The organism is Kitasatospora sp. NPDC034035 (assembly GCF_055575755.1).
In genome coordinates, this window is sequence record NZ_JBVISA010000003.1 from 300,716 (window position 1) to 414,496 (window position 113,781).

At 72.9% G+C, this 113,781-nt stretch carries 97 protein-coding genes; 53 read left to right on the top strand and 44 right to left on the bottom strand.

The features are described from left to right. Window positions 1–19: 19 nt before the first annotated feature. A complete protein-coding gene (locus ACZ52J_RS06305) occupies window positions 20–424 on the top strand; it encodes a cobalamin B12-binding domain-containing protein (protein ID WP_189916109.1) in 405 nt (134 codons plus the stop codon). 152 nt (window positions 425–576) lie between these two features. On the opposite strand, the gene ACZ52J_RS06310 is transcribed toward ACZ52J_RS06305, so the two are convergent. Together ACZ52J_RS06310 and ACZ52J_RS06315 are read right to left on the bottom strand one after the other, a co-directional pair. Continuing rightward, window positions 577–2,187, bottom strand: coding sequence for a DUF5691 domain-containing protein (locus ACZ52J_RS06310; RefSeq protein WP_465616240.1), 1,611 nt, complete (start codon window positions 2,185–2,187; stop codon window positions 577–579). Window positions 2,188–2,198: 11 nt separating this feature from the next. Next, on the bottom strand, window positions 2,199–3,497 hold the full coding sequence (locus tag ACZ52J_RS06315; protein ID WP_465616242.1) for an SWIM zinc finger family protein: 1,299 nt from the start codon (window positions 3,495–3,497) through the stop codon (window positions 2,199–2,201). A gap of 189 nt (window positions 3,498–3,686) precedes the next feature. Here ACZ52J_RS06315 and ACZ52J_RS06320 point away from each other — a divergent pair, with 189 nt between their 5' ends. The 5 genes from ACZ52J_RS06320 (at window position 3,687) to sucD (ending at window position 10,875) form a co-directional block, all read left to right on the top strand. Further along, window positions 3,687–4,769, top strand: a complete 1,083-nt coding sequence (locus tag ACZ52J_RS06320; protein ID WP_465616244.1) for an ATP-binding protein — start codon at window positions 3,687–3,689, stop codon at window positions 4,767–4,769. Continuing rightward, on the top strand, window positions 4,766–7,219 hold the full coding sequence (locus ACZ52J_RS06325; protein ID WP_465616246.1) for a DUF5682 family protein: 2,454 nt from the start codon (window positions 4,766–4,768) through the stop codon (window positions 7,217–7,219). Before ACZ52J_RS06320 ends, ACZ52J_RS06325 begins: the two co-directional genes overlap by 4 nt. A gap of 101 nt (window positions 7,220–7,320) precedes the next feature. Continuing rightward, window positions 7,321–8,490 carry a VWA domain-containing protein gene (locus tag ACZ52J_RS06330; protein WP_360495157.1) on the top strand — a complete coding sequence of 390 codons (1,170 nt, stop codon included), beginning with the start codon at window positions 7,321–7,323 and terminating at the stop codon, window positions 8,488–8,490. A 303-nt stretch (window positions 8,491–8,793) separates the two neighbouring features. After that, window positions 8,794–9,966 (top strand): ADP-forming succinate--CoA ligase subunit beta, encoded by a 1,173-nt coding sequence (gene sucC, locus ACZ52J_RS06335; RefSeq protein WP_360495160.1) that lies wholly within the window; start codon window positions 8,794–8,796, stop codon window positions 9,964–9,966. Window positions 9,967–9,984: 18 nt separating this feature from the next. After that, a complete protein-coding gene (gene sucD, locus ACZ52J_RS06340; protein ID WP_360495163.1) occupies window positions 9,985–10,875 on the top strand; it encodes a succinate--CoA ligase subunit alpha in 891 nt (296 codons plus the stop codon). Window positions 10,876–11,004: 129 nt separating this feature from the next. Here the strand turns inward: sucD and ACZ52J_RS06345 are convergent, their stop codons facing one another. After that, window positions 11,005–13,086: a LuxR C-terminal-related transcriptional regulator gene (locus ACZ52J_RS06345; protein WP_465616249.1), complete on the bottom strand. Its 2,082-nt coding sequence runs from the start codon at window positions 13,084–13,086 to the stop codon at window positions 11,005–11,007. 132 nt (window positions 13,087–13,218) lie between these two features. On the opposite strand from ACZ52J_RS06345, the gene ACZ52J_RS06350 reads away from it, so the two are divergent. Then, window positions 13,219–14,733 (top strand): cell division protein PerM, encoded by a 1,515-nt coding sequence (locus tag ACZ52J_RS06350; protein ID WP_465616251.1) that lies wholly within the window; start codon window positions 13,219–13,221, stop codon window positions 14,731–14,733. A gap of 47 nt (window positions 14,734–14,780) precedes the next feature. Here ACZ52J_RS06350 and ACZ52J_RS06355 read toward each other — a convergent pair whose 3' ends face one another. Beyond that, window positions 14,781–15,458 carry a hypothetical protein gene (locus ACZ52J_RS06355; protein WP_465616253.1) on the bottom strand — a complete coding sequence of 226 codons (678 nt, stop codon included), beginning with the start codon at window positions 15,456–15,458 and terminating at the stop codon, window positions 14,781–14,783. Window positions 15,459–15,956: 498 nt separating this feature from the next. On the opposite strand from ACZ52J_RS06355, the gene purN reads away from it, so the two are divergent. After that, the gene (gene purN / locus ACZ52J_RS06360) at window positions 15,957–16,616 is read left to right on the top strand and encodes a phosphoribosylglycinamide formyltransferase (RefSeq protein WP_360495175.1); all 660 of its coding nucleotides are present in this window, start codon (window positions 15,957–15,959) and stop codon (window positions 16,614–16,616) included. Next, window positions 16,613–18,190, top strand: coding sequence for a bifunctional phosphoribosylaminoimidazolecarboxamide formyltransferase/IMP cyclohydrolase (gene purH / locus ACZ52J_RS06365; RefSeq protein WP_360495178.1), 1,578 nt, complete (start codon window positions 16,613–16,615; stop codon window positions 18,188–18,190). The genes purN and purH overlap by 4 nt, the downstream gene beginning before the upstream one ends. A gap of 128 nt (window positions 18,191–18,318) precedes the next feature. Here the strand turns inward: purH and ACZ52J_RS06370 are convergent, their stop codons facing one another. Next, window positions 18,319–18,930: a hypothetical protein gene (locus ACZ52J_RS06370; RefSeq protein WP_360495181.1), complete on the bottom strand. Its 612-nt coding sequence runs from the start codon at window positions 18,928–18,930 to the stop codon at window positions 18,319–18,321. 569 nt (window positions 18,931–19,499) lie between these two features. Here ACZ52J_RS06370 and ACZ52J_RS06375 point away from each other — a divergent pair. The 6 genes from ACZ52J_RS06375 to ACZ52J_RS06400 all read left to right on the top strand — a co-directional run bounded on the left by ACZ52J_RS06375 (window position 19,500) and on the right by ACZ52J_RS06400 (window position 25,127). Next, complete coding sequence (locus tag ACZ52J_RS06375) at window positions 19,500–20,354, top strand: bifunctional methylenetetrahydrofolate dehydrogenase/methenyltetrahydrofolate cyclohydrolase (protein WP_465616255.1); 855 nt, start codon at window positions 19,500–19,502, stop codon at window positions 20,352–20,354. A gap of 19 nt (window positions 20,355–20,373) precedes the next feature. Beyond that, window positions 20,374–20,799, top strand: coding sequence for a DUF3017 domain-containing protein (locus tag ACZ52J_RS06380; RefSeq protein ID WP_360495187.1), 426 nt, complete (start codon window positions 20,374–20,376; stop codon window positions 20,797–20,799). A 222-nt stretch (window positions 20,800–21,021) separates the two neighbouring features. Beyond that, window positions 21,022–22,014, top strand: coding sequence for a malate dehydrogenase (locus tag ACZ52J_RS06385; RefSeq protein WP_465616257.1), 993 nt, complete (start codon window positions 21,022–21,024; stop codon window positions 22,012–22,014). Window positions 22,015–22,125: 111 nt separating this feature from the next. Next, the gene (locus ACZ52J_RS06390; RefSeq protein WP_360495193.1) at window positions 22,126–23,451 is read left to right on the top strand and encodes a hemolysin family protein; all 1,326 of its coding nucleotides are present in this window, start codon (window positions 22,126–22,128) and stop codon (window positions 23,449–23,451) included. Window positions 23,452–23,481: 30 nt separating this feature from the next. Next, window positions 23,482–24,522, top strand: coding sequence for a tryptophan--tRNA ligase (gene trpS / locus ACZ52J_RS06395; protein WP_360495196.1), 1,041 nt, complete (start codon window positions 23,482–23,484; stop codon window positions 24,520–24,522). Between the two features lie 116 nt (window positions 24,523–24,638). After that, entirely contained in the window at window positions 24,639–25,127 is a 489-nt protein-coding gene (locus tag ACZ52J_RS06400) for a 2'-5' RNA ligase family protein (RefSeq protein WP_465616260.1), read from the top strand. Window positions 25,128–25,308: 181 nt separating this feature from the next. Here the strand turns inward: ACZ52J_RS06400 and ACZ52J_RS06405 are convergent, their stop codons facing one another. Then, a complete protein-coding gene (locus tag ACZ52J_RS06405) occupies window positions 25,309–27,819 on the bottom strand; it encodes a CDP-glycerol glycerophosphotransferase family protein (protein WP_465616262.1) in 2,511 nt (836 codons plus the stop codon). A gap of 216 nt (window positions 27,820–28,035) precedes the next feature. Then, window positions 28,036–31,608 (bottom strand): bifunctional glycosyltransferase/CDP-glycerol:glycerophosphate glycerophosphotransferase, encoded by a 3,573-nt coding sequence (locus ACZ52J_RS06410; RefSeq protein WP_465616264.1) that lies wholly within the window; start codon window positions 31,606–31,608, stop codon window positions 28,036–28,038. A gap of 134 nt (window positions 31,609–31,742) precedes the next feature. Between ACZ52J_RS06410 and ACZ52J_RS06415 the strand changes: the two genes are divergently transcribed. Together ACZ52J_RS06415 and ACZ52J_RS06420 are read left to right on the top strand one after the other, a co-directional pair. Next, window positions 31,743–32,741, top strand: coding sequence for a glycosyltransferase family 2 protein (locus ACZ52J_RS06415; protein WP_465616266.1), 999 nt, complete (start codon window positions 31,743–31,745; stop codon window positions 32,739–32,741). A gap of 67 nt (window positions 32,742–32,808) precedes the next feature. After that, window positions 32,809–33,813, top strand: coding sequence for a YihY/virulence factor BrkB family protein (locus ACZ52J_RS06420; protein WP_465616268.1), 1,005 nt, complete (start codon window positions 32,809–32,811; stop codon window positions 33,811–33,813). Window positions 33,814–33,840: 27 nt separating this feature from the next. On the opposite strand, the gene ACZ52J_RS06425 is transcribed toward ACZ52J_RS06420, so the two are convergent. Then, complete coding sequence (locus ACZ52J_RS06425) at window positions 33,841–35,046, bottom strand: D-alanyl-D-alanine carboxypeptidase family protein (RefSeq protein WP_465616270.1); 1,206 nt, start codon at window positions 35,044–35,046, stop codon at window positions 33,841–33,843. A 141-nt stretch (window positions 35,047–35,187) separates the two neighbouring features. On the opposite strand from ACZ52J_RS06425, the gene ACZ52J_RS06430 reads away from it, so the two are divergent. Beyond that, the gene (locus tag ACZ52J_RS06430) at window positions 35,188–35,445 is read left to right on the top strand and encodes an SCO4848 family membrane protein (protein ID WP_030059128.1); all 258 of its coding nucleotides are present in this window, start codon (window positions 35,188–35,190) and stop codon (window positions 35,443–35,445) included. Between the two features lie 102 nt (window positions 35,446–35,547). Here ACZ52J_RS06430 and ACZ52J_RS06435 read toward each other — a convergent pair whose 3' ends face one another. The 7 genes from ACZ52J_RS06435 to ACZ52J_RS06465 all read right to left on the bottom strand — a co-directional run bounded on the left by ACZ52J_RS06435 (window position 35,548) and on the right by ACZ52J_RS06465 (window position 42,606). Next, window positions 35,548–36,321 carry a succinate dehydrogenase iron-sulfur subunit gene (locus tag ACZ52J_RS06435; protein WP_360495214.1) on the bottom strand — a complete coding sequence of 258 codons (774 nt, stop codon included), beginning with the start codon at window positions 36,319–36,321 and terminating at the stop codon, window positions 35,548–35,550. Next, window positions 36,321–38,063 carry a succinate dehydrogenase flavoprotein subunit gene (sdhA, locus tag ACZ52J_RS06440; RefSeq protein ID WP_360495217.1) on the bottom strand — a complete coding sequence of 581 codons (1,743 nt, stop codon included), beginning with the start codon at window positions 38,061–38,063 and terminating at the stop codon, window positions 36,321–36,323. Before sdhA ends, ACZ52J_RS06435 begins: the two co-directional genes overlap by 1 nt. Before the next feature lie 51 nt (window positions 38,064–38,114). Next, on the bottom strand, window positions 38,115–38,606 hold the full coding sequence (gene sdhD, locus ACZ52J_RS06445; protein ID WP_360495220.1) for a succinate dehydrogenase, hydrophobic membrane anchor protein: 492 nt from the start codon (window positions 38,604–38,606) through the stop codon (window positions 38,115–38,117). Between the two features lie 8 nt (window positions 38,607–38,614). Next, on the bottom strand, window positions 38,615–38,995 hold the full coding sequence (gene sdhC, locus ACZ52J_RS06450) for a succinate dehydrogenase, cytochrome b556 subunit (RefSeq protein ID WP_189916136.1): 381 nt from the start codon (window positions 38,993–38,995) through the stop codon (window positions 38,615–38,617). Window positions 38,996–39,304: 309 nt separating this feature from the next. Further along, window positions 39,305–39,790: a 2-oxo-4-hydroxy-4-carboxy-5-ureidoimidazoline decarboxylase gene (locus tag ACZ52J_RS06455; protein ID WP_465616274.1), complete on the bottom strand. Its 486-nt coding sequence runs from the start codon at window positions 39,788–39,790 to the stop codon at window positions 39,305–39,307. Window positions 39,791–40,124: 334 nt separating this feature from the next. Then, entirely contained in the window at window positions 40,125–41,774 is a 1,650-nt protein-coding gene (locus ACZ52J_RS06460; protein WP_465616276.1) for an alpha/beta hydrolase, read from the bottom strand. Between the two features lie 91 nt (window positions 41,775–41,865). Next, a complete protein-coding gene (locus ACZ52J_RS06465; protein WP_360495229.1) occupies window positions 41,866–42,606 on the bottom strand; it encodes an SDR family oxidoreductase in 741 nt (246 codons plus the stop codon). 120 nt (window positions 42,607–42,726) lie between these two features. Between ACZ52J_RS06465 and ACZ52J_RS06470 the strand changes: the two genes are divergently transcribed. The 8 genes from ACZ52J_RS06470 to ACZ52J_RS06505 all read left to right on the top strand — a co-directional run bounded on the left by ACZ52J_RS06470 (window position 42,727) and on the right by ACZ52J_RS06505 (window position 53,273). After that, window positions 42,727–44,352 (top strand): acyl-CoA mutase large subunit family protein, encoded by a 1,626-nt coding sequence (locus ACZ52J_RS06470; protein ID WP_360495231.1) that lies wholly within the window; start codon window positions 42,727–42,729, stop codon window positions 44,350–44,352. A 227-nt stretch (window positions 44,353–44,579) separates the two neighbouring features. Then, the gene (locus ACZ52J_RS06475; protein ID WP_465616278.1) at window positions 44,580–45,845 is read left to right on the top strand and encodes an amidohydrolase; all 1,266 of its coding nucleotides are present in this window, start codon (window positions 44,580–44,582) and stop codon (window positions 45,843–45,845) included. Between the two features lie 280 nt (window positions 45,846–46,125). Continuing rightward, entirely contained in the window at window positions 46,126–47,187 is a 1,062-nt protein-coding gene (locus ACZ52J_RS06480; RefSeq protein ID WP_465616280.1) for a BMP family lipoprotein, read from the top strand. 292 nt (window positions 47,188–47,479) lie between these two features. Continuing rightward, a complete protein-coding gene (locus tag ACZ52J_RS06485) occupies window positions 47,480–49,072 on the top strand; it encodes an ABC transporter ATP-binding protein (protein ID WP_465616282.1) in 1,593 nt (530 codons plus the stop codon). A 4-nt stretch (window positions 49,073–49,076) separates the two neighbouring features. Then, a complete protein-coding gene (locus ACZ52J_RS06490; RefSeq protein ID WP_465616284.1) occupies window positions 49,077–50,231 on the top strand; it encodes an ABC transporter permease in 1,155 nt (384 codons plus the stop codon). Continuing rightward, a complete protein-coding gene (locus ACZ52J_RS06495) occupies window positions 50,228–51,493 on the top strand; it encodes an ABC transporter permease (protein ID WP_465616286.1) in 1,266 nt (421 codons plus the stop codon). Before ACZ52J_RS06490 ends, ACZ52J_RS06495 begins: the two co-directional genes overlap by 4 nt. Continuing rightward, on the top strand, window positions 51,490–51,891 hold the full coding sequence (locus ACZ52J_RS06500; protein ID WP_360495245.1) for a cytidine deaminase: 402 nt from the start codon (window positions 51,490–51,492) through the stop codon (window positions 51,889–51,891). The genes ACZ52J_RS06495 and ACZ52J_RS06500 overlap by 4 nt, the downstream gene beginning before the upstream one ends. A gap of 104 nt (window positions 51,892–51,995) precedes the next feature. After that, window positions 51,996–53,273 (top strand): thymidine phosphorylase, encoded by a 1,278-nt coding sequence (locus ACZ52J_RS06505; RefSeq protein WP_465616288.1) that lies wholly within the window; start codon window positions 51,996–51,998, stop codon window positions 53,271–53,273. Window positions 53,274–53,303: 30 nt separating this feature from the next. Here ACZ52J_RS06505 and ACZ52J_RS06510 read toward each other — a convergent pair whose 3' ends face one another. Continuing rightward, window positions 53,304–53,858, bottom strand: a complete 555-nt coding sequence (locus ACZ52J_RS06510; protein WP_465616290.1) for a Uma2 family endonuclease — start codon at window positions 53,856–53,858, stop codon at window positions 53,304–53,306. Window positions 53,859–53,884: 26 nt separating this feature from the next. Next, window positions 53,885–55,168 carry an MFS transporter gene (locus ACZ52J_RS06515; protein ID WP_465616292.1) on the bottom strand — a complete coding sequence of 428 codons (1,284 nt, stop codon included), beginning with the start codon at window positions 55,166–55,168 and terminating at the stop codon, window positions 53,885–53,887. A gap of 92 nt (window positions 55,169–55,260) precedes the next feature. On the opposite strand from ACZ52J_RS06515, the gene ACZ52J_RS06520 reads away from it, so the two are divergent. From ACZ52J_RS06520 to ACZ52J_RS06530, 3 genes are all read left to right on the top strand, one after another. Beyond that, window positions 55,261–56,226 (top strand): LysR family transcriptional regulator, encoded by a 966-nt coding sequence (locus ACZ52J_RS06520; RefSeq protein WP_465616294.1) that lies wholly within the window; start codon window positions 55,261–55,263, stop codon window positions 56,224–56,226. 160 nt (window positions 56,227–56,386) lie between these two features. Beyond that, window positions 56,387–57,544, top strand: coding sequence for an adenosine deaminase (locus tag ACZ52J_RS06525; RefSeq protein ID WP_360495258.1), 1,158 nt, complete (start codon window positions 56,387–56,389; stop codon window positions 57,542–57,544). Window positions 57,545–57,768: 224 nt separating this feature from the next. Continuing rightward, window positions 57,769–58,140, top strand: a complete 372-nt coding sequence (locus ACZ52J_RS06530) for an ATP-binding protein (protein WP_360495261.1) — start codon at window positions 57,769–57,771, stop codon at window positions 58,138–58,140. Between the two features lie 86 nt (window positions 58,141–58,226). Here ACZ52J_RS06530 and ACZ52J_RS06535 read toward each other — a convergent pair whose 3' ends face one another. Beyond that, window positions 58,227–58,412: a PspC domain-containing protein gene (locus ACZ52J_RS06535; protein ID WP_360495264.1), complete on the bottom strand. Its 186-nt coding sequence runs from the start codon at window positions 58,410–58,412 to the stop codon at window positions 58,227–58,229. A gap of 441 nt (window positions 58,413–58,853) precedes the next feature. Here ACZ52J_RS06535 and ACZ52J_RS06540 point away from each other — a divergent pair, with 441 nt between their 5' ends. Beyond that, window positions 58,854–60,218 carry a hypothetical protein gene (locus ACZ52J_RS06540; RefSeq protein ID WP_465616297.1) on the top strand — a complete coding sequence of 455 codons (1,365 nt, stop codon included), beginning with the start codon at window positions 58,854–58,856 and terminating at the stop codon, window positions 60,216–60,218. A gap of 120 nt (window positions 60,219–60,338) precedes the next feature. Here the strand turns inward: ACZ52J_RS06540 and ACZ52J_RS06545 are convergent, their stop codons facing one another. After that, on the bottom strand, window positions 60,339–60,851 hold the full coding sequence (locus tag ACZ52J_RS06545; protein ID WP_465616299.1) for a hypothetical protein: 513 nt from the start codon (window positions 60,849–60,851) through the stop codon (window positions 60,339–60,341). 221 nt (window positions 60,852–61,072) lie between these two features. Here ACZ52J_RS06545 and ACZ52J_RS06550 point away from each other — a divergent pair, with 221 nt between their 5' ends. Then, the gene (locus tag ACZ52J_RS06550) at window positions 61,073–61,747 is read left to right on the top strand and encodes a PhzF family phenazine biosynthesis protein (RefSeq protein WP_465616301.1); all 675 of its coding nucleotides are present in this window, start codon (window positions 61,073–61,075) and stop codon (window positions 61,745–61,747) included. Here the strand turns inward: ACZ52J_RS06550 and ACZ52J_RS06555 are convergent. From ACZ52J_RS06555 to ACZ52J_RS06565, 3 genes are all read right to left on the bottom strand, one after another. Continuing rightward, window positions 61,717–62,337, bottom strand: coding sequence for a VanZ family protein (locus ACZ52J_RS06555; RefSeq protein ID WP_465616303.1), 621 nt, complete (start codon window positions 62,335–62,337; stop codon window positions 61,717–61,719). The genes ACZ52J_RS06550 and ACZ52J_RS06555 overlap by 31 nt on opposite strands. Before the next feature lie 397 nt (window positions 62,338–62,734). Continuing rightward, complete coding sequence (locus ACZ52J_RS06560; protein WP_465616305.1) at window positions 62,735–64,282, bottom strand: ATP-binding protein; 1,548 nt, start codon at window positions 64,280–64,282, stop codon at window positions 62,735–62,737. Window positions 64,283–64,343: 61 nt separating this feature from the next. Continuing rightward, complete coding sequence (locus tag ACZ52J_RS06565) at window positions 64,344–65,021, bottom strand: response regulator transcription factor (RefSeq protein ID WP_360495283.1); 678 nt, start codon at window positions 65,019–65,021, stop codon at window positions 64,344–64,346. Window positions 65,022–65,612: 591 nt separating this feature from the next. On the opposite strand from ACZ52J_RS06565, the gene ACZ52J_RS06570 reads away from it, so the two are divergent. Further along, on the top strand, window positions 65,613–66,275 hold the full coding sequence (locus tag ACZ52J_RS06570) for a SigE family RNA polymerase sigma factor (protein WP_360265355.1): 663 nt from the start codon (window positions 65,613–65,615) through the stop codon (window positions 66,273–66,275). A gap of 211 nt (window positions 66,276–66,486) precedes the next feature. Here the strand turns inward: ACZ52J_RS06570 and ACZ52J_RS06575 are convergent, their stop codons facing one another. The 4 genes from ACZ52J_RS06575 to deoC all read right to left on the bottom strand — a co-directional run bounded on the left by ACZ52J_RS06575 (window position 66,487) and on the right by deoC (window position 70,721). Then, the gene (locus ACZ52J_RS06575) at window positions 66,487–67,125 is read right to left on the bottom strand and encodes an ATP-binding protein (RefSeq protein WP_465616307.1); all 639 of its coding nucleotides are present in this window, start codon (window positions 67,123–67,125) and stop codon (window positions 66,487–66,489) included. A 224-nt stretch (window positions 67,126–67,349) separates the two neighbouring features. After that, window positions 67,350–68,255, bottom strand: a complete 906-nt coding sequence (locus tag ACZ52J_RS06580; protein ID WP_360495289.1) for an aldehyde dehydrogenase family protein — start codon at window positions 68,253–68,255, stop codon at window positions 67,350–67,352. After that, window positions 68,248–69,729, bottom strand: a complete 1,482-nt coding sequence (locus ACZ52J_RS06585) for an aldehyde dehydrogenase family protein (RefSeq protein ID WP_465616309.1) — start codon at window positions 69,727–69,729, stop codon at window positions 68,248–68,250. Before ACZ52J_RS06585 ends, ACZ52J_RS06580 begins: the two co-directional genes overlap by 8 nt. Before the next feature lie 5 nt (window positions 69,730–69,734). After that, window positions 69,735–70,721, bottom strand: coding sequence for a deoxyribose-phosphate aldolase (gene deoC / locus ACZ52J_RS06590; protein WP_465616311.1), 987 nt, complete (start codon window positions 70,719–70,721; stop codon window positions 69,735–69,737). A 106-nt stretch (window positions 70,722–70,827) separates the two neighbouring features. On the opposite strand from deoC, the gene ACZ52J_RS06595 reads away from it, so the two are divergent. Further along, complete coding sequence (locus ACZ52J_RS06595) at window positions 70,828–71,508, top strand: PH domain-containing protein (RefSeq protein ID WP_465616313.1); 681 nt, start codon at window positions 70,828–70,830, stop codon at window positions 71,506–71,508. Between the two features lie 63 nt (window positions 71,509–71,571). On the opposite strand, the gene ACZ52J_RS06600 is transcribed toward ACZ52J_RS06595, so the two are convergent. The 3 genes from ACZ52J_RS06600 to ACZ52J_RS06610 form a co-directional block, all read right to left on the bottom strand. Further along, the gene (locus tag ACZ52J_RS06600; protein WP_465616315.1) at window positions 71,572–73,296 is read right to left on the bottom strand and encodes a phospho-sugar mutase; all 1,725 of its coding nucleotides are present in this window, start codon (window positions 73,294–73,296) and stop codon (window positions 71,572–71,574) included. A 154-nt stretch (window positions 73,297–73,450) separates the two neighbouring features. Then, window positions 73,451–74,272: a purine-nucleoside phosphorylase gene (locus ACZ52J_RS06605; RefSeq protein WP_189916164.1), complete on the bottom strand. Its 822-nt coding sequence runs from the start codon at window positions 74,270–74,272 to the stop codon at window positions 73,451–73,453. 236 nt (window positions 74,273–74,508) lie between these two features. Further along, window positions 74,509–74,946 carry a gamma-glutamylcyclotransferase family protein gene (locus ACZ52J_RS06610; protein WP_360495304.1) on the bottom strand — a complete coding sequence of 146 codons (438 nt, stop codon included), beginning with the start codon at window positions 74,944–74,946 and terminating at the stop codon, window positions 74,509–74,511. A gap of 97 nt (window positions 74,947–75,043) precedes the next feature. Between ACZ52J_RS06610 and ACZ52J_RS06615 the strand changes: the two genes are divergently transcribed. Together ACZ52J_RS06615 and ACZ52J_RS06620 are read left to right on the top strand one after the other, a co-directional pair. Further along, window positions 75,044–76,498, top strand: coding sequence for an NAD(P)H-quinone dehydrogenase (locus ACZ52J_RS06615; RefSeq protein ID WP_360495307.1), 1,455 nt, complete (start codon window positions 75,044–75,046; stop codon window positions 76,496–76,498). Window positions 76,499–76,735: 237 nt separating this feature from the next. Then, window positions 76,736–77,683, top strand: coding sequence for a DeoR/GlpR family DNA-binding transcription regulator (locus ACZ52J_RS06620; protein WP_396288788.1), 948 nt, complete (start codon window positions 76,736–76,738; stop codon window positions 77,681–77,683). Between the two features lie 103 nt (window positions 77,684–77,786). Here ACZ52J_RS06620 and ACZ52J_RS06625 read toward each other — a convergent pair whose 3' ends face one another. The 6 genes from ACZ52J_RS06625 to ACZ52J_RS06650 form a co-directional block, all read right to left on the bottom strand. Further along, complete coding sequence (locus ACZ52J_RS06625; RefSeq protein WP_360495313.1) at window positions 77,787–79,562, bottom strand: acetyl/propionyl/methylcrotonyl-CoA carboxylase subunit alpha; 1,776 nt, start codon at window positions 79,560–79,562, stop codon at window positions 77,787–77,789. Window positions 79,563–79,821: 259 nt separating this feature from the next. After that, a complete protein-coding gene (locus ACZ52J_RS06630; protein ID WP_465616318.1) occupies window positions 79,822–80,556 on the bottom strand; it encodes a hypothetical protein in 735 nt (244 codons plus the stop codon). A 65-nt stretch (window positions 80,557–80,621) separates the two neighbouring features. Beyond that, entirely contained in the window at window positions 80,622–81,224 is a 603-nt protein-coding gene (locus ACZ52J_RS06635; protein ID WP_465616320.1) for a Maf family protein, read from the bottom strand. 34 nt (window positions 81,225–81,258) lie between these two features. Continuing rightward, window positions 81,259–81,399, bottom strand: coding sequence for a morphogenic membrane protein MmpB (gene mmpB, locus ACZ52J_RS06640; protein ID WP_360495322.1), 141 nt, complete (start codon window positions 81,397–81,399; stop codon window positions 81,259–81,261). Between the two features lie 190 nt (window positions 81,400–81,589). Further along, the gene (locus ACZ52J_RS06645) at window positions 81,590–81,811 is read right to left on the bottom strand and encodes an acyl-CoA carboxylase subunit epsilon (protein ID WP_360495324.1); all 222 of its coding nucleotides are present in this window, start codon (window positions 81,809–81,811) and stop codon (window positions 81,590–81,592) included. 29 nt (window positions 81,812–81,840) lie between these two features. Next, complete coding sequence (locus tag ACZ52J_RS06650) at window positions 81,841–83,430, bottom strand: acyl-CoA carboxylase subunit beta (RefSeq protein WP_465616322.1); 1,590 nt, start codon at window positions 83,428–83,430, stop codon at window positions 81,841–81,843. Between the two features lie 242 nt (window positions 83,431–83,672). On the opposite strand from ACZ52J_RS06650, the gene ACZ52J_RS06655 reads away from it, so the two are divergent. The 4 genes from ACZ52J_RS06655 to ACZ52J_RS06670 all read left to right on the top strand — a co-directional run bounded on the left by ACZ52J_RS06655 (window position 83,673) and on the right by ACZ52J_RS06670 (window position 88,573). Continuing rightward, entirely contained in the window at window positions 83,673–84,566 is an 894-nt protein-coding gene (locus tag ACZ52J_RS06655; protein WP_465616324.1) for a biotin--[acetyl-CoA-carboxylase] ligase, read from the top strand. 173 nt (window positions 84,567–84,739) lie between these two features. Beyond that, window positions 84,740–85,855, top strand: a complete 1,116-nt coding sequence (locus ACZ52J_RS06660) for an adenylate/guanylate cyclase domain-containing protein (protein ID WP_360495331.1) — start codon at window positions 84,740–84,742, stop codon at window positions 85,853–85,855. Window positions 85,856–86,139: 284 nt separating this feature from the next. Continuing rightward, a complete protein-coding gene (locus ACZ52J_RS06665; RefSeq protein WP_396288719.1) occupies window positions 86,140–87,975 on the top strand; it encodes a GGDEF domain-containing protein in 1,836 nt (611 codons plus the stop codon). Window positions 87,976–88,222: 247 nt separating this feature from the next. After that, window positions 88,223–88,573, top strand: coding sequence for a hypothetical protein (locus tag ACZ52J_RS06670; protein WP_465616327.1), 351 nt, complete (start codon window positions 88,223–88,225; stop codon window positions 88,571–88,573). Here ACZ52J_RS06670 and ACZ52J_RS06675 read toward each other — a convergent pair. Further along, window positions 88,545–89,165 carry a TetR/AcrR family transcriptional regulator gene (locus ACZ52J_RS06675; protein ID WP_360495337.1) on the bottom strand — a complete coding sequence of 207 codons (621 nt, stop codon included), beginning with the start codon at window positions 89,163–89,165 and terminating at the stop codon, window positions 88,545–88,547. The genes ACZ52J_RS06670 and ACZ52J_RS06675 overlap by 29 nt on opposite strands. Before the next feature lie 99 nt (window positions 89,166–89,264). Between ACZ52J_RS06675 and ACZ52J_RS06680 the strand changes: the two genes are divergently transcribed. Further along, on the top strand, window positions 89,265–90,461 hold the full coding sequence (locus tag ACZ52J_RS06680; RefSeq protein ID WP_465616329.1) for a macrolide family glycosyltransferase: 1,197 nt from the start codon (window positions 89,265–89,267) through the stop codon (window positions 90,459–90,461). Window positions 90,462–90,570: 109 nt separating this feature from the next. Next, window positions 90,571–92,148: a histidine ammonia-lyase gene (hutH, locus tag ACZ52J_RS06685; RefSeq protein ID WP_465616331.1), complete on the top strand. Its 1,578-nt coding sequence runs from the start codon at window positions 90,571–90,573 to the stop codon at window positions 92,146–92,148. A 59-nt stretch (window positions 92,149–92,207) separates the two neighbouring features. Here the strand turns inward: hutH and ACZ52J_RS06690 are convergent, their stop codons facing one another. After that, window positions 92,208–92,633 carry a hypothetical protein gene (locus ACZ52J_RS06690; protein WP_360495346.1) on the bottom strand — a complete coding sequence of 142 codons (426 nt, stop codon included), beginning with the start codon at window positions 92,631–92,633 and terminating at the stop codon, window positions 92,208–92,210. Window positions 92,634–92,869: 236 nt separating this feature from the next. Between ACZ52J_RS06690 and ACZ52J_RS06695 the strand changes: the two genes are divergently transcribed. Next, entirely contained in the window at window positions 92,870–93,739 is an 870-nt protein-coding gene (locus ACZ52J_RS06695) for a MurR/RpiR family transcriptional regulator (protein WP_360495349.1), read from the top strand. Window positions 93,740–93,830: 91 nt separating this feature from the next. Further along, a complete protein-coding gene (locus ACZ52J_RS06700) occupies window positions 93,831–94,151 on the top strand; it encodes a hypothetical protein (RefSeq protein ID WP_465616333.1) in 321 nt (106 codons plus the stop codon). 1 nt (window position 94,152) lies between these two features. Here ACZ52J_RS06700 and ACZ52J_RS06705 read toward each other — a convergent pair whose 3' ends face one another. Next, on the bottom strand, window positions 94,153–94,728 hold the full coding sequence (locus ACZ52J_RS06705; protein ID WP_465616335.1) for a Uma2 family endonuclease: 576 nt from the start codon (window positions 94,726–94,728) through the stop codon (window positions 94,153–94,155). Between the two features lie 181 nt (window positions 94,729–94,909). On the opposite strand from ACZ52J_RS06705, the gene hutU reads away from it, so the two are divergent. From hutU to hutI, 4 genes are read left to right on the top strand one after another with little or no spacing between them, the layout of a single operon-like run. Then, on the top strand, window positions 94,910–96,577 hold the full coding sequence (gene hutU, locus ACZ52J_RS06710) for a urocanate hydratase (protein WP_360495355.1): 1,668 nt from the start codon (window positions 94,910–94,912) through the stop codon (window positions 96,575–96,577). 17 nt (window positions 96,578–96,594) lie between these two features. Next, the gene (locus ACZ52J_RS06715) at window positions 96,595–97,776 is read left to right on the top strand and encodes an allantoate amidohydrolase (RefSeq protein ID WP_465616375.1); all 1,182 of its coding nucleotides are present in this window, start codon (window positions 96,595–96,597) and stop codon (window positions 97,774–97,776) included. A gap of 32 nt (window positions 97,777–97,808) precedes the next feature. Beyond that, window positions 97,809–99,161 carry a formimidoylglutamate deiminase gene (locus tag ACZ52J_RS06720; protein WP_465616377.1) on the top strand — a complete coding sequence of 451 codons (1,353 nt, stop codon included), beginning with the start codon at window positions 97,809–97,811 and terminating at the stop codon, window positions 99,159–99,161. Between the two features lie 35 nt (window positions 99,162–99,196). Further along, window positions 99,197–100,372: an imidazolonepropionase gene (gene hutI, locus ACZ52J_RS06725; protein ID WP_465616337.1), complete on the top strand. Its 1,176-nt coding sequence runs from the start codon at window positions 99,197–99,199 to the stop codon at window positions 100,370–100,372. Window positions 100,373–100,429: 57 nt separating this feature from the next. Here hutI and ACZ52J_RS06730 read toward each other — a convergent pair whose 3' ends face one another. Then, window positions 100,430–102,481, bottom strand: a complete 2,052-nt coding sequence (locus tag ACZ52J_RS06730) for a prolyl oligopeptidase family serine peptidase (RefSeq protein ID WP_465616339.1) — start codon at window positions 102,479–102,481, stop codon at window positions 100,430–100,432. A gap of 136 nt (window positions 102,482–102,617) precedes the next feature. Further along, a complete protein-coding gene (locus ACZ52J_RS06735) occupies window positions 102,618–104,126 on the bottom strand; it encodes a peptide MFS transporter (protein ID WP_465616341.1) in 1,509 nt (502 codons plus the stop codon). A 329-nt stretch (window positions 104,127–104,455) separates the two neighbouring features. Between ACZ52J_RS06735 and ACZ52J_RS06740 the strand changes: the two genes are divergently transcribed. Beyond that, a complete protein-coding gene (locus tag ACZ52J_RS06740; protein WP_030058577.1) occupies window positions 104,456–105,130 on the top strand; it encodes a response regulator transcription factor in 675 nt (224 codons plus the stop codon). A 64-nt stretch (window positions 105,131–105,194) separates the two neighbouring features. Next, window positions 105,195–106,442, top strand: coding sequence for an ATP-binding protein (locus ACZ52J_RS06745; protein ID WP_360495381.1), 1,248 nt, complete (start codon window positions 105,195–105,197; stop codon window positions 106,440–106,442). 60 nt (window positions 106,443–106,502) lie between these two features. Here the strand turns inward: ACZ52J_RS06745 and ACZ52J_RS06750 are convergent, their stop codons facing one another. Beyond that, window positions 106,503–107,198: an ester cyclase gene (locus tag ACZ52J_RS06750; protein WP_465616343.1), complete on the bottom strand. Its 696-nt coding sequence runs from the start codon at window positions 107,196–107,198 to the stop codon at window positions 106,503–106,505. A 194-nt stretch (window positions 107,199–107,392) separates the two neighbouring features. Beyond that, complete coding sequence (locus ACZ52J_RS06755) at window positions 107,393–107,953, bottom strand: GtrA family protein (protein WP_465616345.1); 561 nt, start codon at window positions 107,951–107,953, stop codon at window positions 107,393–107,395. A 258-nt stretch (window positions 107,954–108,211) separates the two neighbouring features. On the opposite strand from ACZ52J_RS06755, the gene ACZ52J_RS06760 reads away from it, so the two are divergent. The 3 genes from ACZ52J_RS06760 to ACZ52J_RS06770 are packed head-to-tail and all read left to right on the top strand — an operon-like array spanning window position 108,212 to window position 111,129. Next, window positions 108,212–109,351, top strand: coding sequence for a 5-(carboxyamino)imidazole ribonucleotide synthase (locus tag ACZ52J_RS06760; protein WP_465616379.1), 1,140 nt, complete (start codon window positions 108,212–108,214; stop codon window positions 109,349–109,351). Then, window positions 109,348–109,881, top strand: a complete 534-nt coding sequence (gene purE / locus ACZ52J_RS06765; protein WP_360495389.1) for a 5-(carboxyamino)imidazole ribonucleotide mutase — start codon at window positions 109,348–109,350, stop codon at window positions 109,879–109,881. Before ACZ52J_RS06760 ends, purE begins: the two co-directional genes overlap by 4 nt. A gap of 33 nt (window positions 109,882–109,914) precedes the next feature. After that, entirely contained in the window at window positions 109,915–111,129 is a 1,215-nt protein-coding gene (locus ACZ52J_RS06770; protein WP_465616348.1) for a dipeptidase, read from the top strand. Here the strand turns inward: ACZ52J_RS06770 and ACZ52J_RS06775 are convergent. Further along, complete coding sequence (locus ACZ52J_RS06775; RefSeq protein WP_465616350.1) at window positions 111,126–111,551, bottom strand: CoA-binding protein; 426 nt, start codon at window positions 111,549–111,551, stop codon at window positions 111,126–111,128. The genes ACZ52J_RS06770 and ACZ52J_RS06775 overlap by 4 nt on opposite strands. Before the next feature lie 202 nt (window positions 111,552–111,753). Then, entirely contained in the window at window positions 111,754–113,091 is a 1,338-nt protein-coding gene (locus ACZ52J_RS06780) for a UDP-glucose dehydrogenase family protein (protein WP_360495401.1), read from the bottom strand. Window positions 113,092–113,343: 252 nt separating this feature from the next. On the opposite strand from ACZ52J_RS06780, the gene ACZ52J_RS06785 reads away from it, so the two are divergent. Further along, on the top strand, window positions 113,344–113,781 hold a 438-nt coding region (locus ACZ52J_RS06785; RefSeq protein WP_465616352.1), incomplete at its 3' end, for an acyl-CoA dehydrogenase family protein.

Below are 113,781 nucleotides of genomic sequence, written 5' to 3' on the forward strand. Positions count from 1 at the left end.
CGATGTCCAGGAGGCAGTGATGAGTGTGTCGGGGCCGATCCGTGTGGTGGTCGCCAAGCCGGGGCTCGACGGTCACGACCGTGGCGCCAAGGTCATTGCGCGTGCCCTGCGCGACGCCGGTATGGAGGTCATCTACACCGGGCTGCACCAGACGCCCGAGCAGGTCGTCGACACCGCGATCCAGGAGGACGCGGACGGCATCGGGCTGTCGATCCTCTCCGGTGCCCACATGACGCTGTGCGCGCGGGTGCTGGAGTTGCTGAAGGAGCGCGACGCGGCGGACATCAAGGTCTTCTGCGGGGGGATCATCCCGGACGAGGACATCGCCGAGCTCAAGGCGATGGGCGTCGCGGACATCTTCACCCCGGGCACGCCCACCCGGGACGTGGTCGCCTGGGTCGAGGCCAACCTGCGGGCGAGCTGATCCTCGGGTGAGCTGATCGTCGGCAGGACGGGCGGGCCGGTCCCTCGGGGCCGGCCCGCCCTGCCGTTCCCGGGGCCGCTTCGTCACCCGGCCCGCCGGACCGCTCGTCCGGACTGCCCGGCCGGAGGCCCGTTCGGACTGCCCGCCCGGCGTCAGCCCGCCAGCTCCGCGAGCATCGCGGCCCGGAAGCGCAGGGTGCCGGCCAGCCGGGCGAAGGTCTCGGCCCAGGCGGAGTCCGGGGCGGCCCCGGCGGCCAGCTCCTCCACCGCGCCGGCCGTCTCGGGCGCGAGCGCGCGCTCCGTCATCCCGAGCACCCCGCTGTGGCTCCACGGGTACGCGCCGGAGGCGGCGGCCCGGGCCAGGGCGCTCACCACGGCGGTGGACAGCGGCGGCGTCCACGGGGTGGCGCAGGCGCCGAGCAGCTGGAAGGCCTCGCCCAGCCCGTGCACCTCGATGAACGCGGCCGTCCAGGCGGCCCGCTCCTCGGGCGGCAGGACGGCCAGCAGCTTGGCCGGGGCGCCGGTGGCACGCGGGGCACGGGCCCGGCCGGCGCCGCGGGTGGGCGGCACCGGGGCCGGGCCGAGCAGTGCCCGGGCCCAGCCGGCGTCGTGCTGGCGGACGGCGGCGCGCGCCCAGGCCTCCCGCAGGTCGTCGGCCCAACTGCTGCTGGTCTCGTCGATGCTGTCGCCGACCCGCAGGGCGAGCAGCTGTTCGGGCGTCAGGCCGGTGCTCTCCGGCCAGACCGAGAGAGGGGCCGCGGCCACCAGCTCGCCGAACCACCAGGCCCGTTCGCCGCGCCCGGTGGGGGACTTGGGCGCGATGCCGTCGCGCTGCATCTGCGCGTCGCACTCGACGGGCGGGGTGACCAGCAGGTGCGTGCCGCTCCCGGCGAGGCGTACGGCGGTCCGCGCGCGCTCGCCCATCCGACGCGCCAGGGCGGAGCCGGGCAGGGTGGAGAGCAGTTCGGCGGCGGTCGCGCGGACGTTCTTGCTGCGGTCGCCGAGGGCGGCCTCCAGGAACGGCTCGTCGTCGGGGGAGAGGCCGTCCTGGAGGGAGTCCAGGAAGAGCAGGCGGTCCTCGGCCCGCTCGGTGGACCAGGTGCTCCGCAGCAGCTCCAGGCCGGCGGCCGGGTCCCGGCGGCGCAGCAGCGTGAGGTGGGTGACGCGCTCGGCGAACAGGCCCTCGTGCCACAGCTGGTGGTCGGCGGGGTCGTCCTGCTGCCGGGCCGGCTCCTGGGTGGTGGTGCGCAGCACGAACCGCCAGTCGGGGTTCCGCTCGGCCAGCCAGCGGCCCAGCGGGCCGGCCAGTGCGACGGCGTCGGAACGCAGTTCGCCGCGAGCGCGGGCGGCGTCGAGCAGGCCGGGTATCAGCGCGGCGGGCGGCCGCAGGCCCCGGGCGCGGGCGGTGGCGAGCCACTGCGGCAGCAGCTCGGCCAGGTTGGCCAGGGTGCCGCCGGCGGTACCGCCGCTGCCGCCGGTGCGGCCGGCCAGCAGGACCGCCAGCCGGCGGGCGGCCGGCTCGGGCAGCTCCGGCCGGGTGTCCTCGGGCGCGGGCGGGCCGGGCGGCTCGGCGGCCGGTACGGGCAGCGCGCCCGCCCGGCGGCGGACGGTGGCGAGGGCGGCCAGCTCCAGCAGGGCGGTGGCCGGGTCGGTCCGGTCCACGGCGTCGGCGAGCGGCAGGGCGGTGGCCGGGAGCGGGCGGCGGTCGGTGCCGAGCAGTGCGCTGGTGTGCAGGGTCTCCCACGGGTCCTGGGTGATCGTCATTCTCGGTGCTCCTAGGAATTGGTGAGGCCGACCGGTCGGTGCCCGGCGGGCCAGGCCGTGACCGGGGCGAAGCCCTGGTGGCCGTACTCGCCGAAGACCGTCAGCGGGCGGCCGGTGGAGACCGCGGCCAGGCGCCACAGCGCCGCCTCCGGGACGGCCGAGGCGCGGACGGGCACGGTGTGGTGGCCGTCCGTCAGGTACCAGCCGTCCGGGGTGCGGACCGGGACGACGTCGGTGAGGACGGTCGGCCAGGTGTCCAGCCACGGGTCGTCGGCGACGGCGGTGCCGTACCCGGCCACCGCCTCGGCGACGGTCAGCCCGGCGGGCGGGTCGGCCGGGCCCGCCTCGGGGACGCCGTAGCGGGTGCCGAGGACGGCGCGCAGCGGGCGGGCGCCGGGGTGGTAGGCGAGTTCGGCCTCCAGCAGGTGGCCGGTGGGCAGGGCGAGGTCGGGGGCCTGGCCGGGGCGGCCGAAGGCCAGCAGCAGGGCGGGGCGGCCGGTCTTGGCGCCGCGCAGCCAGACCCGGCGGGTGGTGAGCCGCTCGTCGGACGTGTCCCGGCTGCCGAGCACCAGCCAGCGGTCGCGGACGGTGGGGCCGGCCAGCACCTCGGCGGCGTCCAGGGTGTAGCCGACCCGGGCGCGGACGCTCGCGGCCAGTTCGGCGGGCAGCTCGTCGAGCCGGGTGGCGGCGGTGGCGAGCAGGTGGAGCATCGCGTACTCCTCCAGCCGCCGCTCCTGCGGCAGGGCGTCGAGTTCGCGGACCCGGGCGGCCAGGCCGGGGGCCTGCGCGTCGACCATGCGGGCGGCGACCTCCTCCCAGGGGCCGGCGGCGGACTGGTCGGCCAGGCCGTGTCGGATCCGGTCGGCCAGGCGCAGCCGCAGCTCGGCCGCGCCGGCCGCGACCCGGGCGCCGCGCTTCTCGGCCCGGCGGCGGGCGGCCTCCGGGTCGACCGGCGCCGCCGCGCGTTTCTCGGCGCGCTCCTGGCGGGCCCGGAGCCAGTCGGCCGCCCAGTCGGCGGGCTCGGCGGCCGGGACGGCCTCCGGGGAGCCGCTCCACAGCAGGAGGAGTCCGAGCGCGTGCTTGCACGGGAACTTCCGGCTGGGGCAGGTGCAGTTGTAGGCGGGCGTGACGAGTTCGATCACGGTGCGGTACGGCGTGCGGCCGCTGCCCTTGCACTCGCCCCAGACCGCGGTGCCGTCGGCGCCCGTGCCGGACCACGACGCGGGCGAGGAGAGCTTGCCCGCCGCCTTCTGCGATGCGGCGTCAGGTGCCAGGGACAGGACGTGTTCGGTGCTCCAGCGTTCCTCCATGCGACCGACCGTAGGCGGCGGCACTGACAGTGGCTGACTGACCGTCCGGCGCCCTTCCCGGGGTCGGCGGGCGTTGTCAGTGGGACGGTGCAGGGTGGTTCCCACAGGCCGGGACGCCGACCTGGCTCCCCCCGATCATCCTGCCCCGGGGCACCCGTGTGCCCCGGTGGCCGACCTCAAGGAGCCCCCATGACCGACGTTCTGCGGCAGCACGCCGAGGACGCCTTCGCCGGCGAACTGGCCGCCCTGGCCGCGCAGGACGACCGTCCGCGCCCGGAGCGCTGGAAGCTGTCGCCATGGGCCGTGGCGACGTACCTGCTCGGCGGCGAACTGCCCGACGGCACCCGGATCACCCCCAAGTACATCGGCCCGCGCCGCGTGGTCGAGGTCGCCGTGACGACGCTGGCGACGGACCGGGCGCTGCTGCTGCTCGGCGTGCCCGGCACCGCGAAGACCTGGGTGTCCGAGCACCTGGCGGCCGCGATCAGCGGCGACTCCACGATGCTGGTGCAGGGCACCGCGGGCACCCCCGAGGAGGCCGTCCGGTACGGCTGGAACTACGCCCAGCTGCTCACCCGCGGCCCCAGCCCGGACGCCCTGGTGCCCTCGCCGCTGATGCGGGCGATGGCCGACGGCAAGATCGCCCGGGTCGAGGAGCTGACCCGCATCCCGGCCGACGTCCAGGACAGCCTGATCACCATCCTGTCCGAGAAGACTCTCCCGGTGCCGGAGTTGGGCAGCGAGACGCAGGCGGTGCGCGGCTTCAACGTGATCGCCACCGCCAACGACCGCGACCGCGGCGTCAACGAGCTCTCCAGCGCGTTGCGCCGCCGGTTCAACACCGTGGTGCTGCCGCTGCCGGGCTCGCTGGAGGAGGAGGTCGACATCGTCACCCGCCGGGTCGGCCAGCTCGGCCGCTCCCTGGAGCTGCCCGAACTGCCCGGCGGCGCCGAGGAGATCAGGCGCGTGGTGACCGTCTTCCGGGAGTTGCGGGCCGGGATCACGGTGGACGGCCGGACGAAGGTCAAGACCCCGAGCGGCACCCTCTCCACCGCCGAGGCGATCTCGGTGGTGACCAACGGCCTGGCCCTGGCCACCCACTTCGGCGACGGCGTGCTGCGCGCCGGGGACGTGACGGCCGGCATCCTCGGCGCCGTCGTCCGAGACCCGGTGGCGGACCAGGCGGTCTGGCGCGAGTACGTCGAAGGGGTGGTGCGCGAGCGCGACGGCTGGAAGGACTTCTACCGGGCCGCTCGCGAGGTGACGGCATGACCGCGGAGGTCGCTCTCCTCGGCATCCGCCACCACGGCCCCGGCTCGGCCCGTTCGGTGGCCGCCGCGCTGGCGCAGTGGCAGCCGGACGCGGTGCTCGTCGAGGGTCCGCCGGAGGCCGACGGCATCGTCCACCTGGCCGCCGAGAAGGACCTGGTGCCGCCGGTCGCGCTGCTCGCCCACGCGGTGGACGACCCGGCGAAGGCCGCCTTCTGGCCGTACGCCGCGTTCTCCCCGGAGTGGGTGGCGATCCGGCACGCCGTGGAGCACGACCTGCCGGTCCGCTTCATCGACCTGCCCGCCGGGTACGGCTTCGCGCGCGCGCCCGAGGCCACCGCCGGTTCCGACGACACCGCCGGTTCCGACGGCACCGGTGGATCCGACGCCACGGGTGCCGACGACGCCGGCGAGCTGCCCGTCGACCCGCTGGCACTGCTCGCCGAGGCGGCCGGGCACGACGACCCGGAGCGCTGGTGGGAGGACGTCGTCGAGCACCGCGCGCCCGGCACCGACGCGCTGGCCCCGTTCGCCGCCGTCGCCGAGGCGATGGGCGCGCTGCGCGCCGAGGGTCTCGGCGAGTCCCGCCGGGACCTGCTGCGCGAGGCGTACATGCGCCAGCAGATCCGCGCCGCCCGCCGCGCCGGGCACCGGCGGATCGCCGTGGTCTGCGGAGCCTTCCACGTCCCCGCGCTGGAGACGATGCCCACCGTCGCGCACGACCGGGCGCTGCTCGCCGAGCTGCCGAAGAAGGTGCGGACGGACATCACCTGGGTGCCCTGGACGCACCGCCGGCTCTCCCCGGCCACCGGGTACGGCGCGGGCGTGCACTCGCCCGGCTGGTACCACCACCTGTTCACCACCGACGGCGACCCGGTGCCGCGCTGGCTCACCCGGGCCGCCGACCTCCTGCGCGCCGAGGACCACCCGGTCTCCTCCGCCCACGTCATCGAGGCGGTCCGGCTCGCCGAGACCCTGGCCGTCCTGCGCGGTCGCCCGCTCGCCGGGCTGACCGAGACCCTGGACGCCGTCCGCGCGGTGCTCTGCGAGGGCTCGGACGTCGCCCTGGAGCTGGTCCGGGACCGCCTGGTGATCGGCGACGAGCTCGGCGAGGTCCCGGACGCCGCACCGGCGGTTCCGCTGCAGCGCGACCTCGCCCGGCTGCAGCGCTCGCTGCGACTCAAGCCCGAGGCCACGCCGAAGGACATCGACCTCGACCTGCGCAAGGAGACCGACGCGGCCCGCTCCCGGCTGCTGCACCGGCTGCGGCTGCTGGGCGTGGACTGGGGCGTGCCGGCCCGCTCCTCGGTCAACTCGACCGGGACGTTCCGGGAGAGTTGGCGGCTGTGCTGGCAGCCGGAGTTCGCGGTCCGGATCGCCGAGGCCGCCCAGTGGGGCACCACGGTCGAGGAAGCGGCCACCGGAAAGGCGGTCGGCACCGCCCGCGCCGCCGTCGAACTCGCCGAACTGACCGGCCTGGTGGAGACCTGCCTGCTGGCCGGGCTGTCCGGCGCGCTGCCCGCAGTGATGCGGGTGCTCGCCGACTGCGCGGCCCTGGACACCGACGTCGCGCACCTGGCGGGCGCGCTGCCCGCGCTGGTCCGCGCGCTGCGCTACGGCGACGTGCGGGGCACCGACGACGGCGCGCTCGCCGGGGCGGCGGCCGGCCTGGCCGAGCGGATCTGCGTCGGACTGCCGCCCGGCTGCGTCGGGCTGGACGCCGAGAGCGCGGCGGCGATGCGCGGCCGCCTCGACGAGGTGCACGGCGCGATCGGCCTGCTGACCTCCGCCGGGCCGCCGGCCGCCGACGCCGCACCGGACCGGGACGGTCCCGACGGCCGGGGTGACGCTGCCCACCCGGGCAACCCCGCCGCCCCCGCCGGCCCCGACCGGGCACCGGACCCGTACGGCCTGGCCGGCCTGGCCGACCGCTGGGCCGCCGCCCTGCGCTCACTGGCCGCCCGCGAGCCGTCCGGCGGCCCGGCGACCGGCGCCCCGGGCCTGCTCCGCGGCCGGGCCGTCCGGCTGCTGCTGGACGACGGCCGACTCGACTCCGAGGAGGCCGGCCGCCGACTGCGGCTGGTCCTGTCCGTCGCCAACGCCCCCGCGGACGCGGCCGGTTGGGTCGAGGGCTTCCTCACCGGCGGCGGCGCCCTGCTGCTGCACGACCCCCGGCTGCTCGCCCTGCTGGACGCCTGGCTGACCGGGGTGAGCGGCGAGGTCTTCACCGACGTCCTGCCGCTGCTGCGCCGTACCTTCGCCGGGCTGGAGGCGGGCGTGCGGACGACCATCGGCGGCCGGGTCGCGGCCGGTCCGCTCGGCGGCCCCCCGGCGGACCGGGCCCCGGTGGGCGAACTGGACCGCGCCCGCGCCGACGCCGCCGTCCCCGTCGTGGCCCTGCTGCTAGGCATCCGCCCGCGGATCCCCCGGCAGGCCGCCGGCCGCAACACCTGACCCTCGCAGCAGCGGACACACCCGCCGCACCCGACGACCCGCCGCACCCGACGACCGGCCGCACCCGATCACCGCGGTACCCGCTGAAGCAGGAGGACGAGATGGCAGCGCCCACGACCGACGAACGGCTGCGCCGCTGGCGGCTGGTGCTCGGCGGCGAGGCCGACGGCACCGGCTGCACCCTGCGCGGCCGGGACGCCGCGATGGACGGCGCCCTCGGCGCGCTCTACCGCGGCGCGCCCGAGCAGGGCGGCCGGGCCGGCCGCGGCGGCGGGCGGCGCAGCGCGGGGCTGGGCGGTTCGGCCCCGCAGGTGGCCCGCTGGCTGGGCGACATCCGGGAGTACTTCCCGTCCACCGTCGTCCAGCTGATGCAGCAGGACGCGATCACCCGGCTCGGCCTGGACCGGCTGCTGCTGGAGCCGGAGATGCTGGAGGCCGTCGAACCGGACGTCCACCTGGTCGGCACCCTGCTCTCGCTCAAGCACGCGCTGCCCGAGACCACCCGGGAGACCGCCCGGGCCGTGGTCGGCAAGGTGGTCGCCGACCTGGAGCGCCGACTGGCCGACCGCACCCGGGCCACCCTCGGCGGGGCCCTCGACCGCAGCGCCAAGGTCAACCGCCCCCGGCACCGCGACATCGACTGGGACCGGACGATCCGGGCCAACCTGAAGAACTACCTGCCCGAGTACGGCACCGTCGTCCCGGAGCGGCTGGTCGGCTACGCCCGCGCCCAGCGCGCGGTGAAGAAGGACGTCATCCTCTGCATCGACCAGTCCGGCTCGATGGCGCCCTCGGTCGTGCACTCGGCGGTCTTCGGCGCGGTGCTCGCCTCGATGCGCACCCTGGACACCCGGCTGGTCGTCTTCGACACCTCGGTGGTCGACCTCACCGAGCAGCTCACCGACCCGGTGGACGTCCTGTTCGCCACCCGGCTCGGCGGCGGCACCGACATCAACCGCGCGCTCGCCTACTGCCAGTCGAAGATCACCCGCCCCTCCGAGACCGTCGTCGTGCTGATCAGTGACCTGTACGAGGGCGGTATCCGGGACGGCATGCTCAAGCGGGTCGCCGCGATGAAGGCGGCCGGCGTCCAGTTCATCGCCCTGCTCGCGCTCTCCGACGAGGGTGCGCCCGCCTACGACCACGCACACGCCGCCGCCCTGGCCGCCCTCGGCGCGCCGGCCTTCGCCTGCACCCCGGACGTGTTCCCCGAGATCATGGCGGCGGCGATCGAGAAGCGCCCGATCCCGGTGCCCGACCAGGGGGTGTGACGGATTCACCCGGACGTGCGAATCCACCCGATCGGTGGAAGGGGGTTTACCGGGACGCTCTAGGCTGTCTGTGACGGTTCTCACCCATGCCGGGCAGGCCCCGGGCGGAACAGTCCCGTCCCACGGGGATAACCTGCCAGACGGACGTGACGCGCGTGTTGATTGACGTGTGCGCCCGTGGCTGTGTGGGCCGCAAGGCCGTACCTCTGCGTACCCGCACCGCCCCGACGACCCGCAGCGAAGATCCTGCCGTGGCACGCTCGTAGAGACACAATCCGCGACCACGAACAAGGACGAACACACGTGGACCTGTTCGAGTACCAGGCGAGGGACCTCTTCGCCAAGCACGGCGTGCCCGTGCTTGACGGTGATGTCATCGAGACCCCCGAAGCCGCTCGTGCCATCGCCGAGCGCTTCGGCGGACGCGCCGTCGTCAAGGCTCAGGTGAAGGTCGGCGGCCGCGGCAAGGCCGGTGGCGTCAAGCTCGCCGCGGACCCGGCCGATGCCGTCGCCAAGGCCGAGGCGATCCTCGGTATGGACATCAAGGGCCACACCGTTCACAAGGTGATGCTGGCCCAGACCGCGGACATCAAGGACGAGTACTACGTCTCGTTCCTGCTGGACCGCACCAACCGCACCTTCCTGGCCATGGCCAGCGTCGAGGGCGGCGTGGAGATCGAGGTCGTCGCCGAGCAGAACCCCGAGGCGCTCGCCAAGATCCCGGTCGACGCCAACGAGGGCTGCACCCCGGAGAAGGCCGCCGAGATCGTCGCCGCGGCGAAGTTCCCGGCCGAGATCGCCGACCAGGTCGCCGACGTCCTGCAGAAGCTGTGGAAGGTCTTCATCGCCGAGGACGCGCTCCTCGTCGAGGTCAACCCGCTGATCAAGTCCGGCGACGGCAAGATCATCGCGCTTGACGGCAAGGTCTCCCTGGACGAGAACGCCGAGTTCCGCCAGCCCGAGCACGAGGCCCTGGAGGACAAGGCCGCGGCCAACCCGCTGGAGGCCGCCGCCAAGGCCAAGGGCCTGAACTACGTCAAGCTCGAGGGCCAGGTCGGCATCATCGGCAACGGCGCGGGCCTCGTCATGAGCACCCTCGACGTGGTCGCCTACGCCGGTGAGAAGCACGGCGGCGTCAAGCCCGCCAACTTCCTCGACATCGGTGGCGGCGCGTCCGCCGAGGTCATGGCGAACGGCCTGGAGATCATCCTGGGCGACCCCGACGTCAAGTCGGTCTTCGTCAACGTCTTCGGCGGCATCACCGCGTGCGACGCGGTCGCCAACGGCATCGTGCAGGCCCTGGAGCTCCTCGCGAGCAAGGGCGAGAACGTCACCAAGCCGCTGGTCGTCCGTCTGGACGGCAACAACGCGGAGCTGGGTCGCAAGATCCTCGACGACGCGAACCACCCGCTGGTCCAGCGCGTGGACACCATGGACGGCGCCGCTGACCGCGCCGCCGAGCTGGCCAACAAGTAAGGAAGGGGACTTCACACCATGGCTATCTTCCTTACCAAGGACAGCAAGGTCATCGTCCAGGGCATGACCGGCTCCGAGGGCATGAAGCACACTCGCCGCATGCTCGCCTCCGGCACCCAGATCGTCGGCGGTGTCAACCCGCGCAAGGCCGGCACCACGGTCGACGTCGACGGCACCGAGGTGCCCGTCTTCGGCACCGTCGCCGAGGCCATGGAGAAGACCGGTGCCGACGTCACCGTCATCTTCGTGCCGCCGAAGTTCACCAAGGACGCCGTCGTCGAGGCCGTCGACGCCGAGATCGGCCTGGCCGTCGTCATCACCGAGGGCGTTCCGGTGCACGACACCGCCGCCTTCTGGGCGCACGCCGGTGCCAAGGGCAACAAGACCCGCATCATCGGCCCGAACTGCCCCGGCCTGATCAGCCCCGGACAGTCGAACGCCGGCATCATCCCGGCCGACATCACCACCTCCGGCAAGATCGGTCTGGTCTCGAAGTCCGGCACCCTGACCTACCAGCTCATGTACGAGCTGCGCGACATCGGCTTCACCTCGGCCGTGGGCATCGGCGGTGACCCGGTCATCGGCACCACCCACATCGACGCTCTCAAGGCCTTCCAGGAGGACCCGGAGACCGAGATCATCGTCATGATCGGTGAGATCGGTGGCGACGCCGAGGAGCGTGCCGCGGACTTCATCAAGGCGAACGTGACCAAGCCGGTCGTCGGCTACGTCGCGGGCTTCACCGCCCCCGAGGGCAAGACCATGGGCCACGCCGGCGCCATCGTCTCCGGTTCCTCGGGCACCGCCCAGGCGAAGAAGGAGGCCCTCGAGGCCGCCGGTGTCAAGGTCGGCAAGACGCCGTCCGAGACCGCCCGCCTGGCCCGCGAGATCATCGCCGCCCAGGCCTGATCCCGCCCCCGCGCGCAACGAGCGCCCCCGCCCTTCCCGGGCGGGGGCGCTCGCCGCTTTCAGCGGGCTGCTTCGGCGCGCTGCTTTCGGCGCGCCTCCGGCTGCCGGCCTCCGGGGAGCCGGCCTCCTTCAGTGCGCTCTCGGTCCCGTCGTGCAGGGCCGCGGCGACCACAGCGGGCAGACCACCGGACCCTGCGGCGGCGGGGCCTCCGCGCCCCGCGCCGCCGCCGGCAGCTGCCAGCGGGCGACTGCCTGGCTGTGAGGCTCCAGCAGTACTGCCTCCAGTCCCGGCGCCGGGCTGCACCACAGGCTGCTGATGCCGTTCGGCGCCCCGCCCGGCAGCAGCGGCACGCCCGGCTCCTCCGCCTCGGCGGCGGGCAGGCACAGCGAGGGTGCCGGCGGCTCGGGCGGCCGGAACAGCACGGCCGGCCGCACCCCCGCCAGGGTCGCCAGCGCCGCCCCGCCCACCGCCGCCGTCAGCAGGGCCGCCGCGCCCGTCCGGCTCGCCGTCCCCAGCCGGTACCGGGCCCGCAGCACCGGCACCGGCGCCCGGTGCGGCGCCGGGCAGCCGCGCACCGCCGCCCGGTGCAGCAGTCGGCTCAGCCCGTCCGCGAACCCCGGCGCCGCCGGATCCGGCCCCACCAGGTCCGGCACCCACTGCGCCAGCGCCGCCCTGGCCGTCCACACCCGCCCCTCGGCGGCCGCCCGCGTCGACTCCACCTCCACCGCGATCGCCGCCGCCGGCAGCCCCAGCCCGTCGTGCAGCACCAGCGCCCGGCGCTGCGGCCGCGACAGCCGCTTGAGCGCCTTCAGCAGCGCCCGGTCGCGGTCGGTCAGCCGGTCGTGGTCCGGCAGCACCGCCTGCGACTCGTCCGCCGGACGCACCTGGATCCGCCGGTGTGGCAGGCCCCACGCGTGCGCCCGTCGCGGCCCGCCCCGGTGCCACGGCGACAGCGCCAGCTCACACGCCCGCACCCGCACCCACGCCTCCGGATCCCCCGACCGGGCCACCGCCTGCCACCCCCGCCGCGCCTGCCCGAACGCCAGCCGCACACAGTGCACCGCGCGGTGGCGGCAGGCGGTCAGCAGGAACACCTGCTGCACCAGGCGGGTGTGCGCGGTCTCGTACAGCTCCTCGAAGCTCGGCGCCGGGCGGTCGGCGGCGTAGGGCGAAGCCGGTGCGGGGGACGAAGGGTCGCGCCTCTCCGCGGGCCGGCCGCGCCCGCCCGCGGCCGGTGCGGCCGGAGCCGTGTGCGTCATCTCGCCGTGCCCTTCCGTGCCGGCGGGCGCCGGGGCGGGCCGGCCGCCGACGGCCGGGGGCTGCTGGTGCTTCGCGGTCGAGGAGTCCTGGGGGGCCTGCGGTCCGTCGCCGGAGGGTGCCGTACGGCTGGCGAGCGGGGGCCGCTGATGCTCCGGAGCCGTGGAACCCTGGGGGTTCTGCGCCAGGTTGTCGTGCTGTGCCGCCTCCTCGTTCCGTCCGGTGCCGGAGGACTGCCGCCGTTCTTCGTCTGCGGCCGAGGCGGCCGGAGTCGCCTGCCCGCCGTCGGCGGCCGGGCGCCCGTGCGCGGCCGCCGACGGCGCCGTGCCGGTGCCGGCGGAGGTGTGCGGCTCCGCGCCGGTCTCCGGAGAGGTGTCGATGAGGTCCGGCCGGGGCGCCTGGTCGGGGAGGGAGGACGGACGCCCGCGCGCGGGCGTGTGCGCCGTGTCTCCGCGCTCTTGGCGGGCGCGCCGCGCCGTCCGGCCGCGTCGGGCGCCGGAGGCGGGGGGTGGCGTGGCGCCCGGCGGCGCTGCCACCACTGCTTGAGGTGCCGACTGCGCCGCTTGCTCGGCCGTTCGGGTCCGTCCGCCGTCGATCGCCGTCCGGCCGTTGACCGCGGCGGGGCCGAGGGAGGACGGGGTGAGGCCGGCGAAGTTCGCCGGGCGCAGGGGCGGGACGTACGGCAGGGTGCCCGCGGCGCGGGTGATCGCCTCGGCTTCGGTGGGGGCGCCGAGTTTCCGCATGGCGCGCAGGAGGTAGCTGCGGGCGGTGGTGGGGGTGATGCCGAGGGCGGCGGCGGTGTGGGGGAGGTCGTGCCCGGCGGCGAGGTGGGCGAGGGTCTGGGCCTCACGGGGGGTCAGCTTCCGCAGCAGGCGGGCCGCGTCGTGGTCGGCGCCGGCGGGCTCGCGGTGGCGCTTCGGGGTGGGGGAGTCGGCGGTGGGCGGCGTGGTCATCAGACGCTCCGGGCCGGGGCGCCGGCGGTTGGGGGGCAGGGTCTGAAAATGCGCATAAGCCAATAATCTGGGACACGGCGGCGGTTTGCCGCTTCACGGAGCATGGCGAGTCGCCTTGGCACCATGAGGCGCATGACGCAGCTGATGGGCCGTCCGATCCTCGAGGCGCCGGGAGAATTGGGCGGACGCCCCGCGCTGGCCGACCTGTTGGCGGGGGTACGGGCGGCGCTGGTCGGCTTGGCGGGGGTCGGAGTGCCGGTGCTCGGGCTGTGGGTGGTGACGCCGTACGCGGACGACGGCGCCGCCGCTGCCACCCGGTTGGCGGGGGTGCTGTGGCTGCTCGGGCACGGTGCGCCGGTGCTGCGCGGGGATGCGGGCGCCCCGCTGACCGTCACTCCGCTGCTGCTCGGCGTCCTGGCCGTGGTCCGGCTCCACCGGGCGGGTGCCGGGGTGGCGGCGCGGCGCGGGCCGCTGCGCTCGCGCTGGGGCGGCCCGGTGGCGCTATGGGCGGGGTACTGCGCGGTGGCGGTGGCGGTGGCCCTGCACTGCGCGGGCGCCGGGCTGTTCCGCAGCCAGGTGCTGCTGGACGTCCTGGTGGTGGCAGTGGTGGCGGCCCTGGCCACGGCCGCCGGAGTCCGCTCGGCCGACGCCGTCGGCTCCCCGATGGCCCGCTCCCCGATCGCCCGCTCCACGATGGTCGGCTCCCCGATGGCCCGCTCCCCGATCGCCCGCTCCACGATCGTCGGCTCCCCGATCGCCCGCTCCCTGCTGGACCGTCTCCCGCCGTCGTGCCGTCCGACCGGCGGCGCGGCGGTGGTACGGGCCGCGGCGCTGGCGGCCGGGGCCGGGCTGGTCGCGGCGGGCGGGGTGCTGGTGGCGGTGTCGGCGCTGCTGGACGCGGTGGTCGGTGGCGGGCGCGGGATGGCGCTGCTCGGACGCGGGCCCGCCGCGCTGTCGGGCCTGCTGCTGCTCGCGCTGGTGCTGCTGCCGAACGCGGTGCTGTGGGGCGCGGCGTACGCGCTCGGCCCGGGGTTCGTGGTGGGCACCGGGACGGCGGTGTCGCCGGGCGGTACGGCGCTGGGGTCGGTGCCGGAGTTCCCGCTGTTCGCGCTGCTGCCGGCCGACGGCCCGGGCGGCTGGCGGTGGGCGGCGCTGGTGCTGCCGCTGCTGGCCGGGGTGGTGCCGACGGTGTTGTTGGGCCGCGCGGCGGCGGGTCGGCGGAGTCCGGCCGACGGGATCGACGGGATCGAGGGAATCGAAGGGGTCGAGGGGGCTGAGGACCGCGCCGAGCCCTGGCCGCCCGCCGCGACGGTGACGGCTGCGCTGGCGGCGGCCCTGGTGGTGGGGGCGGTGGCCGCCCTGCTGGGCTGGCTGTCCGGCGGGGCGCTGGCGGGCGAGCGGATGGTCTGGCTGGGGCCGGTGCCGTGGTCGACGGGCCTGGCGGCGGCGGGCTGGCTCGCGCTGGTGACCGTCCCGGGCGCCCTGCTCGTACGGCACCGCGCGCTCGCCCCGGCGGAGGGTCAGGGCGCGTACGCCCGGCTCGTGTGGCAGGCGCGCCGGGGTGCGCTGCGGCTGCGTGCCCGTACGCACGCCCTCGTGCTGCGCCTGTCCGGGCCTGCCCGCGAGGCCGCGGACCCGGTCGACTGAAGCCGGACCGGTCGACTGACGGACTGACGGACGGCCGGACTGCCGGGCTACTCGGTGTTCCCGGTGAAGTCCACGTACCACTGCGGCGCGTACCGGTCGCAGTTCTCGGCGCCGACGGCGGTCAGCGAGTCCTGGACGCAGGTGACGTAGTCGCGGTAGTGGTAGCCGAGGCCGATCACCGACGTGGCGACGACGACGGTCATCGCGCCGGTCAGGATCCCGGCGAGCGCGGCCGGGGTGAGCGGGTTCGGCGCCGTGCCCCCGCGGACCGGGCCGAACGCCCCCGAAGGACCGACCGCCCCCGAAGGACCGACCGCCCCCGCAGGGCCGGCGGCCGCGCCCGCGGCACCCTTCGGGCTCCGCAGGGCGCTGATGCCCCAGACGATGCCGAGCACCCCGACCAGCAGGGCGATCCAGTGGAAGCCCGCGAACAGGCAGACCAGCGCGAACGGCCCGGCCAGCGCGGCGTTGCGGGCCCGGCGGTGGGCCGGGTTGGCGGGGTCGAGCCGGGGCGGCTGCGGGGCCGGGGGCCGCTGGCCGGGCCGGCCGTCGCCCTGGCCGGAGCCCCACGGCGGCGGGAGCTGCGGGCGCTCGCCACCCTGGCCGCCGGCGCCGTCCGAGCCCTTGCCGGTCCAGGGGCTGCGCGGCTGCCACGGCTGGTCCGGGGCATCCGTGGGCGGCGGCGCGAAGGGGTTGCGCTCGTCGGTGTCGTCGCCGCTGCTCATGGGTTCAGCCAATCCTTGTCGGTCGGAGCTCGGCCGGAGCTCTGTCGGAACTCTGTCGGAACCCGGTCGAACTCGGCCGGAGCTCGCTCCGAGTCCGGCCTGAGGGTCCCGCGGTCGTCGCGGTCTCGCGGTCGGCGCGGTCTCCCGCGCCCTCCAATGATCCCGCAGCCGTTCGTCGGCCCACCGGCGGCCCGGGCCCCGAGCCCGGTCGGGGCCGTCCGGACGGGGCGGGACTCCGGTGCGGCGGGCCCCCGGCCGTGTCTTCGACAGGCCCGGGGAGATCCCCGTCTCAACTACGCGCGTAGCGCCGCCGGGAGGGTTCGGAGGCCGTCCGACCAGCCGTTATCGTGGTGACGGTCAGCAGCTCACATCGGTTCCCGGGGCCCGCGTCGCGGCGGGTTTTCCTGGTGTTCCCCCTCGCTCGACCTGCCGTTCGTAGTGGCCCCACCACCGGTGGACGTACCAGCGCACGGCGCCCGACCTACGGAGAATCGCGCAGTGGCCGCCGCCCCCGCCCAGCACTTCCCTCCCCGTACGCCCGGACCGGCCCGTCTGGTGGTGCTGGTCTCCGGCTCCGGAACCAATCTGCAGGCGCTGATCGACGCGGTCGCGGACCCGGCGTACGGCGCCGAGATCCTGGCCGTCGGCGCGGACCGGGACGGGATCGTCGGCCTGGAGCGTGCCGCGAAGGCGGGCCTGCCGACCTTCGTCCACCGGGTGAAGGACTTCTCCGACCGCGCCGCCTGGGACCGGGCGCTGACCGCCTCCGTCGCCGAGTACGAGCCTGACGTGGTGGTCACGGCCGGCTTCATGAAGATCCTCGGCCCCGAGTTCGTCACGGCCTTCGCCGGGCGGATCGTCAACACCCACCCCGCACTGCTGCCGTCCTTCCCCGGCGCCCACGGCGTCACCGACGCGCTCGCGTACGGCGTGAAGGTCACCGGCTGCACCGTCCACCTGGTCGACGCCGGTGTGGACACCGGGCCGATCATCGCGCAGGGCGTCGTCGAGGTCGTCGACGCCGACCACGCCGATGGCGGCGACGCGCTGCACGAGCGCATCAAGACAGTCGAGCGCAAGCTGCTCGTCGACGTCGTGGGCCGGCTGGCCCGCGAGGGCCACCGCATCGAGGACCGAAAGGTATGGATTCCGGCATGAGTGCCAGCTCCACCACGCCCCCCGTTTCGGAGAACATCCGTCCGATCCGTCGCGCGCTGATCAGCGTGTACGACAAGACCGGTCTGGAGGAGCTGGCCCAGGGCCTGCACGCCGCCGGGGTCGCCATCGTCTCCACCGGTTCCACCGCCGGCCGGATCGCCGCCGCCGGTGTCCCGGTGACCGAGGTCTCCGAGCTGACCGGTTTCCCGGAGTGCCTGGACGGGCGCGTGAAGACGCTGCACCCCCGCGTGCACGCCGGCGTGCTGGCCGACCTGCGGCTGGAGTCGCACCGCGCGCAGCTGGCCGAGCTGGGCGTCGAGCCCTTCGACCTGGTCGTGGTGAACCTCTACCCGTTCAAGGCCACCGTCGCCTCGGGCGCCACCCCGGACGAGTGCGTCGAGCAGATCGACATCGGCGGTCCGAGCATGGTCCGCGCCGCCGCGAAGAACCACCCGTCGGTGGCCGTCGTGGTCGACCCGGCCCGCTACGGCGACGTGCTGAAGGCCGCCCAGGGGGGCGGCTTCGACCTGGCCACCCGCAAGCGCCTGGCCGGTGCCGCGTTCGCCCACACCGCCGCCTACGACGTGGCCGTCGCCTCCTGGTTCGAGGCCGGCTACGCGCCCAGCGACGAGCGTTTCCCCGAGTTCCTGGGCTCGACCTGGGAGCGGCAGAACGTGCTGCGCTACGGCGAGAACCCGCACCAGGGCGCCGCGCTGTACAGCGACGGCACCGGCGGCCTGGCCGGCGCGCAGCAGCTGCACGGCAAGGAGATGTCGTACAACAACTACGTCGACACCGACGCCGCCCGCCGCGCCGCCTACGACCACGCCGAGCCGGCCGTGGCGATCATCAAGCACGCCAACCCGTGCGGCATCGCGACCGGCGCCGACGTCGCCGAGGCGCACCGCAAGGCGCACGAGTGCGACCCGGTCTCCGCGTACGGCGGCGTGATCGCGGTCAACCGCCCGGTCACCGTCGAGCTGGCCGAGCAGATCGCCCCGATCTTCACCGAGGTCGTCGTGGCCCCCGGCTACGAGGACGGCGCCGTGGAGGTGCTGACCCGCAAGAAGAACCTGCGGGTGCTGGTCGCCCCCGGGGCCCCGGCCAACCGCCAGGAGGTCCGCCCGATCTCCGGTGGCGTGCTGCTGCAGGACGCCGACCGGGTGCACGCCGAGGGCGACGACCCGGCGAACTGGACGCTCGCCACCGGCGAGGCGCTCTCCGCCGCCGAGCTGGCCGAACTGGCCTTCGCCTGGCGGGCCTGCCGGGCCGTCAAGTCCAACGCGATCCTGCTGGCCAAGGACGGCGCCTCGGTCGGCGTCGGCATGGGCCAGGTCAACCGGGTCGACTCCTGCAAGCTCGCGGTCGAGCGGGCCGGCGAGCGGGCCAAGGGCGCGTTCGCGGCCTCGGACGCCTTCTTCCCGTTCGCGGACGGCCCGGCGATCCTGATCGCGGCCGGCGTCAAGGCCATCGTCCAGCCCGGCGGTTCGATCCGTGACGAGGAGGTCATCGCGGCGGCCGCCGAGGCCGGCGTGACCATGTACTTCACCGGCGCGCGGCACTTCTTCCACTGATTCCGGACCGAGCCGGACCAAGCCGGACCGAGCCGGTCGTCGGCCACCGAGCCGACGTGACGCTATGACAGAGCGGCCCGACCCCTCCGAGGAGGGGCCGGGCCGCTCTGTCATACCGGTCGGACCGGTCAGTACCTCGGCCGGTTGAACCAGTTGACGCCGTCCCGGACGCACATGGCGGTGATCCAGATGATGCTGATCGCCAGCCACAGGAAGGCCATCACCAGGCCCACGGCGGTGCCGGCGGAGATGGCGCCCAGCAGGATCAGCAGGCCGACCAGGCCCCCGAGCGAGCCGTACACGATGGTGGTGATCCGGACGGTGTTGCCGCCCTTGCCGAACTTGGCGCCGAGCGTGATGGAGAGCGCGGCGAAGAGCCCGAACAGGACCGCGACGACGATGATGACGCTGGCGGCGGCGTCGCCCATCGCGGTGAACGGGTTGTCGCTGGTCGTCGTGTGCTTGATGGTGTTGGTGGCGTCCTTGGCGGCAGCTCCGATGACCAGGTAGATGATCGTCAGGATCGCCTGCACACCGCCCACGATGAACAGCAGCACCCGCGCGGTCATCACCAGGCCCGGCATCGACGCCGGCGCGGCCGGTGCGTAGCCGTAGGCCGGGGCCTGCTGCGGGTAGCCGTACGCGGCGGGCGGCGCCGGGGGCGCCTGCTGCGGGTAGCCGTAGCCCGGGGCGGCCGGCGGCTGGCCGTACGGGTTGTTCGGGTCGGGCGGATAACTCATGGATGCCTCCGGGCAGTTGCGGGGACGGGGACGGGACGGCGGACGCCCGGTGCCGGTCGGTGAGTCGGGTCGCCGACCAGGTGGGACAGTAGCGGAGCAGGGTGACAGCCCGGCGGCGGTGACGGGCGCCGTCGGCTCAGCAGCGCGGTGAGCGCCGGATCAGTGGAGCCCTCGACGGGCACAGCGCGGGCGGGACGGCGCCGCGACGGCCGGGCTGCTCGGTCTGCTGTGGTCGGCTCACTTGCTCTTTCCCCCGGGTACGCCCCGCCGCGGGACCCGTCGGCCCGTCACCGGGCCGGGGCGCGGCGGGAATGCCCGCTTATCGTGATCCGGACGGCAGCGCCCTGTCCAGCCGGTTCCACGGGCCGGGTCAAGAATGTGGCGCAACCGCAACGTGCGGCGGACCTTCGTGCCCGTCCGGTCACCCGGACCGGACTCGCCGCGGGACCCACCGCGAGACCCACCCGCGGACCCGCTCGAGGACGCGCCGTGCACCCGACCGCGGGTCCGACCGCGGGACGTGGCCGGCCGTGGTACGGCGACCTGCCGCGATCCGGGAGAATGGGGTCATGACTGCCCAGATTCTCGATGGCAAGGCCACCGCCGCCGCGATCAAGTCCGAACTCGCCGCCCGCGTGGCGGCCCTCAAGGCGAAGGGCGTCACGCCCGGCCTCGGCACCGTCCTGGTCGGCGACGACCCGGGCAGCCGCTGGTACGTGAACGGGAAGCACAAGGACTGTGCCGAGGTCGGCATCGCCTCGATCCAGCGCGAGCTGCCCGCCACCGCCACCCAGGAGGACGTCGAGAACGTCGTCCGCGAGCTGAACGCCGACCCGACCTGCACCGGCTACATCGTCCAGCTGCCGCTGCCCAAGGGCCTGGACCAGAACCCGGTCCTGGAGCTGATGGACCCGGACAAGGACGCCGACGGCCTGCACCCGACCTCGCTCGGCCGGCTCCTCCTGGGCATCGACGGCCCGCTGCCCTGCACCCCGCTGGGCATCGTCGAGCTGCTGCGCCGCCACGACGTCGAGATCAACGGCGCCGAGGTGGTCGTGGTCGGCCGCGGCATCACCGTCGGCCGCTCGATCGGCCTGCTGCTGACCCGCCGTTCCGAGAACGCCACGGTGACCCTGTGCCACACCGGCACCCGGGACCTGAGCGCCCACCTGCGCAAGGCCGACATCATCGTGGCCGCCGCCGGCGTGCCGCACCTGGTCAAGCCGGAGGACGTCAAGCCGGGCGCGGCGGTGCTGGACGTGGGCGTCAGCCGCAGCGAGGGCAAGATCGTCGGCGACGTCCACCCGGGTGTGGCCGAGGTGGCCGGCTGGATCTCCCCGAACCCCGGCGGCGTGGGCCCGATGACCCGCGCGATGCTGCTCAACAACATCGTCGAGGCGGCCGAGCGCCGCGCCGGCATCTGACACCCGAGGGACGGCGAGCATGACTGAACCGCGACCGGCGCGGTCCCGGCGCAGGCCGGTCAAGACCACCGGCATCCTGCCGCCCGAGGGCTCGTCCGCCGCCCTCGGGGGCGACCACGCCCTGCCGGTCCGGCAGTGGCCGATAACGCTGGTCCTGCTGGTGGTCGGCGCGGGCCTCGCGGTCACCTGGTTCGCCGACTTCAAGGACGGCTTCAAGTACGGGCTGCTGATCCTCGGCGGCGGCGTGCTGCTCGGCGCGGTGCTGCGCCTGGTGCTGCCCGAGGTCGGGATGCTGGCGGTGCGCAGCCGCTTCACCGACGTGATCGTGCTGACCTTCCTGGGCGCCTCGATCGTGCTGCTGACCCTGGTCGCGCAGCCGAACCCGTGGCTGCAGATCCCGCTGCTCGACAACATCGGCAAGCTGATGGGCCGGCCCAGGCACTGACCGGCCCGCACGCCGATCGAACGGCCCCCGCCCGGCTCCCCGTCCTTCGGGAGCCGGGCGGGGGCCGCGGTGCTTCTGTGACGCATCAGCCACGCCCGCGCACGCGGCGTACGCTTCCCTTTGCGATAACCTGACGCCGGTCTCTCGATGTCGAGAGACCATCCTCGGCTCCAGTGCGCCGGTGTGCCTGGGGCACCTGGCGATTTGCTGGAGAAGGTAGAAATGACTCGCACCCCCGTCAACGTCACCATCACCGGAGCGGCCGGCCAGATCGGCTACGCGCTGCTCTTCCGCATCGCCTCGGGCCACCTGCTCGGTGCCGACGTGCCGGTGAACCTGCGCCTCCTCGAGATCCCGCAGGGCCTCAAGGCCGCCGAGGGCACCGCCATGGAGCTCGTCGACTGCGCCTTCCCGCTGCTGCGCGACATCGAGATCACCGACAAGCCTGAGGTGGCCTTCGACGGCGCCAACGTCGCGCTGCTGGTCGGCGCCCGTCCGCGCACCGCCGGCATGGAGCGCGGCGACCTGCTGCAGGCCAACGGCGGCATCTTCGGCCCGCAGGGCAAGGCGATCAACGCCCACGCCGCGGACGACATCAAGGTCCTGGTCGTCGGCAACCCGGCCAACACCAACGCCCTGATCGCCCAGCGCAACGCCCCGGACGTCCCGGCCGAGCGCTTCACCGCGATGACCCGCCTGGACCACAACCGCGCCGTCGGCCAGCTGTCCGCCAAGACCGGCGCCCTGGTCTCCGACATCAAGCGCGTCACCATCTGGGGCAACCACTCCGCGACCCAGTACCCGGACATCTTCCAGGCCGAGGTCGCCGGCAAGCCGGCCTTCGAGGCCGTCGGCAGCGACCAGGCCTGGCTGGAGAAGGACTTCATCCCGACCGTCGCCAAGCGCGGCGCCGCCATCATCGAGGCCCGTGGCGCCTCCTCGGCCGCCTCGGCCGCCAACGCCGCGATCGACCACGTGTACACCTGGGTCAACGGCACCGCCGAGGGCGACTGGACCTCCATGGGCGTCGTCTCCGACGGCTCCTACGGCGTCCCGGCCGGCCTGATCTCCTCCTTCCCGGTCACCACCAAGGACGGCAAGTTCGAGATCGTCCAGGGCCTGGAGATCTCCGACTTCTCGCGCGGCCGCATCGACGCCTCGGTCAAGGAGCTGACCGAGGAGCGCGACGCGGTGCAGGAGCTGGGCCTCATCTGAGCCCGCTGAGCACTCCGGCGGCCCGTCACCCCTCCCCGGGGCGGCGGGCCGCCGCCGTGTCCGGCCTCGGAGGCCCGCCTCCGCGCACCGGCCGCCCTACACTGGCCCGCTGTGAACGAAACCCTCGGGGACGCCGCGCTCGTCCTCGTCTTCATCCTGCTGGGCGGGCTGTTCAACGTCGCCGAGATCTCGCTGATCTCGCTGCGCGAGGGCCAGATCCGGACGCTGGAGGCGCTTGGCACCCGGCGCTCGGCCCGGGCCGCGCACCTGGCTGCCGACCCCAACCGCTTCCTGGCCGCCGTCCAGGTCGGGGTGACCTGCATGGGCTTCCTGTCCGCCGCCTTCGGCGCGGACACCCTGGCGGGCAAGGTCGCGCCGCTGTTCGTCCGGGCGGGCCTGACCGAGGGCGTGGCCGACGCGATCGCCCTGGTCAGCCTCACCCTGGTGATCAGCTACGCGTCACTGGTGCTCGGCGAGCTGACCCCCAAGCGGATCGGCCTGCAGCGCGCCGAGTCCATCGCGGTCATCGCCGCCCCGGTGGTGGACGTGATGTCGGTCGTGCTGCGCCCGGTGATCTGGCTGCTCGGCCACTCCACCAATCTGATGGTCCGCCTGCTCGGCGGCGACCCGGCGGCCGGGCGCGGCTCGATGAGCTCCGAGGAACTGCGCGGCCTGGTCGCCGCCAACACCGAACTCGGCAGCGACGAGCGGGCGTTGATCGCCGACGTGTTCTCCGCCGGGGAGCGCCAGCTGCGCGAGGTGATGGTCCCGCGCACCGAGGTGACCTTCCTGGACGCCGAGCGCCCGCTGGCCGCCGTACGGCACCAGGCCGACACCTCGCCGCACTCGCGCTACCCGGTGGTCGAGGGCAGCGCCGACGCGGTGGTCGGCTTCGTGCACGTCCGCGATCTGTACGGCGCCCGCGGTGAACAGGCAGCCAAGGTCCGCGACCTGGCCCGCCCGGTCAAGCTGCTGCCCGGCACCAAGCGGGTGCTGGAGGCGATGGGGGAGATGCGCCGCGAGGGCCACCACCTGGCCATCGTGGTGGACGAGTACGGCGGCACCGCGGGGATCGTCACCCTGGAGGACCTGGTCGAGGAGGTCATCGGCGAGATCCGGGACGAGTACGACCGGCCGGAGTCCGCCCCCACCCGTCGGCTGGCCGGCGGCGGCATGGAGCTGGACGGCCTGCTCAACCTCGGCGACTTCGCCGAGGAGACCGGCGTCACCCTGCCCGAGGGCCCGTACGAGACGGTGGCCGGCTGCCTGGTCGCCTCGCTCGGCCGGCTGCCCCGGGACGGCGACCACGTGCGCATCCCGCTGGAGGGCGGCGGCGGGGTGCTGCTGACGGTGGCCAAGGTCGAGGGCCGGCGGATCGCCCGGGTGAGGGTGAGTGCCGTCACACTGGTGGAACCTCCAGGGGCGGACGTTTCCTGAGCGACCGGTGGAACTGGAACAATGGCCCGCATGGTCAACGCAGCGGTCACCGGTCCGGTCAAGGGCCGTCCCCGGGTACTCTCCGGCATCCAGCCCACCTCCGGCTCGTTCCACCTCGGCAACTACCTCGGCGCGGTGCGCCAGTGGGTCGACCTGCAGAAGGACAACGACGCCTTCTACATGGTCGTCGACCTGCACGCGATCACGGTGCCGCAGGACCCGGCGACGCTGCGCGAGAACACCCGGGTCTCCGCCGCCCAGCTGCTCGGCGCGGGCCTGGACCCGGACCACTGCACGCTCTTCGTCCAGTCGCACGTGCCCGAACACGCGCAGCTCGCCTGGGTGATGAACTGCCTCACCGGCTTCGGCGAGGCCTCGCGGATGACCCAGTTCAAGGACAAGTCCTCCCGGTACGGCTCCGAGAGCACCACGGTCGGCCTGTTCACCTACCCGATCCTCCAGATCGCGGACATCCTGCTCTACCAGGCGGACGCCGTCCCGGTCGGCGAGGACCAGCGCCAGCACGTCGAGATCACCCGCGACATCGCCGAGCGCTTCAACACCCGCTACAGCCCGACCTTCACCGTGCCGAAGCCGTACATCCTCAAGGAGACGGCGAAGATCCAGGACCTCCAGGACCCGGCCGTCAAGATGAGCAAGTCGGCCTCCTCGCCCAAGGGCCTGGTGGGCCTGCTGGACGACCCGAAGGCCAGCGCCAAGAAGATCAAGAGCGCCGTCACCGACACCGGCACCGTCGTGTCCTACGACGAGGAGGAGAAGCCGGGCGTCTCCAACCTGCTGCGCATCCACTCCGCGCTCAGCGGCCAGTCGGTCGACCAGCTGGTCGCGCACTTCGAGGGCAAGATGTACGGCGCCCTGAAGACCGAGCTGGCCGAGCTGTTCACCGAGTGGGTCACCCCCTTCCAGGAGCGCACCCGCACCTTCCTGGACGACCCGGCCGAGCTGGACCGGGTGCTGGCGATCGGTGCCGAGAAGGCCCGCGAGGTGGCGTCGGTGACGCTGGAGACGGTGTACGACCGGATCGGCTTCCTCCCGGCCGCCAAGCGGTGACTCCCGTCACACGCCTGCCCGGTGGTGACGACCGTGACCCGCCCTTCGCCTCCGAGCGCCCGGATCCGGCGCGCTCTTCGGCCCAGGGCGGGGAGGTCGTCACCATCGGCGTGTCCGTGAGCGTCCCGGATCCGTACGGCGTGGCGATCCAGGACGCCCGGGCCGGGCACGGCGATCCGCTGGCCCGGTCGATACCGACGCACGTCACCCTGCTGCCGCCGACCGAGGTGCCGGCCGAACTGCTGCCGAAGATCGAGGAGCACCTGGCGGCGGTGGCGGCCGCGCACCGGCCGTTCCGGATGCTGCTGCGCGGCGGCGGGACCTTCCGCCCGGTCTCCCCGGTGGTGTACGTCCGGGTCGAAGAGGGCGCGCAGGAGTGCCGGCTGCTGGAGGCGGACATCCGCTCCGGCCCACTGGCCCGCGAGCTGGCCTTCCCGTACCACCCGCACGTGACGGTCGCCCACGGCCTGCCGGACGAGGTGCTGGACCGGGCGTACGAGCAGGCGCGCGGCTTCCGGGCGTCGTTCCCGGTGCCGGGCTTCGGCCTCTCCCGGTTCGACGCGGACGAGGTCTGGCGGCCCTGGCGGAGCTACTCCTTCTCCTGAGTCGGGGTCCACGACCGACCTCCTGGGCCGGGGTCCACGACCGACCTCCTGGGTCGGGGTCCACGACCGACCTCCTGGGCCGGGGTCCACGACCGACCTCCTGGGCCGGGGTCCACGACCGACCTCCTGGGCCGGGGTCCACGACCGACCAGCTGGGCCGGGGCCCGCGACCGGCGCCGGGCTATCCCCCGGCCGGCCGCGGTGCGAGCATCCGGTCGACCACCCGGCGGGCCGCGCCGCCGTCGTCCAGTGCGCAGTGCTCGGCCTGGAAGCGCCGGTAGCGCTCGACGCAGCCGGGCGGTAACCCGGCGCCGCTGTCGGCGAGTTCGCGCAGCGCGCCGAGCAGTTCGGCGGAGGTCGCCACCAGCGGGCCCGGGGCGTTCGACTCGAAGTCGAAGTAGAAGCCGCGCAGGGTGTCGCGGTAGTGCTCCAGGTCGTAGGTGAAGAAGTACATCGGGCGGCCGGTGATCGCGAAGTCAAACATGATCGACGAGTAGTCGGTCACCAGGACGTCCGCGACCAGCAGCAGTTCCTGCGGGTCGGGGTAGTCCCCGCAGTCGTACCGGAAGCCGTCGCCCGCGCCCGGGAGGGGTTCGCGCACGTGCGTGTGCGGGCGGACCAGCAGCACGTGGTCCTTGCCGAGCAGCCGCCGGGCGTGGTCGAGGTCCAGCCGCAGGTCGAGCCGGAAGCCGTCGCCGTCGCCGCGCCGCTGGTCCTCGCGCCAGGTCGGCGCGTACAGCACGATCCGCTTGCCGTCGGGGACGCCGAGCCGGCGGCGGACGGCCGCGGCGATCCGCCCGTCCGGGCGGGCGAGCATGTCGTTGCGCGGGTAGCCGGACTCCAGCACCTCGCCCCGGTAGCGGAAGGCACGCCGCAGGATCGGGGTGGCGAACGGGCTGGGGGAGAGCAGCAGGCTCCACTGCGGGGTCTCCCGGTCGAGTGCCTCCAGGTAGCCGTGGTCGGCCAGCCAGGGGTTCTCGACGTCGTGGGCGATCCGCTTCAGCAGCGAGCCGTGCCAGGTCTGCACGACGACCTGGCCGGGGCGGCGCTCCAGGAAGTCCGGGAAGTGCGTGTTGCCGACCAGGTAGCGGCAGGTGGCCAGCGCCCGGTACCACTCCGGGCTCCAGATCCGCACCGGCGTGATCCCGGCCGGCACCTCGGCCTGTGCGTCGTCGACCACCCACAGGTGCTCCAACGGCGTGCTGCGGCGCACGAGTTCGGCGTGCACCGCGCGCGGGGAGTCGGCGTAGCCGCGGCCGCCGAACACGTCGTACAGCACGGCCTCGCGCAGCGGTTCGCGCCGGGCGGCCGGGTAGTGCTCGGCGCGCTGGCGGTGCTGCGTCCAGGCGCTGCGCTCGGCGGCGCCGAGCACCGGGGTGGAGTCCACCAGGAGGGTGTCGTGCCAGCGGCGCTGCAGCAGGATCCGCTTGCCGCCGGCCGTGGTGGCGGCGGGGACGGCGGGCAGCGCGGCGGGGGCGGCGAGCAGCGGGCGGCCCGGCCCGGAGCCGTCGGCGGGCTCCAGCGCGGCCTCCCAGATGCCCTTGCGCAGCGGCAGCGCGGCGCCGTCCGAGCCGGTGCGGGTGGCGGGCACCCGGGCCAGGAAGCGGCCGTCCGGGCCGGTCTCGACCGGGGTGCGGACCTCGCTCGCGGTGCCGGAGTGCCGCAGCACCAGTTCCAGCCGGTCCGCGGCCGGGTCCGGGCAGTGGCCGCACAGTTCGAAGCCGTCGGCCCGTACCGCGATCCGGTCGACCAGGCCGACCGCGGGCTGGACGCAGACCTGGAGGCGCCCGTCGGCGAGGTGCTTGAGGTAGAGCACGCGGCCGGGGGCGTCGGGCAGCGGGTGCTGGCCGGCCACCGGGCCGCCGCGTTCGTCGAGGCAGAGCTGCTCGGTGCCGCCGTCGGGCCGCAGCAGTTCGGCGTCCCAGTGCTCCGGTTCGCCGCTGCCGCGCCCTGCGGCGGTGAACGGCCGGTACGGCAGGCGGGTGGTGAAGGTGTTCCCGCCGCGGGTGAGCGGCTGCTCGATCACCGCGTCGCTCTGCCGGTGGCGCAGCCGCAGCACGGTGCCGGAGGGGCAGGAGTCGGCGATGCCGCCCAGGTCGAGGTCGACGGCGGTGCGGGCGGCCCGGGTGATCCGTACGGCCGGGCGCTCCAGCCGCAGCCGTAGCCGGCCGTCCTCGAAGTACGGCTGGAGGCGGACGTCGCGGTCCACCCAGCGGGCCGGCGGGTATTCGCCGGAGCCGCACCAGTGCGGGGCGAGGGCGCCGTACTGGCGGCGCACCCGGGCGGCGCGGGGGCGGGTGAAGAGGGTGGTGTCGATCTGCCAGTCGCCGAGCAGCCACCGGCCCTCGCGGCGCAGCCGGCCGGGCACCAGCAGCACGGTGAAGCCGGACCAGTCGTGGTTGTACTCGGGCTGGGCGCTGTCGTCGGTGATCTCGGGCAGCCTGCGGGGCGTGGAGCGCAGGTGCAGCGGGGGCTCGGCCTGGTCCTCGTGGCGCAGGGTCAGCCAGGTCCAGGCGGAGCCGGGGCGGCCGGTGTCCAGTCCCTGGGGGCGGGCGAATCCGGTGAGCTCCAGGCCGCGGCCGTGCCAGCGGGCGCGCAGCAGCCCGAACACCACGTCCTCGTCGTCCGCGGGGCGGGCGGTGGTCACACGGGGAGCGGCGTGCGGCAGGACGAGCCGTGTGAGCACAGGCATGGCAATGGGGCCCTTCGGAATGGAAATTCATATCCCATCCGGAAATGGCACCAAGGTCAACTGCACGCTTTTTCGAATTGCCCGGAGAATTCATTTCCTGGAACATGGGTGCGGAAATGACTCAGGGGTTCGAGAAAATGTCGAATATGGGCTCCGGGAAATGCGGAGGCGCCCGACACCGGTGGTGTCGGGCGCCTCTCGGACCGTTCGCGGTGACTACTCCTTGCGGAGCATCGCGTCGACCACCCGGGCGGCGGCCTTGCCGTCGTCCAGGTCGCAGTACGCCTCACGGAACGCGGCGGCCTTGTCCGCGAACTCGGCCGCGACCTCGTCCACCCGGCCGAGCGCGGAGACCAGCTCCTCGGAGGTGGCCAGCAGCGGGCCGGGCGCCTCCGCCTCGAAGTCCAGGCTGAATCCGCGCAGGTTGTCCCGGTAGTGCTCCAGGTCGTGGGTGAAGAAGAACATCGGCTTGCCGGTCGACGCGAAGTCGAACACGCTCGACGAGTAGTCCGTCACCAGCACGTCGGCGATCAGCAGCAGCTCCGCCATGTCGGGGTAGCTGCCGACGTCCCAGATGTAGCCGTTGCCGGCACCCGGGATCTGCCCGCACATCACGTTGTGCCGGCGCACCAGCAGCACCTGGTCGTCGCCGAGCGCGGCCTTCGCCGCCTCCAGGTCGATCCGCAGGTCGATCTGGTAGCCGCCCTGCGGCCGGCGCCGGTCCTCGCGCCAGGTCGGCGCGTAGAGCACGACCTTCTTGCCCTCGGGCAGGCCGAGCCGCTCCCGGACCTGCTCGGCGGTCTTGTCCCGGTCGGCCGCGAACAGCAGGTCGTTCCGGGGCGCACCGCTCTCCAGGATCTCGCCCTTGAAGTCGAAGGCGCGCCGCAGCACCGGGGCCGCCCAGCTGCTGCCGGCCACCAGCAGGCTCCAGTTCGGAACCTCCCGGGCCAGGGACTTGAGGTAGTTGGAGTCGGTGAACCAGACCTTCTCGAAGTCGAAGCCGACCTGCTTCAGCGGGCTGCCCTGCCAGGTCTGCAGAACGACCTGGCCGGGGCGGCGGACGAAGAAGTCGGGCAGGTGGGTGCTGGTGACGATGTACTTGGCGGTGGCCAGCGCCTCGAACCACTCCGGGCTCCACAGCCGGACCGCCGACGCGCTCTGCGGCAGCTCGACCTGCATGTCGTCGCTGCCCCACAGGTGCTCCAGCGCCAGACCGCGGCGGACCAGCTCCTCGTGGACCGCCCGCGGCGAGTCGGCGTACATGCTGCCGTTGCCGGCGTTGTACAGCACCGTGTCGCGCACCGGCAGCCGGCGGGCGGCCGGGTAGTCGACGCTGCGCAGCTGGCGCTGGCGGTAGCCGGACCGCTCCTCGGGCAGCAGCGCCGCGTGCGCCTCCAGCGACAGGCCGTCGTGGTGGCGGCGCTCCAGCACGATGCGCTTGCCGCGGGACTCCACCTCCAGCGGCAGGGCGGCGAAGCAGACCGGGGTGACCTGCGCGGAGGCGTCGGTCAGCTTCTCGACCGGCGCGCCGACCTGGCGGAAGTAGACGTCCCAGGTGCCCTTGGCGAACGGCACCCGGCCGGCGAACGAGGCCGTCGGCACGGCGGGCAGCGCGGTGCGGAACCGGCCCTCCGAGATCTCCACCGGGTAGACGTGCTCCTCCTCGCGCCAGTTGTGCCGGACCACCAGCTCCCAGAGGTGCGCGCCGGGCAGCGGGAACGAGCCGCTGAGCAGGAAGCCGTCGGCGCCGCGCGAGGACACCTCGTCCACCAGCGGCTGCAGCAGCTGGTCGGAGAACTGCAGGTAGCCGCTAGGGGAGGGCTTGGAGTACAGCGCCCGGCGCAGACCGGCCGGGGCCTGCGGGTTCAGCGGCAGGTGCAGCTGCTCGGGCGCGTTGCGCTCGTCCCAGACCAGCCGGACGACGCTGCCGTCAGCCAGCAGCAGCGCGGTGTCCCAGCGGTCGCGGGCGCGCTCGGCGGCCACCGGGTCCAGCTCGGCCCAGGCCTCGCGGACGGCGGTCAGCTCGGCGACCTGGAAGGACGCGGTGAAGGGCTGCAGGGAGCCGACCGGCGCGTCCAGCTCCAGCGGGACGTCCAGGGTGCGGTCCGACTCGACGTGGGTGAGCTGCAGCCGGGCCCCGGCGAAGCTCGGGCCGGAGCGGGCCGCGCCCGAGACCTCCACCCGGCCGGCGTGCGCGGCCAGGCCGGTCACCCGGGCCTTCACCGTCTCGACCCGCAGGTAGACGAAGCTGTCCCGGACCCACGGCATGATCCGCACGTCCGGCTCGACCCAGTGCGAGGGGATGTACTGCGCGGTGTCGCTCCAGCCGGCCGAGATCCGGCCCTTGTACACCCCGCCCTTGCCCGCGCCGGCCACCAGGAAGCGCCAGTGCCCGTCCTTCCACTGGCCGCGGTGCTTGAGCTTCTTCGGGTCGAGGGAGACGGAGAAGCCGGACCAGTCGCAGCTGTACAGGTCGTGGTTGCAGCTCGCGGTGGCCTCGGGGCTGTACGTGGTCTTCATCGGCACCGCGATCACCCGGCGGCCCTTGGTCTCGCGCAGCACCAGGGTGCGGACCATGTCGTGCTTGTTGGCCGCGCCCAGCTGCTCCGGGTACGCGTGCCCGGTCAGCTGCAGCTTCCCGCCCACCCAGGCGCTCTCGTACAGCCGGCTGCGCATGACCAGCGAGTTGTCCAGCTTGAGCACGCCGGACGGCACGCTCTTGCGCCCGCCGCGCAGGAACGGGTAGTCGGCGTACGGGCGCAGCAGACCGCGGGCCTGGACACCGCCGCCGCTCTCGCCCTCGTACTTGATCTGCTCGACCAGCTCGTCCACCCGGCCCGCCAGGGTCAGGTGGAACTTCAGCCGCAGCGGCGCGCGCAGCTTGCGGACCTGCTCGGGGCCGATCGCCCGGAGCAGCCGGCTGACGTTCTGCACGTAGGCGTCCCGGTACTCCTTGTCGCCGTCCACGACGGACCAGAAGAACATCGGGATCTCCTCGACGAGGGTGTTCTCGTCGTAGGAGCGCAGGTACTGGGCGAAGCGCGGCTCGGTCTGCTTCTTCAGCCACTCGCGGACCAGCTCGACCGAGGCCACGCGGTCGATCAGGCCCTTCGGGTTGGTGCGCATCTGCGTGATCGACATCTCGCCGACCTCGCGCTCGCGCCAGTGGTAGATCGGCTCGGAGAGCACGTCCACGCTCTTGGCCAGGTAGTGGTGCGGGACGCTGACCGGGGCGTCCTCGTACAGGATGCCCTCGGGGTACAGGATGCCCGCGGCGTCGAAGAAGGAGCGCCGGTACACCTTGTTCCACGCGGTGCGGTCGGTGACCAGCGCCGGGACCTCGGTGATGTGGGTTTTGAGCTTGGTCTCCTTGAACGGCTTCACGTGGCCGCCGGACTGGTAGTAGCCCACGGCGCGGAAGCGCAGCACGTTGCCGGTGCAGAAGTCCGAGCCGGTCTCCTCCAGCGTGTTGATCATCAGCTCGTACGCGCTCGGCGGCATCGAGTCGTCACTGTCCACGAAGCACAGGAACTCGGAGTCCGGGTCGATGTGCCGGATGCCGGTGTTGCGGGCCGCGCCGAGGCCCTTGTTCACCTGGCGGACCAGCCGGAAGCGCGAGTCCTTGGCCGCGTACGCCTCGGCGAGGGCCGCGCTGTCGTCCTTCGAACCGTCGTCGACCATGACGCACTCGAAGTCCGTGAAGGTCTGGGCGGCGATCGAGTCGAGGCACTCGACGAGATAACGCTCGACGTTGTAGATCGGAACGACGATGGAGAGGCGGGGAGCCATCGGCTACGCAGGCCTTTCTGGGGAAGGAGCGTGGCAGCCCGGTGGGGGCCTGACCGCACTTTGATCGGTGCGTACGTGCGACCCGATCCTACCTCTGGGCCAGGGCCCTCCCCGGGGGCCACTACGCTGGGCCCGTGCCCCGCTTCAGCGTTGTCGTCCCCGTGTACAAGGTCCAGGACTACCTCGCCGAGTGCCTCGACTCGGTGCTCGGCCAGGACGGCCCGGACCTCGAACTGATCGCGGTGGACGACCGCTCCCCGGACGCCTGCGGCACGATGCTGGACGAGGCCGCCGCCGCCGACCCCCGGGTCCGGGTGCTGCACCTGCCGGAGAACGTCGGCCTCGGCCGGGCCCGCAACGCCGGCCTGGACGTCGCCGGCGGGGACTACGTGATCTTCCTCGACAGCGACGACACCCTCACCCCCGGCCTGCTCAAGGCCATCGACGAGCGGCTCGCCGCCACCGGCGACCCGGACGTCCTCGTCTACGACTACGCCCGCACCTACGTCGACGGCCGGACCACCCGGGCCGCCTCCGCCCACGTCTTCGGCGCCGCCTCCCCGGACGTCTTCGACCTCGCCGCCCGCCCCGACCTGCTCGACCTCCTCCAGGTCGTCTGGAACAAGGCCTACCGCCGCGACTTCATCACCGAGCAGCAGCTGGTCTTCCCCGCCGGCTACTACGAGGACACCCCCTGGACGTACCCGGCGCTGCTCGCCGCGAGCCGGATCACCCTCCTCGACCGGATCGGCGTGCACTACCGCCAGCGCCAGGAGGGCGGCAACATCCTGGCCACCGCGAGCCGCAAGCACTTCGACGTCTTCGCCCAGTACGACCTGGTCTTCGCCTTCCTCGACCGCCGCCCCGACCTGGACCACTGGCGCCCGGTCGTCTACGGCCGGATGCTGCACCACCTCAACACCGTGGTCTCCAAGCCCGGCCGGGTCCCGCCCGGCGACCGCCGCGAGTACTTCCGCCGCGCCGCCGCGCACTGCACCCGGCTGCGCCCCGCCGGCTACCGCCCGCCGGCCGGCGTGGACGGCGTACGCACCGAGCTCCTCAGCCACGGCCGCTACGGCGCCTACCAGGCCGTCCGCGCCGTGGCGAAGGCCCGCCGCCTCGTCAAGCGGTAGGCAGGTCAGCCTGATTCGGGCCCGCGCCTGAGGGCCATTCGGGGGACGGGCCGGTATAACCGGTCGGGTGGACTTCCTGACTCGCCTTCCGGCCATCGGCCCGCTCGTCGCCCGGGTGCTGCGCAGCCGCCCGTACCGGGTGTACGAGTACTTCTCCGCCGCCCGCGGCAACCGGCTGGCCGGCGCCGTGACCTTCTTCGGCTTCCTGGCCCTCTTCCCGCTGCTCACCGTGGGCCTGGCGGTCGCCGTCGCGACGCTCAGCGACAGCCGGGTGCACGACCTGCAGACCCGCATCTCCGACCAGCTGCCGGGCCTCTCGGACGCGCTCAACCTGCCGTCCCTGGTGGCCAGCGCGGGCGCGGTCGGGGTGGTCGGCGGGGCGCTGCTGCTGGTCTCCGGCCTCGGCTGGGTGGACACCATGCGCACCTCGATCCGGGACCTGTGGCAGCTCCCCGACGAGGAAAGCAACCCGGTGCTGCGCAAGGCCTGGGACGTCGTGGTGCTGGGCGGCCTCGGCCTGGTGTCGCTGTTCTCCCTCGCCGCCTCCGCCGCCGGGACGACCCTGGCCGGGCGGATCGCCGGCGCGATCGGCCTGGGCAGCGGTTACCTGCTGACCGGCGTCGGCGTCCTGATCGCCATAGGGTGCGACACCCTCCTGTTCGCCTACCTGCTGGCGCCGTTCCCCGGAATCACCGGCCAGCGCCGCCGGGACCTCCTGCAGGGCGCGCTGATCGGCGCGGTCGGCTTCGAACTGCTGAAGCTCCTGCTCGCCTCCTACCTGGGCTCGGTCGCCGGGCGGAGCCTGTACGGGGCCTTCGCCACGCCGGTCGCGCTGCTGCTGTGGATCAACTTCGTCTGCCGGCTGCTGATGTACTGCGTCGCCTGGACCGCGATGGCCGACCCGGCGGCCGCCCGGGAACGGACCAGGGCGCACGGACGGGCCCTGCTGGAGGCCGCCGACGAGGCGGAGGCGCAGGCCGAGAAGGCCGCGGCGCGCCCGGAGAAGGCCGAGGCACACGCGGAGAACGGCAAGGCGCACGCCGAGAACGGCAAGGCCCGGTCCCAGGACTGAGACCGGGCCCGCTCGCTCGACGGGCGGTCAGCCGGCGGAGCGGCGCCGCCGCAGGACCAGCGCGCCGTACCCGACCCCGACCCCGGCCAGCACGACGGCCGACCAGCCGACGAGGCCGAGCCCGTCATCCCCGGCAGCCGCGGGCGCGCCCGCGGTGGCGGGCCCGGTGGCGGCGGGGGAGGGGTGCGGCGGCGGCGCGGGCGCACCGGCCGTGCCGCCGGCCTGGCCCGTCGGCTCGGCGCCACCCGGCGGGACCTCGTCGACCAGCTTGCCGACCGGCTGGACCTTGCCCGCCGCGGCGAAGCCCCAGTCCAGCAGGGCGGCCGTCTCGTCGTACACCTTCTGGTAGCTCGCCGGGTGCATCACCGTCACCAGCAGGGTGCGCCCGTCACGCTCGGCCGCCCCGACGAAGGTCGAGCCGGCGTTGGTGGTGGTGCCGTTCTTCACCCCGATCAGCCCCGGGTACTTGCCCAGCAGCCGGTCGGTGTTGGCGATCCCGAAGCTGCCGCGCTGGCCGGTGTTCTTGTCCACGGCGCCCGGGAACATCGCGTCCCGGGTGGCGCAGTAGCTCCGGAAGTCCGCGTTGCGCAGGCCGGCCCGGGCGAACAGCGACAGGTCGTACGCCGAGGAGACCTGGCCGTCCATGTCGTAACCGTCCGGGGAGACCACCCTGGTGTCCTTCGCCTGCAGCGCCTCGGCGCGCGCCTGCATCTCCGCGACGGTCTGCTGGACGCCGCCGTTCATGTGCGACAGGACGTGCACCGCGTCGTTGCCCGAACTCAGGAACACCCCGCGCCACAGGTCCTCGACCCGGTACTCCAGGTTCTCCTTGATGCCGACCAGGCTGCTGCCGGCGCCGATCCCCTGGATCTCCTCGTCGGCGACCTTGTGCACCGCGTTGCGGTCGAACTTGGGCAGCACGGTGTCCGCGAAGAGGATCTTCAGGGTGCTCGCCGGAGGCAGCTTGAGGTGCGGATTGTAGGACGCCAGCACCTCGCCTGACATCGCGTCGGAGACTATCCAGGACTGGCCGGTGAGGTCGCCCGGCAGCGCGGGGGCGCCCGCCAGCGGGGCGACCTGCACCCCGGGGTTCCCCAGCCGCTCGCCGCCGACCGCGGCCGACGGTGGCGGCTGCTGCGGGGCCGCGACCGCCACCGGGGCGACGAGGAGGACCGGGAGGGCCGCGGTGACCGCGGCGCACAGACGCGCGAACGTGTGAGGGGGTGTGGGCACCAGCAGACCGTACCCATTCCCGACCCCGGGCGTCCGCCACTCCGGGCCCGTCCTCCGCAGGAGGGGCCCGCCGTACGCCGATCGGCGGCCCGCGCATACTGGGGACGCACACCACCTTCACACCCCCGTCGAGGACCACCCATGAAGCTCAGCCGCCGCACCTCCTGGTTCCTGACCGCCTTCGGGGTCTGGTCGATCATCATCTGGACCACCTTCGTCAAGAACCTGTGGAAGGACTCCGGCGGCCAGGCCTTCACCAACGGCGACCACTCCCAGCCCACCGCCTTCTTCTGGGTCCACCTCCTCCTCGCCGTCACCTCGTTCGCCCTCGGCATCGCCGTCGGCACCATCGGCCTCCGCGGCCTCCGCGCCACCCGCCGCACCCCGGCCACCGACTGAGATCCCGCGCGCGACCGACCTCGGCGCGCTGCGTTAGGGGAACGCGAAGGCCCCCGTCCGATCCGGGGATCGGGCGGGGGCCTTCGCGGTTTCAGGCGGGGGTCAGAAGCGGCGGGTGACCAGCGCCCGCTTCACTTCCTGGATCGCCTTGGTGACCTCGATGCCGCGCGGGCAGGCCTCGGAGCAGTTGAAGGTGGTGCGGCAACGCCACACGCCTTCGCGGTCGTTGAGGATCTCCAGGCGCTGCTCGGCACCCTCGTCGCGCGAGTCGAAGATGAAGCGGTGCGCGTTGACGATGGCGGCCGGGCCGAAGTACTGGCCGTCGTTCCAGAACACGGGGCAGGACGACGTGCACGCGGCGCACAGGATGCACTTGGTGGTGTCGTCGAAGCGCTCGCGGTCCTCGGCGGACTGCAGGCGCTCGCGGGTCGGCTCGTTCCCCTTGGTGATGAGGAACGGCATGACGTCCTTGTACGCCTGGAAGAACGGGTCCATGTCCACGACGAGGTCCTTGAGGACCGTGAGGCCCTTGATGGCCTCGATCGTGATCGGCTTCTCCGGGTCGACGTCCTTGATCAGGGTCTTGCACGCGAGCCGGTTGCGGCCGTTGATCCGCATGGCGTCGGAGCCGCAGATGCCGTGCGCGCAGGAACGGCGGTAGGTGAGGGTGCCGTCCTGCTCCCACTTGATCTTGTTGAGCGCGTCCAGGACGCGCTCCTTCGGGTCCATGGTGAGCTGGTAGTCGACCCACACCGGGTCCGGGTGCTCCTCCGGGTTGAACCGGCGGATCCGGAAGGTGACGGTGATCAGCTGGACACCGCCCGCCTCGACCGCGTCCAGAGCGGCCGAGTGCTTCTCCACAGTCGGAGTGCTCATCAGTACTTACGCTCCATCGGCTGGTAGCGGGTCGTGACGACCGGCTTGTAGTCGAGGCGGATGGAGGTGGTGCCGTCGGCGGCCACCTCCTGGTACGCCATGGTGTGCTGCATGAACTTCACGTCGTCACGGGTCGGGAAGTCCTCGCGGTAGTGGCCGCCGCGGGACTCCTCGCGGGCGAGCGCGGAGACGGCGAGCACCTCGGCCAGGTCGAGCAGGTTGCCCAGCTCGACGGCCTCCAGCAGGTCCGTGTTGTAGCGGAAGCCCTTGTCCTGGATGGCGACGTGCTTGTAGCGCTCGCGCAGTGCGGCGATGTCCTCGACGGCCTGCTTCAGGGTGGCGCCGGTGCGGTAGACCATGGCGTTGGCGTCCATGGTCTCCTGCAGCTCCTTGCGGATCTGCGCGACGGACTCGGTGCCGGTGGACTCGCGGAGGCCGTCGACCAGGGCCTGGACCTTCTCGGCCGGGTTCTCGGGCAGCTCGGTGTAGTCCACGGTCTGCGCGTAGTCGGCGGCGGCGATGCCCGCGCGCTTGCCGAACACGTTGATGTCCAGCAGCGAGTTGGTGCCCAGGCGGTTGGCGCCGTGCACGGACACGCAGGCGACCTCGCCGGCCGCGTACAGGCCGGGGACGACGTCGGTGTTGTTGCGCAGGACCTCACCCTCGACGTTGGTCGGGATGCCGCCCATGGCGTAGTGCGCGGTGGGCTGGATCGGGATCGGGTCCGTGTAGGGCTCGATGCCGAGGTAGGTGCGCGCGAACTCGGTGATGTCGGGGAGCTTGGCGTCGAGCTGCTCCGGCGGCAGGTGGGTGAGGTCCAGGTAGACGTGGTCGCCGTCCGGACCGCAGCCGCGGCCTTCGCGGATCTCGGTGTAGATCGCGCGGGAGCAGACGTCACGGGACGCGAGGTCCTTCATGACGGGGGCGTAGCGCTCCATGAAGCGCTCGCCGTCCTTGTTGCGCAGGATGCCGCCCTCGCCGCGGGCGCCCTCGGTGAGCAGGATGCCCATGCGCCAGATGCCCGTCGGGTGGAACTGGAAGAACTCCATGTCCTCCAGCGGCAGGCCGCGGCGGTACACCAGGGCCTGGCCGTCACCGGTGAGGGTGTGGGCGTTGGAGGAGACCTTGAAGAACTTGCCGGTGCCGCCGGAGGCGAACACGACCGACTTGGCCTGGAAGACGTGGATCTCGCCGGTGGCCAGCTCGTAGGCGACGACGCCGGCCGTCCTGCCCTCGTTGATCAGCAGGTCGAGGACGTAGAACTCGTTGAAGAACTCGACGCCGTGCTTGACGCAGTTCTGGAACAGCGTCTGGAGGATCATGTGGCCGGTGCGGTCGGCCGCGTAGCACGAGCGGCGGACCGGGGCCTCGCCGTGGTTGCGGGAGTGACCGCCGAAGCGGCGCTGGTCGATGCGGCCCTGCTCGGTGCGGGAGAAGGGCAGGCCCATCTTCTCCAGGTCGAGGACGGCGTCGATGGCCTCCTTGCACATGATCTCGGCGGCGTCCTGGTCGACCAGGTAGTCACCGCCCTTGACCGTGTCGAAGGTGTGCCACTCCCAGTTGTCCTCTTCGACGTTGGCGAGGGCGGCGCACATGCCGCCCTGGGCCGCGCCGGTGTGGGACCGGGTCGGGTAGAGCTTGGTCAGGACGGCGGTGCGGCTGCGCTGCGTGGACTCGATGGCCGCGCGCATGCCGGCGCCGCCGGCGCCGACGATGACGGTGTCGTACTGGTGAATCTGCATGGGGGGTTAACTCGCCTCTGGCCTCTGCCGATGGTCGATGGTGCTCGCGGCTCAGATGTTGGGGTCGAAGGTGAAGATCACCAGGGTGCCCAGCAGCACGGTGAAGACCGTGGCGGTACCCATGAGTCCCTTGAGCCAGAGCCGGGTCGAGTCCTTCTCGGCGTAGTCGTTGATGACCTGACGCATGCCGTTGGCGCCGTGCAGCATGGCGAGCCAGAGCATCAGGAGGTCCCAGCCCTGCCAGAACGGCGAGGCCCAGCGGCCGGCCACGAAGGCGAAGCCGATCTTGGAGACGCCACCGTCGAGCATCAGCATGATGATCAGGTGGCCGAGGATCAGGGCGACCAGGACGACACCGGACAGGCGCATGAAGAGCCAGGCCAGCATCTCGAAGTTGGTGCGGGTGCGGCGCGGGGTCTTCTTGGTCCGCTGGCGCGGCGGCTCGATGACGAAGGCGTCGGCGGGGTTGCCGGTGCCGAGGCCCTTGCCGGTGTGCGCCTGCTTGGAGGGGACGACGATGGCGTCGGAGATTTCCGTGGACATGTGTCAGCTCACTTCCCGAACCAGGAGATCAGCGTGTGCTGCAGGATCCCGTAGAAGGAGCCGGCCATCAGGAGCACCCAGACTCCGACCACGGTCCAGAGCATCTGCTTCTGGTACTTCGGGCCCTTGGACCAGAAGTCGACCGCGACGACGCGCAGGCCGTTCAGGGCGTGGAACAGGATGGCGGCCACCAGGCCGTACTCCATCAGGTTCACGAGGGGAGTCTTGTACGTCTGAATGACGGTGTCGTAGGACTCCGGCGACACTCGCACGAGGGCGGTGTCCAGGACGTGGGCGAACAGGAAGAAGAAGATGAGGACGCCGGTGACTCGATGAGCCACCCAGCTCCACATGCCTTCCCGGCCGCGGTACAGCGTTCCAGCCGGCACGGAAAAACCCTCCGGAAGCGGATTGGGGGCTCGGCCGGCTTCGGTGTCGGTCAGCCCGGCCGGGTACGGTCCACCGGCCGCGAGCATCCTATCGACGCCTTCTCCCGTGCCGCCTCCGGGGGCCCCAGGTGTGATCAATCAGGCACTTCTGGCCTAGTGGGGCGGGAACCGGGGCGGAGTTCGCCACTCCGAGTGGCGACATGGTCGCGCCCCGCACATGAGGGTGCGGGGCGCGGCGGTCAGGCTTCATTCGCAATTCACCCGTACGGGCGGTTTCGCCCCCCGGATGTGCGGCGGGCGGGGGGCGGCTCAGTGCGCTCCGGCCTCCGAATGGGTGGCGACCAGGTGTTCCAGCCGGGTCAGGGCGATCCGGCGGAGCTCGTCCGCCGCGATCAGCCGCTCCTCGTCCGGGTCGTTGGCCAGTCGGATGCGGATGGAGGAGAGCACGGTGTCGAGCATCTCCTCCGGGGCGACGCTCTCCAGGCAGACCACGAAGACGTGGCCGAACCGGGCCTCGTACGCGGCGTGCGCCGCCCGCAGCGCGGTGTGCGCGGCCTGGCTGCCGGGAGCCCGCATGCCGAGCAGCGGCTGCGGCATCCAGCTCTCGTCCGCCAGCGCCTCGGCGAGGTCGGCCGGGCGGAGGTCGTAGGAGGCCTCGCTGGCGGCGGCCAGCAGGGACTCTATGTCGGGGTACGGCCGGTGTGCGGTGAGCCGCAGGGCCCAGCGGCGGCTGCCGCAGCAGGCCAGGAGGGCCTCCTCGGCGGCGCCGGCGTCGGCCTCGTTGAAGCGGTGCAACCCGAGGAGGGTCGGCTCTGTTCTGACGTCGAGCCGCTGTGACGGGATGTCGCTGGCCAGCGGGTCCTCCTCGTGAGGGCGGGAAGGTGCCGGTGAAGCAGGGGTGGTGAAGCAGATGAAGTATGGGGCTGCGGAGAGGCGCTCGGCGCCGGTGGGGCAGCGTCTCAAAGGTAGTTGAGGCGTCATCAGTTGGGGAGGGCGCGCGCCGAATTCATCCGGACGAGCTATCAAGTTGTGACGTTGACACCTTCGCGTCAGCGCCCTCCCCGCGTTCATCTGCTAATCGCACGGCCTGCCGGGCCGCCCGGGCCAAGGTGCGGGCTCAGGTGCGGGCTCAGGTGCAGCGGGTGCCCGCGGCCGGCATGGTGCCCTCGGTCAGGTAGGCCTCCATGGCCCGGTCGATGCAGGTGTTGCCCTTGCCGAAGGCGCCGTGGCCCTCGCCGACCCGGGTGAGCAGGGTGGCGTTGGCGAAGCCCTTGGCCAGGGACTCGGCCGAGGCGTACGGGGTGGCCGGGTCCCCGGTGGAGCCGACCACCAGGATCGGGGCGCTGCCCTCGGCCCGGACGGTGTGCGGCTTCTCCTGGGTCTTGAACGGCCAGTAGGCGCAGCCGGGCTCGCTGTAGTCGTCCACCGTGACGCCCTTGGACAGCAGCGGCGCCTCGGCGAGCAGCCGGTCCACCGCGGCCCTGGCGTGTTCGGGGGTGGGCGCGGGGCGGGCGGTGTCGGCGCAGCCGATCGCGGCGTTGGCCTCCTCCATGGGGCTGTAGTGGCCCTTCTCGTCGCGGCCGTCGTACTCGTCGGCGAAGGCCAGCAGCAGGTCCCCGCGCTTCATCGTCATCGCCATGCCCAGGCCGGCCCGCAGGTACTGCCAGGAGGTCTTCTCGTCGCCGTAGAGCATCTGGATGGTGCCGGTCCAGGCCAGGTCGCGGCCGAGCTTGCGGCCGTCCTTGGCGGTCAGCGGGCTGTCGTGCAGGCTGTCCAGGAAGTCGGCGGCCTTCTTGGCGGCCGCGTTCCGGTCCTTGCCGAGCGGGCACTCGGCGGCGTGGTTCTCGACGCAGTCGGCGGCGAAGCGCTCGAAGGACTTCTCGAAGCCGACCTGCTGGTCGACGCCGTGGTCCAGGCTGTCCTCGGCCGGGTCGACGGCGCCGTCCAGGATCAGTCGGCCGGTGTTCTGCGGGAACTCCTCGGCGTAGAGCGCGCCGAGGTAGGTGCCGTAGGAGATGCCCAGGTAGTTGAGCTTCCGGTCGCCGACGACGCCGCGCAGCACGTCCAGGTCGCGGGCGGTGTTGCGGGTGCCGACGAAGGGCAGCAGCTTGCCGGACTTGGCCTGGCAGGCGGCGGCGTGGTCGGTGGACTGCTTGATCTGCGCGGCCTTGCGCTCGGCCGGGTCCAGCGGCTCGTCCAGCTGGTTGACGGCGTCGTGCTGCTTGTCGTCGTAGCAGACGACCGGCGAGCTGCCGCCGGTGCCGCGGGGGTCGAAGCCGATCACGTCGAAGCGGTTGTGCAGGGCGCCGACGAAGTCCTTGGCGCCGTACTCGACCATCTCGACGCCGGAGCCGCCGGGGCCGCCCGGGTTGACCATCAGCGAGCCGATCCGCTGGTCCGGCTTGGCGGCCGGGTACTTGATCAGCGCGAGGTCGATCGCGTCGGTGGCGGGGTTGGCGTAGTCGAGCGGGACGTGCAGCTTGCCGCACTTCATCCCGGAGGTGTCGATCTTGGCCTTCTCGGCCTGGGGGTCGGCCGGGCAGTCCGCCCAGGTGATCTGCTGGCCGTAGAAGGGCTTGAGGGCCGGGTCGGCCTCACCGGTGGCCTTGGCGGTCGGCGCCGGGGTGGCCGTGCCCGAGGCGGCGGCGGGCGCGGAGGTGCCGGCGGCCTTGTCCTGGGCCGGCTTGGCGGTGTCGTCGCAGGCGGTGGTGAGGAGGAGGGTGCCTGCCGCCACGGCGGTCAGCAGGACTCGTGGGCGGGCGGCCCGGAAGGTTCTCATCGCACGTGTGTACCACTGGGTGGTGACGCGTTCGATCATGGCCCTCCCGTGCCGAGTCGATCGGTCGCCTCCGGGCGCCCGCCCGGCCCGGTCAGCCCCGGTGGACCTTGTGGTTGGCGGCCTGCGCCCGGGGGCGGACCACCAGCAGGTCGATGTTCACGTGCGAGGGCCGGGTGACCGTCCAGGCCACGGTGTCCGCGACGTCCTCCGAGGTCAGCGGCTCGGCCACGCCCGCGTACACCGCGGCCGCCTTCTCCTCGTCGCCGCGGAAGCGGGTGATCGCGAAGCCCTCGGACTTCACCATGCCGGGCGCGATCTCGATCACCCGGATCGGCTCTCCGCACAGCTCAAGCCGCAGCGTGGCCGCGATGGTGTGCGCGGCGTGCTTGGCGGCGACGTACCCGCCGCCGCCCTCGTACGCGGTCAGCGCGGCGGTCGAGGAGAGCACCAGCACCGTGCCGTCGCCGGTGGCCCGCAGGGCCGGCAGCAGCGCCTGCGTCATGTGCAGCACGCCGAGCACGTTCACCTCGTACATGGCCCGCCAGTCGGCCGGGTCGCCGTGCTCGACGGTCTCGGCGCCGATCGCGCCGCCGGCGTTGTTCACCAGGACGTCCACCCGGCCGACCTCGGCCGCGAAGGCGTCCACGGCGGCCCGGTCGGTGACGTCCAGCGGGTACGCCCGGCCGCCGATCTCCTTGGCCAGCGCCTCGATCCGCTCGGTGCGGCGGGCGGTCACCACCACGTCGAAGCCCTCGGCCGCCAGCCGGCGGGCGGTCGCCGCGCCGATTCCACTGCTGGCACCGGTGACCACGGCCACCTTCTGCTCGGTCATTGCCACTCCCTGGGGCTCATCGGTCGTTCACCCGATCATCTCAACCGCGTCGGCGCCCCGGCCGACCGCCCGCGTCCTACATTGCGAGGACCCGTGCCCGCCGATCCCCTGGAGGGACCCATGGCAGCCGATCCGCGCCGCGCCGAGTCGGGCCGCGCCCCGGAACCAGCCCGGCTTTCCGAATCAGGCCTCCCGATCGAGCCGCTGTACGGCCCCGAGGCACTGGCCGGCTGGGACCCCGCGACCCGCCTGGGCCGCCCCGGGGAGTACCCGTACACCCGGGGCGTCTACCCGACCATGTACACCGGCCGGCCCTGGACGATGCGCCAGTACGCGGGCTTCGGCACCGCCGCCGAGTCCAACGCCCGCTACCGGCAGCTGATCGCGGGCGGCGGCACCGGCCTGTCGGTCGCCTTCGACCTGCCCACCCAGATGGGCTACGACTCGGACGCCCCGCTCGCGGCCGGGGAGGTCGGCAAGGTGGGCGTGGCGGTGGACAGCGTCGAGGACATGGCGGTGCTGTTCGACGGCATCCCGCTCGGCGAGGTCTCCACCTCGATGACCATCAACGCGCCCGCCGCCCTGCTCCTGCTCCTCTACCGACTGGTGGGCGAGGCCCAGGGCGTGGCGCCGTCGGCGCTCACCGGCACCGTCCAGAACGACGTGCTGAAGGAGTACATCGCCCGCGGCACGTACATCTTCCCGCCACAGCCCTCGCTGCGGCTGGTCGCCGACGTGTTCCGGTACTGCCGGGCCGAGATCCCGCGCTGGAACACCATCTCCATCTCCGGCTACCACATGGCCGAGGCCGGGGCCGACCCCGCGCAGGAGATCGCCTTCACCCTGGCCAACGGCATCGCCTACGTCCGGACCGCGATCGCCGCCGGGATGGCCGTGGACGACTTCGCGCCCCGGCTCTCGTTCTTCTTCGTGGCCCGGACGACCCTTCTGGAGGAAGTGGCCAAGTTCCGTGCCGCGCGCCGGATGTGGGCCAGAGTCATGCGCGAGGAGTTCGGCGCGCAGGACCCGCGCTCGCAGATGCTGCGCTTCCACACCCAGACCGCCGGGGTGCAGCTCACCGCCCAGCAACCCGAGGTCAACCTGGCCCGGGTCACCGTGCAGGCGCTCGCCGCGGTGCTCGGCGGCACCCAGTCGCTGCACACGAACAGCTACGACGAGGCGATCGCGCTGCCCACCGAGAAGGCCGCCCGACTCGCCCTGCGCACCCAGCAGGTGCTCGCCCACGAGAGTGACGTGACCGCCACCGTCGACCCGTTCGCCGGGTCGTACGCCGTCGAGTCGCTCACCGACGAGGTGGAGGCCGCCGCGCTGGCGCTGATGGCCCGGATCGAGGACCGGGGCGGTGCGGTGGCCGCGATCGAGCAGGGCTTCCAGAAGGGCGAGATCGAACGCACCGCCTACCGCGTCCAGCAGGAGACCGACTCCGGCGAGCGGACCGTGGTCGGCGTCAACCGCTTCCGGATGGACACGGAGGAGCCGTACCAGCCGCTGCGGGTGGACCCGGCGATCGAACGGCAGCAGGCCGGCCGGCTGGCCCGGCTGCGGGCCGACCGCTCGGCCGGCGCCGTCACCCGGGCCCTGGACGCGCTGCGCCGCACCGCCGAGGGGCCGGACAACGTGCTGTACCCGATGAAGGAGGCGCTGGCCGCCCGGGCCACCGTCGGCGAGGTGTGCGACGCGCTGCGCGAGGTGTGGGGGACGTACGCCCCGGTGGAGCGCTTCTGAGATCCGCGGTTCCGGGATTCGCCTGAACGGCCGTCAACGGCCGGTCGCCGTTCAGGACGTGGCGGCCGTGACCACCGGCCGGTGTGATCGTTGCACAGGGCAAGCAACCCGGGGAAGGCGGCTGAAACGAGATGTCATACCCACCTGTCCGGCCGGTATGCGCCCATCTGGGGACTAATTTTCCGGAAGTCGGGCCAAAACCCCCCAACAGGCCTACGCTTGGGGAGATGAACCGTCCTGAGCCCGCTCAGCCGGGCGCCACTCTCGCCGCCGCACGCCCCGCTGTCGAACTGCGCGACCGGGTCAGGGCGCTGGAGCCCGAGCTGATCGCCTTCCGCCGTGATCTGCACCGGCATCCGGAACTGGGTCGACAGGAGTTCCGTACCACCGGGCTGCTGCGCGACCGGCTGGTGGCGGCCGGCCTCGAACCCCGGGTGCTGCCCGGCGGCACCGGCCTGCTCGTCGACATCGTCCCGGCCGGCATCGCCCCGGGCGCCGAGTTCCTGGCCTTCCGCGCCGACATCGACGCGCTGCCGATCGACGACGCCAAGACCGACGTGCCGTACCGCTCGACCGTCCCCGGCCGGGCCCACGCCTGCGGCCACGACGTGCACACCTCGGTGCTGCTCGGCGCCGGCCTGGTGCTGGCCGAGGCCGCCCGCACCGGTGAGCTGCGCCGACCGGTCCGGCTGATCTTCCAGCCGGCCGAGGAGGTCATGCCGGGGGGCGCGTTGGACGTGATCAAGGCCGGCGGGATGGACGGCGTCGGCCGGATCTTCGCGGTGCACTGCGACCCGAAGGTGGAGGTCGGCCGGATCGCCCTGCGCACGGGGGCGATCACCTCGGCCTGCGACCGCCTGGTGCTGCACCTGGACGGCCCCGGCGGGCACACCGCCCGCCCGCACCTGACCACCGACCTGGTGACCGCGGTGGCCCGGATGGCCGCCGACCTGCCCGGCGCGCTGGCCCGCCGGATGGACCCGCGCTGGGGCGTCAGTCTGGTCTGGGGCCGGATCGCCTCCGGCTCCGCGCCCAACGTCATCCCGCAGCACGCCGAACTGGAGGGCACCGTCCGCTGCCTGGAGCTGGACGGCTGGCGCGAGGCGCCGGACCTGCTGCACGAGCTGATCGCCAAGCTCGCCGAGACCTACCGGGCCAAGTGGACGCTGGACTACCACCGCGGGGTGCCGCCGGTGGTCAACGAGGCGGTCTCGGTCGCGCAGCTGGACGAGGTGATGCACGCGCGATTCGGGCGCGAGGGTTCTGTGGTGGTCGAGGGCACCGAGCAGAGTCTGGGGGGCGAGGACTTCTCCTGGTACCTGGAGCACGCCCCGGGCGCGCTGGCCCGGCTGGGCGTCCGAGCCCCCGGTGACACCACCGTCCGTGACCTGCACCAGGGCCGGTTCGACGTGGACGAGCGGGCGATCGGCATCGGTGCCGAGCTGTTCGTGGCGCTGGCGCTGGAGGCGGACGGCGACCGAGGGAACGGCTGAGGGAGCAGCTGAGCGCGCGACTGGGGCCGCCTCCGCGGGCCGGGTGGCCGACACGTGGGCGGATCGTCGGGATCCGGGGTTCGGGAACGGTTCCGTAAACTGGGCCGAACCAATCTCGGATCACCGTCCGTGGAGGAGGAAAGAGTCTCGGGGCGGGCGTCAGACCACGGTTTGATAACAACCCGAATGCTCTGGCACCCCGTAACACAACCGTGTTCTACGCGCGTTACGGTGGCGTCCGACCACGCCAAACGGTTGCGTGTCAGAAGGAGAAACTCCCTTGCGCCGTTCAATGAAGCTCGCCGCGGTTGTGCTCTCGGGTTCCCTGGGCATGGCCTCGCTCGCCGCTTGCGGCGCAAAGAGCACCGACAGCACCTCTTCTTCCGCCTCGGGCGACGGTTCGCTCAAGGTCGGCATGGCCTACGACATCGGCGGCCGCGGCGACCAGTCGTTCAACGACTCCGCCGCCCGCGGTCTCGACAAGGCCAAGGCCGACCTGGGTGCCTCCGTCACCGAGGCCGAGGCCAAGACCGGTGAGGCCGAGGCCGACAAGGAGACCCGCCTCAAGAACCTGGTCGACGCCGGCTACAAGACCATCATCGCGGTCGGCTTCGTCTACCAGCCGGCGGTCAACAAGATCGCCAAGGACAACCCGAACGTGAAGTTCGCGATCATCGACTCGAACGACAAGGACCAGCCGTCCAACGTCACCTCGCTGCTCTTCGCCGAGCAGGAGGGTTCGTACCTGGCCGGTGTCGCCGCCGCCAACAAGTCGAAGGCCCACCACATCGGTTTCATCGGTGGTGTGCAGTCCGAGCTGATCAAGAAGTTCCAGGCCGGTTACGAGGCGGGTGCCAAGTCCGTCGACCCGAACATCGTGATCGAGACCACCTACCTGACCACGCCCCCGGACTTCACCGGCTTCAACTCGCCCGACAAGGGCAAGGAAGCCGCGCAGGGCCAGCTCGACAAGGGCGCGGACATCATCTACTCCGCCGCCGGCTCCTCCGGCAACGGCGCCATCGAGGCCGTCGCCAACAAGCAGGGCGCCCTGGCCATCGGTGTCGACTCCGACCAGGCCGCCCAGCCGGCCCTGGCGAAGTACAAGAACAGCATCATGACCTCGATGGTCAAGAACGTCGACAACGCGGTCTACGCGTACATCGACTCGGTCAAGAAGGGCAACGCCTTCACCGGGATCAAGCTCTTCGACCTGAAGGCCGACGGTGTCTCCCTCGCCACCACCGGTGGCAAGATCGACGACATCCAGGACAAGCTGAAGGCCGCCGCCGACGCCATCAAGAGCGGCGCCACCACCATCCCGACCGCGCCGGCCAAGTAAGGCCGCGCGTCTCGGACGCGACAGCGCCTGCCGCCTGCCCGGCAGCGCGATGATCGACACAGTTCACGGGAGGGGCCCGGCAGGGTGCGCTCAACGCGTACCCCCGGGCCCCGTTCCGTCCCCCCGTTTCCCCCCTTGGCCCTCCGAGCGCAACGACGCGCCTCCAGACCACCAGGAGACCGCCATCACCGCATCCGACCCCGTCCCCCTGCGCAAGGACGGCACCCCCAGCGCGGGGACGGCGACACCGGCCGTCGAACTGCGCGGCATCACCAAGCGCTTCCCCGGTGTCGTGGCCAACCACGACATCAACCTCACCGTCCGCACCGGCACCGTGCACGCCCTGATGGGCGAGAACGGCGCCGGCAAGTCGACGCTGATGAAGATCCTCTACGGCATGCAGAAGCCGGACGAGGGCACCATCGCGATCAACGGCGAGCAGTGCGAGTTCAACACCCCCGGCGACGCCATCTCCCGCGGCATCGGCATGGTGCACCAGCACTTCATGCTGGCCGACAACCTCACGGTGCTGGAGAACGTCGTCCTCGGCGGCGAGAAGATCCACGGCATCGGCGCCAAGGCGAAGGCGAAGATCAAGGAGATCTCCGACCAGTACGGCCTGGGCGTGCGCCCGGACGCCCTGGTGGAGGACCTCGGCGTCGCGGACCGCCAGCGCGTCGAGATCCTCAAGGTGCTGTACCGCGGCGCCAAGATCCTGATCCTCGACGAGCCCACGGCCGTGCTGGTCCCGCAGGAGGTCGACGCGCTGTTCGACAACCTGCGCGAGCTCAAGTCCGAGGGCGTCACCGTCATCTTCATCTCGCACAAGCTGCACGAGGTGCTGGCGGTGGCCGACGCGATCAGTGTCATCCGGCGCGGCACCACGGTCGGCGACGCCGACCCGAAGGCCGTCACCGCCCGCCAGCTCGCCGAGATGATGGTCGGCGCCGAGCTGCCCTCCCCGGAGAGCCGCGAGTCGACCGTCACCACGGCCGAGATGCTCGACGTCAAGGACCTGCGGATCGCCAAGACCGACGCCGAGGGCATCGAGCGCGTCGTCCTGGACGACATCTCGCTGCGCATCCACAAGGGCGAGATCCTCGGCATCGCGGGTGTCGAGGGCAACGGTCAGGCCGAGCTGGTCGAGGCCATCATGGGCATGCTGCCGCTGGACGGCGGCACCGTCACCCTGGACGGCAAGGACCTCTCCGGCACCCTCACCCGGTCCCGTCGCGAGGCCGGCATCGGCTACATCCCCGAGGACCGCCACAAGCACGGCCTGCTGCTGGAGGCCCCGCTCTGGGAGAACCGCATCCTCGGGCACGTCACCGAGGAGCCCAACTCCAAGGGCGTGCTGCTCGACCCGTCCGCCGCCCGGGTGGACACCCGCCGGATCGTCGAGCAGTACGACGTCCGCACGCCCGGCATCGAGGTCACCGCGGCCTCGCTCTCCGGCGGCAACCAGCAGAAGCTGATCATCGGCCGCGAGATGAGCCACCAGCCCAAGCTGCTGATCGCCGCCCACCCCACCCGCGGTGTGGACGTCGGTGCGCAGGCCCAGATCTGGGAGCACATCCGGGTCGCCCAGCGGGAGGGCCTGGCCGTCCTGCTGATCTCCGCCGACCTGGACGAGCTGATCGGCCTCTCCGACACCATCCGGGTCATCTACCGCGGCCGCCTGGTCGCCGACGCCGACCCGGCCACCGTGACCGCCGAGGACCTGGGCACCGCGATGACCGGTGCGGCCAGCGGCCACATCGAGTCCGAGCCGGATGCGCTCGCCGAGGCGCACGCCGTCGCCGCCGAGGGCACCGAGGCCGAGGACACCCCGGCCGACGGCACCGACCCGTCCGACACCGCCGACGACCCGCAGGCGGGGGAGTAACCACATGACCAGTCCCAACCCCGCCGCCAAGCGCAGTCTGGCGCAGCGGATCAGCGTTGAGCGGATCGTGCTCGCACTGGCGGCGCCGGTGCTCGCGGTCGTGCTCTCCGTCGCGATCTGCTCCGTCCTGCTGGCGACCTCGGGCAAGAACCCGTTCGACGCGTGGAACGTGATGATCACGTACGCCACCAAGTCGGACGGTCAGGTGGCCATCCTCAACCGGTCCACCACGTACTACCTGGCCGCCGCGGCCGCCGCGTTCGGGTTCCGGATGAACCTGTTCAACATCGGCGTCGAGGGCCAGTACAAGGTCGCGGCGCTGTTCGCGGCGTACGTCGGCGCGCAGGTCGACCTGCCGGCCTTCATCCAGATCCCTCTGCTGCTGGTCACCGCCATGCTGGTCGGCGGCCTGTACGCGAGCATCGCCGGTCTGCTGAAGGTCTACCGCGGCGTCAGCGAGGTCATCTCGACCATCATGCTGAACTCGATCGCGATCGCGATCGTGGGTCTGCTGCTGGCCCCGGGCATCTTCGCGCCGAAGGTGAGCGGCACCAGCAACTCGATCCAGACCGACCCGATCTCGCAGTCCAGCCACTTCTTCGGCATCGAGACGGCCGGCGGCGTCCTCTGGGGCTTCGTCTTCATCGCGGCCCTGGTCGGCGTGGCCTTCCAGTTCACCCTTTCCCGCACCCGCTTCGGCTTCGACCTGCGCGCCACCGGCCGCTCGGAGAGCGCGGCGACGGCGTCCGGCGTGAACGTCAAGAAGATGGTGATCACCTCGATGGTGGTCTCCGGCGCGATCGCCGGTCTGATCGGCATGCCGGAGCTGCTGCAGAACTCGTTCAACTACGGGCAGAGCTTCCAGCCCGGCCTCGGCTTCCTCGGCATCTCGATCGCCCTGCTGGGCCGGAACAGCCCGATCGGCATGGTCTTCGCGGCCCTGCTGTTCGCCTTCCTGGACGCCACCGGTTCCCAGCTGCCGCTGCAGGGCGGCTTCCCGTCCGAGATCGTCGCGGTCATGCAGGGCACCATCGTCATCTGCGTCGTCGTCGCGTACGAGCTGGTGCGCCGCTACGGCCTGAAGCGCCAGCAGCAGAAGGTCGGCGCCGAGCTCGCCGCCCAGCTCGCGGCCACTGAGAAGAAGGAGGTGTCCGCGTGAGTACGGCCACTGCCGCTCGTCCGAAGGCGCCGGGCGCGCCTGCGAAGAAGCGCAAGCTGTCCTGGCCGGTCGTCCTGCTCCTGATCGCGGGCGCCCTGGTGCTGTTCTCCGCCGTGGGCATGGCCACCGGCAACCACTCGCTGACCTCCTCCGGTCAGGTCACCGCCGCGCTCAGCGCCGCCGTGCCGATCGGCATGGCCGGTCTCGGCGGTCTCTGGTCCGAGCGGGCCGGTGTGGTCAACATCGGTCTCGAAGGCATGATGGTCGCCGGCACCTTCTGCGGTGCCTGGGCCGGTTACCTGGTCAACCCGTGGGTCGGCCTGCTGGCCGGCATGCTCGGCGGCGCGCTCGGCGGTCTGCTGCACGCGATCATCACCGTCACCTTCGGCGTCGACCACATCGTCTCCGGCGTCGGCATCAACCTGCTGATCCCCGGCATCTGCGCGTACGTCAACCGGATCTACTACAAGGACTACATCTCGGCCGGTGCCGGGGCGAACCAGTCCCCGCCGGCGGATCCGCTGCCGTACATCACCATTCCGGGGCTGTCCTCGGGCCTGAGGAGCATCGAGAACCACCACTGGTTCTTCGTCTCGGACGTCGCCGGCGTGCTCGGCGGCCTGGTCACCAACATCTCGGTGGTCGTGCTGCTGGCCGGCGCGCTGATCGTGGTCAGCTACTTCGCGCTCTGGCGCACGGTGTTCGGCCTGCGGCTGCGCTCCTGCGGTGAGAACCCGACCGCAGCCGAGTCGCTGGGCGTCAACGTCTACAAGTACAAGTACCTGGCGGTCATCGCCTCCGGCGCCTTCGCGGGCCTCGGCGGTGCGTACCTCTCGCTGGTCGCCGCGCACTTCTACAAGGACGGCCAGACCCTGGGCCGCGGCTTCATCGGCCTCGCCGCGATGATCTTCGGCAACTGGATGCCCGGCGGTCTCGCCATGGGCGCCGGCCTGTTCGGCTTCACCGACAGCCTCCAGCTGCGCGACCCGGGGTCGGTGCACGTGCTGATCCTGATCGTCGGCATCGCGATGATCCTGCTCGCCCTGTGGCAGCTGTACCGGCGCAAGTACACCGCGACGGTGATCTACTTCGTCGTCGCCGGCGGCCTGATCGCCTGGTACTCGCTCACCGACCAGGTGCAGCGTCCGCTGATCGTCGCCACGCCGTACCTGATCACCCTGATCGTGCTCTCGCTGGCCTCGCAGCGGCTGCGGATGCCGAAGGCGGACGGTCAGATCTACCGCAAGGGCGAGGGCAAGTGACCGCCCCCACGCCTTCCGCGATCGACTGGGAGCGGCTGCGCGAGGCGGCGCGCGAGGCGATGGGCCACGCGTACGCCCCGTACAGCAAGTTCCCGGTCGGCGCGGCCGCGCTGGTGGACGACGGGCGGGTGGTCACCGGCTGCAACGTCGAGAACGCCTCGTACGGGCTCGGGCTGTGCGCCGAGTGCGGGCTGGTGTCCGCGCTGCACGCCACCGGCGGCGGGCGGCTGACCGCGTTCACCTGCGTGGACGGCGCCGGCGAGCTGCTGATGCCGTGCGGTCGCTGCCGCCAGCTGCTGTACGAGCACGGCGGACCGGAGCTGCTGGTCGACCTGGCCTCGGGCGTGAAGCCGATGAGCGAGGTCCTGCCCGACGCGTTCGGGCCGGAGCGGCTTTAGCATCGCCGTTTGTTACGCGCGTAGAGTGTCGCGAGTGGGCCGTAACCCGGTCATCTCGCGGCACTCTACGCAGTTGACGCTTTAGAACCCTTTTTGGAGCACGCATGGACGCCATCTCCGTCATCAGGACCAAGCGCGACCGCGGAGAGCTGAGCGACGCTCAGATCGACTGGGTCATCGACGCCTACACCCGCGGCGAGGTCGCCGACGAGCAGATGTCCGCCCTGGCCATGGCGATCCTGCTGAACGGCATGCAGCCGCGCGAGATCAGCCGCTGGACCGACGCCATGATCCGCTCCGGCGTGCGGATGGACTTCTCCTCGCTGCCGCTGCCCACCAGCGACAAGCACTCCACCGGCGGCGTCGGCGACAAGATCACCCTCCCGCTCGCTCCGCTGGTCGCCGCCTGCGGCGCCGCCGTCCCGCAGCTCTCCGGCCGCGGCCTCGGCCACACCGGCGGCACCCTGGACAAGCTGGAGTCCATCCCCGGCTGGCGCGCCCTGCTCTCCAACGAGGAGATGATGGACGTGCTCCGCGGCGCGGGTGCGGTCATCTGCGCGGCCGGCGACGGCCTCGCGCCCGCCGACAAGAAGCTGTACGCGCTGCGCGACGTCACCGGCACCGTGGAGGCGATCCCGCTGATCGCCTCCTCGATCATGTCCAAGAAGATCGCCGAAGGCACCGGCGCGCTGGTCCTCGACGTCAAGGTCGGCTCCGGCGCGTTCATGAAGAACCTGGCCGACGCCCGCGAGCTCGCCCGCACCATGGTGGGCCTGGGCACCACCGCCGGGGTCAACACCGTCGCCCTGCTCACCGACATGTCCACCCCGCTCGGCCTCACCGCGGGCAACGCGCTGGAGGTCCGGGAGTCCGTCGAGGTCCTGGCGGGCGGCGGCCCGGCCGACGTCGTGGAGCTCACCCTCGCGCTCGCCCGCGAAATGCTCGCCGCGGCCGGCGTGCACGGCAAGGACCCGGCCGACGCACTGCGCGACGGCTCCGCGATGGACCACTGGCGCCGCATGATCGCCGCCCAGGGCGGCGACGTGGACGCCCCGCTTCCGGTCGCCCGCGAGCAGCACGTCATCCCCGCGCCCGCCTCCGGCGTGCTCACCGAGCTCGACGCCTACGCCGTCGGCGTCTGCGCCTGGCGCCTGGGTGCCGGCCGCGCCCGCAAGGAGGACCCGGTCCAGGCCGGCGCCGGCGTCGAGATGCACGCCAAGCCCGGCGACACCGTCGTGGCCGGCCAGCCCCTGCTGACCCTCCACACCGACACGCCCGAGCGCTACGACTACGCCATCGAGGCCCTGACCGGTGGCATCGAGGTCTCCCCGGCGGGCACGGCGTTCACCCCGAACCCCATCGTGCTCGACCGCATCGCCTGAGCGATGTGAGGGCTGCTCACGTACGCCGGGTCAGGCGTACGTGAGCAGCCCGGTGGTGTCGAGGGTCCAGGGGCCGACGGCGATCTTGTCGCCGAAGACGAACTTCTCGCGGGACTCGTAGCCCAGCTCGGAATGCACGATGCCGGTGCCGGTGCGGGGATCGACGATCAGGTAGAACGGGATACCCATGGCCGAGTAGTCGCGGACCTTGTTGTGGTAGTCGTTCTCGGGATTGGAGGCGGACACGATCTCCACCACGAGTACTACCTCGTGCGGGAGAACCGCTCGCTGCTCGCCCTCCAAGGTCGCCTCGGGGAAGACCATCAGATCCGGGTTGCGCAGCTGACCGAGTCCGGCGTCCTGCAAGTCCGCACCGTGGTAAGCGATGTGACCCGGGTGAGTGGACGGCAGCTGGGCGTTGAGCTGTCGGGCGATGCGCAGCACGGCGAGCTCGTGGCGCTTCACCGGCGACATCATCATGACGATCTGACCGTCGGCGATCTCAATCTTCCCTATCCCCGGCACCTTCGGCAGCTGATCCGCGATCTCAAGCAGCCTGGTGTACTCAGCAGGATCGATGCTCATGTCCCGGAGTCTATCGGCGGAGGCTGTCAAGCGTCCGCGACCGTTCGTCTCGTGATGTGCGCCTGGTGGGTCGCGTAGAGGGTGACGGCGGCGGCGAGGGTCATGGCGGTGAGGCCGACGGTGGCGGCGCCGGGCCAGCCGGTGGCGTGGTAGGCGTCGGCGCCGAGGGTGCCGCCGAGGCTGTTGCCGAGGTAGTAGGCGATCAGGTAGAGGGCGGAGGCCTGGGCGCGGCCCTCGGTGGCGGTGCGGCCGACCGCCGAGGAGGCGGTGGCGTGGCCGGCGAAGAAGCCGGCGGTGATCAGGACCAGGCCGAGCAGGGCGCAGGCCAGGGACTCGGCGAGGGAGAGCAGCAGGCCGGCCGCGGTCACGCCGACGGAGACGTAGAGGGCGCCGCGGCGGCCGAGGCGGGCGGAGAGGCGTCCGGCCGCGGCGGAGGTGCCGGTGCCGACCAGGTAGACCACGAAGATCGAGGCGGCGATCGACTCCGGCAGGTGGAACGGCGCGGAGATCAGCCGGTAGCCGACGGTGTTGTAGACCGCGCCGAACACGGCCATGAACAGCATCCCGAGTGCGTACAGCCGGACCAGCAGCGGGTCGCGCAGGTGCCGTCCGACGGTGCGGGCGAGCGCGCGGGCGTCCACCGGGGCGGGGGTGAAGTGCCGGGCGGCGGGGATCAGCAGCCGGAAGACGAGCGTGGCGAGCAGCGCGAGGGCGGCGGAGGCGGCGAGGCCCCAGCGCCAGCCGAGGGCGGCGGCGGTCCAGCCGGAGAGCAGTCGGCCGCCCATGCCGCCGATGCTGTTGCCGGCCACGTACAGGCCCATCGCGGAGGCCAGGGCGCTGGGGTGGACCTCCTCGGCGAGGTAGGCCATGGCGGTGGCCGGCAGCCCGGCGAGGGCGGCGCCCTGGAGGACCCGCAGGGCGACGAGGGTGGTGAGGTCCGGCGCGAAGGGCAGCGCGAGGGCGAGGACGGAGGCGGCGAGGGTGGAGGCCGTCATCACCCTGGTGCGGCCGTACCTGTCGGAGAGGGCGCTCGCCGGGAGCAGGCCGAGGGCGAGTCCGAGGGTGGCGGCGGAGGCCGTCCAGCTGGCCTGGCCGGGGGTGAGGTCGAGGTCGGCCGAGAGGATCGGCAGCAGGCCCTGGGTGGAGTAGAGCAGGACGAAGGTCGCGACTCCGGCGGCGAACAGGGCGAGGTTGGCGCGGCGGAAGGCGCGCTGGCCGGGGCGGTGGCGGTCGTCCGCGGTGAGGCGGGTGGGGGCGGCGGCGGGGGCATCCGGGGAGGTGACGGATGCCCTGGTATCGGCGGGCTGCATGACATCGACCGTAGGCCCGTTGTCGTTGATGCGTCCAATGCATGAAGCAGGGATGATCGATGCACTGGCGTATGAGTCGAGGTGGTGGCGGGATGGCGGGTTCGGAGTCGGTGGACGGCGGGGAGCGGTACCGGGCGGCCGAGTTGGGGCCGGAGGAGCCGGCCGTCCTGCTGGCGCCCCGGCTGGCGCAGTTCGCGGCGGTGGCCCGGCTGGAGCACGTGACGCAGGCGGCCGGGCTGCTCGGGGTGCCGCAGCCGACGCTGTCGCGCGCGGTGGCCCGGCTGGAGGAGGAGCTGGGGGTGGAGCTGCTGGCCCGTCAGGGCCGTACGGTCCGGCTGACCAGGGCGGGCCGGCTGCTGCTGGCCTCGGTGGAGCGGGCGCTGGCCGAGGTCGAGCGCGGCGCGCAGGCGGCCCGGGCGGAGGCGGACCCGGAGGTGGGGCTGGTGGCCTTCGGCTTCCTGCACACGATGGGGCCGGACGCGGTGCCGGCGCTGCTGCGCGGCTTCCGCGCGGCGCACCCGCGGGTGCGCTTCCAGCTGGTGCAGGACTACGGCGCGGCGATGCTGGAGCGGCTGCGGGCCGGCGAGCTGGACCTGTGCCTGGTGGCGCCGCTGCCGGACGACCCGGCGTTCGCCGCCCGCCCGCTGGACGAGCAGCGACTGCACCTGGTCGTCCCGGCGGACCACCGGCTGGCCGGGCGGCGGCGGATCCGGCTGGCGGAGGTGGCCGAGGAACCGTTCGTCGGGCTGGAGCAGGGGTACGGGCTGCGGGCGATCACGGACGGCTTCTGCGCGGAGGCGGGGTTCGTCCCCCGGTTGGCCTTCGAGGGGGAGGAGGCGGAGACGCTGCGCGGGCTGGTGGCGGCCGGGCTGGGGGTGGCGCTGCTGCCGCCGGCCCTGGTGCCCCGGCCCGGGGTGGTGGAGCTGGAGGTGACGGCGCCGCGCACCCGGCGGGCGGTCGGGCTGGCCTGGGCGGCGGGGCGGCCGCTGACCCCGCCGGCGGAGGCGTTCCGGGACTTCGTGCTGTCCCGGCGCGGTCGGCTGCTCCAGCACGACTGAGGTCGTCGGCGGGGTGTTCCACGGTGGTCGGCGCCCCTGCGGAACGGCGCGCGCTTTTGGCGGATCGTATGGACCGGTCGGTGGAATTCCGGGGGGAGTTTGGACCATCCGGTGGTGTTCCCGGTGGTGGGTCTACGCGCGTAGGGGCTATATTTCCGCAATGGAAAAGCAGATCCCCGTCACCACCGCGGGCACGGGCCCGCGCATCCCCACCGCCGACCAGATCCGCCGCGCGCCGAAGGTCCTCCTGCACGACCACCTGGACGGCGGGCTGCGCCCGGAGACCGTGGTCGAGCTGGCCGCCGCCGTCGGCTACCAGGGACTCCCCACCACCGACCCCAAGGAGCTCGGCGAGTGGTTCCGTGAGGCCGCCGACTCCGGCTCGCTGGTCCGCTACCTGGAGACCTTCGCGCACACCTGTGCCGTGATGCAGACCCGCGAGGGCCTGATCAAGGTCGCCGCCGACTGCGCCGAGGACCTGGCCGCCGACGGTGTCGTGTACGCGGAGGTCCGGTACGCCCCCGAGCAGCACCTGGAGGCCGGCCTGACCCTGGACGAGGTCGTCGAGGCCGTCCAGGAGGGCTTCCGCCTCGGCGAGGCCAACGCCCGCGAGGCCGGGCACCGGATCCGGATCGGCACGCTGATCACCGCGATGCGGCACGCCGCCCGCTCGCAGGAGATCGCGGAGCTGGCCAACCGCCACCGGGACCAGGGCGTCGTCGGCTTCGACATCGCGGGCGCCGAGGCCGGCTACCCCCCCACCCGCCACCAGGCCGCCTTCGACTACCTCAAGGGCGAGAACAACCACTTCACCATCCACGCGGGCGAGGCCTTCGGCCTGCCGTCGATCTGGGAGGCCCTGCAGTGCTGCGGCGCCGACCGGCTCGGCCACGGCGTGCGGATCGTCGACGACATCACGGTGGGCGAGGACGGCTCGGTCGAGCTCGGCCGACTGGCCGCGTACGTGCGCGACAAGCGCATCCCGCTGGAGATGTGCCCGACCTCCAACCTCCAGACCGGCGCCGCCACTTCGTACGCCGAGCACCCGATCGGGCTGCTCAGCCGGCTGAAGTTCCGGGTCACCGTGAACACCGACAACCGGCTGATGAGCGGCACCAGCATGAGCCAGGAGTTCGGGCACGTGGTGGAGGCCTTCGGCTACACGCTGGGGGACCTGGAGTGGTTCACCGTGAACGCCATGAAGTCCGCGTTCCTGCCGTTCGACGAGCGACTGGCGATGATCAGCGACGTTATCAAGCCGGGCTACGCCGAGCTGAAGTCGGAGTGGCTGTTCAGCGGGGGCGCCGGCGGCAACTGAGCCGCGGGGCGAACGTGTTTCCGGCCGTCGGATGAAAGACCGGTTCTGGCAAGGATTTGCCGTTCATCCGACTACTCACTCGAGTGAGTGAACGCCCTTTGGTTCTCCCGCGACCGGCTCACTACGGTGTGCCAGTCATTGCCGATCAGGTGCGGTGGCGGCCACCCGGCCGCCGAACCCGCGCCGCGTCGTCGGCCACCGACGAGGACCCAAGGGGACGAACCATGAAGCAGGCTCTCAAGGCCGCCGGCACCGCGGCGCTCGGCATCGCCATCGCGGCGGTCGGCGCCGGCACCGCCTCCGCCGACGCCGCCCCGGCGCCCGGCGGCCTCGGGCTGCCCACCGGCGCGGTGACGAACCCCGCGGTGACCGGGGCGGTCACCGACACCGCCGCCAAGCTGCCCGGTGGCGACAAGGTCACCGGCACGCTGGGCACCCTCGCCCCGACCGCCGGCCACGCCGCCCCGGCCGCGGAGGCCCCGCTCGCCGGCGTCACCCAGCAGCGCGCCGCCGTCCCGACCGTCCCGGGTCTCGACAAGACCCCCGTCGGCGGGCTGACCGGCGCCCTGCCCGGCCTGCCGGGCCTCGGCGGCTGATCCGAGCCGCCGGCACGACGACGGGCCGCCCGCCCCCGGGATCACCGGGGACGGGCGGCCCGTCGTCGTCTTCACACCGCCCGGTCTCACGGCTCCTGGGGGAGGAGCAGCCAGAGGGCGAGGTAGAGCAGGAACTGAGGGCCGGGCAGCAGGCAGGAGAGCAGGAAGATCAGCCGGACGGTCCACGGGGTCAGCCCGAAGCGGGCGGCGATCCCGGCGCAGACGCCGGCGATCACACGGTTGTGGCGAGGACGGGCAAGGCGAGCGCTCACGCTCCCACCTCGCTGCGCTCGGCAGGGGCCTTCGCCCCTGCGCACCTCTTGATGGTTCGCTCGCTTTGCTTGCTCATGATGGTCTCCTGATCTGCTCCGCACGGTGGCGGCCCGGTCCGGTCGGTCCGGCGGGCATACGTCCATACTCCGCCGCCGCGGCCCCGAAGTCCTCAGCCCGCCAGGTGATTCCGCACCCCGACGGGTCACCGGGGAGACGTAGTCGGATGTCGGGGTCGTCCTCAGGGTGACCCTGAGGATGGCCGACCGTTCCGAAGCCCCTCACCCTCCCGTCACGGGCGCGTGGAAACGGCTCGGTATGATGCCGCAGTCGCTGGTGGTCGGGGGGCGGAACATCGGCGCGCCATCGCTAGGAAATGGCCTCTCACGCAAGCGATTTCACGTTCTGTTGGGCTCTGTCCGAATTCTCTCGTGGGGTTGAAATTGCGCACTCGGCATCGCAGATTCCTGGCCGCGACCGCCGTCGTCACGCTGGCTTCGGGTGCGGCTGCCGTCGAGGCCCCGACCGTCCTCGCCGCCTCGGTGGTCGTCGCGGCCGCCCAGGGCGCCGAGGCCCAGTCCTCACCGGTCACGGCGACCCTTTCGGGCCTGCCCGGCACCGTCAAGGCGGGCGGCGCGCCGGTGGAGTTCACCGCGACGCTCAAGAACACCGCCGACCACCAGATGGACGTGCCCCTGGCCACCTTCGTCATCGGGGACACCGGTACCGGCACCAAGCAGAGCCAGTTCACGCTGGAGTACCAGGCGCCCGGCGGCACACAGTGGCAGGACGCCAGGGCGGACACCGCGAGCGTCGGCGCCGTCTGGGAGCTCAACCAGCCCGCCGTGCCGCACCTGGCGGCGGGCGCCGAGGCCGTCTACCGGCTGCGGCTCACCGTCGCCGCCGACGCCCCGGCCGGCCGGGTAACGCCGGGCTTCACCGCCGTCGTCTCCGACCCCGCCCTGCCGCCGGAGCAGCGCATCTCCCAGGCGATGAGCGGCTACTCGGGCCTGGTCATCGCCCCGTCCGTCACGCCGACCACCCCGGCGCCCACGCCGGCCGCCACGGCGGACGCCAGGCTCGACGGGGTGCCCGCCGCGTTCAGGGCGGGCGGCGAGGCGAAGCCGTTCAAGCTGGTCTTCACCAACAACAGCGGCAAGGGCCTCCGCCTGCTGCCCGCGATCGTGTTCCAGGGGGCGACCGAACTCCCCTCCGAGACCGTCATATTCGAGTTCCGGACGGCCGACGGCAGATGGCTGGAGGGCACCCCCGGCGGCAACTCGGAGCACCCGGGCTGGCTCTACCTGGGGCTGCGGACCGGCGACAGGAACGCCGATGTCATCGCCCTGGCGAAGGGCGAGAGCCGCACGATCGACGTCCGGCTGTCCTTCACCAAGGACGCCCCGGTCGGAGCCCAGTCCCTGGCGGCCCTCGCGGGCAGCCTGCCCGGTGCGGGCGAGAACGGGGCCGAGGCGTCCAGCCCGAAGGCCGGCATCACCATCGAGGCCCCGGCGGGCGCCACCGCCACGCCGACCCCCAGCTCCCCGGCCACCCCGACACCGACCGCGACCCGGCCGGCCACCGCCCCGGTCGTCCCGGTCGTCCCGATCACGCAGGCCACCAGCGAGGCGCCGAGTCCGGCGGCGGGCGGCTCGCCGGTGGTCGCCGTCGCGGCCCCGGCCGCGGACGCCGGACTGGCCTCCACCGGTGGCGGCACCCGAACGAAGCCGATGGCGATCACCGGTGCGGTCGCGATCGCCCTCGGGCTGGGCACGCTGGTCGTGGCGCGCCGCCGCAGGAAGGCGTAGCGCGCCACCGGGCGCCGACCCCGGACACGGACCCCGACAGGCCGGAAGGCCCGTCCGTCATCCGCTGCGGAGCGGGGACGGGCGGGCCTTCCGGCGTTCGTACGGCGGGTGCGGACCCGGTCAGCCGGCCGGCTGCTGCGGCGGCTGCGGCTGGGCCGGCGGCGCGGGCTGCGCGTACGGGTTGTCCGCCACCGGCTGCGGCGGGACACCCGGCTGGTACGGCGCGGCGGCCGGCGGCGCGGCCTGGTGCGCGGCCGGCGGGACGGGAGCCCCGCCCTGCGGCGGCACGGGCGCGCCCGGCTGCGGGGCGTTCGGGTTGTACGGCGCGTTGGGGTTGTACGGCGCCTGCGGGGCGTTCGGGTTGTACGGCGCCTGGGGCGCGTTGGGGTTGAACGCGGCGGCGGCCTGCGCGGCCGCCTGCTGCTTGGCATTGCTGCGCTCGGTGATCGCCTTCACCGAGTAGACGATCATCGCGACCGGCAGGATGAAGACCTTGAAGAAGATGTAGTACGTGCCGCCCTCGAAGACGAACACGAGGTAGTAGGCGTACCCCAGGAATCCGAGGCCGATGAGGACGTTGAGGACGCGCAGACCGGTCTTCAGACCGCCGGCGACGGCCCCGAGGCCGACCATGATGACGCCGCTGAGCGCCAGCAGGACGGCGTATCAGGAGAACAGCGGCTCAGCGCCGAAGTCGAGATTGTTCAAGGGGGGTTTCCTGTGGGAGGGAAGAATCAACGGCTGAACCGTTTGGGGACGAGAGCGCACAGTACTGGAGGCGGCTGACATTCGTCGTCGCCTTTGCATCACGGTGTCGTTGCGCTCTGCCGGAACGGCAATTGACGAGGTGGGAAATGACTGATTATGAGGTGCTGCGGGTCTTTTGCGGGCCCGGTGGGGGGTACGGGAACGCGCTCGGCGTCGTGCGCGACGGCGCCGCCGTGCCGGAGCGTGCGGACCGGCAGGAGATCGCGCGCGAACTCGGCTTCAGCGAGACGGTGTTCGTCGACGACCCGGAGCGCGGGGAGATCGACATCTACACGCCGACGCTGCGCCTGCCCTTCGCCGGCCACCCGTGCGTGGGCGCCGCCTGGCTGCTCGGGGTGGACCGGCTGGTCACGGCCGCCGGCGTGGTGGGCGTCCGGCGCGAGGGCGGGCTGACCCGGATCGAGGCCCGGCCGGAGTGGGCCCCGCCGCGGACGCTGCGGCAGTACGGCTCGGCGGCCGAGGTGGAGGCGCTGGAGGTGCCGCCGCCGGGGGAGTGGATCTACGCCTGGGCCTGGCAGGACGAGGCGGCCGGCACCGTCCGGGCGCGGGCCTTCCCCGGGCGGGGTGACGGGATCGACGAGGACGAGGCGACCGGCGCGGCCGCCCTGCTGCTGACCGCGCGGCTCGGCCGGGCGCTGACCGTCACCCAGGGCCGGGGCTCGCAGCTGATGACCGGGCCGCGCCCGGGCGGGCTGATCGAGGTCGGCGGCCGGGTGGTGCCGGCGCCGGCTCAGCGGGCGGGCGGCGTCGGCTCCGCGTAGGCGCGCGGGCGGGCGGCGGGCGCGACGGCCGCCACCCGGCCGACGGCGGCGGCCGGGACGGTCACCGGTGGGACGGCCAGGACGGGCACCCGGGGCGCCCGCGGCCGCCGTTCCCGCAGCAGGTGCCGCAGGCCGGGGACCAGCGCGAGGTGGACGGCGGCCACGCCGATCACGGCGAACAGGATGTGGTCCACGTTGAGGACGTGCCCGGGCGTCCAGGAGGAGAGGAACTCCAGCCCGGTCGCCAGCAGCGCGGAGGCACCGGTGGTGCGCAGGAAGGAGGGCAGCCAGGGGGCCCGGAGGCGGCCGCCGGCCAGCGGCAGCAGGACGCCGAGCGGGGCCAGCAGCAGGAGTTCGCCGACCACCTGCCAGGCGGTGGAGGACCGGAGCGAGGCCAGCGGGGTCAGGTTGGCGTCGTACACCCAGGCCACCGGCAGCGGTCTCAGCACCAGCCAGAGCACCAGTGCCAGGTGGCAGGCGAGGCCCGCCAGCCCGGTCTGCCGGAGGGATCGGTGGACGGCCGCCGCCGGCCTGCTCTCGGTCCCCGCGCCGGAACGCTCGTCGCGTGTCCTGGTGCCATCTCGCTGCACGGGGGGAAGGACGTGAGCCGGTGGCACGGCGGTTCCACGCCGGGCGTGAACATTCCCGAACACGCCCCCGGCACTCCCTGCTACTTACACGGAGCGGCCGTCGGCACCGCGCTGAACACGTTGTCCGGGGGCGGGCTGCCCGGCACCACCGGCGTGGGCGACGGGCTTGGGCTCGCGGCGCCCTTGGAGGCACCGCGGGCCGGGGTCACGGCCGGCGCGGGGCCGGGCGGGGTGACCAGCGCGGTCGGTATGTGCGGGGTGGTCGGGCAGGCCGTGCGGCTGGCCGGGGCGCCGCCGTCGACCGGTACGGCGGTCGGCCGGATACCGCAGCCGGAGGCCAGTGCGAGCAGGAGCAGTACGCCGGCGGTACGGCGCAGGGTGGTACGGGCGGGGGCGGTCACGTGGCGTCCTTGTCCTCTACGGCGTCGCGGGCGGGGCCGCGCTCGGCCTCCCCCGCGGACGGCGGAGGCGGCGGTGTCAGCGGCAGTGTCAGGGTGAACACCGCGCCGACCTCCCCGTTCGCCGCCGTGATCGTCCCCCCGTGTATCTGCGCGTTGGCCATCGCGATCGACAGCCCCAGGCCGCTGCCCTCCGAGCGGGCCCGCCCCCGGTCGGCCTTGTAGAACCGGTCGAAGACGTGCGGCAGCACGTCCTCCGGGATGCCCGGGCCGCTGTCGGAGACCTCGACCACGACCGAGTCCGCGGCCTGCCGGACCCTGACCCGCACCGGTGAGCCGCCGTGCTTGAGCGCGTTGCCGATCAGGTTGGCGAAGACCACGTCGAGCCGGCGCGGGTCGACCACGGCCAGGATGCCGCGCGGGGCGTCCACCTCGACCGCGTCGTACCAGGCCCGTCCGTCGATGCAGGACATGATCAGGTCGGCGATGTCCACCTCGTCGGCGACCAGCCTGGCGGTGCCCGCGTCGAAGCGGGTCACCTCCATCAGGTTCTCCACCAGGTCGGACAGCCGCCGGGTCTCGCTGACCACGAGCCGGACGGCCGGCTCGATCATCGGGTCCAGCGACTCGGCCTCGTCCTCCAGGATGTCGGTGACGGCGGTCATCGCGGTCAGCGGGGTGCGCAGTTCGTGCGACATGTCGGCGACGAACCGCCGGCTCTGCGCCTCGCGCGCGCTCAGCTCCTCGACCTGCTCGTGCAGCGACTCCGCGGCCCGGTTGAACGTCCTTGCCAGGTCGGCGAGTTCGTCCGAGCCCTCGACTTCGAGCCGGGTGTCCAGGTGCCCCTGGCCGAGGCGCCGGGCGGCGTCGCCGAGCCGCTTGACCGGCCGCAGCACGGTGGCCGAGGCGGCCTGGGCGAGCAGCGCCGAGCCGATCAGCGCGAGCAGGGTGGCGATGGCCAGCGACCAGCCCAGCGTGTTGAGGTCGGCCCGTTCGTTCTCCAGCGACTTGAACATGTACGCCGTCGGGCCGCCCGGCACCACCTTGGTGCCGCCGATCACGAACGGTCGGCCGTCCAGGTTCTGCCGCTGCCAGTACAGGTGGTACGGGTACGGGTTGCTCTCGGTGACCTCGCGGGGCTTGGCGACGGTGGACTGCAGCGCGGTCGGCACGTCGGCCAGCGTGAAGTGCGCGGGATCGGAGGACGTCGAGGGGCACTCCGGGTGCGTCGGATCGACCACCACGACGTCGTAACTCAGGCCGGAGCTGGCCACGTTGGACGCCAGTTCGGCCAGCTCCGGGCAGCCGGCGTTCAGCGGCAGCTCGGAGACGTTGCGGCTGAGCGAGACCCGGAAGTCGTTCAGCGCGGTGTCCTGGGCGCGCTTGAGCACCGCGTCGCGGTTCAGCCAGTACGCGATGCCGGAGGCCGAGACGGCGGCGAGCAGCGCGACCGCCGCGAACACCGCGATCAGTCGCACCCGTAGGGAGCGCAGCCGGCGCCACCGGCCCGCCGGGAAGCGCCGGGCAGTCGTCTGATGGTCAGTCACAGGAGCCTGTCGTGGGTACGGGAGTTCAGGAGTCGGACGGGCGCCGGTTCGGGCCGGCCGGTCAGGCCGGAGGGTCCAGCCGGTAGCCCACCCCGCGCACGGTGCGGATCAGCGTCGGCGCGGACGGCACGTCCTCGACCTTGGCCCGCAGCCGCTGCACACAGGCGTCCACCAGGCGCGAGTCGCCGAGGTAGTCGTGCTCCCAGACCAGCCGCAGCAGCTGCTGGCGGGAGAGCGCCTGCCCGGGGCGGCGGCTGAGTTCCAGCAGCAGCCGCAGCTCGGTCGGGGTGAGCTGGAGGTCCAGTCCGTCCTTGGTGACGGTCATGGCCGCCCGGTCGATCACCACGCTGCCGTACGCGGAGGAGTCCGAGCTCTCCCGTTCGCCGCGGCGCAGCACCGCCCGGATCCGCGCATCCAGCACGCGCGGCTGCACCGGTTTCACCACGTAGTCGTCGGCGCCGGACTCCAGGCCCACCACCACGTCGATGTCGTCCGAACGGGCGGTCAGCAGGATGATCGGCAGCTGGTCGGTGCGCCGGATCCGGCGGCACACCTCGAAGCCGTCGATTCCGGGCAGCATCACGTCCAGCACGATGAGGTCGGGCCGCTGCTCCTTGAAGAGCCTCAGACCGTCCTCGCCGGAGGCGGCGGTGGCCACGCGGTGGCCCTGGCGGGTGAGGGCGAGTTCGAGGCCGGTCCGGATGGCGTCGTCGTCCTCGATCAGTAGGAGGAAAGGCACGGCCCCATTTTGGCCCACCCGCAGCCCCGAATCACCCCCCGGATCACTCACGGCCCGTTCGGGAACCGGAAGGACCGCCACCGGCGTCCGGTACGGAGGGAGGCGGACCGGGACGAAAGGCCCCCGCCTGTGACACCCCTGTGACAGTCGGCGGACAGCGCCATCACAACCGGCGGGCAGGATTTTCCATGTCGCCGCAGGACAGCGGGCCGCAAGGCCGGCTGAAAGGCGGCAACCGGAACCGCTCGTACCGAACCAAGGGGGCGCACGATGAACGCCATGCTTCAGACCCGGACCAACCCGGCTGTACGCACCGCGCGTTCGTCAGCGACCACCCACCGGACCCGGTACGAGGTCAGGACCGACGAGAACTCCGGCGCCGTGACCGTACGGGGGTGCGCGCACAGCACCGGTGGAAACCCTGGCGCCCGTCGGGTGAGCGGCGGCGGCAGGACGGGGGAGCTGTACGGAATCGGCCGACTGGGGAGTGCGGTCGACTCCGCCAACACCCTCACGCTGCGGGGGATCCTCCCCGTCCGCGTCGAGGGCACGGACGCCCCCGGGGGGAACCGGGGGACCGGGGGGAACGGTCTGCGGACGGTCGGTTCGGGGGAACCGTCCGGTCGCGAGGCCGCCGGTGCGACGCTGCTGCGGCTGAACCCCGCCGCGGCCCGCACCACCGAGGCCGGGCAGGGAGGCGCGCAGGGGGAGCACTCGGCCGCCGCGGAGGACCACATCACGGAGTTCACCGCGTACGTGCGCGAGCGCCGCGCTTCCCTGTACGCCACGGCCTACCACCTGACCGGTGACCGCTACGAGGCCGAGGACCTGCTGCAGAGCGCGCTCTTCAGCACCTACCGGGCCTGGGGCCGGATCACCGACAAGGCCGCGGTCGGGGGTTACCTCCGCCGCACCATGACCAACCTGCACATCTCCGCCTGGCGGCGCCGCAAGGTCAACGAGTACCCGACCGAGGAGCTGCCGGAGACGGCCGGCGACACCGACGCGATGGGCGGCACCGAGCTGCGCACCGTGCTCTGGCAGGCGCTGGCGAAGCTGCCGGAGAACCAGCGGACCATGCTGGTGCTGCGGTACTACGAGGGCAAGACCGACCCGGAGATCGCCGACGTGCTGGGGATCAGCGTCGGCACGGTCAAGAGCAGCATCTGGCGCGCCCTGCGCCGGCTGCGCGACGACGAGCACCTGAACAAGTCGGGCGACACCGTCCGGGCGTTCGGCGAGCTGGTCGCGTAACGAAGGACTCCCGTCGGGGGACGGGAAGCGAACGGTCACGGTCCGGGGACAGCGGCTCGGGGGAGCATGTCCGTGGGGGAGCCCGAGGACCGTTCGGGAAGGCGACGGGCCCGGTGCGGGGGAGACGCACCGGGCCCGTCGTTTTCTGCTGTCCGCACCCGTTCCGGCGGCTCCGGCGGTTCAGGGCCGCTGTGGGCCGCTGTGGGCCGGCTCAGGCCGCGGAGAGCTCCGCCGGCCGGGCCGCGGCGCGGATCCGCCGCTCGGCCTCCGGCCCCGCGCACGCGTACGAGCCGAGCGTGACCTGCCGCCCGACGATGGACCGCTCGGCCCGCATCAGCCGGAAGCCCCGGCGCAGCAGCACCGGCAGCGACTTGCGGCCCTCCCGGACATCCCGGCGCAGCCGGCGCCAGGCCGTGGTGAGCGCGCCGTTGCGCAGGCACAGGGCGTCGCCGAGCAGGCCCTCCTCGGCGCACTCGGCGGTGATCTCGGCGGCGAAGATGCCCTCCGCGATGAACGCGCAGGCGCCGTCCAGCTCCAGGGCGTGGGTGCCGACCCGGCCGTTGTCCGGGATCGAGTACACCGGGACGTCCGTGCGGCCGTGCTCGTGCAGGGCGCGGATGGCGGCGACGGCCTGGTCGCGGTGCCAGGCCAGCGGGGAGTCCCAGTCGACGGCACCGTCCGGCAGCCGGGGCAGCGTGGGGTCGTCCCCGTCCTTGTAGAAGTCGTCGAGCTGGAGCACCGGCAGGCCGCTGCGCTCGGCGAGCGAGGACTTCCCCGACCCGGAGGGCCCGGAGAGCAGGATCACCCGGGCATGCGCGGCCGGTGCGGGGTTCAGGGGGGAGTCACTCACGGGACACCAGTCTGACGCATCCCGGCCCGTTGCCGAAACCGGTCGGTCCGGACTTCTGCTGTGACGGCCGGCCGCGCGGGCCGGTGTCGTACGGCGGCGGAACGCCGACGGACCCGCGCCAGGGGGGAGAGGCGCGGGTCCGTCCAATGACCGTCCGGGCCCCGGGGGGGGGTAGGGCACTGGGGACGGCCAGCTTGTGGAGTTGTCACCCCGAGGGGCGAGGGTCAGATACCCATCGGGTGCCAGACCGTCTTCGTCTCGAGGAACGAGAGTAGCCGGTCGGTACCGGGCGCATTGGTCCAGTCCTGGGCGAACGGGTCCAGCTCCGGACGGACTACCCGCTTCAGGGTATCCGCGGCGGCCGCTTCCAGCGCCTGCGCCGCGCCGGGGCCGTCGGCGGCGATGGCTCCGGTGAGGTCCACCGCGTTGACGTCCTGGTGCGAGGCCAGGGTGGGCGCGATGTCCGCGGTCTTGCCCGAGATGATGTTGACCACGCCGCCCGGGACGTCCGAGGTGGCCAGCACCTCGCCCAGCGACAGCGCGGGCAGCGGGGCGTCCGCGGCGGCCGCGACCACGACCGTGTTGCCGGTGGCGATCGCCGGGGCGATCACCGAGACCAGGCCGAGCAGCGAGTGCCCGTACCCGGCCTGCGGGGCGACGATCCCGACCACGCCGGTCGGCTCCGGGGTCGACAGGTTGAAGTACGGACCGGCGACCGGGTTGGCGCCGCCCGCGATCTGGGCGACCTTGTCCGTCCAGCCCGCGTACCAGATCCAGCGGTCGATCGCGGCGTCCACCAGCGCGGCGGCCTTCTTCGGGCCGATGCCCTCGGAGAGGGCCACCTCGGCGGCGAACTGCTCGCGCCGGCCCTGCAGCATCTCGGCGACCCGGTACAGCACCTGGCCGCGGTTGTACGCGGTGGTGCCGGCCCAGCCCTTGACCGCGGCGCGGGCGGCCAGGACGGCGTCACGGGTGTCCTTGCGGGTGCCCAGCGGGGCGTTGGCGAGCCACTCGCCGGTGGAGTCGGTCACCTCGTACACCCGCCCGCTCTCGGAGCGCGGGAACTTCCCGCCGACGTACAGCTTGTAGGTCTTGAGGACGTCAAGACGCGCGAAGGTCGTGTCAGACATCGAGGTAGGCCTCCAGACCGTGGCGGCCACCCTCGCGGCCGTAGCCCGACTCCTTGTAGCCGCCGAACGGCGAGGTCGGGTCGAACTTGTTGAAGGTGTTGGCCCAGACCACGCCGGCCTTGAGCTTGTTGGCCGCCCAGAGGATGCGCGAGCCCTTCTCCGTCCAGATGCCGGCGGAGAGGCCGTACGGGGTGTTGTTGGCCTTCTCGATCGCCTCGGCGGGGGTGCGGAAGGTCAGCACCGACAGGACCGGGCCGAAGATCTCCTCCTGGGCGATCCGGTGGGCCTGGCTGACGCCCATGAACAGGGTCGGCTTGAACCAGAAGCCGGTGCCCGGGAGTTCGCAGGCCGGCGACCAGCGCTCGGCGCCCTCGGCCTCGCCGGCGTCGGTCAGCGCGGTGATCCGGGCCAGCTGCTCGGCCGAGTTGATGGCGCCGATGTCGGTGTTCTTGTCCAGCGGGTCGCCGACCCGCAGGGTGGACATCCGGCGCTTGAGGGCGTCCAGCAGCTCGTCCTGGATCGACTCCTGGACCAGCAGGCGCGAGCCCGCGCAGCAGACGTGGCCCTGGTTGAAGAAGATGCCGTTGACGATGCCCTCGACCGCCTGGTCGATCGGCGCGTCGTCGAAGACGATGTTGGCGGCCTTGCCGCCCAGCTCCAGCGAGAGCTTCTTGCGGGTGCCGGCCAGCTGCTTGGCGATCGCACGGCCGACCGGGGTGGAGCCGGTGAAGGCGACCTTGTTGACGTCCGGGTGCGCGGTGAGCGCGGCGCCGGTGCGGCCGTCGCCGGTGACGATGTTGACGACGCCCTTCGGCAGACCGGCCTGGCGGCAGATCTCGGCGAAGCGCAGCGCGGTCAGCGGGGTGGTCTCGGCCGGCTTCAGGACGACCGTGTTGCCGGTCGCCAGCGCGGGCGCGATCTTCCAGGCCAGCATCAGCAGCGGGAAGTTCCACGGGATGACCTGGCCGGCCACGCCGAGCGGCTTCGGGTTCGGGCCGTAGCCGGCGTAGTCGAGCTTGTCGGCCCAGCCCGCGTAGTAGAAGAAGTGCGCGGCGACCAGCGGCAGGTCGACGTCGCGGGTCTCGCGGATCGGCTTGCCGTTGTCGATCGACTCCAGCACGGCCAGCTCGCGGCTGCGCTCCTGGATGATCCGGGCGATCCGGAACAGGTACTTGGCGCGCTCGCTGCCCGGCAGCGCCGACCAGTCGGCGAAGGCCCTGCGGGCGGCGGCGACCGCGCGGTCCACGTCCTCGTCGGTGCCCTGGGCGAACTCGGCGAGCACCTGCTCGGTGGCCGGGTTGACCGTCTTCAGGGACTCGCTGCCGGAGGAGTCGACGAACTCGCCGCCGATGAAGTGGCCGTAGGAGGTGGCGATGTCGCCCGCGGCGGCGGGGGACTCGGGGGCCGGGGCGTAGGCGAAGAGGCCTCCGGCGGGCTTGGCCGCGGGCTCCTCGATGTTCTTCTTCTTGGCCATGGTGATCAGTCCACCGTCACGTAGTCGGGGCCGGAGTAGCGGCCGGTGGCGAGCTTCTGGCGCTGCATCAGCAGGTCGTTGAGCAGGCTGGAGGCGCCGAAGCGGAACCAGTGCGGCGTCAGCCAGTCGTCGCCGAGGGTCTCGTTGACCATCACCAGGTACTTCATGGCGTCCTTGGTGGTCTTGATCCCACCGGCGGGCTTCACGCCGACCTGGACGCCGGTCTGCGCGCGGAAGTCGCGGACCGCCTCCAGCATCAGCAGGGTGACCGGCGGGGTCGCGTTGACGGCGACCTTGCCGGTGGAGGTCTTGATGAAGTCGGCGCCGGCCAGCATCGCCAGCCAGGAGACCCGGCGGACGTTGTCGTAGGTCTGCAGCTCGCCGGTCTCGAAGATCACCTTGAGGTGGGCGGAGCTGCCGTCGGGGCGCTTGCACGCCTCCTTGACGGCGACGATCTCGTTGAAGACGTCGTAGTAGCGGCCGGAGAGGAAGGCGCCGCGGTCGATCACCATGTCGATCTCGTCGGCGCCCGCGGCCACCGCGTCGGCGGTGTCGGCGAGCTTGACCGGGAGGGCGGCGCGGCCGGCCGGGAAGGCGGTGGCCACCGAGGCGACCTGGATGTCGGTGCCCCGCAGGGCGGCCTTCGCGGTGGCGACCATGTCCGGGTAGACACAGATGGCGGCGACGCGGGGGGTGGTCGGGTCGGTCGGGTCGGGGGTCCTGCCCTTGGCGCACAGCGCGCGCACCTTGCCGACCGTGTCCGCGCCCTCCAGCGTGGTCAGGTCGATCATGGAGATCGCCAGGTCGATGGCGTACGCCTTCGCCGTGGTCTTGATCGAGCGGGTACCGAGAGTGGCGGCACGCGCCTCCAGGCCGACCTGGTCGACGCCGGGCAGGCCGTGCAGGAAGCGGCGGAGCGAGGCCTCGGACGCCGCAACGTCCTGAAGGCCGCTGCCCGCAACGCCGGGGGCATTGGCTGCAACAGTGGACATAGTCACCAGACCAGCATATCTACGCGCGTAGCCGTCCGCTAGGGTGGCGGCCTTTCGTGGCCGGACCGAGACCTCCGGGTGAGGGGCATGGGGCAGAATCGACGCCATGACCGATTCCGACGGCAAGCCCCACCGGGGCCCGGCCGCCCCCGCCGGGGAACCCGAGTACGCGGACCGCGTGTACCGCTCCGTCCCCGGCGTGATCTCCGGCGTGTTCCTGCTCGCCGTCGCCGCCTGGCTCATCGGCGACGCGGCCGTGACCGGCACCGGGAAGACCCCGTACGTCGCGCTCGCCGCCGTACCCGTGTTCGCCCTCCCGGTGATCGCCTACACGCTGCGCCCGGTCGTGCGGGCCTCCCGCAGCCGACTGGTGGTGCGCAACCCGTGGCGGACCATCACCGCGCCGTGGGCCTCGGTGGACGCCCTGCGCGCCGGCTACTCGGTCGAGCTGCTCGCGGGCGGCAAGAAGTACCAGGTCTGGGCCGTGCCGGTGTCACTGCGGCAGCGCAAGCGCGCCACCCGCGCCCAGAGCCGCAGCATCGCCGAGCACGCCTCCCGGACCGGACTCGGGATGGGCCTCGCCGCCCGGACCAACCCCGTCGTCCAGGGCTCCCCGGACCCCACCCGCGCCTGGTCCGACCAGGTGACCAACGTGCTGCAGGAGATGGCCGAGCGCAACGCCACCCGCCCCGACGCCGCGGGCCCGGTCGTGGTGCGCTGGTGCTGGTGGCTGATCGCCCCCGCCCTGCTCGGCCTGCTCGCCCTGATCACGGTCATCGCCGTCTGAGGCCGACCCACGGACACGAAGGGCCCGCCGGTCACCGGCGGGCCCTTCCGTATGCGAGATGCGTCAGGCGGTGATGCCCGCGGCGGCGGCGAGGTCCTGCTTGATGGTGGCGAGGAGGGCGGCGGCGCGGTCGCGGGTGCGGGCGAGGTCGGCGGCGGTGGCGACCGGGAGGACGACCTCCAGGTAGCACTTGAGCTTGGGCTCCGTGCCGGAGGGGCGGACCACGATGCGGGCCGAGCGGACCGCCTCGCCGGCCAGGTAGTAGCGCAGGCCGTCGGTGGGCGGCAGGTCGGCGGAGCCGGCCGCGAGGTCGTCGGCGCGGGTGACGGTCAGGCCGGCCAGGACGGTCGGGGGCTGCTCGCGCAGGCGGCGCATGGCGTCGGCGATCAGCGAGAGGTCCTGGACCCGGACCGAGAGCTGGTCGGTGGCGTGCAGGCCGTGTTCCAGGGCCAGGTCGTCCAGCAGGTCGGACAGGGTGCGGCCGGACTTCTTGAGGGTGGCGGCGAGCTCGGCGACCAGCAGGGCGGCGGTGATGCCGTCCTTGTCCCGGACGCCCTGCGGGTCGACGCAGTAGCCGAGCGCCTCCTCGTAGCCGTAGCGCAGGCCCTCGGCGCGGGAGATCCACTTGAAGCCGGTCAGCGTCTCGGCGTAGCCCAGGCCCGCCGCCTCGGCGATCCGGCCGAGCAGGGTGGCGGAGACGATGGTGGTGGCGAAGGTGCCCTCGGCCTTCTTCGCGACCAGGGCCGAGCCGAGCAGTGCGCCGACCTCGTCGCCGCGCAGCATCCGCCAGCCGGAGGTGCCGTTGCCGCTGCCGGCCGCGTTGCCGTTGGTGGGGACGGCCACCGCGCAGCGGTCGGCGTCGGGGTCGTTGGCGATCACGATGTCCGGGCCGACCGAGGCGGCGGTGCGGAAGGCGAGGTCCATCGCCCCCGGCTCCTCCGGGTTGGGGAAGGCCACGGTCGGGAAGTCCGGGTCGGGTTCGGCCTGCTCGGCGACCACGGTGGGCGCGGGGAAGCCGGCCTGGCGGAAGGCGGCGACCAGGGTGTCGCGGCCGACACCGTGCATGGGGGTGTAGACGACGTCGAGTTCGCGCGGGCTGTGCGGGTCCACGATGGACACGGCGCGGGCCAGGTAGGCCTCGACGACGTCCTCGCCGAGCACCTCCCAGCCGTCCTCGGCGCGCGGGACCTCGTCCAGTGAGCCGATCGCGTCGATCTCGACGGCGATCCCGGCGTCGGCCGGCGGGACGATCTGCGAGCCGTCGCCCAGGTAGACCTTGTAGCCGTTGTCCTGAGGCGGGTTGTGGCTGGCGGTGACGGTGACGCCGGCGGCCGCGCCCAGGTGGCGGACGGCGAAGGCGAGCACCGGGGTGGGGAGCGGGCGGGGCAGCAGTGCGGCGCGCAGGCCGGCGCCGACCACCACGGCGGCGGTGTCGCGGGCGAAGTCGTACGACTTGTGGCGGGCGTCGTAGCCGATGACGACCAGGTCGCCCAGGCCCTGCTTCCGGACGTAGGAGACCAGGCCGGCAGCGGCCCGGATCACCACGGCGCGGTTCATCCGCATCGGGCCGGCGCCGAGTTCGCCGCGCAGGCCGGCGGTGCCGAACTGGAGGCGGTCGGCGAAGCGCTCGGCGAGTTCCGCCCAGGCGATCTTGCTGTCCGACTCGGCGTCCGGGCCCTCGGCCCGGGCCAGCAGGGCGCTGAGCTCCTCGCGGGTCTGCGCGTCGGGATCCTCGGACAGCCAGGCCCGGGCCCGGGAGAGGAGGTCGGTGGTGGGTGCCTGCGTCATCGCTGCCTGCTCCATCGGGAAGTTCGTCGGTTGTCGACCGGGGGGTTCCGCAAAGAGGGGGTACGCATGCGGACGGGGCCCGCGGGCGGGTGTGATCAGCGGATCACGGCCGGCCGTGGGCCCCGTCGCTCATGCATTGTGCGCCTGGTGGGCGTCAGATCCGCTCAAGGACCTTCGCCAGCAGCTCGCCCATGCGCTCGGCGGAGGCCTTGCCGGCCTCCAGCACCTCTTCGTGGTTGAGGGGCTCGCCGGTCATGCCGGCCGCCAGGTTGGTGACCAGGGAGATGCCGAGGACCTCGGAGCCGGCCTCGCGGGCGGCGATGGCCTCCAGGGTGGTGGACATGCCGACCAGCTCGCCGCCGATCACCCGGGCCATGTTGACCTCGGCCGGGGTCTCGTAGTGCGGGCCGCGGAACTGCACGTAGACGGCCTCGTCCAGGGACGGGTCGACCTCGTGGCAGAGCGCGCGCAGGCGCTTGGAGTACAGGTCGGTGAGGTCGACGAAGTTGGCGCCGACGATCGGGGAGTCCGCGGTCAGGTTGATGTGGTCGCTGATCAGGACCGGCTGGCCGGGGGTCCAGCCCTGGCGCAGGCCGCCACAGCCGTTGGTCAGCACGATGATGCCGCAGCCGGCCGCGGCGGCGGTGCGCACGCCGTGGACGACGGTGGCCACGCCGTGGCCCTCGTAGTAGTGGTTGCGGCCGAGGAAGATCAGCGCGCGCTTGTCGCCGATCTTCACCGAGCGGATCTTGCCGGCGTGGCCGGCGACGGCGGGGGCGGGGAAACCGGGCAGGTCGGTGACCGGGAACTCGGCCACGGTCTCGCCCAGGGCGTCGGCGGCCGGCACCCAGCCGGAGCCCATCACCAGGGCGACGTCGTGCCGCTCGGCACCGGTCAGCTCGCGCAGGCGCTCGGCGGCGGCCTGGGCGGCGGCGTAGGGGTCGGCGGAGACGACCGACTGAGGAGAAGCGTTCACGGGACCGAGGATAGACGGGAATCGGCTACGCGCGTAGAAAATCCGCTGCGGCATGCCGGATTGTTACCCGGTTGACCCGAAAACACAGCTCGGTGGCGCCATCCGGGTGACAGGTCCGTCGCTTTCCACAGTCGCGTCGGCGGATCTGAGCCGTTTCGCGCCGCGCAGCCCCTTCGTGTACGTGCCGTTGTCGCCGAGCCGCGCCGGGGGCCCGGGCGGACACCGGCGACGGCCGGTCAGCAGGGACGGCGGCGCAGGTCCATGACGTAGTCGTGCGGGGCACCGGCGCTCTCGGCGGCGTCGGCGACCAGGCCGAGGTAGCGGGCCGCGGGCAGACCGCCCTCGTAGTCGTTGAGCACGTACGTCCAGACCGGGATGGAGCCGTCCAGGGTCTGCGCGCGGAGCTTGATCTTGCGGTAGATGCCGAGCTGGACGCCCTCCCAGCGGTCCAGGCCGTCCTCGTCCACCGGCGAGACGTCGTACAGCGAGACGAAGACCTGGTCCTTCTCGTCCTCGACGACGGTGGCCAGCGAGCCCTCCCAGCCGAGCTGCTCGCCGCCGAAGGTGAGCCGCCAGCCGTCCAGCCACCCCGTGCCGCGCAGGGGGGAGTGCGGGGCTCGGCGGGTCATCTGCCGGGCATCGAGGTTGGTGGCATACGCGGCGTAAAGGGGCATGGGGGGAAGCGTAGCCCGGGCGGCGCGCGGACCGGGCTACCGGACGGAGGTACGGAGGCCGGACCCCGGCGTGGCGGCGCTCTCGGCGTGCGGGACAATGGGGAGCGTGACTCGGATCGTGATCATCGGTGGCGGACCCGGCGGCTACGAGGCGGCCCTGGTCGCCGCACAGCTCGGCGCGGAGGTGACCGTCGTCGACCGCGACGGTCTGGGCGGATCGGCGGTGCTCACGGACTGCGTTCCGTCGAAGACGCTGATCGCGACTGCGGAGGTGATGACCACCTTCGACAGCTCGTACGAGGAACTCGGCATCATCGTCGCGGACGACACGCCTCCCAACGAGCAGGCCGCCAGGGTCGTCGGCGTGGACCTGGGCAAGGTCAACCGCCGTGTGAAGCGCCTGGCGATCGCTCAGTCCCACGACATCACCCAGTCCGTCACCCGGGCCGGCGTCACCGTGCTGCGCGGCCGCGGCCGGCTCGGCACCGGCGGGCAGGCCGCCGACGGCTCCCGCGAGGTGCTGGTGGACGCGCCGGACGGGGCCGTGCACTCGCTGCGCGCCGACGCGGTGCTGATCGCCACCGGCGCCCACCCGCGCGAGCTGCCGGACGCCCAGCCGGACGGCGAGCGGATCCTGACCTGGACCCAGGTGTACGACCTGGAGGAGCTGCCCCGCGAGCTGATCGTGGTCGGCTCCGGTGTGACCGGTGCGGAGTTCGCCGGCGCGTACCAGGCGCTCGGCTCCAAGGTCACCCTGGTCTCCAGTCGCGACCGCGTGCTGCCGGGCGAGGACCCGGACGCCGCCGAGGTGCTGGAGGACGTCTTCCGTCGCCGCGGCATGAACGTGATGGGCCGTTCGCGGGCCGAGAGCGTCAAGCGGATCGGCGACCGGGTCGAGGTGACCCTGGCCGACGGCAAGGTGATCGAGGGCTCGCACTGCCTGATGGCGGTCGGCTCGATCCCCAACACCTCCGAGATGGGCCTGGAGGAGGCCGGGGTCAAGCTCAACGACTGGGGCCAGATCCAGGTCGACCGGGTCTCCCGCACCACCGCCCCCGGCGTGTACGCGGCCGGCGACTGCACCGGCGTCTTCATGCTCGCCTCGGTGGCGGCCATGCAGGGTCGGATCGCGATGTACCACGCGCTCGGTGACGCGGTGCAGCCGCTGAACCTCAAGACCGTGGCCTCCAACGTCTTCACCGACCCGGAGATCGCCACCGTCGGCTACACCGCGGCCGACGTGGAGTGCGGCAAGATGGACGCCGTCGTGGTCAAGCTCCCGCTGCGCGGCAACCCGCGGGCGAAGATGCAGGGCATCCGGGACGGCTTCGTGAAGCTGTTCTGCCGTCCGGGCACCGGCATCGTGGTCGGCGGCGTGGTCGTCGCCCCGCGCGCCAGCGAACTGATCCACCCGATCTCGCTCGCGGTGGACGCCAATCTGACGGTCGAACAGGTGGCCAGCGCCTTCACCGTCTACCCGTCCGTCTCCGGTTCGACTGCCGAGGCCGCCCGGCAGCTGCACATCCGCAAGCGGGCCGACGGCGAATCCTGAGCGTCCGGCGCACAGTTGAGGGGCGGCTGCCGATCGGCGGCCGCCCCTCGCGCATGAGTGATCGTCACCCGGACGGCGGGCGCAGTCCCGGGCTGTTGACGGCGCGTATTGTACGGTCACGCGCCGCTCGTGCGTGAGCAATTCCCGCTACTAGCAGCAAACGCCTGAAAGCAGACGGTCACGCAGGTTACCGTCGGTTCTGTGTTTGCTGCAGAACGTCGCCAGTTGATCCTCGAAATGGTGCGCGCCAACGGAGCGGTCTCGCTCCGGGAGTTGGCCCGCGTCGTCCAGACCTCCGAAGTGACCGTGCGCCGTGACGTGCGGGCCCTGGAGGCAGAAGGGCTCCTCGACCGCCGGCACGGCGGCGCGGTGCTCCCCGGCGGCTTCAGCCGCGAACCCGGTTACCCGCAGAAGACCCACCTGTCCGCGGCGGAGAAGAGCGCCATCGCGGACCTCGCCGCCGGCCTGGTGGAGGAGGGCGACGCGGTGGTGGTCGGTGCCGGCACCACCACCCAGGAGCTGGCCCGCCGGCTGGCACGGGTGCCGGGTCTGACGGTGGTCACCAACTCGCTGCTGGTCGCCCAGGCACTGGCACACGCCAACCGGGTCGAGGTGGTGATGACCGGCGGCACCCTGCGCGGCTCCAACTACGCGCTGGTGGGCAGCGGTGCGGAGCAGTCGCTGCAGGGGCTGAGGGTCACCAAGGCCTTCATCTCCGGCAGCGGGCTGACCGCCGAGCGCGGGCTGTCGACCGCGAACATGCTGTCCGCGAGCGTGGACCGGGCCATGGTGCTGGCGGCCGCCGAGGTCATCGTCCTCGCCGACCACACCAAGCTCGGCGCGGCCGGCATGTTCCAGACCGTCGCCACCGAGACCATCACCCGGCTGGTCACCGACGAGCAGGCCGCCGCGGACGACGCCACCGCCCGCGAACTGGACGCGCTCGCCGACTGCGGGGTGCAGATCGACCTGGCGCCGATCGGGGCGGCCCCGAGCGGCGACGCCCCGGTGCACGGCACCGGCAGCGGGCCGGTCCACCAGACCCAGCCCGGCCCGATGGCCCGCCGCCCGGGCCCGCCCCCCGGCGGCGCCCCGCTGCCCGGCCAGCGCCGCCCCGGCGCCCACGGCGGCCCGGGCGGGATGCCGGTCCGGCTGGCCGAGATGGGCCTGCCGCGCGGGCGCTGAGCAGCCCGGCCGCAGCGGCGCGGAGAGCCGCAACCGGCGCACAAAGCGACCGGTCCGCACACCCCGAAGGGCGTACGGACCGGTCGGTGCCCGACGGGGCGGGTCAGTCCTTGATCTCGCAGAGCGCGGCGCCGCTGCTGACGCTCGCGCCGACCTCGGCCTTGAGGCCGACGATGGTGCCCGCCCGGTGGGCGTTCAGCGGCTGCTCCATCTTCATCGCCTCCAGGACCACGATCAGCTCGCCCTCGGCGACGACCTGGCCCTCCTCCACGGCGACCTTGACGATGGTGCCCTGCATCGGCGAGGCCAGGGTGTCACCGCTGACGGCCGAACCGGCCTTCTTGGCGCCCGCCCGGCGCTTGGCCTTGGCGGCGCCCGTCGCACCGGCCGCCGGGGCCGTCGAGACGCCCAGCGAGGACGGCAGCGAGACCTCGATCCGCTTGCCGCCGACCTCGACCACGACGGTCTCCCGGCCCTCGGCCTCCTCGCCGTCGCCGGCCGCACCGGCGAACGGCGGGATGGTGTTGTCGAAGTCGGTCTCGATCCACCGGGTGTAGACCGTGAACGGCTCGTCGCTGCCGTGCACCTCGGGCGCGAACGCCGGGTCGGTGACGACCGCCTGGTGGAACGGGATGGCGGTGGCCATGCCCTCCACCTTGAACTCGGTCAGCGCGCGGCGGGCCCGCTCCAGGGCCTGCTTGCGGTCGCGGCCGGTGACGACCAGCTTGGCCAGCAGCGAGTCCCAGGCCGGGCCGATGACCGAGCCGGTCTCCACGCCGGAGTCCAGGCGCACGCCCGGGCCGGACGGCGGGGCGAACAGCGTCACGGTGCCGGGCGCGGGCAGGAAGCCGCGGCCCGGGTCCTCGCCGTTGATGCGGAACTCGAAGGAGTGGCCGCGCACCTCCGGGTCGTCGTAGCCGAGCTCCTCGCCGTCGGCGATCCGGAACATCTCGCGGACCAGGTCGAGGCCGGTGACCTCCTCGGTGACCGGGTGCTCCACCTGCAGACGGGTGTTGACCTCCAGGAAGGAGATCGTGCCGTCCATCGCCACCAGGAACTCGCAGGTCCCGGCGCCCTCGTAGCCGGCCTCCTTCAGGATGGCCTTGGACGCCCGGTACAGCTCGGCGTTCTGCTCGGGCGTCAGGAACGGCGCGGGCGCCTCCTCGACCAGCTTCTGGTGGCGCCGCTGCAGCGAGCAGTCACGGGTGGAGACGACCACCACGTTGCCATGCTTGTCGGCGAGGCACTGGGTCTCGACGTGCCGCGGGTTGTCCAGGTAACGCTCGACGAAGCACTCGCCGCGACCGAAGGCGGCGACCGCCTCGCGCACCGCGGAGTCGTACAGCTCCGGGATCTCCTCCAGGTTGCGGGCGACCTTGAGGCCGCGACCGCCGCCGCCGAAGGCCGCCTTGATGGCGACCGGCAGGCCGTTCTCCCGGGCGAAGGCGACGACCTCGTCGGCGCCCGAGACCGGGTCCGGCGTACCGGCGACCAGCGGGGCACCGGCGCGCTGCGCCACGTGCCGGGCGGTCACCTTGTCGCCGAGGTCGCGGATGGCCTGCGGCGGCGGGCCGATCCAGATCAGACCCGCGTCGAGGACGGCCTGGGCGAAGTCGGCGTTCTCCGACAAGAAGCCGTAGCCGGGGTGGACGGCGTCCGCGCCGGAGTCGGCGGCCGCCTTGAGGACCTTGGCGATGTCCAGGTAGCTGGTGGCGGGGCTGTCACCACCCAGCGCGTAAGCCTCGTCGGCCGCGCGGACGTGCAGCGCATCCCGGTCCGGCTCGGCGTAGACGGCGACGCTGGCGATACCGGCGTCCGAGCAGGCACGGGCGACGCGGACGGCGATTTCCCCGCGGTTGGCGATGAGCACCTTGCGCACTGTGGCTCCCTTCTTGAACCTCGTTGAGTTTATGGATTCCTGGGCAGTACCGGCGAGTAGCCCCCGGTTGTGAACTATCCCACACGCTCGGTGATGGGATCCGGCGCCCCGATACCGGCCGGTACGAAGACTCCGCAGGTCGCGACCGGTGGAGCCGGAGCGGTAGGGGCCACGGGGGGTGACGCAGCGGCGGCGTGGCGGGACGGTGGCGTCGGCCACAGTCTCGCGGGGCCGTGGGCCACGGTCTCACACCGCCCGCTCAGGCGGCGCCGGAGCGGGCGGCGGGCCGCTGCAGCGCCTCGGCCGTCACATCGGCCACCAGCTCCACCATGTCCGGCCCGTACGCCTTCGGATTGACCACCCGCAGGACCAGCGCGAAGGTGCCGTTGCGGCCGTGCTTGCGGGCGAGTTCGCGGTGGTGCGCGACCAGGTAGCGCACGCCGGCCTGGTTGGCGGTGCCGGTCTGGCCGGAGACCAGGAACACCGGGCGCCCGCCGTCCGGGGTGGCGATCCGGGCCAGCAGGGTGTGCGCCTGGTCCTGGTCGGCGGTGAAGTCCCGGTCGCCCACCACGAGCACGTTGCTGCCCGGGTCGGGGCCGGAGGTGAGCATCGCGCCCGGCAGACCCCAGGCCAGGTGGGCGGCCATCCGATCGTTGCTGACCGGGCCGCCGAGGCAGAGCTCGGTCTTGGCGCCCAGACCCCGGTGCGCGGAGTCGTGCGCGACCAGCTCGGGCCGCGCCCCGCACTCCTCGACCAGCCCGGCCAACCACATCAGGGCGTAGGCGTCCCGGCGGGTCACGGTGGTCGCGTGCGAGCCCGCGCCGATGCTGCGCGGCACCACGATCAGGCACTCGCTGTCGGCGGGCAGCCCCAGGAACTCCCGCACCCGCTCGACCCGGCGGCGCCGCCGCAGGGCCTGGGCCAGCCAGCTGAGGCCGGCGCTGATGGCACTGGCCACCAGGCCCAGCACCACGTTGAGCACGCTGTCGGTCATCGCCGCGTTCCCTCCCCGTTCGAAACGCCCGTCAGCTTAGAGGGCCAACGGGAGGAAGCGGCAGGTCACTTGGTCCACAGATCGGTGATGCGCACGTCCAGGTCGGCGAGCAGGCGGCGCAGCAGCGGCAGGGAGAGGCCGATGACGTTGCCCGGGTCGCCGTCGATGCCGTCGACGAACGGGGCCGAGCGGCCGTCCAGGGTGAACGCCCCGGCCACGTACAGCGGTTCGCCGGAGGCCACGTACGCGGCGATCTCGTCGTCGTCCGGGGTGCCGAAGCGGACGGTGGTGGAGGCGGTGGCCGAGGACTGCCGACCGGTCACCGTGTCGATCACGCAGTGGCCGGTGCGCAGCACCCCGGCGCGGCCGCGCATCGACTGCCAGCGGGCCAGCGCCTCGGTGGCGTCGGCGGGCTTGCCGAGCGCCTGCCCGTCCAGCTCCAGGACGGAGTCGCAGCCGATCACCAGCTCGCTGCCGGTGAGTTCGGCGGCGACGGTCTTCGCCTTGGCCTCGGCCAGGACGAGCGCGAGCTCGGCGGGGGAGGCGGCGCTGATCGCGTCCTCGTCGACGCCGCTGACCACCACGCGCGGGTCGAGACCCGCCTGGCGCAGCAGCCCGAGGCGGGCGGGGGAGGCGGAGGCGAGGACGAGGGCGCGCTGGTCGGTCATGCCCACCAGCGTAGGGGGTGCCGGTGTCCGCCGTTCAGGTGAACGACCGGGCGATCATGATCAGGACGGCGCCGACCAGCACCAGGGCGGCGAGCACCCGTCCGGCCCGCTGCATCCGCTCCTGCATCCGACGGGCCTCGGGCGAGGGCTCGTCGCGGGGGTCTGACCAGAGCACCCGTCCAGAGTGCGCCGCGGCCGGGCCCGGGCGCCTGAGTATCCGTACTCAGGTTTCGGGCAATCCGGGCGGGCAACGGCGCACGACCGCCCCGAGCCGAAGGGGCGCCCCGAGCAGCGTCACGGGCGAGCGGGCGAATAGCAGCGCAGGAAGTCGGACGGGCCGACTTCCTGCGCCGCGTACGGTCGGTTCAGCGTGCCCAGCCCGACGTCCGCCAGGCGTGGACGCCCGGGTGGACGGCGGGGCGGAGCAGGCGGGAGCGGTCGTTCCAGGGGGAGGCCGGGCCGACGCCGGCCTGACGCGCCGCCTCGGCGGCGGCCTGCGCGGCGGCGGCCCGGGCCTGGACCACCGCCAGAACGGTGGCCAGCTCCTCGGGGGTCGGCTGCCCGTGCAGCACGTGGATCGGGGACATGGCTGGTTCTCTCCCGACAGGGATGGGGCCTACAGGGGGATGTTGCCGTGCTTCTTCGGCGGCAGCACCTCGCGCTTGCCGCGCAGCGCCCGCAGGCCCCGGACGATGTGCCGGCGGGTCTCGCTCGGCGCGATGACCGCGTCCACGTAGCCGCGCTCGGCCGCCAGGTACGGGTTCAGCAGGGTGTCCTCGTACGAGGCGATCAGCTCGGCCCGCTTCTCCCCGGCGGTGCCGGACGCCTCGGCCTCGGCGATCTCCCGGCGGTGCAGGATGTTGACCGCGCCCTGCGCGCCCATCACGGCGATCTGGGCGGTCGGCCAGGCCAGGTTGAGGTCGGCGCCGAGGTGCTTGGAGCCCATGACGTCGTACGCGCCGCCGAAGGCCTTGCGGGTGATCACGGTGATCAGCGGGACGGTGGCCTCGGCGTAGGCGTAGATCAGCTTGGCGCCGCGGCGGATGATGCCGTCCCACTCCTGCTCGGTGCCGGGCAGGAAGCCGGGCACGTCCACGAAGGTCAGCACCGGGATGTTGAACGAGTCGCAGGTGCGGATGAAGCGGGCGGCCTTCTCGCTGGCGTTGATGTCCAGGCAGCCGGCCAGGTCCATCGGCTGGTTGCCGACGATGCCGACCGACTGGCCCTCGACCCGGCCGAAGCCGGTGATGATGTTGCCCGCGAACAGCGGCTGGGTCTCCAGGAACTCGCCGTCGTCGACGATGTGCTCGATCACCTTGTGCATGTCGTACGGCTGGTTCGCCGAGTCCGGCACGATCGTGTCGAGTTCGAGGTCGTCCTCGGTGACCGTGAGGTCGGCCTGCTCGGGGTAGGACGGCGGGTCGCTCAGGTTGTTGGAGGGCAGGTACGAGAGCAGGCTCTTGACGTACTCGACCGCCTCCTTCTCGTCCGAGGCCAGGTAGTGCGCGTTGCCGGACTTGGTGTTGTGGGTGCGTGCGCCGCCCAGTTCCTCCATGCCGACGTCCTCGCCGGTGACGGTCTTGATCACGTCCGGGCCGGTGATGAACATGTGCGAGGTCTGGTCGGCCATCACCACGAAGTCGGTGATCGCGGGGGAGTACACCGCGCCGCCCGCGCACGGACCCATGATCAGCGAGATCTGCGGGATGACGCCCGAGGCGTGCACGTTGCGGCGGAAGATCTCGCCGTACAGGCCGAGCGAGACCACGCCCTCCTGGATCCGGGCGCCGCCCGAGTCGTTGATGCCGATGACCGGGCAGCCGGTCTTCAGCGCGAAGTCCATCACCTTGACGATCTTCTCGCCGAAGACCTCGCCGAGGGACCCGCCGAAGACGGTGAAGTCCTGGGCGAAGACCGCGACCTGGCGGCCGTCGACGGTGCCGTAGCCGGTCACCACGCCGTCACCGTACGGGCGGTTCTTCTCCTGGCCGAAGTTGGTCGAGCGGTGCCGGGCGAACTCGTCGAACTCCACGAAGGAGTCCTCGTCGAGCAGCTCCACGACCCGCTCGCGGGCGGTCAGCTTGCCCTTGGCGTGCTGCTTCTCCACGGCCTTGGACGAGCCGGAGTGCACCGCCTCGTCCAGCCTGCGCCGCAGGTCGGCGAGCTTGCCCGCGGTGGTGTGGGGGTCGTACGACGCCTCGGTCATCCGGTGGCTCTCCCTGATCCATGGCCGCGACCTGTTCGATTGCGCGCGGACCGGGTGGTGGGGGCCCGCGCATGAGGGCAGGGCGGCGCTACGAACTACCGCTGGGTAGCGTAGCGAGCGCGGAGGGCCATCCGTCATGTCCTGGCGTTATGGCCATCGACACAGTTTGGTTGACGGCCGTTCTGCGGGACGATGGGGCGGCCTACGTCCCATGCCGGCACCCACCACCTAGGGTTTCCCCCATGGACGCCCCCGACACCCCCCGCCGCAGCGGACTGCGCGGCTTCGGCCACACCGGACCGTCGCCCTGGACCGACCTGGACCGTCCGCCGCTCGACGAGAAGGCGCTGCGCCACGACCTGCTCGTCCCGGGCGGCCTCTGGACCTCCCTGGACGTCGTCACCGAGACCGGCTCCACCAACAGCGACCTCGCCGCCCGGGCCAAGGCCGGCGCCGCCCAGGGCGCGGTGCTGGTGGCCGAGGCGCAGAGCGCCGCGCGCGGCCGGCTGGACCGGCAGTGGACCGCCCCGGCCCGCTCCGGGCTGTTCCTGTCGCTCCTGCTGCGTCCCGAGGAGGTGCCGGTCGAGCGTTACGGCTGGCTGCCGATCCTGGTCGGGGTGGCCGCGGCCGCCACGCTCGGCCGGGTCGCCGAGGTCGAGGTCGGGCTGAAGTGGCCCAACGACCTGCAGGTGGAGATCGACGGCGCGGAGCGCAAGGTCGGCGGCATCCTCACCGAGCTGGCGGGCGGCGCGGTCGTCGTCGGCCTCGGCCTGAACGTCTCGCTGCGGGCCGACGAGCTGCCCGTGCCCACCGCCGCCTCGCTCGCGCTGGCCGGCGCCGCCACCACGGACCGGAGCACCCTGCTGCGGGCCCTGCTGCGCGAACTCGCCGGGCTGTACCGCGAGTGGACGGCCGCCGCCGGCGACCCGCACACCAGCGACCTGCTGCGCGCCTACGTGGACCGCTGCAGCACGCTCGGCCGCCAGGTGAAGGTCCACCTGCCCGGCGACACCGAGCTGACCGGCGAGGCGGTGGCGATCGACGGCGACGGGCGGCTGGTGGTTCGTACGCCCGACGGAGCACGCCGGGCGGTCGGCGCGGGCGACGTCGTCCACGTGCGCCCCGAACCCCGCTGAACGGCAGTCTTCACTTCTCCTTGACTCGGGCGGATGCCCCGGATCCGGTGATTCCGTGCGAACATTCCACCTGGCAACGGTGTGAGGCGCGCCACTGCCCGCCCGGGTGGCGGGCGGCGGGCCCGGACAGGTAGGACACGAGGCGAGTGCGGCGACCGCACGGGGACGGACCGGTGGCAGAGGACGGCAGCAGCGGCGCGACGGCGGGCAGCCACGACCCCACGGTCGCGCTCGAACTGGAACGCCTGATCCTGGACGCGCCACGCCGTTACACGCCGTACCAGGCCGCGCGCGCCGCCGACGTCCCGATGGAGCTGGCCACCCGGTTCTGGCGTGCCATGGGCTTCCCCGACATCGGCCAGTCCCGGGCACTCACCGACGGCGATGTGATCGCCCTGCGGCGGCTGGCCGGGCTGGTCGAGTCCGGGCTGCTGAGCGAGTCGATGGCGATCCAGGTCGCCCGCTCCACCGGCCAGACCACGGCCCGGCTGGCCGGCTGGCAGATGGACACCTTCCTGGAGAACCTCACCCAGTCCGTCGAGCCCGGGCTGACCCGGGCCGACGTCGCCTACCCGCTGGTCGAGCTGCTGCTGCCGGAACTGGAGCAGTTCCTGGTGTACGTCTGGCGGCGCCAGCTGGCCGCCGTCACCGGCCGGGTGGTGCAGGCCGCCGAGGACAACGAGATCACCAGCGGGCGGCTCGCCGTCGGCTTCGCCGACCTGGTCGGCTTCACCCGGCTGTCCCGGCGGCTGGAGGAGGAGGAGCTCGGCGAACTCGTCGAGACCTTCGAGAACACCTGCTCCGACCTGATCGTCGGCCAGGGCGGCCGGGTGATCAAGACCCTCGGCGACGAGATCCTCTACGTCTCCGAGGACCCGGCGACCGCCGCCGAGATCGCGCTCGGCCTGGTCGAGGCACTCGCCGGGGACGAGGCCATCCCGCCGCTGCGGGTCGGCATGGCCTTCGGCACGGTCACCTCGCGGATGGGCGACGTCTTCGGCACCACCGTCAACCTGGCCAGCCGGCTCACCTCGATCGCGCCCAAGGACGCGGTGCTGATCGACGGCGAGTTCGCCGCCGCGCTGGAGCAGAACGGCAGCGTCGCCCCGGCCGACTCGGAAGGGCCAGGCCTGGCCGAGGCACTGTCGGCCGCCGCCGGGATGCCCGCCTCCGGGCTGCCGATGCCCGCGCCGGACACCGGCGCCCGCTTCCACCTGCAGCCGATGTGGCGGCGGCCGGTGCGGGGGCTCGGGCTCGTCGAACCGTGGCTGCTCACCCGGCGGCTGTAGGCGGAGTAGCGGCGTAGCCGGCCGTGTGCGGGGGTAGCCGAGCCGGCCGTGGGCGGGGTGGCGGAATAGCCGGCCGTAGGCGGGGTAGCCGGGGGCACGGGAAGGGCTCCGTCGGCCGTCTCCGGGTGCCGAACGGTTGAAACCCGTACGGTCTGGCGTGGGTCCATCCGGGCAAACGGGGCATAACCGAGCGAAACCGCCATAGTCTTGGTGCAAGCGGCCGGTCGGGTGCGCCCGGCCGACGGGGGTCCGGCAGGACCGAGCACAGGGAGCGAGGCGAGCCGGTGAGCAGTGAGGCGATCATGACGGACCGCGGCTGCGACTGCGGTGGCTCGCGGCACCGCGACCCGCTGCCCGACCTGAGACTGCAGTCCGTGGTCGAGCTGGCCCAGGACATGGCCGGCGCGCTCACCCCGCTGGAAGCCGTCCGGGCCGCCGCCACCCGCGCCACCGAGGCGCTCGGCGCCACCATGGCCGCCGTCTCGGTCTGGGACCGCGAATCCGGTCGGCTGCGGGTCCTGGTCAACCACGGCGACCTCGCCCCCGGCGAGGAGGAACTGCCCGAGGACGAGTCCTACCCCGTCGCCGACTTCCCCGAGATCGTCACGTACCTGGAGGAACGCTGGACCACCGGGCGCCTGCCGCGCGCCTGGCTGCAGAGCGCCGAAAGCAGCGAACCGCACACCGGCCACGCGCACCCGACCGCCGGTGCGTACTGCCAGGAACGCGCCGCGGCGCTGCGCCGGCGCGGGCGGGCCTGCTGCGTGGTAGCGCCGATCGTGCTGCACGGGCAGGCCTGGGGCGAGCTGTACCTCGCCCGGTCGATCGGCATGCCCGAGTTCACCGACGCCGACGCCGACCACGCGACCCTGCTCGCCGCCCAGGTCTCGGCCGGACTCGCCCAGACCGAGCGCCTCGCCGACCTGCGCAAGCTCGCCTTCTCCGACCCGCTCACCGGCCTCGCCAACCGGCGCGCCGTCGACGCCCGGCTGGAGAGCGCGCTGGAAGCGCACAACCGGGACAACACCGTGGTCTCGCTGGTCGTCTGCGACGTCAACGGGCTGAAGCGGGTCAACGACCAGCTCGGCCACGAGATGGGCGACCGGCTGCTGGAACGGTTCGCCCACCAGCTCTCGCTGGCCGCCGCCAAACTCCCCGGCAGCCTCGCCGCCCGGCTCGGCGGGGACGAGTTCTGCCTGCTCGTGGAAGGGCAGAAGGCCGACGAAGTGGTCGCCGTCGCCGAGGAGCTGTGCGCCCGCGCGCTCGCCCTGTCCGAGGGCGAGGGCGTGGCCTGCGGCGTCGCCTCCACCGGAGACTCGATCGGGCCCGTCACCACCCCCGACCGGCTCTTCCGGCTCGCCGACGCCGCCCAGTACCGGGCCAAGGCCGCCCGCGCCGCCCACCCCGTGGTCGCCGGACGCAGCCACGGCCCCGGCTTCTCGCCCGACCCCACCGTGCTGCTCGCCGACGCCGCCGACCCCCACCACCGGGCCGACGGGCGGCGCGGCGCGAACGGACGGGCCGGCGCCGGCGACCGGCGGCGGTTCCGCGGCGCCGCCCACAGCGCCGACCCCGGCCAGCTGCTCACCGCCGTCCTCACCGCCCTCGACCAGGCCGCCGCCGCCCGCGCCGTCCACCCGGCCGACACCCTCGGCAAACTCGCCGTCGTCGCCGAGACCTCCGCCCGGCTGCTCGACGCCGTCGGCTGGTGGATCTCGTACGTCCCGCCCGGCTCCCACCTCATGCGCACCGCCCAGCACGCCGTCTACCGGATGACCAGCGGCCCCAGCAGCACCCGCGCCGAGACCCAGCGCGCCCAGATCGAGGCCCCCGACGCCGTCTTCGACCTGCGCCACTACCCGATGACCCGCCGCGCCGTCCGCGGCGGCGCCTTCGCCCTCCGGGCCGGTGCCGTGGGCAACGACCCGGCCGAGGAAGCCATGCTCGTCGTCTCCGGCTACCGCGGCATGGTCGCCGCCGGCGGCCAGAACCCGGCCGGCGGCTGGCTCGTCGAACTCTTCGCCGACGACGCCACCCTCCCCCTCGGCCAGGCCGCCTGCGCCATGCGAGCCCTGGTCGCCGTCTCCCTGGCCGGCGCGGCCTCACCGCCGGTGGTCTGAGCGGGGAAGCGGTTTCGGCGGGAGCGGCTTCGGTCGCCACTGATGACGTGGCTGCCCGTTGACGGCGCGTACGGCGGCCCCGGGCGGGGGTGCCGAGGCCGTCTTCGGTGGTCCGCCGCTGTCGTGTGCCGGTTTGGTGACCGGCGGGTCGCGGGTGCGTCGCGGTTGGGGGCCGGGGGTGCCGTGGCCGGGTGGGGCGGTGGGAGGGTGGGTGGCCGGTCGAGCGGGAGCGGGAGCGGGGGCGGTCGTGGGCAGACGGTTGGTGGGTGCGGCGGTGGCCGGGATGCTGGTGCTCGGGGGCGGGGTGGTGGTGGCCGCTCCGGCGTCGGCGGTGCCGGTGGTGGGGACGGCGGGGGCGGTGCGGACGGCGCCGGCGGTGCCGCGGGTGCGCGACGGGGCTCGGGTGCACCGGATCACCCAGGTCTCCGGGTCGAAGTCGAAATCGAAGTCGAAGACGAAGACGAAGGTGAAGCGCGGCTTCCTCCACGGCTTCTTCCACGGCTTTCTCGGGTGGTTCACCACGGTCCTGCTGGCCGTCCTGCTGATGACCCTCCTGGTCGTCCTGTGGGTCAGGCGTTCGAACCGCCCGCAGTCGTAGGCGGGTTGAGGGCCCGCAGGACGGCGTCGACCAGGCGGTCGGCGTGCTCGTGGGTGAGCGGGCCGAGCCGGTACTGCCAGCGGTAGTAGAGCGGGCCGTAGACGAGTTCGACGGCCAGGTCGAGATCGGTGTCGGGGGCGATCTGGCCGGCCTCGCGGGCGCTGCGCAGCCGGTCGCGGGTGACCTCCAGCAGCGGGTCCAGGAGGCGGGTGCGGTAGTCGGCGTGCAGCGCGGGGTCGGTGATGATCTCGGCGATCATCGTGCGGTAGGTGCGGTCGGTGGCCGGGTCGGCGAGTTCGTCGGTGGTGGGGCGCAGGACGGTCCGCAGGTCGGCGGCGAGGTCACCGGTGTCGGGGAGCGCGAGGCTGCCCTCGTACTCGCTGCCGGCGAGGAAGGCGTCGAAGACGACGGCGCCCTTCGAGGGCCACCATCGGTAGATGGTCTGCTTGCCGACGCCGGCCCGGGCGGCGATGGCCTCGATGGTCAGCTTGCGGTAGCCGACGTCGGCGACGAGTTCGGCGGCGGCGGCGAGGACGGCGGTGCGGGCGCGCTCGCTGCGGCGGGCCGGATCGGGGGCGGTTCCGGATGTCATGGGAAAAAGTCTATGCGCAATGACGAGACGAGACGTATTGTCTTCTCAAGCCCTTGCGAGACGGTCCGTCTCGTCTCATTCGCTGTTCCGGAGGTGCCCATGACCCGCCCCGCACGCCCCGCACACATCCTGATGGTCTCCGTCCCGGCCCACGGGCACGTCAACCCCAGCCTCGCCGTGATCACCGAGCTGGTCGCCCGGGGCCACCGGGTCAGCTACGTCAACGACCCCTCCTTCCGGGAGATCGTCGAGTCCACCGGCGCGGCCTTCGTCCCCTACCCGACCAAGCTGCCGCTCGCGGACGACCCGGACGGCTGGCCGGAGGACCCGGTGGCGATCCAGGACGTGTTCCTGGACGACACGCTGTCGATGTGGTCCGCGATGCTGGAGGCCTTCGAGGGCGACCGCCCCGACCTGGTGCTCTACGACATCGCGGGCTTCGCCGGGCGGGCGCTCGGCGAGCGGCTGGGTGTGCCGGTGGTGCAGCTGTCGTCCACCTTCGTCGGCTGGGACGGCATCGAGGAGGACCTGGCCGAGGTCTTCGAGGCGACCCGCAACGGCCCGGGCGGCCCCGAGCACTACCGGCGGTTCGCCGAGTGGCTGGCCGAAGCCGGCACGGTGGAGCGCGACGTCGAGGCCTTCAAGGGCCGCCCGGAGCGGTGCGTCGCGCTCGTCCCGCGCGCGCTCCAGCCCAACGCCGACCGGGTCGACGACCGGCGCTTCAGCTTCGTCGGGCCCTGCTTCGGCGACCGGGCCCACCAGGGGGAGTGGCGGCGGCCGGCCGGTGCCGAGAAGGTGCTGCTGGTCTCGCTGGGCTCGGCGTTCACCCACCATCCGGCGTTCTACCGGGCCTGCGTCCAGGCCTTCGGCGACCTGCCGGGCTGGCACACGGTGCTGCAGGTCGGCGAGCACACCGACCTGGCCGAGCTCGGCGAGGTGCCGGACACCGTCGAGGTGCACCGGTGGGTGCCGCAGCTGTCGGTGCTCGCCCAGGCGGACGCCTTCGTCACCCACGCGGGTATGGGCGGCTCCAGTGAGGGGCTGTTCCACGCGGTGCCCATGATCGCGGTGCCGCAGGCCGTCGACCAGTTCGCCAACGCGGACGCGCTGGTGGGACTCGGCGTCGCCCGTCGGCTGGACACCGACCGGGCCACCCCGGAGGCGCTGCGCGCGGCGCTGCTGGAGCTGGTCGGCGACCCGGCGGTGGCCGAGCGGCTGCGGGAGCTGTCCGCCGCCGGGCGGGCCGAGGGCGGCACCGCCCGGGCGGTCGACCTGATCGAGGCGGAGCTGAGGTGAGCCGGGACGGGGGCCGCCGCGTGCGGCGCGGATCCGGGCGAAGGAGAATCCGGATGACGAACACCTGTTGTCATATTCTCATTCACCTGATGTGATGGTGTATATGGATATGCACAGTGCTGTGGCCCCCGACGCTCCGCTGGTCCTGGTCGGCAAGGCCGACGTCAGCGCCGAGGACGTTCTGGCCGTCGCCCGGGGCAACGCCCGGGTCGAGATCGGTCCCGACGCGCAGGCCGAGATGGCGGCCGCCCGCGCCCGGATCGACGCCCTCGCGGCCGAGCCGCGCCCCGTCTACGGCGTGTCGACCGGCTTCGGCGCGCTCGCCGTGCGGCACATCAGCCCCGAGCTGCGCGCGCAGCTGCAGCGGTCGCTGGTGCGCTCGCACGCCGCCGGCATGGGCCCGGTGGTCGAGCGCGAAGTGGTTCGCGCGCTGGTGTTCCTGCGGATGAAGACGCTGGCCTCCGGCCGTACCGGTGTGCGCCCGCTGGTCGCCCAGACCATGGCCGCCCTGCTCAACGCGGGCATCACCCCGGTGGTCCGGGAGTTCGGCTCGCTCGGCTGCTCCGGCGACCTCGCGCCGCTGTCGCACTGCGCGCTGGTCCTGATGGGCGAGGGCACCGCCACCGGCCCGGACGGCGTGGAGAAGCCCGCCGCCGAGCTGCTCGCCGCCGCCGGCATCGAGCCGGTCGAGCTGCTGGAGAAGGAGGGCCTGGCCCTCATCAACGGCACCGACGGCATGCTCGGCATGCTGGTGATGGCCATCGCCGACCTGCAGCGGCTGTTCACCACCGCCGACATCACCGCCGCGATGACCCTGGAGGCGCTGCTCGGCACCGAAAAGGTGCTCGCCCCCGAGCTGCACGCCCCGATCCGCCCGCACCCGGGCCAGGCGCTGAGCGCCGCCAACATGCTGGCCGTCCTCAAGGACTCCGGCCTCACCGGCCACCACCAGGACGACGCGCCGCGGGTCCAGGACGCTTACTCGATCCGCTGCGCCCCCCAGGTGGCCGGCGCCGGCCGCGACACCCTGGCCCACGCCCGGCTGGTCGCCTCCCGCGAGCTGGCCGCCTCGGTGGACAACCCGGTGGTGCTGCCGGACGGCCGGGTGGAGTCCAACGGCAACTTCCACGGCGCCCCGGTCGCGTACGTGCTGGACTTCCTCGCCATCGCCGCCGCCGACCTCGGCTCGATCTCCGAGCGCCGCACCGACCGGATGCTCGACAAGGCCCGCTCGCACGGCCTGCCGGCCTTCCTGGCCGATGACCCGGGCGTGGACTCCGGCCTGATGATCGCCCAGTACACCCAGGCGGCGCTGGTCAGCGAGAACAAGCGGCTCGCCGTCCCGGCCTCGGTCGACTCGATCCCGTCCTCCGCGATGCAGGAGGACCACGTGTCGATGGGCTGGTCGGCCGCGCGCAAGCTGCGCCAGGCCGTCGAGAACCTCGGCCGGATCCTCGCCGTCGAACTCACCGCCGCCGCCCGCGCGCTGGAGATCCGTCAGCAGGCCGACTCGGCCGGCCGGATCGCCCCGGCCACCGCGGCCGCGCTGGCCGTCGCCCGGGAGGCGGGGGTCGGCGGCGCCGGCCGCGACCGCTTCCTCTCGCCGGACCTGGAAGCGGCCGCGGCGCTGGTCGCCTCCGGCGAGCTGGTGCGCGCGGTCGAGCAGGTCACCGGCCCGCTGGCCTGACGCACCCGCGGTCGGACGCGCCTGCCGTCCGACGCCCCTCGGCGCGGGGTGACCGGGACTCAGTCCCAGTCGCCCCGCGGCCGGCGCTCCTCGCGGTGGCGGCGATCGCCGAACGCGGCGGCGACGTTGACCCCGACGATGCCCGCCCAGCAGACCAGCAGACCGGCGAAACCGGAGCCGCTCGACGGGTCGGTGGCGATCGCCGTCAGCGGGATGCCGAGTGCCATCGAGGCCACCGCGAGCCCGGTGCCGGAGCGCCTGCCCCAGCCCTGGCGGCGGGGGCGCTGGTGGCGGTCGGGGTGCGAGCGCGGCTCGTAGTCGTCCAGCCGCTGGGCCACCGAGCGCTCGACCCGGGCGTCCAGCCGGGCGTCCAGGCGCTTCATGAAGGAGTCGACGAGCTCGTCCTCGTACTCCTTGCCGAGCTCCTTGCGGGCCTGCAGGGTGGCGTCGAGGTCGCGCCGCAGGTCGTCCTGGCGAGTGTCCATGGGGGACAGCGTGGCGCGGCGGCCCCGCCCGGTCCACCCGTTCGCGGGGGGAATCCGGGCGGGCTCAGGGACAAATCAGGGTTACCCCGAGCCGCGGACCGTCCCCGGCCCTCTCCGCTCCTGTCCGACCCCCGGGACGTCCCACGAGGCGTTCCGCCGTACGAGACGTCTTTGCCAGGCGCGGCCCGCTGCTGCACAGTCGTCGTCCGAACCGCTCGCACCCGGAGGTACCGCTGATGACCGCCACCGACGAGACCGGCAGCGTCGGCCCCTCCGCCCGGCTGCTCCAGCTGTTCGAGGGCCACCGGCTGACCCCGACCCAGCGTCGGATCGCGCACTCGCTGGTGCGGCACGCCACCGAGGCGCCGTTCCTGTCCAGTGTGGAGGTCGCCGAACTCGCGGGCGTCAGCCAGCCGTCCGTCACCCGGTTCGCGGTCGCGCTCGGGTACGACGGCTACCCGGCGCTGCGCAAGCAACTGCGCGAGCTCGGCGGGGGAGAACCGGCCGCGCCGGAGACCCCGGACGACGCGGTGCGCAACGAGCACCAGCAGGCCGTGCTCGCCGAGATCGCGCACCTGCGCCACCTTGCCGAACTCCTCGCCGACCCGGAGCCGATCATCCGGGCCGCCCGGATGCTCGCCGCCTCCCGCCCGCTGCCGGTGCTCGGCCTGCGGGCCGCCTCGGCGCAGGCGCGCGGCTTCTCGTACTTCGCCGCCAAGGTGCACCCGGACATCCGGCTGCTGGACGAGGGCGGCAGCATGCTCGCCGACCGGCTGGAACAGGCCGCCGCGGCCGGGGCCACCGCGTTGCTCTGCTTCGCGCTGCCGCGCTACCCGCGGGAGCTGATGGACGCGCTGACGGTGGCCCGCGAGTGCGGGCTGACGGTGCTCACCGTCGCCGACAGCGCGTTCGCGCCGGTCGCCAAGCTCTCCGACCTGATGCTGCCGGCCGCCGTCGGCACCGGGCTGGTCTTCGACACCGCGTGCGCGCCGATGATGCTCGGCCGGGTGCTGCTGCAGGCCATGTGCGACGAACTCCCCGGTGCCGAGGCCCGGTTGGAGGCGATCGAGCAGTCGGCGACGGCGCGCGGCCTCTTCCTGGAATAAGCCCGGCTCCCGGAACAAACGCGGCCCGGAATGGGCGCGGCCGGAATAGCCGTCACGAACCCGGGCATCCCCTCCTACAGGGGGTGCGCCCATGCGCGTGATCCACGAGATGAAGTTCGTCGCCCGCCTGTCCTCTGGTGCCGACGAATGGTCCTGCCCCGCCTGCGGACGCCGCGTCACCCTGCGGCGCCTGCCCGAACCCGAACTGACCGTCCTCGACCCGGGCGACGAGTCGGCCGTGCACGTCGGCGTCGTCGAAGCCGACGCCCGGGCCGGCGCGGCTGCCGAGAAGTACGGCCTCGGCCCCGTCCAGAACATTCCCCGCCCGCCGTCCCCGCCCGCTCCCGACGACGCCGACCGCCGCTGGCTCGCCGAGATCGGCATCGACTGGGACGGCGACGCGGCGGCCTGACTCAGCTGCGGGGGGCGTACAGCGGGAGCCGGGACGTGTCCAGTTCGGCCGGCAGCGGTGAGGTCAGCGGGACGGGCTCGCCGTACTTGCCGTGCAGCACGCCCTGGTACTCGCCGTCGCGAGGGTGGGTGTGGAGGGTCCAGGCGCCCTGGCGGGGATCGACCGCGAGGAGGACCGGCACGCCCGCGATCGCGTACCAACTGGTCTTGGCGGCGATGTGGCTGACACGCTCAGAGGTTGAGACGACCTCCACGGCCGGCTCGACGTCGTGGGGGTCTGCCAGCCAGTCGTCGTCGTCGTCCTCCCAGTCGGACGGCAGGACGACCAAGCCGGGTGTCGCGTAGTCCTCCGCGTCGTCGGGCATGTTGATCGACGAGACCTCATAGGCGCCGAGACCGGCCGGAAGTTTGTCGTCGAGCTGGCGGGACAAGCGCTTGACGGTCCCCGCGTGCTTACCGCGGAGAGTCGGGGGCATCAGCAGCGTTCCTCCGATGATCTGGACGCGAAGTCCCGTGCGCTGTTCGATCTCCTCCGCCACATCCCGGAGTCTGCCGGGCCGCACACTGATGGCCGTCATCGTGTCCTCCGCTCCCTGGAGCTGGGCCGAGCGGCTGGTGTTCGCCGCGTTCAGGCTAGCGCGCCAAGTCGGCGGATGCCGGGGCTGATCGGATTGTTCCGGGGTCTGGTCGAAACCCTGCTGTTTAGTTATATTCAGTCGAGCAGAGCTTGAATGAATCCATCCGCAGGAGGCCGGGACTATGGTGCAGCAGGCGAGCGGTCCGCGTGAGGTGCGCGCGGCGCGTGGTACGGGACTCACGACGCAGGGGTGGCAGCAGGAAGCCGCCCTGCGGATGCTGATGAACAACCTCGACCCCGAGGTGGCCGAGCACCCGTCGAAGCTGGTCGTGTACGGCGGCACCGGCAAGGCCGCGCGGGACTGGCGCTCCTTCGACGCCATGGTGAAGACGCTGCAGGGCCTGAAGCAGGACGAGACCATGCTGGTCCAGTCCGGCCGACCGGTCGGCGTGATGCAGACCCACGAGTGGGCGCCGCGCGTGCTGATCGCCAACTCCAACCTCGTCGGCGACTGGGCCAACTGGGAGGAGTTCCGCCGGCTGGAGAGCCTCGGGCTCACCATGTACGGCCAGATGACCGCCGGCTCCTGGATCTACATCGGCACCCAGGGCATCCTCCAGGGCACCTACGAGACCTTCGCCGCCGTCGCCAACAAGCGCTTCAACGGCACGCTGGAGGGCACCATCACCCTCACCGCCGGCCTCGGCGGGATGGGCGGCGCCCAGCCGCTGGCCGTGACCATGAACGGCGGCGTGGCGATCTGCATCGACTGCGACCCGTCCCGGATCTCCCGCCGGATCGAGCACCGCTACCTGGACGTCGAGGCCAAGGACCTCGGCCACGCTCTGGAGCTGGCCACCGCCGCCCGCGACAAGAAGCAGCCGCTCTCCATCGGCCTGCTGGGCAACGCCGCCGAGCTCTTCCCGCAGCTGCTCGCGATGGACGCGCCGATCGACATCGTCACCGACCAGACCAGCGCCCACGACCCGCTCAGCTACCTGCCGGTCGGCGTCGCCTTCGACGACATGGCGGACTACGCCGCCGCCAAGCCCGCCGAGTTCACCCAGCGCTCGCGCGAGTCGATGGCCGCGCACGTCGAGGCGATGGTCGGCTTCCTGGACCGCGGCGCCGAGGTCTTCGACTACGGCAACTCGATCCGCGGCGAGGCCCAGCTGGCCGGCTACGACCGCGCCTTCGCCTTCCCCGGCTTCGTCCCCGCGTACATCCGCCCGCTGTTCTGCGAGGGCAAGGGCCCGTTCCGCTGGGCGGCGCTGTCCGGCGACCCGCAGGACATCCACAAGACCGACAAGGCCGTCCTCGACCTGTTCCCGGAGAACGAGTCGCTGGCCCGCTGGATCAAGCTGGCCCAGGAGAAGGTGCACTTCCAGGGCCTGCCCGCGCGCATCTGCTGGCTCGGCTACGGCGAGCGCGACAAGGCCGGCGAGCGCTTCAACGACATGGTCGCCTCCGGCGAGCTGTCCGCGCCGATCGTCATCGGCCGCGACCACCTGGACTGCGGCTCGGTCGCCTCCCCGTACCGGGAGACCGAGGCGATGCTGGACGGCTCGGACGCGATCGCCGACTGGCCGCTGCTCAACGCCATGGTCAACGTCGCCTCCGGCGCCTCCTGGGTCTCCATCCACCACGGCGGCGGCGTCGGCATCGGCCGCTCGATCCACGCCGGCCAGGTCACCGTCGCCGACGGCACCGCGCTGGCCGGGGAGAAGATCCGCCGGGTGCTCACCAACGACCCGGGCATGGGCGTCATCCGGCACGTCGACGCCGGCTACGACCGGGCCACCGAGGTCGCCGCCGAGCGCGGGGTCCGCGTCCCGATGGGTGAGCTGTGACCTCCGGTTTCGAAGAGATGTGGGCGGAGCTGCTCCCCGTGGGCCGCTCCGCCTCCTCCGGCGGCTACCGCCGGTTCGCCTGGAACTCCGCCGACGCCGAGTGCCGCGCCTGGTTCGAGCAGCAGGCCCGCAGCCGCGGCCTGGCGTACGAGCTGGACCGCAACGGCAACCAGTGGGCCTGGCTGGGCGACCCGCAGGCCGGCGGGGCCGTCGTCACCGGCTCGCACCTGGACTCCGTCCCGGACGGCGGCGCCTTCGACGGCCCGCTCGGGGTGGTCTCCTCCTTCGCCGCGCTGGACGAACTCCGCGCCCGGGGAACCGAGTTCACCCGGCCGCTGGCGGTCGTCAACTTCGGTGACGAGGAGGGCGCCCGGTTCGGCGTGGCCTGCATCGGCTCCCGGCTGACCGCCGGGGTGCTCTCCCGCGAGGCCGCGTACGAGCTGCGCGACGCCGCCGGCGTCCGGCTGCCCGACGCGATGGAGAAGGCCGGCTACGACCCGACCGGGATCGGCGCGGACGACGACCGGCTGGCCCGGATCGGCGCCTTCGTCGAACTCCACGTCGAGCAGGGCCGCTACCTCGCCGAGGGGCAGCCGGTCGGCGTGGCCGGCGCGATCTGGCCGCACGGCCGCTGGCGGTTCGACTTCCACGGCGAGGCCAACCACGCCGGCACCACCCGGATCGAGGACCGCCGCGACCCGATGCTGACCTACGCCAACACGGTGCTCGCCGCCCGCAAGAAGGCGAAGCAGGCGGGTGCGCTGGCCACCTTCGGCAAGGTCGCGGTCGAGCCCAACGGCACCAACGCGATCGCCTCGCTGGTGCGCGGCTGGCTGGACTCCCGGGCGGCCGACGAGCGCACCCTCACCGCGCTGGTCGCCGAGATCGAGCAGGCCGCCGCCGAGCGCGGCGGGCGCGACGGCGTCCGGGTCGAGCTGACCCGCGAGTCGTACACCCCGGTGGTGGACTTCGACGGCCCGCTGCGCGACCGGCTCGCCAAGCTGCTGGACGCCCCGGTACTGCCCACCGGCGCGGGACACGACGCCGGGATCCTGGCGTCCGCGATCCCGACCGCCATGCTGTTCGTGCGCAACCCCAGCGGCGTCTCGCACTCCCCGGCCGAACACGCCGAGGTGGCGGACTGCCTGGCCGGGGTCACCGCCCTCGCCGACGTACTGGAGGACCTGGCGTGTCAGTGACCTCAGCGACCTCACCGTCCTCAACGGCCGCGGTGACCGCGGTGAGCTACTGGGCGCAGCACGCCTGGCTGCCGCACCCCAACGGGCCGGTGGTCGAGCGGGACGTGCTGATCGCCACCGGCCCCGGCGGCCTGATCACCTCGGTGACGCCGGACAGCGGGCCCTGCCCGCCCGGCGCCGTCCGCCTCGACGGGCTGCTGCTGCCCGGCCAGGCGAACGCCCACTCGCACGCCTTCCACCGCGCGCTGCGCGGGCACGTGCAGGTCGGCTCCGGCACCTTCTGGACCTGGCGCGACACCATGTACCGGTTCGCCGGCGCGCTCGACCCGGACAGCTACCTGGACCTCGCCACCGCCGTCTACGCCGAGATGGCGCTGGCCGGGATCACGGCCGTCGGCGAGTTCCACTACCTGCACCACGCGCCCGGCGGCGCCCGCTACACCGACCCGAACGCGATGGGCGAGGCGCTGATCGAGGCCGCCGCCCGGGCCGGCATCCGGATCACCCTGCTGGACACCTGCTACCTGTCCGCCGGCTTCGGCGCCGAGCCGACCAAGCCGCAGCAGCGGTTCGGCGACGGCGACGCGCAGGCCTGGGCCGAGCGGGCGGACGCGCTCAAGCCGCGCGAGCACGCCCGGATCGGCGCCGCCATCCACTCGGTCCGGGCCGTCCCGGCCGAGCAGCTGGGCACCGTCGCCCACTGGGCGGCGATGCGCAAGGCGCCGCTGCACGTCCACCTGTCCGAGCAGACCGCCGAGAACGACGCCTGCCTCGCCGCGCACGGCGTCACCCCGACCCGGCTGCTCGCCGACCACGGCGCGCTCGGCCCGCGCACCTCGGTCGTGCACGCCACCCACCTCACCGACGAGGACGTCAAGCTCCTCACCGACTCCTCCACGACCGTCTGCATGTGCCCCACCACCGAGCGGGACCTCGCGGACGGCATCGGCCCGGCCCGCCGGCTCGCCTCGGCGGGCTGCCCGATCACCCTGGGCAGCGACAGCCACGCGGTCGTCGACCCGTTCGAGGAGGCCCGCGCGCTGGAGCTGGACGAGCGGCTGCGCACCCGCACCCGCGGCCACTGGACGGCCAACGCGCTGCTGCGGGCCGGCACCGAGGACGGGCACGCCTCGCTCGGCTGGCCGGAGGCCGGGCGGATCGAGGCCGGGGCGCTCGCCGACTTCACGGTGATCGCGCTGGACTCCGTCCGCACCGCGGGCCCGCCGCCCCGGCTCGGCGCCGAGATCGCGGTCTTCGCGGCCTCGGCGGCGGACGTGCGGCACGTGGTGGTCGGCGGCCGGCACGTCGTCCGGGACGGCGCGCACCAGCTGGTGGCCGACGTTCCGGGGGCGCTGCGGTCCGCCATCGGCGCGCTGGACTACTGAGCCCACCTCCCCAACTCCCCTCGAAAGGCCTTGTCTTGAGCACCAGGACCACCTTGATCACGGGCATCGGCAGCCTGGTCACCAACGACCCCGGGCAGGGCGCCGGGCCGCTCGGCCTGCTGACCGACGCGGCCGTGGTGCTGGACGGCGCCACCGTCGCCTGGGTCGGGCCGGCGGCGCAGGCCCCGGCCGCGGACGAGCGCTTCGACGCCGAGGGCCGGGCCCTGCTGCCCGGCTTCGTCGACTCGCACGCCCACCTGGTGTTCGCGGGCGACCGCACCGCCGAGTTCAACGCCCGGATGTCCGGCCAGGCGTACACGGCGGGCGGGATCCGCACCACCGTGGCGGCCACCCGGGCCGCGAGCGACGCCGAACTGGACGCCAACCTGGACCGGTTCGTCCGGGAGGCGCTGCGCCAGGGCACCACCACCATCGAGTGCAAGTCCGGCTACGGGCTGACGGTGGCGGACGAGGCTCGGGCGCTGCGGATCGCCTCGCGGCACACCCCGGAGACCACCTACCTGGGCGCGCACGTGGTCGCCCCCGAGTACGCCGAGGACCCGGCCGGGTACGTCGACCTGGTCACCGGCGAGATGCTGGACGCCTGCGCCCCGCACGCCCGTTGGGTGGACGTGTTCTGCGAGAAGGGCGCCTTCGACGGCGACCAGGCGCGGGCGATCCTGACCGCCGGCATCGAGCGCGGCCTCACCCCCCGGGTGCACGCCAACCAGCTCTCGTACGGGCCCGGCGTGCAGCTCGCCGTCGAGCTGGGGGCCGCCTCGGCGGACCACTGCACCCATCTGACGGACGAGGACGTGGCGGCGCTGGCCGGGTCGGGGACGGTCGCGACGCTGCTGCCGGGGGCGGAGTTCTCCACCCGGGCCGAGTACCCGAGCGGGCGCCGACTGCTGGACGCGGGGGCGGTGGTGGCGTTGTCCACCGACTGCAACCCGGGCTCCAGCTTCACGAGTTCGATGGCGTTCTGCATCGCGGTCGCGGTGCGGGAGATGGGGATGACGCCGGACGAGGCGGTCTGGGCGGCCACCGCGGGCGGCGCCCACGCGCTGCGGCGCACCGACGTCGGCGTGGTCGCGCCCGGCGCCCGGGCCGACCTGCTGCTGCTCGACGCGCCCTCGCACGTCCACCTGGCCTACCGGCCTGGCGTGCCACTGACGGCCGCGGTCTGGCGGGCGGGCGTCCGCGAGGTCTGACCTGCGGTCGGCGGGAGGCTCCCGCGCCCCCGGGGTGGCGGGCGCGGGAGCCTTTCGCTATTCCGAGGCCTGCTGTCCGGGTCCGGGTGTGTCATCCGAGGCCAAGGAGCGCCGGAGGAAGTCCAGTTCGTGCCCCAGCAGGTGCTCCACCACCGCCTCGTCGCTCGGCCGGTGGCCGGTGGCGGCGAGCGGCAGGACCTCGTGCGGGCGGCCCGCGGCGAGCAGGGCCCGGGAGAGCCGCAGGGTGTGGGCGGGGAAGACGTTGTCGTCCGCGAGGCCCTGGATCAGCAGCAGCGGGCGGCGCAGCTTCGGCGCTTCGGCGATCAGGTCGCCGGCGTCGTAGTGCTCGGGGTGCTCGTCGGGGTGGCCGAGGAACCGTTCCTGCCAGTGGGTGTCGTACATCCTGTGGTCGGTGGGGGCGGCCCCGGCGGAGGCGGCGTGGAAGACGTCGGGGCGGCGCAGCACGGCGAGCGCGGCGAGGAAGCCGCCGTACGACCAGCCGCGGATGGCGACCCGGTCGAGGTCGAGCAGTCCGGGCCGCAGCCGGGCGGTCTCGTGCAGGCCGTCGATCTGGTCCTCCAGAGCGGGGCCGGCCTTGTCGCCGTAGATCGTCTTGTCCCACCGCGGCCCGCGTCCGGGGGTGCCGCGGCCGTCCACCACCAGCACCGCGAGGCCCTGGTCGGCGAACCACTGGGACACCTGCTCGTGCCAGGCGCCGCCGGTGGTGACCTTCTGCATGGCGGGCCCGGCGTACGGGTCGAGTAGGACTGGCAGCGGGCCGTCGGCGGGGCGGTGGCCGGTGGGCAGGTAGAGCGCGGCGCGCAGTTCGCGGGGGCCGAGGCGGAGCAGTTCGGGGCGGGAGGCGAGCACGGGCGGCTCCGCGTGCGAAACCAGCGGGAGCGCCGGACGCCCCTCGCGCAGGACGGTGGTGCGGCCGCCGGGGGAGCGGGTGGTGAGGACCAGCGTTCCGCCCCGCGCGACCCCGTCGTGCAGGCCCGGGCCGCTGCTCAACTGTCGTATGCCGTGGCCCGGTTCGTACGTCCAGAGGTGAGTTTCGGTGGGCTCCTCGGAGGCGGTGAACAGCACCTGCTCGCCCTCTGTCCCGAGGACGGCCCGCAGTTGCAGCCCGGCCGGGGTGACGGGCTTGCCGTCGACAGTCAGGTGCCGGGTGTCGCCGTCGTCGGCGGTGTCGACCAATGCCCCGCCCGCTGTCCGGACCGGCAGGCCGGGGAGCAGTTCGACCCAGTGCGGGTCCGTTCGCTCGGCGAGCACCCGGATGGCGCCGTCCGCCCCGATCGCCAGGGTGCGGACGGTGCGTTGGTCACGGCTCTGCACGGCGGCGTACGGGCCGTGGCCGTCCCAGCCGGCGGCGGTGAGGTACTCGAAGGCGGTGCGGTCCCAGCGGACCTCGGTGCGGCTCCCGTCGAGGCCGAGCAGCCACAGCGAGACGTCGGCGTTGGCGGTGCCGGCCGGCGGGTAGCGGATGGCGCGCGGCGGTTGCCGCGGGTCGGCCGGGTCGGTGAGGAACCAACGGGTGACCGGGCGCTCGTCGACCCGGGCGACCAGCAGGGCGCTGCCGTCGGGGGACCACCAGTGGCCGTCGGTGCGGTACATCTCCCCGGTGGCGACGTACTCGGCGAGGCCGTAGGAGACGTCCTCGGCCTCGGGTTCGGCGAGCGCCCGGTCGTCCGCACCGTCGACGCCGACCACCCGCAGGGCGCCGCCGCTGACGTAGGCGATCCGGCGGCCGGTCGGGTCCAGCCGCACCTCCTGCGGCTCACCGGCGGCCGGGACGGTGCGGACGGTGCCGTCGGCGGTGTCGGCCAGCCACAGCGCGCCGTCCAGTGCGAAGGCCGCGTACCGTCCGTCGGCGTCGGTGCCGTACGCCGTGATGCCGGTGGTGGCGCCGAGGGCGGCCGGGTCGGCGATCAGTCGTTCCCCGCCGCCGTCGGTGTCCAGGGCCCAGAGGCAGGTGAGCGGGTCGGTGCCGTCCCGGCCGCGCAGGAACAGCACGGTGGCGCCGTCGGCGGACGGCTGCGGCCGGGTGGGGGCGCCGAGGGTGAACCGGCGGGTGCGGGCCAACTGACGGGGGAGCGAGTCGGTCGTCATACCGGGCACCGTAGGCATGGCCGGCCCGGTCCCGTCGGGGGAACGGGGGAAAACGGCCGGGGCCGCCGTGGATCTCAGGAATCCACGGCGGCCCCGGAGTCGTGAGCCGATCGTCAGTGCATCAGTGCACGTCGGGTCAGTGCACGTCGCCCATGAGCTTGACGACCTTCTTGCGGTACATCGCCAGCGCGATGCCGGCGAGGATCGCCATGGCGCCCTGCACCGCGAAGTACGCGGTGCCGCCGACCACCTTGTCGCCCAGCACCAGCTGGAAGATGGCGGCGACGCAGTCGCCCGCGGTGACCGCGAGGAACCAGACGCCCATCATCTGGCTGGCGTACTTGGTGGGCGCCAGCTTGGTGGTGACGGACAGGCCGACGGGGGAGAGGGTGAGCTCACCGACGGTCTGGACCAGGTAGACCATGGCCAGCCACAGCGGGGTGACCTTGGCGCCGCCGGAGGCGGAGGCCATCGCCAGCATCATGACGATGAAGGAGGCGCCGATCATCAGCAGACCGAAGGCGAACTTCATGGTGGTGCTGGGGTTCTTCGACCGACGGGCCAGGGCGACCCAGATCCAGGCGAAGACCGGGGCCAGCGCCATGATGTACAGCGGGTTGAGCGACTGGAACCAGCTGGACGGGAAGTCGAACCCGAGCAGCGTGGACGCGGTGTGCTCGTCGGCGAAGATGTTCAGCGTCGAGCCGGACTGGTCGTAGATCATCCAGAACACGGCGGCGGCGACGAAGAACCAGATGTAGCCGCTCATCTTGGACTGCTCGGCGGCGTCGAGGTCCTTGTCGCGCTTCACCTTGGCGAAGACGAAGACCGGGATCGCCAGGCCCGCGATGGACAGCGGCCAGATCGCCCAGTTGATGGTGAAGTGGCCGGTGACGGCGACGATCACGTAGAAGGCGGCCGCGACGGCCAGCCAGATGCCGGCCTTGGTGAAGATCTTCCGCTTCTCGTCCGCGCTGATCGGCGAGGTGACGACGTTGCTCTTCGGGCTCAGGTGGCGGGTGCCCAGCAGGAACTGGCCCAGGCCGAGCGCCATGCCGACGCCGGCCAGGGCGAAGCCCAGGTGCCAGCTGACGTTCTGGCCGACGGTGCCGATGACCAGCGGGGCCGCGAAGGCGCCGAGGTTGATGCCCATGTAGAAGACGGTGAAGCCACCGTCGCGGCGCGGGTCGTTCGGGCCGTCGTAGAGGTGGCCGACCATCGTCGAGATGTTGGCCTTGAGCAGGCCCGAGCCGATCGCGATCAGGGCGAGGCCGACGAAGAACGACGCGCTGAACGGGACGGCCAGCAGGAAGTGGCCGATCATGATGATCGTGCCGCCGACCGCGACGGTCTTGCGCGCGCCGAGGAAGCGGTCCGCGATCCAGCCGCCCGGGAGGGCCAGCAGGTAGACCATGGCCGTGTAAACGCTGTACACGGCGGCGGCGACCGCCGCCTTCATACCGAGCCCGCCGTCCGTGATGGAGGCGGTCATGTAGAGCACCAGCAGGGCGCGCATGCCGTAGTAGCTGAAGCGCTCCCACATCTCGCTCATGAAGAGAGTGGCGAGGCCTCGGGGGTGACCGAGGAAGGTCTTGCCGCTGGGAGAGGCCGACGTAACGTCGGCGTCCAGGGTCGTAGACGCCATGTGTAGGGGTTCCTTGCCTGACAGCGTCCGCCTAGGGGGGTGGCGGCGGACGTGGACGAAACCACTCTACGTGGCGATATTCGGCTCTATCAGATGACAAAAGCCACGAATTAGGTATGGCAATGGCAAAGAGATGAACAGATCTTCCCGATCGATCCATGGTAGATGCGGTTATCCTCCTTCGGATTCAAGATCCAGTAGGGGATTCTTCGCTGAACCGGCGGGCCGCAACGCTCTGTTGAACTCAGTCGGATGCCCGTATAACGATCACGCTCTGTGAACTACCTCACAGGGCGTACGGGCTTACCCCGGCGGACTACCATCACCCCATGACCTGTGTGCTGCTTGCCGAGGACGATCCGGCGATCTCCGAACCGCTCGCCCGGGCCCTGCGACGCGAGGGCTATGAGGTGCTCGTCCGCGAGGACGGTCCGACCGCACTGGCCGCCGGCCTCACCGAGGAGGTCGACCTCGTCGTCCTCGACCTCGGCCTGCCCGAGATGGACGGCCTGGAGGTCTGCCGCCGCCTGCGTGCCGACGGCAAGAGCTGCCCCGTCCTGGTGCTCACCGCCCGCGCCGACGAGGTGGACACCGTGGTCGGCCTGGACGCCGGCGCCGACGACTACGTCACCAAGCCCTTCCGCCTGGCCGAACTGCTCGCCCGCGTCCGGGCCCTGCTCCGGCGCGGCAACGTCGACCAGCTCACCACCGGCGCGCACGGGGTGAAGATCGACATCGAGTCCCACCGCGCCTGGCTCGGCGACGAGGAGCTCACCCTCTCCGCCAAGGAGTTCGAGCTGCTGCGCGTGCTGGTCCGGGACGCCGGCCGGGTGGTCACCCGCGAGGAGATCATGCGCCAGGTCTGGGACACCACCTGGTGGACCTCCACCAAGACCCTGGACATGCACATCTCGTGGCTCCGCAAGAAGCTCGGCGACGACGCGGCCAACCCGCGCTACATCGCCACCGTGCGCGGAGTGGGGTTCCGGTTCGAGAAGAATTAGCCCCCGTACGGAGATCGGGACCGGGCCACAGCCGGTGAAGCGGAACACCTCGGGGAGCGGCAGCGTGAAACGCCGGATGATCAACTCGCTGCTGGGCGTCGTCCTGGTGGTCGTCGTGGTGTTCTGCGTGCCGCTCGCCCTGGTCGAGAAGCGCACCATCGTCAACTCGGCCCAGGACCGGGTGGACGCGGCCGCCGTCCGGGTGCTCGCCCTGGTCGAGAGCCGGATCGGCGCGAACGAGGGCGTCACCAACGAGCGGGCCTTCGAGAGCCAGGTCACCGAGGGCACCTACGTCGAGGTGCAGATCCCCGGCCAGCAGGTGCTCTCGGCCGGCCAGCGCCCGGCGGGCAGCCACCTGCTGAAGGCCGTCGAACGCGGCAACAGCGGCGAGACCGTCACCGTCGAGCAGTCCCGCGAGGACGTCGACCACGAGATCGCCAACAACCTGCTGCTGCTCGGCGTGGTCGCCCTGCTCGCCGTCCAGGCCGCCGTGGCGCTCGCCGTCTGGCAGGCCAAGCGGCTCGCCCGCCCGCTCACCGACCTCGCCGAGACCGCCGAACGGCTCGGCTCCGGCGACCCGCGCCCGCGCGACCGCCGCTACGGGGTGCCCGAACTCGACCGGGTCGCCGAGGTGCTGGACACCAGCGCCGAGCGGATCGCCCGGATGCTCACCGCCGAGCGACGGCTCGCCGCCGACGCCTCGCACCAGCTGCGCACCCCGCTCACCGCGCTCTCCATGCGACTCGAGGAGATCACCGCCCTCGCCGAGGACCCGGAGACCGTCAAGGAGGAGGCGACCATCGCCCTCCAGCAGGTCGAGCGGCTCACCGACGTCGTCCAGCGGCTGCTCACCACCCAGCGCGACCCGCGCAGCCCCACCGCCGTCGCCTTCGACCTGGACGAGGTCATCAAGCAGCAGGTGGAGGAGTGGGGCCCGACGCTGCGCGAGAAGGGCCGGGTGCTCTCCCTGGAAGGCCTGCACGGGATCACCGCGGTCGGCACCCCGGGGACGGTCGCCCAGGTGCTGGCCACCCTGATCGAGAACTCCCTGATGCACGGCGCCGGGACGATCACCCTGCGGGTCCGGCCCTCCGGCACCTCGGTCGTGGTCGAGGTGCAGGACCAAGGCGCCGGAGTGCCGCCGGACCTCGGCAACCGGGTGTTCGAGCGCGCGGTCAGCGGCCGCAACTCCACCGGCATCGGCCTCGCCGTCGCCCGCGACCTCGCGGAGGCGGACGGCGGGCGGCTCGAACTGCTCTCGCTGAAGCCCCCGGTGTTCGCGATCTTCCTCGGGCGCAGCCACGAGGACTGAGCTTGAGGACCGAGCACGAGGACCGAGCGGGGTCGCCGGTCGGGGTTCGCCGGGGCAGGGTCAGGCGCCGGGCAGCACGCCGAGCTGGCGCATCAGGCCCATCACGTCCCACTGCCACCAGCCCTCGCAGATCTTCCCGTCCCTGAAGCGGAAGGTGGTCGTGCCGCGTCCGACCACCGACTTGCCGGTGTTCGGTACGCCCATGAAGTCGGCCTTCTGGGTGGCGTGCCAGGTCCACCGGGTGGCCACCTCGTCGCCCTCGGCGATCTGGCCCTCGGTGTCGAAGGTGAAGTCGAAGGCGCCCAGGTAGTTGCCGCAGCGCTCCCGGAACGCGGCCGGGCCGACCGCGTCGCTCTCGCTGCCGTAGTCGTGGTCGCGGTAGTCGGCGGTCATGCACTCGTCGATGATGTCGAGGTTGCCGGCCGACAGCCGTTCGAGGACCCGGCTCGCGGTGGCCTTGTTGAACCGCGCGTCGCGGACCACGTCGAGGTCGGTGAAGGTCGGCGGCGCGTCGCAGAGCGCCACCATCTCCCGGAAGATCCGGTCGGTCTCGGGCAGGTGGGAGTTCTTCATCGCCTCCTCGTAGGAGGGGAACTCCACGATCTCCACCACGTGCTTGGTGTCGGAACGGTCGGTGCCGACCACCGCGTGCGAGGCGGTCCGCTTGCCCCGGGTCGCCTCGACCCAGGTGTCCATCAGCTGGTTGAGGTCGTCGAGCCTGTCGGTCTGGCAGTCGATGATCTGGACGAACGTCATGGCGAGCCTCCTGACCCCCCGGCCGTGATCGTTCGCTGACCGCGCTCGCCCTTGGTCACCACTCTCCTCCGCCGGCGGCGCAGACAGCAAGCCCCGGCGGCCGGATCGGCCTGCCGGGGCTGCGGGGTCTGTGCGGTCCGCGGGTCTGGGCGTGGTGCGCGTGGCCCGCGGGGGAGGGCTACCGGGCGCGGGGCCTATTCGGCCTTGGCGTAGCGGATCTGCTCGGCGGCCAGCATCAGCTCGGCCTGGGCGGCCAGCTCCTGGCCGCTGGCGGTGCCCGCCGTCTGCTGGGCCGGCAGCTCGACCGGCTCCGGCTCGGCCTTGAACACCCAGGTGCGGTAGGAGACGAAGCGGAAGACGGTGGCCACCGCGAGGCCGATCACCTTGGCGCCCAGCTGCTCGTAGTGCGAGTCCAGCTTCAGCACGTACACCGAGAAGCCGAGCACGCCGGTCTCGATCAGCATGCCGATGCCGCTGTAGACCAGGAAGAGCGTGATCTCCCGCTTGCGGGAGGCGGCGTCGCGGTCCCGGTACAGCCAGTAGCGGTAGCCGAGGTAGTTGGTGGCGATAGCGATCACCGTCGCCGCGATGTTCGACCGCACCGAGGCCAGGTGCAGGCCGTTGATGCAGACCCAGAAGACGGCGAAGTTGACCACCACGCCGCTCAGGCCGACGATGCCGAACTTCACGACTTCGCCCTTGAGCCCACGCAGTTTCTGCGCGAGTGAGGGTTTCGAAGCTGCGGTCGTCGCCATACCGGACTGCCTCCATGTGCCTGCGGGTCGAAAGGGCTGATCGCAGCGGCGCGGCCGCCCCTTGAGCCCTGCGTGCACGCACATGATCTGACCGCGTAGACCAGGACCTGGCCGTCCAGGCTACCCGCTTCCGCCGAACGGCTCAGCCGCGAGGCCCCCGGGTTGACATCTACGCGCGTCCGCTTCCGAGGGCCCACCAGCGGCTCCACCACCCCCGACCGGCCCGGATATCCTGGCGGCGTGACTTCCCCGGGCAATGTGAATTTTCCAGTGGTGGGCATGATCGGTGGCGGGCAGCTGGCCCGCATGGCACACCAGGCGGGCATCCCGCTCGGGGTCAGGTTCAAACTCCTCGCCGACACGCCCCAGGACTCCGCCGCGCAAGTGGTCTCCGACGTCGTCCTCGGCGACTACCGCGACCTCGACACCCTGCGCCGCTTCGCCGCGGGCTGCGACGTGGTCACCTTCGACCACGAGCACGTCCCCACCGAGCACCTGCGGGCCCTGGAGGCCGACGGCATCGCCGTCCGCCCCGGCCCGGACGCGCTCGTCAACGCCCAGGACAAGGGCGTGATGCGGGCCAAGCTGGACTCCATCGACGTGCCCTGCCCCCGCCACCGGATCGTCGCCGACCCGGCCGACGTCACCGCGTTCGCGGCCGAGGGCGAGGGCTACCCCGTCGTCCTGAAGACCGTCCGCGGCGGCTACGACGGCAAGGGCGTCTGGGTCGTGGACAGCGAGCAGGAGGCGCAGGCCCCGTTCCTGGCCGGCGTCCCCGTGCTGGCCGAGGAGAAGGTCGACTTCGTCCGCGAGCTGGCCGCCAACGTGGTCCGCTCGCCCAGCGGCCAGGCCGTCGCCTACCCGGTCGTGGAAAGCGTCCAGGAGAACGGCGTCTGCGCCGAGGTCACCGCCCCCGCGCCGGACCTCGACCCGGCCCTGTCCGACGAGGCCCAGCAGCTCGCCCTGCGGATCGCCGGCGAACTCGGCATCACCGGCCACCTCGCCGTCGAGCTGTTCCAGACCCGCGACGGCCGGATCCTGGTCAACGAGCTGGCCATGCGCCCGCACAACTCCGGGCACTGGACCCAGGACGGCGCCGTCACCTCGCAGTTCGAGAACCACCTGCGGGCCGTCCTCGACCTCCCGCTCGGCGACCCCCGGCCGCGCGCCAAGTGGACCGTCATGGTCAACGTCCTCGGCGGCGACTACCCGGACATGTACCACGCCTTCCTGCACTGCATGGCCCGCGACCCCGGGCTGCGGATCCACATGTACGGGAAGGACGTGAAGCCCGGCCGCAAGGTCGGCCACGTCAACGTCTTCGGGGACGACCTCGAAGACGTCCGCGAGCGCGCCCGCCACGCGGCCGCCTACCTGCGAGGAACGATCACCGAATGAGCGCCTCCGCCCAGCCCGTCGTCGGCATCGTCATGGGCTCGGACTCCGACTGGCCCGTCATGGAGGCCGCCGCCCAGGCCCTCGACGAGTTCGAGATCCCCTACGAGGTGGACGTCGTCTCCGCCCACCGGATGCCGCGCGAGATGGTCGCGTACGGCGAGAACGCCCACAAGCGCGGCCTGAAGGCGATCATCGCGGGCGCCGGCGGCGCGGCCCACCTGCCGGGCATGCTGGCCTCGGTCACCCCGCTGCCCGTCATCGGCGTGCCGGTGCCGCTGCGCTACCTGGACGGTATGGACAGCCTGCTGTCGATCGTCCAGATGCCGGCCGGCGTCCCGGTGGCGACGGTCTCGGTGGCCGGCGCGCGCAACGCGGGCCTCCTCGCGGTGCGGATGCTCGCCGCCTTCGACCCCGAGCTCACCGAGCGGATGACCGACTTCCAGGCCGAGCTGAACAGCCAGGCCACCGAGAAGGGCAAGAAGCTCCGGGCCAAGGTGGCCGGTTCCTCCTCCTTCGGCTTCGGCAAGTAACCACGGTCGCGGCGGTGGGGTAGAACAGCTCGCATGACTTCCGAGACGGACTCCCCCACCCCGCTGGACCGCGCCCGCGCCCTGCTGCGCACCGCCCCCGTGGTGGACGGCCACAACGACCTCCCCTGGGCGATGCGCGAGCAGGCCGGGTACGACCTCGGCGCGCTCGACCTCGCCGCCGACCAGAGCGACCGCCTGCACACCGACCTCGCCCGCCTCGCGGAGGGCGGGGTCGGCGCGCAGTTCTGGTCCGTCTACGTCCCCGCCTCGCTGGCCGGCGACCACGCGGTGAGCGCCACCCTCGAGCAGATCGACTTCGTCCACGCCCTCGTCGAGCGCTACCCCGACCGGCTCCGCCTGGCCCGCACCGCCGCCGACATCGAGGCCGCCCGCGCGGAGGGCCGGATCGCCTCCCTCATGGGCGCCGAGGGCGGCCACTCCATCGACTGCTCGCTCGCCACCCTGCGCGCCCTGTACGAGCTGGGTGTGCGCTACCTGACGCTCACCCACAACGACAACGTGCCGTGGGCCGACTCCGCGACCGACAAGCCGGTGGCCGGCGGGCTGACCCGCTTCGGCGAGGAGGTCGTCCGCGAGATGAACCGGCTCGGCATGCTGGTCGACCTCTCGCACGTCTCCGCCGACACCATGCGGGACGCCCTGCGGGTCACCGAGGCGCCGGTGGTCTTCTCGCACTCCTCCGCCCGCGCGGTCTGCGACCACCCGCGCAACATCCCCGACGACGTCCTCGCCCAGCTGCCCGCCAACGGCGGCGTGGCGATGGCCACCTTCGTGCCCAAGTTCATCCTGCCCGCCGCCATCGAGTGGACCCTCGCCGCCGACGACAACATGCGCGCCCACGGCTTCCATCCGCTGGACACCACCCCGCCGGCCATGGAGCGCCAGTACGCCTTCGAGGCCGAACACCCGCGCCCGATCGCCACCCCGGCCACCGTCGCCGACCACCTCGACCACATGCGCGAGGTCGCCGGCATCGACCACATCGGCATCGGCGGCGACTTCGACGGCACCGCCTTCCTGCCGGACGGCCTGGACTCGGTGGCCGGCTACCCCAACCTGGTCGCCGAACTCCTGCGCCGCCACTGGTCGGAGGCCGACCTGGCCAAGCTCACCTGGCACAACGCCGTCCGCGTCCTGCGCGACGCCGAGTCCGCCGCCACCTCACTGCGCGCCGGCCGCCGCCCGTCCATCGCCACCATCGCCCAGCTGGACGGCGCGAACTCCTAGGCCCCGTCCCCGTCCAGCAGCGGGATCTCGAGGGCCGGGCACTTGTCCATCACCATGGCGAGCCCGGCCTCCCGGGTCCGCCCGTACGCGGCCTCGTCCACCACCCCGAGCTGGAACCACACCGCCTTCGCCCCGACCGCCACGGCCTGCCCGGCCACCTCCCCGGCCAGCGCGCTGTTCACGAACACGTCCACCACGTCGACCGCGAACGGGATTTCGGCGAGCGAGGCGTAGCCCTGCTCGCCGAGGACCGTTTCGGCCCTCGGGTGCACCGGCACGATGCGCTTGCCGTAGCGCTGCAGCACCCGGGCCACGCCGTAGGCGGCCCGGGCGGTGTTGTCGGAGAGGCCGACCACGGCCCAGGTGTCCCCGGTGCCGGTGAGGATCTCGCGGACCGTCGCGTCGTCGCCGTAGCTCGTCATGCCGGTTCCAACGACGCCCGGGGACGCGGGATTCCGGCCAGGGCTCAGGCGTCGAAGGCCCGGAGCCTGACCCGGGCCGTACCGTCGTCGTCGCCTTAGGTGAACATGCTCAATTCGGTTGCCCGAATCGGTTGCGCGAATCGGTTGCACGAAAAGCCCGCCCGCCCCCGGGTTCGGGGGCGGGCGCCGGGGGCTCAGGGGTTCAGCTGGGGCGGCCGAGGGCGCGGTAGGTCCAGCCGGCGGCGCGCCAGGCGTCGGCGTCGAGGACGTTGCGGCCGTCGAGGAGGCGGCGCTCGGCGACCACGGCGCCCAGCTCGGCCGGGTCCAGCTCGCGGAATTCGGCCCACTCGGTGAGGTGGAGGACGACGTGGGCGCCCTCGGCGGCCTCCAGGGCGGAGCCGGCGTAGGTGAGCGAGGGGAACATCTTGCGGGCGTTGTCGACGGCCTTCGGGTCGTAGACGGTGACCTGGGCGCCCTGGAGCTGGATCTGGGCGGCCACGTTGAGGGCGGGGGAGTCCCGGATGTCGTCCGAGTTGGGCTTGAAGGCGGCGCCGAGGACGGCGACCCGCCGGCCCAGGAAGCCGCCGCCGCACTGCTCGCGGGCCAGCTCGACCATCCGGGAGCGGCGCCGCATGTTGATCGAGTCGACCTCGCGCAGGAAGGTCAGCGCCTGGTCGGCGCCGAGCTCGCCGGCCCGGGCCATGAACGCGCGGATGTCCTTGGGCAGGCAGCCGCCGCCGAAGCCGAGGCCGGAGTTGAGGAACTTGCCGCCGATCCGCTCGTCGAAGGCCAGGGCCTTGCTGAGCTGGGTGACGTCCGCGCCGGCCGCCTCGCAGACCTCGGCCATCGCGTTGATGAAGGAGATCTTGGTGGCCAGGAAGGAGTTCGCGGCGGCCTTGACCAGTTCGGCGGTCGCGTAGTCGGTGACCACGAACGGCACCCCGGCCGCGATCGGCTCCGCGTACACCTCGCGCAGCAGCCGCTCGGCCCGCTCGCTCTGGGTGCCGACCACGATCCGGTCCGGCCGCAGGGTGTCCTGGACGGCGAAGCCCTCGCGCAGGAACTCCGGGTTCCAGGCGAGTTCGGCGCCCTCGCCGACCGGCGCGAGCGCGGCCAGCCGCTCGGCCAGCCGGGCCGCCGAACCGACCGGGACGGTGGACTTGCCGACCACCAGGGCCGGGCGGGTCAGGTGCGGTGCGAGCTCGTCGATCGCGGTGTCGACGTACGACATGTCGGCGGCGAACTCGCCCTTGCGCTGCGGGGTGTTGACGCAGACGAAGTGCACGTCGCCGAACTCGGCGGCCTCCTGGGCGGAGGTGGTGAACCGCAGTCGCCCGGTCGAACCCTCGTGCCCGGCCACGTGCTTGAGCAGCAGCTCGGACAGCCCCGGCTCGTACATCGGGACGCGGCCGGCGGTGAGCATGGCGATCTTGTCGGGGTCGATGTCCAGGCCCAGCACCTCGAAGCCGAACTCGGCCATCGCGGCGGCATGCGTGGCGCCGAGGTAGCCGGTGCCGATCACGGAGATGCGGAGGGTCACGGGTTCTCCCTGGAGGCGGACTCGACCGGCCTGGATGCGGACCCGACCGGTACGGACGCCCCCGATGCTATCCGTCCTGCCCGGGCGTGCAGGGATCGGCCGCAGGCCCGGGACGCTAGGCAGCCGCAGGTCGGAGCCCTAGGATTGCTACTGAACGGTAGTTAACCCCGGATTCGACGTCGATCGGACCGGTTCGATCGGGCCGGATCCGGCTTCGCCGGGCTTCGGTCACTGGACGACGAGGCAGGCATCATGGCGGGCAGCGCAGGGGCAGCTGACTTCGATCTCTTCCGTATCTCCGAGGAGCACGAGATGCTTCGTGAGGCGGTGCGTTCGCTGGCCGAGGCGAAGATCGCTCCGTTCGCGGCGGAGGTGGACGAGCAGGGGCGGTTCCCGCAGGAGGCGCTGGACGCGTTGGCGGGCAATGACCTGCACGCGGTGCACGTGCCGGAGGTGTACGGCGGTGCGGGTGCGGACGCGTTGGCGACGGTGATCGTGATCGAGGAGGTCGCGCGGGTGTGCGCGTCGTCGTCGTTGATCCCGGCGGTGAACAAGCTGGGGTCGCTGCCGGTGCAGCTGTCGGGTTCGGAGGAGCTGAAGGCGAAGTACCTGGGGGCGCTGGCGCGGGGTGAGGGGATGTTCTCGTACTGCCTGTCGGAGCCGGAGGCGGGTTCGGACGCGGCGGGGATG

What these genes read in the sequence shown, in the direction of transcription:
- ACZ52J_RS06305 (WP_189916109.1), top strand. Translation starts at nt 20, where the DNA reads ATGAGTGTGTCGGGGCCGATCCGTGTGGTGGTCGCCAAGCCGGGGCTC.
- ACZ52J_RS06310 (WP_465616240.1), bottom strand. Translation starts at nt 2,187, where the DNA reads ATGACGATCACCCAGGACCCGTGGGAGACCCTGCACACCAGCGCACTG.
- ACZ52J_RS06315 (WP_465616242.1), bottom strand. Translation starts at nt 3,497, where the DNA reads ATGGAGGAACGCTGGAGCACCGAACACGTCCTGTCCCTGGCACCTGAC.
- ACZ52J_RS06320 (WP_465616244.1), top strand. Translation starts at nt 3,687, where the DNA reads ATGACCGACGTTCTGCGGCAGCACGCCGAGGACGCCTTCGCCGGCGAA.
- ACZ52J_RS06325 (WP_465616246.1), top strand. Translation starts at nt 4,766, where the DNA reads ATGACCGCGGAGGTCGCTCTCCTCGGCATCCGCCACCACGGCCCCGGC.
- ACZ52J_RS06330 (WP_360495157.1), top strand. Translation starts at nt 7,321, where the DNA reads ATGGCAGCGCCCACGACCGACGAACGGCTGCGCCGCTGGCGGCTGGTG.
- sucD (WP_360495163.1), top strand. Translation starts at nt 9,985, where the DNA reads ATGGCTATCTTCCTTACCAAGGACAGCAAGGTCATCGTCCAGGGCATG.
- ACZ52J_RS06345 (WP_465616249.1), bottom strand. Translation starts at nt 13,086, where the DNA reads ATGACCACGCCGCCCACCGCCGACTCCCCCACCCCGAAGCGCCACCGC.
- ACZ52J_RS06350 (WP_465616251.1), top strand. Translation starts at nt 13,219, where the DNA reads ATGACGCAGCTGATGGGCCGTCCGATCCTCGAGGCGCCGGGAGAATTG.
- ACZ52J_RS06355 (WP_465616253.1), bottom strand. Translation starts at nt 15,458, where the DNA reads ATGAGCAGCGGCGACGACACCGACGAGCGCAACCCCTTCGCGCCGCCG.
- purH (WP_360495178.1), top strand. Translation starts at nt 16,613, where the DNA reads ATGAGTGCCAGCTCCACCACGCCCCCCGTTTCGGAGAACATCCGTCCG.
- ACZ52J_RS06370 (WP_360495181.1), bottom strand. Translation starts at nt 18,930, where the DNA reads ATGAGTTATCCGCCCGACCCGAACAACCCGTACGGCCAGCCGCCGGCC.
- ACZ52J_RS06375 (WP_465616255.1), top strand. Translation starts at nt 19,500, where the DNA reads ATGACTGCCCAGATTCTCGATGGCAAGGCCACCGCCGCCGCGATCAAG.
- ACZ52J_RS06380 (WP_360495187.1), top strand. Translation starts at nt 20,374, where the DNA reads ATGACTGAACCGCGACCGGCGCGGTCCCGGCGCAGGCCGGTCAAGACC.
- ACZ52J_RS06385 (WP_465616257.1), top strand. Translation starts at nt 21,022, where the DNA reads ATGACTCGCACCCCCGTCAACGTCACCATCACCGGAGCGGCCGGCCAG.
- trpS (WP_360495196.1), top strand. Translation starts at nt 23,482, where the DNA reads ATGGTCAACGCAGCGGTCACCGGTCCGGTCAAGGGCCGTCCCCGGGTA.
- ACZ52J_RS06405 (WP_465616262.1), bottom strand. Translation starts at nt 27,819, where the DNA reads ATGCCTGTGCTCACACGGCTCGTCCTGCCGCACGCCGCTCCCCGTGTG.
- ACZ52J_RS06410 (WP_465616264.1), bottom strand. Translation starts at nt 31,608, where the DNA reads ATGGCTCCCCGCCTCTCCATCGTCGTTCCGATCTACAACGTCGAGCGT.
- ACZ52J_RS06430 (WP_030059128.1), top strand. Translation starts at nt 35,188, where the DNA reads ATGAAGCTCAGCCGCCGCACCTCCTGGTTCCTGACCGCCTTCGGGGTC.
- ACZ52J_RS06435 (WP_360495214.1), bottom strand. Translation starts at nt 36,321, where the DNA reads ATGAGCACTCCGACTGTGGAGAAGCACTCGGCCGCTCTGGACGCGGTC.
- sdhA (WP_360495217.1), bottom strand. Translation starts at nt 38,063, where the DNA reads ATGCAGATTCACCAGTACGACACCGTCATCGTCGGCGCCGGCGGCGCC.
- sdhD (WP_360495220.1), bottom strand. Translation starts at nt 38,606, where the DNA reads ATGTCCACGGAAATCTCCGACGCCATCGTCGTCCCCTCCAAGCAGGCG.
- ACZ52J_RS06460 (WP_465616276.1), bottom strand. Translation starts at nt 41,774, where the DNA reads ATGAGAACCTTCCGGGCCGCCCGCCCACGAGTCCTGCTGACCGCCGTG.
- ACZ52J_RS06465 (WP_360495229.1), bottom strand. Translation starts at nt 42,606, where the DNA reads ATGACCGAGCAGAAGGTGGCCGTGGTCACCGGTGCCAGCAGTGGAATC.
- ACZ52J_RS06470 (WP_360495231.1), top strand. Translation starts at nt 42,727, where the DNA reads ATGGCAGCCGATCCGCGCCGCGCCGAGTCGGGCCGCGCCCCGGAACCA.
- ACZ52J_RS06475 (WP_465616278.1), top strand. Translation starts at nt 44,580, where the DNA reads ATGAACCGTCCTGAGCCCGCTCAGCCGGGCGCCACTCTCGCCGCCGCA.
- ACZ52J_RS06490 (WP_465616284.1), top strand. Translation starts at nt 49,077, where the DNA reads ATGACCAGTCCCAACCCCGCCGCCAAGCGCAGTCTGGCGCAGCGGATC.
- ACZ52J_RS06505 (WP_465616288.1), top strand. Translation starts at nt 51,996, where the DNA reads ATGGACGCCATCTCCGTCATCAGGACCAAGCGCGACCGCGGAGAGCTG.
- ACZ52J_RS06510 (WP_465616290.1), bottom strand. Translation starts at nt 53,858, where the DNA reads ATGAGCATCGATCCTGCTGAGTACACCAGGCTGCTTGAGATCGCGGAT.
- ACZ52J_RS06515 (WP_465616292.1), bottom strand. Translation starts at nt 55,168, where the DNA reads ATGCAGCCCGCCGATACCAGGGCATCCGTCACCTCCCCGGATGCCCCC.
- ACZ52J_RS06520 (WP_465616294.1), top strand. Translation starts at nt 55,261, where the DNA reads ATGGCGGGTTCGGAGTCGGTGGACGGCGGGGAGCGGTACCGGGCGGCC.
- ACZ52J_RS06525 (WP_360495258.1), top strand. Translation starts at nt 56,387, where the DNA reads ATGGAAAAGCAGATCCCCGTCACCACCGCGGGCACGGGCCCGCGCATC.
- ACZ52J_RS06530 (WP_360495261.1), top strand. Translation starts at nt 57,769, where the DNA reads ATGAAGCAGGCTCTCAAGGCCGCCGGCACCGCGGCGCTCGGCATCGCC.
- ACZ52J_RS06545 (WP_465616299.1), bottom strand. Translation starts at nt 60,851, where the DNA reads ATGGTCGGCCTCGGGGCCGTCGCCGGCGGTCTGAAGACCGGTCTGCGC.
- ACZ52J_RS06550 (WP_465616301.1), top strand. Translation starts at nt 61,073, where the DNA reads ATGACTGATTATGAGGTGCTGCGGGTCTTTTGCGGGCCCGGTGGGGGG.
- ACZ52J_RS06580 (WP_360495289.1), bottom strand. Translation starts at nt 68,255, where the DNA reads ATGTCTGACACGACCTTCGCGCGTCTTGACGTCCTCAAGACCTACAAG.
- ACZ52J_RS06585 (WP_465616309.1), bottom strand. Translation starts at nt 69,729, where the DNA reads ATGGCCAAGAAGAAGAACATCGAGGAGCCCGCGGCCAAGCCCGCCGGA.
- deoC (WP_465616311.1), bottom strand. Translation starts at nt 70,721, where the DNA reads ATGTCCACTGTTGCAGCCAATGCCCCCGGCGTTGCGGGCAGCGGCCTT.
- ACZ52J_RS06595 (WP_465616313.1), top strand. Translation starts at nt 70,828, where the DNA reads ATGACCGATTCCGACGGCAAGCCCCACCGGGGCCCGGCCGCCCCCGCC.
- ACZ52J_RS06600 (WP_465616315.1), bottom strand. Translation starts at nt 73,296, where the DNA reads ATGACGCAGGCACCCACCACCGACCTCCTCTCCCGGGCCCGGGCCTGG.
- ACZ52J_RS06610 (WP_360495304.1), bottom strand. Translation starts at nt 74,946, where the DNA reads ATGCCCCTTTACGCCGCGTATGCCACCAACCTCGATGCCCGGCAGATG.
- ACZ52J_RS06615 (WP_360495307.1), top strand. Translation starts at nt 75,044, where the DNA reads ATGGGGAGCGTGACTCGGATCGTGATCATCGGTGGCGGACCCGGCGGC.
- ACZ52J_RS06620 (WP_396288788.1), top strand. Translation starts at nt 76,736, where the DNA reads ATGGTGCGCGCCAACGGAGCGGTCTCGCTCCGGGAGTTGGCCCGCGTC.
- ACZ52J_RS06630 (WP_465616318.1), bottom strand. Translation starts at nt 80,556, where the DNA reads ATGACCGACAGCGTGCTCAACGTGGTGCTGGGCCTGGTGGCCAGTGCC.
- ACZ52J_RS06635 (WP_465616320.1), bottom strand. Translation starts at nt 81,224, where the DNA reads ATGACCGACCAGCGCGCCCTCGTCCTCGCCTCCGCCTCCCCCGCCCGC.
- ACZ52J_RS06645 (WP_360495324.1), bottom strand. Translation starts at nt 81,811, where the DNA reads ATGTCCCCGATCCACGTGCTGCACGGGCAGCCGACCCCCGAGGAGCTG.
- ACZ52J_RS06650 (WP_465616322.1), bottom strand. Translation starts at nt 83,430, where the DNA reads ATGACCGAGGCGTCGTACGACCCCCACACCACCGCGGGCAAGCTCGCC.
- ACZ52J_RS06655 (WP_465616324.1), top strand. Translation starts at nt 83,673, where the DNA reads ATGGACGCCCCCGACACCCCCCGCCGCAGCGGACTGCGCGGCTTCGGC.
- ACZ52J_RS06675 (WP_360495337.1), bottom strand. Translation starts at nt 89,165, where the DNA reads ATGACATCCGGAACCGCCCCCGATCCGGCCCGCCGCAGCGAGCGCGCC.
- ACZ52J_RS06680 (WP_465616329.1), top strand. Translation starts at nt 89,265, where the DNA reads ATGACCCGCCCCGCACGCCCCGCACACATCCTGATGGTCTCCGTCCCG.
- hutH (WP_465616331.1), top strand. Translation starts at nt 90,571, where the DNA reads ATGCACAGTGCTGTGGCCCCCGACGCTCCGCTGGTCCTGGTCGGCAAG.
- ACZ52J_RS06690 (WP_360495346.1), bottom strand. Translation starts at nt 92,633, where the DNA reads ATGGACACTCGCCAGGACGACCTGCGGCGCGACCTCGACGCCACCCTG.
- ACZ52J_RS06695 (WP_360495349.1), top strand. Translation starts at nt 92,870, where the DNA reads ATGACCGCCACCGACGAGACCGGCAGCGTCGGCCCCTCCGCCCGGCTG.
- ACZ52J_RS06700 (WP_465616333.1), top strand. Translation starts at nt 93,831, where the DNA reads ATGCGCGTGATCCACGAGATGAAGTTCGTCGCCCGCCTGTCCTCTGGT.
- ACZ52J_RS06705 (WP_465616335.1), bottom strand. Translation starts at nt 94,728, where the DNA reads ATGACGGCCATCAGTGTGCGGCCCGGCAGACTCCGGGATGTGGCGGAG.
- hutU (WP_360495355.1), top strand. Translation starts at nt 94,910, where the DNA reads ATGGTGCAGCAGGCGAGCGGTCCGCGTGAGGTGCGCGCGGCGCGTGGT.
- ACZ52J_RS06715 (WP_465616375.1), top strand. Translation starts at nt 96,595, where the DNA reads ATGTGGGCGGAGCTGCTCCCCGTGGGCCGCTCCGCCTCCTCCGGCGGC.
- ACZ52J_RS06730 (WP_465616339.1), bottom strand. Translation starts at nt 102,481, where the DNA reads ATGACGACCGACTCGCTCCCCCGTCAGTTGGCCCGCACCCGCCGGTTC.
- ACZ52J_RS06735 (WP_465616341.1), bottom strand. Translation starts at nt 104,126, where the DNA reads ATGGCGTCTACGACCCTGGACGCCGACGTTACGTCGGCCTCTCCCAGC.
- ACZ52J_RS06740 (WP_030058577.1), top strand. Translation starts at nt 104,456, where the DNA reads ATGACCTGTGTGCTGCTTGCCGAGGACGATCCGGCGATCTCCGAACCG.
- ACZ52J_RS06750 (WP_465616343.1), bottom strand. Translation starts at nt 107,198, where the DNA reads ATGACGTTCGTCCAGATCATCGACTGCCAGACCGACAGGCTCGACGAC.
- ACZ52J_RS06755 (WP_465616345.1), bottom strand. Translation starts at nt 107,953, where the DNA reads ATGGCGACGACCGCAGCTTCGAAACCCTCACTCGCGCAGAAACTGCGT.
- purE (WP_360495389.1), top strand. Translation starts at nt 109,348, where the DNA reads ATGAGCGCCTCCGCCCAGCCCGTCGTCGGCATCGTCATGGGCTCGGAC.
- ACZ52J_RS06770 (WP_465616348.1), top strand. Translation starts at nt 109,915, where the DNA reads ATGACTTCCGAGACGGACTCCCCCACCCCGCTGGACCGCGCCCGCGCC.
- ACZ52J_RS06775 (WP_465616350.1), bottom strand. Translation starts at nt 111,551, where the DNA reads ATGACGAGCTACGGCGACGACGCGACGGTCCGCGAGATCCTCACCGGC.